The organism is Desulfoluna butyratoxydans, from assembly GCF_900699765.1.
In the GTDB taxonomy this organism is placed as follows: Bacteria; Desulfobacterota; Desulfobacteria; order Desulfobacterales; family Desulfolunaceae; genus Desulfoluna; species Desulfoluna butyratoxydans.
Genome location: NZ_CAADHO010000003.1, coordinates 574,942 through 690,284 on the forward strand (window position 1 = coordinate 574,942; position 115,343 = coordinate 690,284).

Annotated in this window: 94 protein-coding genes and 1 tRNA gene (1 of these 95 running past the window's edge); 46 read left to right on the forward strand and 49 right to left on the reverse strand. The window is 59.0% G+C overall.

Going from position 1 to position 115,343, the window contains the following annotated elements; all coding sequences use genetic code 11:
• From MSL71_RS11315 to MSL71_RS11325, 3 genes are all read right to left on the reverse strand, one after another.
• On the reverse strand, window positions 1-674 hold the 5' portion of the coding sequence (locus MSL71_RS11315) for a sugar ABC transporter substrate-binding protein (protein WP_180140306.1). Its footprint begins 313 nt before the window's first position; only the first 674 of its 987 coding nucleotides appear in the window; its start codon is at window positions 672-674; its stop codon lies beyond the left edge, outside the window.
• 45 nt (window positions 675-719) lie between these two features.
• Window positions 720-1,475, reverse strand: a complete 756-nt coding sequence (locus MSL71_RS11320) for an acyl-CoA dehydratase activase (protein WP_180140309.1) — start codon at window positions 1,473-1,475, stop codon at window positions 720-722.
• A gap of 189 nt (window positions 1,476-1,664) precedes the next feature.
• On the reverse strand, window positions 1,665-2,777 hold the full coding sequence (locus tag MSL71_RS11325) for a GGDEF domain-containing protein (protein WP_180140311.1): 1,113 nt from the start codon (window positions 2,775-2,777) through the stop codon (window positions 1,665-1,667).
• Between the two features lie 433 nt (window positions 2,778-3,210).
• On the opposite strand from MSL71_RS11325, the gene MSL71_RS11330 reads away from it, so the two are divergent.
• From MSL71_RS11330 to MSL71_RS11340, 3 genes are all read left to right on the forward strand, one after another.
• Window positions 3,211-3,852 carry a TetR/AcrR family transcriptional regulator gene (locus tag MSL71_RS11330; RefSeq protein ID WP_246317769.1) on the forward strand — a complete coding sequence of 214 codons (642 nt, stop codon included), beginning with the start codon at window positions 3,211-3,213 and terminating at the stop codon, window positions 3,850-3,852.
• Window positions 3,853-3,966: 114 nt separating this feature from the next.
• Window positions 3,967-4,473 (forward strand): DsrE family protein, encoded by a 507-nt coding sequence (locus MSL71_RS11335; protein ID WP_180140315.1) that lies wholly within the window; start codon window positions 3,967-3,969, stop codon window positions 4,471-4,473.
• Between the two features lie 507 nt (window positions 4,474-4,980).
• Window positions 4,981-6,228, forward strand: a complete 1,248-nt coding sequence (locus tag MSL71_RS11340; protein ID WP_180140316.1) for a BamA/TamA family outer membrane protein — start codon at window positions 4,981-4,983, stop codon at window positions 6,226-6,228.
• A 55-nt stretch (window positions 6,229-6,283) separates the two neighbouring features.
• On the opposite strand, the gene MSL71_RS11345 is transcribed toward MSL71_RS11340, so the two are convergent.
• The 3 genes from MSL71_RS11345 to MSL71_RS11355 form a co-directional block, all read right to left on the reverse strand.
• On the reverse strand, window positions 6,284-6,934 hold the full coding sequence (locus tag MSL71_RS11345; protein ID WP_180140317.1) for a hypothetical protein: 651 nt from the start codon (window positions 6,932-6,934) through the stop codon (window positions 6,284-6,286).
• A 228-nt stretch (window positions 6,935-7,162) separates the two neighbouring features.
• Window positions 7,163-7,543, reverse strand: a complete 381-nt coding sequence (locus MSL71_RS11350; RefSeq protein WP_180140318.1) for a hypothetical protein — start codon at window positions 7,541-7,543, stop codon at window positions 7,163-7,165.
• A 26-nt stretch (window positions 7,544-7,569) separates the two neighbouring features.
• Window positions 7,570-8,793: an NADH:flavin oxidoreductase gene (locus MSL71_RS11355; protein WP_180140319.1), complete on the reverse strand. Its 1,224-nt coding sequence runs from the start codon at window positions 8,791-8,793 to the stop codon at window positions 7,570-7,572.
• 468 nt (window positions 8,794-9,261) lie between these two features.
• Between MSL71_RS11355 and MSL71_RS11360 the strand changes: the two genes are divergently transcribed.
• From MSL71_RS11360 to MSL71_RS11420, 13 genes are all read left to right on the forward strand, one after another.
• The gene (locus tag MSL71_RS11360) at window positions 9,262-11,139 is read left to right on the forward strand and encodes an ATP-binding protein (RefSeq protein ID WP_180140320.1); all 1,878 of its coding nucleotides are present in this window, start codon (window positions 9,262-9,264) and stop codon (window positions 11,137-11,139) included.
• Window positions 11,140-11,151: 12 nt separating this feature from the next.
• Window positions 11,152-12,924 carry a sigma-54-dependent Fis family transcriptional regulator gene (locus MSL71_RS11365; protein WP_180140321.1) on the forward strand — a complete coding sequence of 591 codons (1,773 nt, stop codon included), beginning with the start codon at window positions 11,152-11,154 and terminating at the stop codon, window positions 12,922-12,924.
• A gap of 397 nt (window positions 12,925-13,321) precedes the next feature.
• Window positions 13,322-15,322: a methyl-accepting chemotaxis protein gene (locus tag MSL71_RS11370; protein WP_246317779.1), complete on the forward strand. Its 2,001-nt coding sequence runs from the start codon at window positions 13,322-13,324 to the stop codon at window positions 15,320-15,322.
• Between the two features lie 364 nt (window positions 15,323-15,686).
• Entirely contained in the window at window positions 15,687-17,018 is a 1,332-nt protein-coding gene (locus MSL71_RS11375; RefSeq protein ID WP_180140325.1) for a sigma-54-dependent transcriptional regulator, read from the forward strand.
• Window positions 17,019-17,509: 491 nt separating this feature from the next.
• Window positions 17,510-19,369 carry a hypothetical protein gene (locus MSL71_RS11380; RefSeq protein ID WP_180140327.1) on the forward strand — a complete coding sequence of 620 codons (1,860 nt, stop codon included), beginning with the start codon at window positions 17,510-17,512 and terminating at the stop codon, window positions 19,367-19,369.
• A gap of 18 nt (window positions 19,370-19,387) precedes the next feature.
• The gene (locus tag MSL71_RS11385; protein WP_180140329.1) at window positions 19,388-19,732 is read left to right on the forward strand and encodes an STAS domain-containing protein; all 345 of its coding nucleotides are present in this window, start codon (window positions 19,388-19,390) and stop codon (window positions 19,730-19,732) included.
• Window positions 19,732-20,097, forward strand: coding sequence for a response regulator (locus tag MSL71_RS11390; protein WP_180140331.1), 366 nt, complete (start codon window positions 19,732-19,734; stop codon window positions 20,095-20,097). Before MSL71_RS11385 ends, MSL71_RS11390 begins: the two co-directional genes overlap by 1 nt.
• A 25-nt stretch (window positions 20,098-20,122) precedes the next feature.
• Window positions 20,123-22,180 carry a chemotaxis protein CheA gene (locus MSL71_RS11395; RefSeq protein WP_180140333.1) on the forward strand — a complete coding sequence of 686 codons (2,058 nt, stop codon included), beginning with the start codon at window positions 20,123-20,125 and terminating at the stop codon, window positions 22,178-22,180.
• A 30-nt stretch (window positions 22,181-22,210) separates the two neighbouring features.
• Window positions 22,211-25,204, forward strand: coding sequence for a methyl-accepting chemotaxis protein (locus tag MSL71_RS11400; RefSeq protein WP_180140335.1), 2,994 nt, complete (start codon window positions 22,211-22,213; stop codon window positions 25,202-25,204).
• 140 nt (window positions 25,205-25,344) lie between these two features.
• Window positions 25,345-25,851: a chemotaxis protein CheW gene (locus MSL71_RS11405; protein ID WP_246317770.1), complete on the forward strand. Its 507-nt coding sequence runs from the start codon at window positions 25,345-25,347 to the stop codon at window positions 25,849-25,851.
• A gap of 68 nt (window positions 25,852-25,919) precedes the next feature.
• Window positions 25,920-26,819 carry a CheR family methyltransferase gene (locus tag MSL71_RS11410; RefSeq protein WP_180140337.1) on the forward strand — a complete coding sequence of 300 codons (900 nt, stop codon included), beginning with the start codon at window positions 25,920-25,922 and terminating at the stop codon, window positions 26,817-26,819.
• Window positions 26,788-27,864: a protein-glutamate methylesterase/protein-glutamine glutaminase gene (locus tag MSL71_RS11415; protein ID WP_180140339.1), complete on the forward strand. Its 1,077-nt coding sequence runs from the start codon at window positions 26,788-26,790 to the stop codon at window positions 27,862-27,864. Before MSL71_RS11410 ends, MSL71_RS11415 begins: the two co-directional genes overlap by 32 nt.
• A 10-nt stretch (window positions 27,865-27,874) precedes the next feature.
• On the forward strand, window positions 27,875-28,444 hold the full coding sequence (locus MSL71_RS11420) for a chemotaxis protein CheD (protein ID WP_180140341.1): 570 nt from the start codon (window positions 27,875-27,877) through the stop codon (window positions 28,442-28,444).
• Window positions 28,445-28,596: 152 nt separating this feature from the next.
• Here the strand turns inward: MSL71_RS11420 and MSL71_RS11425 are convergent, their stop codons facing one another.
• Window positions 28,597-29,463 carry a YitT family protein gene (locus MSL71_RS11425; RefSeq protein WP_180140343.1) on the reverse strand — a complete coding sequence of 289 codons (867 nt, stop codon included), beginning with the start codon at window positions 29,461-29,463 and terminating at the stop codon, window positions 28,597-28,599.
• A 353-nt stretch (window positions 29,464-29,816) separates the two neighbouring features.
• Between MSL71_RS11425 and MSL71_RS11430 the strand changes: the two genes are divergently transcribed.
• Window positions 29,817-30,128 (forward strand): CC/Se motif family (seleno)protein, encoded by a 312-nt coding sequence (locus tag MSL71_RS11430; protein ID WP_264175388.1) that lies wholly within the window; start codon window positions 29,817-29,819, stop codon window positions 30,126-30,128.
• 220 nt (window positions 30,129-30,348) lie between these two features.
• Here MSL71_RS11430 and MSL71_RS11435 read toward each other — a convergent pair whose 3' ends face one another.
• From MSL71_RS11435 to MSL71_RS11500, 14 genes are all read right to left on the reverse strand, one after another.
• On the reverse strand, window positions 30,349-31,206 hold the full coding sequence (locus tag MSL71_RS11435; protein ID WP_180140347.1) for a class I SAM-dependent methyltransferase: 858 nt from the start codon (window positions 31,204-31,206) through the stop codon (window positions 30,349-30,351).
• A 254-nt stretch (window positions 31,207-31,460) separates the two neighbouring features.
• Window positions 31,461-32,357 (reverse strand): Ntn hydrolase family protein, encoded by an 897-nt coding sequence (locus MSL71_RS11440; protein ID WP_180140349.1) that lies wholly within the window; start codon window positions 32,355-32,357, stop codon window positions 31,461-31,463.
• Window positions 32,358-32,712: 355 nt separating this feature from the next.
• Entirely contained in the window at window positions 32,713-33,312 is a 600-nt protein-coding gene (locus MSL71_RS11445; RefSeq protein ID WP_180140351.1) for a hypothetical protein, read from the reverse strand.
• Between the two features lie 318 nt (window positions 33,313-33,630).
• A complete protein-coding gene (locus MSL71_RS11450; RefSeq protein ID WP_180140353.1) occupies window positions 33,631-34,425 on the reverse strand; it encodes a hypothetical protein in 795 nt (264 codons plus the stop codon).
• A 489-nt stretch (window positions 34,426-34,914) separates the two neighbouring features.
• Window positions 34,915-35,463 (reverse strand): dTDP-4-dehydrorhamnose 3,5-epimerase family protein, encoded by a 549-nt coding sequence (locus MSL71_RS11455; protein ID WP_180140356.1) that lies wholly within the window; start codon window positions 35,461-35,463, stop codon window positions 34,915-34,917.
• A gap of 178 nt (window positions 35,464-35,641) precedes the next feature.
• Window positions 35,642-36,244, reverse strand: coding sequence for a flavin reductase family protein (locus MSL71_RS11460; protein ID WP_180140358.1), 603 nt, complete (start codon window positions 36,242-36,244; stop codon window positions 35,642-35,644).
• Window positions 36,245-36,253: 9 nt separating this feature from the next.
• Entirely contained in the window at window positions 36,254-37,321 is a 1,068-nt protein-coding gene (locus MSL71_RS11465) for an FmdE family protein (protein WP_180140360.1), read from the reverse strand.
• Window positions 37,322-37,549: 228 nt separating this feature from the next.
• The gene (locus MSL71_RS11470) at window positions 37,550-39,616 is read right to left on the reverse strand and encodes a TonB-dependent receptor (protein WP_180140362.1); all 2,067 of its coding nucleotides are present in this window, start codon (window positions 39,614-39,616) and stop codon (window positions 37,550-37,552) included.
• 120 nt (window positions 39,617-39,736) lie between these two features.
• Entirely contained in the window at window positions 39,737-40,333 is a 597-nt protein-coding gene (locus MSL71_RS11475) for an FmdE family protein (protein ID WP_180140363.1), read from the reverse strand.
• Window positions 40,334-40,595: 262 nt separating this feature from the next.
• A complete protein-coding gene (locus MSL71_RS11480) occupies window positions 40,596-41,315 on the reverse strand; it encodes an energy transducer TonB (protein WP_180140364.1) in 720 nt (239 codons plus the stop codon).
• Window positions 41,312-41,722 (reverse strand): ExbD/TolR family protein, encoded by a 411-nt coding sequence (locus MSL71_RS11485; protein ID WP_180140365.1) that lies wholly within the window; start codon window positions 41,720-41,722, stop codon window positions 41,312-41,314. The genes MSL71_RS11480 and MSL71_RS11485 overlap by 4 nt, the downstream gene beginning before the upstream one ends.
• Window positions 41,719-42,333, reverse strand: coding sequence for a MotA/TolQ/ExbB proton channel family protein (locus tag MSL71_RS11490; protein WP_180140366.1), 615 nt, complete (start codon window positions 42,331-42,333; stop codon window positions 41,719-41,721). The genes MSL71_RS11485 and MSL71_RS11490 overlap by 4 nt, the downstream gene beginning before the upstream one ends.
• A 342-nt stretch (window positions 42,334-42,675) precedes the next feature.
• Window positions 42,676-44,730: a methyl-accepting chemotaxis protein gene (locus tag MSL71_RS11495; protein ID WP_180140367.1), complete on the reverse strand. Its 2,055-nt coding sequence runs from the start codon at window positions 44,728-44,730 to the stop codon at window positions 42,676-42,678.
• A gap of 1,128 nt (window positions 44,731-45,858) precedes the next feature.
• Window positions 45,859-46,203: a hypothetical protein gene (locus MSL71_RS11500; protein WP_180140368.1), complete on the reverse strand. Its 345-nt coding sequence runs from the start codon at window positions 46,201-46,203 to the stop codon at window positions 45,859-45,861.
• A 408-nt stretch (window positions 46,204-46,611) separates the two neighbouring features.
• On the opposite strand from MSL71_RS11500, the gene MSL71_RS11505 reads away from it, so the two are divergent.
• Complete coding sequence (locus MSL71_RS11505) at window positions 46,612-47,250, forward strand: LysE family translocator (protein WP_180140369.1); 639 nt, start codon at window positions 46,612-46,614, stop codon at window positions 47,248-47,250.
• Window positions 47,251-47,562: 312 nt separating this feature from the next.
• On the opposite strand, the gene MSL71_RS11510 is transcribed toward MSL71_RS11505, so the two are convergent.
• From MSL71_RS11510 to MSL71_RS11520, 3 genes are all read right to left on the reverse strand, one after another.
• On the reverse strand, window positions 47,563-48,435 hold the full coding sequence (locus tag MSL71_RS11510) for a DUF7973 family transport facilitator (protein WP_180140371.1): 873 nt from the start codon (window positions 48,433-48,435) through the stop codon (window positions 47,563-47,565).
• Window positions 48,436-49,275: 840 nt separating this feature from the next.
• Complete coding sequence (locus tag MSL71_RS11515) at window positions 49,276-50,475, reverse strand: hypothetical protein (RefSeq protein ID WP_180140372.1); 1,200 nt, start codon at window positions 50,473-50,475, stop codon at window positions 49,276-49,278.
• 9 nt (window positions 50,476-50,484) lie between these two features.
• Window positions 50,485-51,132 (reverse strand): flavodoxin family protein, encoded by a 648-nt coding sequence (locus MSL71_RS11520; RefSeq protein WP_180140373.1) that lies wholly within the window; start codon window positions 51,130-51,132, stop codon window positions 50,485-50,487.
• 430 nt (window positions 51,133-51,562) lie between these two features.
• Here MSL71_RS11520 and MSL71_RS11525 point away from each other — a divergent pair, with 430 nt between their 5' ends.
• On the forward strand, window positions 51,563-52,837 hold the full coding sequence (locus MSL71_RS11525) for an SPL family radical SAM protein (RefSeq protein WP_180140374.1): 1,275 nt from the start codon (window positions 51,563-51,565) through the stop codon (window positions 52,835-52,837).
• Window positions 52,838-52,918: 81 nt separating this feature from the next.
• Here MSL71_RS11525 and MSL71_RS11530 read toward each other — a convergent pair whose 3' ends face one another.
• The 3 genes from MSL71_RS11530 to MSL71_RS11540 all read right to left on the reverse strand — a co-directional run bounded on the left by MSL71_RS11530 (window position 52,919) and on the right by MSL71_RS11540 (window position 56,883).
• A complete protein-coding gene (locus MSL71_RS11530; RefSeq protein ID WP_180140375.1) occupies window positions 52,919-54,637 on the reverse strand; it encodes a methyl-accepting chemotaxis protein in 1,719 nt (572 codons plus the stop codon).
• A 339-nt stretch (window positions 54,638-54,976) separates the two neighbouring features.
• Window positions 54,977-55,537, reverse strand: a complete 561-nt coding sequence (gene ybiA / locus MSL71_RS11535; protein WP_180140376.1) for a riboflavin biosynthesis intermediates N-glycosidase — start codon at window positions 55,535-55,537, stop codon at window positions 54,977-54,979.
• 452 nt (window positions 55,538-55,989) lie between these two features.
• Complete coding sequence (locus tag MSL71_RS11540; protein WP_180140378.1) at window positions 55,990-56,883, reverse strand: LysR family transcriptional regulator; 894 nt, start codon at window positions 56,881-56,883, stop codon at window positions 55,990-55,992.
• A gap of 444 nt (window positions 56,884-57,327) precedes the next feature.
• On the opposite strand from MSL71_RS11540, the gene MSL71_RS11545 reads away from it, so the two are divergent.
• Both MSL71_RS11545 and MSL71_RS11550 read left to right on the forward strand, forming a co-directional pair.
• Window positions 57,328-58,743: a coniferyl aldehyde dehydrogenase gene (locus MSL71_RS11545; RefSeq protein ID WP_180140379.1), complete on the forward strand. Its 1,416-nt coding sequence runs from the start codon at window positions 57,328-57,330 to the stop codon at window positions 58,741-58,743.
• 82 nt (window positions 58,744-58,825) lie between these two features.
• On the forward strand, window positions 58,826-60,007 hold the full coding sequence (locus MSL71_RS11550; RefSeq protein ID WP_180140381.1) for an iron-containing alcohol dehydrogenase: 1,182 nt from the start codon (window positions 58,826-58,828) through the stop codon (window positions 60,005-60,007).
• A 93-nt stretch (window positions 60,008-60,100) separates the two neighbouring features.
• Here MSL71_RS11550 and MSL71_RS11555 read toward each other — a convergent pair whose 3' ends face one another.
• The 3 genes from MSL71_RS11555 to polA all read right to left on the reverse strand — a co-directional run bounded on the left by MSL71_RS11555 (window position 60,101) and on the right by polA (window position 65,844).
• Entirely contained in the window at window positions 60,101-61,321 is a 1,221-nt protein-coding gene (locus MSL71_RS11555; RefSeq protein WP_180140383.1) for an amidase family protein, read from the reverse strand.
• A 155-nt stretch (window positions 61,322-61,476) separates the two neighbouring features.
• The gene (locus MSL71_RS11560; protein ID WP_180140385.1) at window positions 61,477-62,733 is read right to left on the reverse strand and encodes a hypothetical protein; all 1,257 of its coding nucleotides are present in this window, start codon (window positions 62,731-62,733) and stop codon (window positions 61,477-61,479) included.
• 432 nt (window positions 62,734-63,165) lie between these two features.
• Window positions 63,166-65,844: a DNA polymerase I gene (gene polA / locus MSL71_RS11565; RefSeq protein WP_180140387.1), complete on the reverse strand. Its 2,679-nt coding sequence runs from the start codon at window positions 65,842-65,844 to the stop codon at window positions 63,166-63,168.
• Window positions 65,845-66,126: 282 nt separating this feature from the next.
• Here polA and MSL71_RS11570 point away from each other — a divergent pair, with 282 nt between their 5' ends.
• Entirely contained in the window at window positions 66,127-66,570 is a 444-nt protein-coding gene (locus MSL71_RS11570) for a CoA-binding protein (RefSeq protein ID WP_180140389.1), read from the forward strand.
• On the forward strand, window positions 66,536-66,766 hold the full coding sequence (locus tag MSL71_RS11575) for a hypothetical protein (protein ID WP_180140391.1): 231 nt from the start codon (window positions 66,536-66,538) through the stop codon (window positions 66,764-66,766). Before MSL71_RS11570 ends, MSL71_RS11575 begins: the two co-directional genes overlap by 35 nt.
• Before the next feature lie 109 nt (window positions 66,767-66,875).
• Here MSL71_RS11575 and MSL71_RS11580 read toward each other — a convergent pair whose 3' ends face one another.
• The 6 genes from MSL71_RS11580 to priA all read right to left on the reverse strand — a co-directional run bounded on the left by MSL71_RS11580 (window position 66,876) and on the right by priA (window position 74,326).
• A complete protein-coding gene (locus MSL71_RS11580; RefSeq protein WP_180140393.1) occupies window positions 66,876-68,168 on the reverse strand; it encodes an NCS2 family permease in 1,293 nt (430 codons plus the stop codon).
• A gap of 349 nt (window positions 68,169-68,517) precedes the next feature.
• Window positions 68,518-69,225: a BamJ family beta-barrel-assembly machinery protein gene (gene bamJ / locus MSL71_RS11585; RefSeq protein ID WP_180140396.1), complete on the reverse strand. Its 708-nt coding sequence runs from the start codon at window positions 69,223-69,225 to the stop codon at window positions 68,518-68,520.
• Window positions 69,226-69,358: 133 nt separating this feature from the next.
• A complete protein-coding gene (locus MSL71_RS11590) occupies window positions 69,359-70,003 on the reverse strand; it encodes an HAD family hydrolase (protein WP_180140398.1) in 645 nt (214 codons plus the stop codon).
• Window positions 70,004-70,152: 149 nt separating this feature from the next.
• Window positions 70,153-70,854, reverse strand: coding sequence for an OS_HP2 family (seleno)protein (locus MSL71_RS26680; protein ID WP_268815311.1), 702 nt, complete (start codon window positions 70,852-70,854; stop codon window positions 70,153-70,155).
• A 211-nt stretch (window positions 70,855-71,065) separates the two neighbouring features.
• Entirely contained in the window at window positions 71,066-71,638 is a 573-nt protein-coding gene (locus MSL71_RS11605; protein WP_180140403.1) for a YfcE family phosphodiesterase, read from the reverse strand.
• A 264-nt stretch (window positions 71,639-71,902) separates the two neighbouring features.
• On the reverse strand, window positions 71,903-74,326 hold the full coding sequence (gene priA / locus MSL71_RS11610; RefSeq protein WP_180140405.1) for a replication restart helicase PriA: 2,424 nt from the start codon (window positions 74,324-74,326) through the stop codon (window positions 71,903-71,905).
• Between the two features lie 522 nt (window positions 74,327-74,848).
• On the opposite strand from priA, the gene upp reads away from it, so the two are divergent.
• Complete coding sequence (gene upp, locus MSL71_RS11615) at window positions 74,849-75,475, forward strand: uracil phosphoribosyltransferase (RefSeq protein ID WP_180140408.1); 627 nt, start codon at window positions 74,849-74,851, stop codon at window positions 75,473-75,475.
• A 169-nt stretch (window positions 75,476-75,644) separates the two neighbouring features.
• Window positions 75,645-76,889, forward strand: coding sequence for a uracil-xanthine permease family protein (locus MSL71_RS11620; protein WP_180140410.1), 1,245 nt, complete (start codon window positions 75,645-75,647; stop codon window positions 76,887-76,889).
• 670 nt (window positions 76,890-77,559) lie between these two features.
• Here the strand turns inward: MSL71_RS11620 and MSL71_RS11625 are convergent.
• Window positions 77,560-78,546, reverse strand: a complete 987-nt coding sequence (locus tag MSL71_RS11625; RefSeq protein ID WP_180140413.1) for a DUF2804 domain-containing protein — start codon at window positions 78,544-78,546, stop codon at window positions 77,560-77,562.
• Between the two features lie 552 nt (window positions 78,547-79,098).
• Here MSL71_RS11625 and MSL71_RS11630 point away from each other — a divergent pair.
• Complete coding sequence (locus MSL71_RS11630) at window positions 79,099-80,565, forward strand: OmpP1/FadL family transporter (RefSeq protein WP_180140414.1); 1,467 nt, start codon at window positions 79,099-79,101, stop codon at window positions 80,563-80,565.
• Window positions 80,566-80,773: 208 nt separating this feature from the next.
• On the forward strand, window positions 80,774-82,252 hold the full coding sequence (gene putP / locus MSL71_RS11635) for a sodium/proline symporter PutP (RefSeq protein WP_218951010.1): 1,479 nt from the start codon (window positions 80,774-80,776) through the stop codon (window positions 82,250-82,252).
• A 132-nt stretch (window positions 82,253-82,384) separates the two neighbouring features.
• On the opposite strand, the gene MSL71_RS11640 is transcribed toward putP, so the two are convergent.
• The 3 genes from MSL71_RS11640 to MSL71_RS11650 are packed head-to-tail and all read right to left on the reverse strand — an operon-like array spanning window position 82,385 to window position 84,152.
• A complete protein-coding gene (locus MSL71_RS11640; RefSeq protein ID WP_180140416.1) occupies window positions 82,385-83,044 on the reverse strand; it encodes a hypothetical protein in 660 nt (219 codons plus the stop codon).
• On the reverse strand, window positions 83,044-83,748 hold the full coding sequence (locus MSL71_RS11645) for an MBL fold metallo-hydrolase (protein ID WP_180140417.1): 705 nt from the start codon (window positions 83,746-83,748) through the stop codon (window positions 83,044-83,046). The genes MSL71_RS11640 and MSL71_RS11645 overlap by 1 nt, the downstream gene beginning before the upstream one ends.
• 17 nt (window positions 83,749-83,765) lie before the next feature.
• On the reverse strand, window positions 83,766-84,152 hold the full coding sequence (locus tag MSL71_RS11650) for a hypothetical protein (RefSeq protein ID WP_180140420.1): 387 nt from the start codon (window positions 84,150-84,152) through the stop codon (window positions 83,766-83,768).
• A gap of 466 nt (window positions 84,153-84,618) precedes the next feature.
• On the opposite strand from MSL71_RS11650, the gene MSL71_RS11655 reads away from it, so the two are divergent.
• The 3 genes from MSL71_RS11655 (at window position 84,619) to MSL71_RS11665 (ending at window position 87,769) form a co-directional block, all read left to right on the forward strand.
• The gene (locus MSL71_RS11655) at window positions 84,619-85,299 is read left to right on the forward strand and encodes a hypothetical protein (protein WP_180140423.1); all 681 of its coding nucleotides are present in this window, start codon (window positions 84,619-84,621) and stop codon (window positions 85,297-85,299) included.
• Window positions 85,300-85,380: 81 nt separating this feature from the next.
• Window positions 85,381-86,631, forward strand: a complete 1,251-nt coding sequence (locus MSL71_RS11660) for an IMP cyclohydrolase (protein WP_180140425.1) — start codon at window positions 85,381-85,383, stop codon at window positions 86,629-86,631.
• Window positions 86,632-86,830: 199 nt separating this feature from the next.
• Window positions 86,831-87,769, forward strand: coding sequence for an ABC transporter substrate-binding protein (locus MSL71_RS11665; RefSeq protein WP_180140427.1), 939 nt, complete (start codon window positions 86,831-86,833; stop codon window positions 87,767-87,769).
• A gap of 41 nt (window positions 87,770-87,810) precedes the next feature.
• On the opposite strand, the gene MSL71_RS11670 is transcribed toward MSL71_RS11665, so the two are convergent.
• Window positions 87,811-89,154 (reverse strand): MerR family transcriptional regulator, encoded by a 1,344-nt coding sequence (locus tag MSL71_RS11670; RefSeq protein WP_180140430.1) that lies wholly within the window; start codon window positions 89,152-89,154, stop codon window positions 87,811-87,813.
• 117 nt (window positions 89,155-89,271) lie between these two features.
• Window positions 89,272-89,670: an NUDIX hydrolase gene (locus MSL71_RS11675; RefSeq protein WP_180140432.1), complete on the reverse strand. Its 399-nt coding sequence runs from the start codon at window positions 89,668-89,670 to the stop codon at window positions 89,272-89,274.
• Window positions 89,671-89,914: 244 nt separating this feature from the next.
• Between MSL71_RS11675 and MSL71_RS11680 the strand changes: the two genes are divergently transcribed.
• From MSL71_RS11680 to MSL71_RS11690, 3 genes are read left to right on the forward strand one after another with little or no spacing between them, the layout of a single operon-like run.
• On the forward strand, window positions 89,915-90,376 hold the full coding sequence (locus MSL71_RS11680; protein WP_180140434.1) for a hypothetical protein: 462 nt from the start codon (window positions 89,915-89,917) through the stop codon (window positions 90,374-90,376).
• A 19-nt stretch (window positions 90,377-90,395) separates the two neighbouring features.
• Window positions 90,396-91,463: a type IV pilus twitching motility protein PilT gene (locus MSL71_RS11685; protein WP_180140436.1), complete on the forward strand. Its 1,068-nt coding sequence runs from the start codon at window positions 90,396-90,398 to the stop codon at window positions 91,461-91,463.
• Window positions 91,464-91,520: 57 nt separating this feature from the next.
• Window positions 91,521-92,579, forward strand: a complete 1,059-nt coding sequence (locus MSL71_RS11690; protein ID WP_180140438.1) for a type IV pilus twitching motility protein PilT — start codon at window positions 91,521-91,523, stop codon at window positions 92,577-92,579.
• 112 nt (window positions 92,580-92,691) lie between these two features.
• Here the strand turns inward: MSL71_RS11690 and MSL71_RS11695 are convergent, their stop codons facing one another.
• Window positions 92,692-93,216, reverse strand: coding sequence for a YfcE family phosphodiesterase (locus MSL71_RS11695; protein WP_180140440.1), 525 nt, complete (start codon window positions 93,214-93,216; stop codon window positions 92,692-92,694).
• A 54-nt stretch (window positions 93,217-93,270) separates the two neighbouring features.
• Window positions 93,271-93,987, reverse strand: a complete 717-nt coding sequence (locus MSL71_RS11700) for a 16S rRNA (uracil(1498)-N(3))-methyltransferase (RefSeq protein ID WP_180140442.1) — start codon at window positions 93,985-93,987, stop codon at window positions 93,271-93,273.
• A 465-nt stretch (window positions 93,988-94,452) separates the two neighbouring features.
• Here MSL71_RS11700 and MSL71_RS11705 point away from each other — a divergent pair, with 465 nt between their 5' ends.
• From MSL71_RS11705 to MSL71_RS11720, 4 genes are all read left to right on the forward strand, one after another.
• Entirely contained in the window at window positions 94,453-95,208 is a 756-nt protein-coding gene (locus tag MSL71_RS11705; RefSeq protein ID WP_180140445.1) for a TerB family tellurite resistance protein, read from the forward strand.
• A gap of 79 nt (window positions 95,209-95,287) precedes the next feature.
• On the forward strand, window positions 95,288-95,866 hold the full coding sequence (locus MSL71_RS11710) for a TetR/AcrR family transcriptional regulator (protein ID WP_180140447.1): 579 nt from the start codon (window positions 95,288-95,290) through the stop codon (window positions 95,864-95,866).
• 26 nt (window positions 95,867-95,892) lie between these two features.
• A complete protein-coding gene (locus MSL71_RS11715; protein WP_180140449.1) occupies window positions 95,893-97,161 on the forward strand; it encodes a clostripain-related cysteine peptidase in 1,269 nt (422 codons plus the stop codon).
• A gap of 282 nt (window positions 97,162-97,443) precedes the next feature.
• The gene (locus MSL71_RS11720; RefSeq protein ID WP_180140451.1) at window positions 97,444-99,651 is read left to right on the forward strand and encodes a DUF3141 domain-containing protein; all 2,208 of its coding nucleotides are present in this window, start codon (window positions 97,444-97,446) and stop codon (window positions 99,649-99,651) included.
• Between the two features lie 108 nt (window positions 99,652-99,759).
• On the opposite strand, the gene MSL71_RS11725 is transcribed toward MSL71_RS11720, so the two are convergent.
• The 4 genes from MSL71_RS11725 to MSL71_RS11740 all read right to left on the reverse strand — a co-directional run bounded on the left by MSL71_RS11725 (window position 99,760) and on the right by MSL71_RS11740 (window position 103,347).
• The gene (locus tag MSL71_RS11725; protein WP_180140453.1) at window positions 99,760-100,677 is read right to left on the reverse strand and encodes a nitroreductase family protein; all 918 of its coding nucleotides are present in this window, start codon (window positions 100,675-100,677) and stop codon (window positions 99,760-99,762) included.
• On the reverse strand, window positions 100,674-101,735 hold the full coding sequence (locus MSL71_RS11730; RefSeq protein WP_180140456.1) for an AI-2E family transporter: 1,062 nt from the start codon (window positions 101,733-101,735) through the stop codon (window positions 100,674-100,676). The genes MSL71_RS11725 and MSL71_RS11730 overlap by 4 nt, the downstream gene beginning before the upstream one ends.
• 198 nt (window positions 101,736-101,933) lie before the next feature.
• Complete coding sequence (locus MSL71_RS11735) at window positions 101,934-102,683, reverse strand: hypothetical protein (RefSeq protein ID WP_180140458.1); 750 nt, start codon at window positions 102,681-102,683, stop codon at window positions 101,934-101,936.
• Between the two features lie 10 nt (window positions 102,684-102,693).
• Window positions 102,694-103,347, reverse strand: coding sequence for a tyrosine-protein kinase family protein (locus MSL71_RS11740; protein WP_180140461.1), 654 nt, complete (start codon window positions 103,345-103,347; stop codon window positions 102,694-102,696).
• 240 nt (window positions 103,348-103,587) lie between these two features.
• Between MSL71_RS11740 and MSL71_RS11745 the strand changes: the two genes are divergently transcribed.
• Entirely contained in the window at window positions 103,588-103,995 is a 408-nt protein-coding gene (locus tag MSL71_RS11745) for a PaaI family thioesterase (protein WP_180140463.1), read from the forward strand.
• A gap of 286 nt (window positions 103,996-104,281) precedes the next feature.
• Window positions 104,282-105,388 (forward strand): HD-GYP domain-containing protein, encoded by a 1,107-nt coding sequence (locus MSL71_RS11750; RefSeq protein WP_180140465.1) that lies wholly within the window; start codon window positions 104,282-104,284, stop codon window positions 105,386-105,388.
• A 32-nt stretch (window positions 105,389-105,420) separates the two neighbouring features.
• On the opposite strand, the gene MSL71_RS11755 is transcribed toward MSL71_RS11750, so the two are convergent.
• Entirely contained in the window at window positions 105,421-107,154 is a 1,734-nt protein-coding gene (locus MSL71_RS11755) for a YcaO-like family protein (protein ID WP_180140467.1), read from the reverse strand.
• A 374-nt stretch (window positions 107,155-107,528) separates the two neighbouring features.
• Here MSL71_RS11755 and hisB point away from each other — a divergent pair, with 374 nt between their 5' ends.
• The 7 genes from hisB to MSL71_RS11790 all read left to right on the forward strand — a co-directional run bounded on the left by hisB (window position 107,529) and on the right by MSL71_RS11790 (window position 115,328).
• Window positions 107,529-108,116, forward strand: coding sequence for an imidazoleglycerol-phosphate dehydratase HisB (gene hisB / locus MSL71_RS11760; protein ID WP_180140470.1), 588 nt, complete (start codon window positions 107,529-107,531; stop codon window positions 108,114-108,116).
• Between the two features lie 78 nt (window positions 108,117-108,194).
• The gene (locus MSL71_RS11765; protein ID WP_180140472.1) at window positions 108,195-108,887 is read left to right on the forward strand and encodes a hypothetical protein; all 693 of its coding nucleotides are present in this window, start codon (window positions 108,195-108,197) and stop codon (window positions 108,885-108,887) included.
• A 382-nt stretch (window positions 108,888-109,269) separates the two neighbouring features.
• Window positions 109,270-111,045, forward strand: coding sequence for a DNA primase (dnaG, locus tag MSL71_RS11770; protein ID WP_180140474.1), 1,776 nt, complete (start codon window positions 109,270-109,272; stop codon window positions 111,043-111,045).
• Between the two features lie 47 nt (window positions 111,046-111,092).
• Window positions 111,093-112,916: an RNA polymerase sigma factor RpoD gene (rpoD, locus tag MSL71_RS11775; protein ID WP_180140477.1), complete on the forward strand. Its 1,824-nt coding sequence runs from the start codon at window positions 111,093-111,095 to the stop codon at window positions 112,914-112,916.
• Window positions 112,917-113,035: 119 nt separating this feature from the next.
• Window positions 113,036-113,112 (forward strand) — tRNA-Ile (locus tag MSL71_RS11780).
• Between the two features lie 242 nt (window positions 113,113-113,354).
• Window positions 113,355-114,485: a Nif3-like dinuclear metal center hexameric protein gene (locus tag MSL71_RS11785; protein ID WP_180140480.1), complete on the forward strand. Its 1,131-nt coding sequence runs from the start codon at window positions 113,355-113,357 to the stop codon at window positions 114,483-114,485.
• Between the two features lie 114 nt (window positions 114,486-114,599).
• Complete coding sequence (locus MSL71_RS11790; RefSeq protein ID WP_180140482.1) at window positions 114,600-115,328, forward strand: zinc ribbon domain-containing protein; 729 nt, start codon at window positions 114,600-114,602, stop codon at window positions 115,326-115,328.
• Window positions 115,329-115,343: the final 15 nt, after the last annotated feature.

Genomic DNA, 115,343 nt, shown 5'->3' on the forward strand with positions numbered 1-115,343 from the left:
TTGCAGTCCGGGTGGGAGGCCAGGTAGCCGGTGACCACCGGGGTGCCAAGGGACGGATCTTTGTCGATCTCCGGGGAGATCTCCAGGTAGTCCACGGTGACGCCTGCATCTTCAAGGACTTCTAAGATTCCCACGGCACGGCGGCCACGGGTGGGCAGGCGCTTGAGGCCCCAGACAAAGGCCCGATCTCCTTTTTTGAGGCCGAAGCGCTGGAGGCACTCGGTAGCCATGCTCTTGCCCTGGGTGTAGTTGTCCGGGCCGATGAACCCGAACCCTTCGGCCTGGTATTTGCCTTGGGTTTTGGGAAGCGGGGTATCCACGGTGGTGACGAGGATGCCGCTTTTCCGTGCCTCGTCAATGAGGGGGGCAAAGGCCGAATCACCGGGAAGACCCATGACAACGATGCCCGTTGGCTTTTCGGCCAGGGCCTTTTTGAAGTTTTCGATCATCTTTTCCGGGCTCCAGTCCGAGTAGACGAAGCTGATGCGTGCGCCGATGTCGCTGGCCGCGGCCTTGGCACCGTTATAGACCACGGTGTTGTACGTGCCGCCCACGGGGCCGCCGGTGTCGAACCAGATGTGCATGCCGTTGCCGGTTTTCGGCATGTTTGTGGCCGAAGCCACAGGAACGGCGGTGAAAAGGAGCAGGGCAAGGGTCAGGAGTCGCTTGATCATGTCGTGTTTCCTTATTTTTTATGTGTGTGTGGGCGGGAGCCCGCGTTACTGCCTGTTGTCTGCGAGAAGCGCTGCGCCAAAGGCAACAACGGTCTGGGGAGAGTCCGGGACCACCACCTCGGTGTTCAGGGTGTCGGACAGCAGGGCACGGATGCAGGGGTTTTTGGCCACGCCCCCCACAAAGCACAAGGGGCCGTCCAGGCCCACGCGGCGGATCATGGAGGCGGCGCGCCTGACCACGGAGTCGTGGAGGCCCCGGGCGATGTGCACGGGTTTTTCGCCTTTTGCCAAAAGGGAGGTGACCTCGGATTCGGCGAAGACCGTGCACATGCTGCTTACTTCCACGGTCTTTTCGGCTGAAAGGGCCGCGTCCCCGAAGGTTGCCGGGGAAAAACCCAGGTTATCGGACATGATCTCCAGGAATTTGCCGGTGCCTGCGGCGCAGCGGTCGTTCATTTCGAACTTGACCACACGGCCGTTTTTTCCCACCCGGATGACCTTTACGTCCTGGCCGCCGATGTCGAGGATGGTGGAGACTTCGGGGTAGAGGTGAAAGGTCCCGGCGGCGCAGGCCTTGATTTCGGTGACGGTGTCGGCTTCCATCTGCTGCTCGAAGAGGGTGCGGCCGTAGCCGGTGGCCGTGAGCCGGTGCGGGGTCTTGCCGCTTGTGGAGAGGATCTCCCGGGCACGGGTCATGGGCTGGAACCCGGTGTCTGTGGTGGCTGTGTGGGTGAGGGTGCCGTTTTCCAAAAGGACCAGTTTAATGGTACGGGAGCCGATGTCGATGCCTGCAGAGATCATGGGGCCATCCTGTGTCTGTCAAAAAAAACATGTCGCCTGTCCGTTTAAAGGGCAGGTTTTGTGTGCGATGGATTGCGATGGGTTTGTTTTGTATGTGCAGGAAAGACGGGCGTCAAAGAGATAATATTGATGGGGATAGGTAGATGCTATCGAGATGATCTATTGCAAGGCCCGGGTGGGGGTGGTGCTTTACGCTGCGGCGTGGATGATGCGGTTTCGGCCCTTGGCCTTGGCCCGGTAGAGCTGCATGTCCGCGTCGCGGATAAGGCAGGAGAGGTCTGTGTGATCCGGGTGCAGTTCAGCGGCCCCTATACTGATGGTGACGGAAAGCTCTCCCTGGTCTGTGTGAAAGGGGGTATTGCAGACGGTGGTGCGGATGCGTTCGGCCGCAATGAGGGCCTGGCGCAGGGTACACTGGGGCAGAAACACGATGAACTCTTCTCCGCCGAGCCTGCCGAAGGAGTCCACTTCCCGCAGGGCGTGCTTGCATCGGGAGGCCACCCCGGCCAGGATTCGGTCGCCGGTGTGGTGGCCGAAGGTGTCGTTGAACCGCTTGAAATGGTCGATGTCCACCATGAGAACGGAGCCGGGTGTGTGGAACCGCCTGGCGGACTTGAAGAAGAACTGTCCCATCTCAAGGACCTTTCTCCGGCTGAATACCTGGGTGAGCTCGTCGATCTCCACCAGGTTTCTCAGCTCGGTGAGGGCTGAAAATTCCCGCCGCTTGGCTTTCTCCATGTGGATGAAAAAATAGATGCCGCAGCAGTTGGCCAGGCAAAAGGAGAGGATGGTGGTGGACATGGAGGTAAAGGGCAGGGACGTGAAGAAGAGCATGGCCGCGATATACAGCACCGAGCCGCCCAGGCAGCCGATGAGGGGTGCGATGAGGCGCGGGGGGAAAAAGAGATAGCAGATGAGCACGACAAAGGAGGTGGCGGAGATGGTCATGGTGCTCGTGATGGGCGCCTTGAGGATGAGTTCGATGATTTCCGTGCCCATGACCACAGACATGTACGCGCAGACCGTTGCTGTGTGCCGCACGATATCTTTTTTATTGAGGTAGAGCTGATAAAAGGCGGTGAAGCCAGCCATGGCGGCAAGGGCCCTGCCTGCCAGCAGGATGTTGAGTTCGGGGCCGACCCCGAGTTCACAAAAATCGGCGAACCCGGCAAGGAGGTAGATGACGGCGGTGACGGCGTACACAAACTGCATTTTGTGCCGGATGCGGGGCCACTGCTCGTCCCTGAAGTGCTTCTCTTTTTCAGGGTCCTGAAATTCACCCATCCAATTGAACTGTGCCATAACTCACTCTCATTCATCAATGCGGAACGCCCTTATACCCGAACGGGGTCACCAAGGGTGGGATAAACCGCTGAGCTCAGACTCAGGACACTGGAAAAGAACGCGGCACAGGGGAACAGCCCCTGCCGGGGACCGGCCGTGGGGTCAACGGGGGGTGCTGATTCGGTCAGTGTTTATGGTCCAGACTCATATTTGCTTATATATCAGTATCGGATTGTTCCGTGCTCATTATCAGTTTTCAGTCAAAATTTAAAGGGCATTATGTCTGTCGGCTGGTTCCGGTGAGTCTTCCGAAAGGGGGGAAAGACAGATTCACCGTGGCTATGGGGCACGTTCCGTGGGCTAACCTGTTTTTGATTGACAGGCATCGACCCACGGGGATATTAGAATGAATGTTCGTTTTAATTGTCAGAAATCAAAGGAGCCCCTGTTGATGCTTACCTTGATAAATAATCAGGACCTGTCCCGGCTGAATCGGCAAGAGCAGATTCTGGTCACCTCGCTGCGCCTGTTCACCGAGCGTGGCTATTTTAATACATCGATTCATGATATCCAGCGCGAATCGAAGGTCAGCATCGGATCAATCTATCATTATTTTAAAAATAAGGAAGGGATCGCCCGGGCGCTCTTTACCGGGCTTGTTGCCTCCATGGATGAGGGCATGGACCGGATCGACAGCCAGTATGCCTCGGCCCATGACCGCTGTCGGGCTGTTCTGGCCTGGCTTATGGAACTCACCCGGCGTTCACCTGCGGTGATGCAGTTCATTCTTTACGCCAGGCATCGGGAATTTCTGCCCGACGAAAAGCCCATCTGCTCGTCCGGCCCTTTTCTGAAGATGAAAGAGATGGTGAAGCGAGGGATGGATGAGGGGGAGATACGAAGGATGGATGTGACCGTTGCTTCTGCTGCTTTGTATGGAGGTGCCATCCGCATGATCCATCTGGCCTTGGACGGCGTGCTGGTGCGTCCGCTGGAATCCTACCTTGATGATGTCTGGTCGTGTGCGTGGCGCTCCGTTGCCATGGGGGGGGAGGGCGAAGGGAGATGGGGGGCGGAAAAGGCCCCCGCGTAACCCTTTGGCGCCCTTCAGCATGAGAGGACTGTGGGGCCCCTTTTTTTGTCTGTGGGTTAAAACGAATGTTCGTTCTAATGAATTAATTCAACATGCATATGGAGGTATATTCTTATGAAAACAATGAAAAAGTGCATCTTATCTGTCTGCGCCCTGGCCCTTTTTGCCTGTGCCGTGATTTCGCCCGCCCTTGCCGGGGGACCGGATGACCGTGATGCCCTCAAGGGGGTCACCAGTGGTAAAGCCTTCTTTGACGTCAACCTGGGTGATGCCCAAAGCATGCCCCTCTACCTTAAGGTCATCGGAATGACCCATCAGGGCTTGGTGGCTCAGGGCGTCACGCCCGAGTTTGTTGTGGCATTCCGTGGGCCCGCCGTTCAGTTTATCACCGGCAAAGCCCATGCTGCCGACGACAAGCAGGCCCTGTTGTATGGTCAGATTGCCGACAAGATCCGTGAGCTGAAGGCCATGGGGGTCTCTTTTGAGGCCTGCGCCATTGCCACCGATCTCTTCGGTGTGGACAACGGCACGGTTCTTCCTGAAGTCAAGGTTGTGGGCAATACGTTTATTTCCCTTATCGGGTACCAGGCCCAGGGATACGGGACTGTTCCTGTTATGTAGTCGCGGTTATAACTATTCAGCTCAAAAAACAGCCTCCGGCGGCAAGGTGTGCCACCTTGAAAGCAGATAGCAGATGTGTTTTGCCCCTCGTTCCTCGGGTCAAATCACATCCGCCTTCAAAGTAAAAATTCACGCAAAAAGGTTTTTTAAAACCTGTTTGTTAAACCCGTCTTTATCTTTATAAAATCAGGCAAACGTTTAGCCCCCGGCAGGGCCGCCGGAGGCATAGGCTGAATAGTTACTCGCGGTTTTGTCCTGTTCTGCAGTGACTTACCTTGAAAATGATTCTCTGTTTCTCCTCCGGGATGCTATAGTTCAGAAGATATCTTTTGGCGCGGGCATTGGCATGTTGCCATTGCCCGCTCCTCCTTCCGTGTACCATCCATCAAAAAAAGTCGGTTAAGTTGTCGTGACCGTTTTACTCAACGGAGTATCCAATGGGGACGGGGTCGGATCATGCGCATCGTTATGTTTTTACAGGCGTTGGTGGTGGGTTTGGTGCTTGTTTTGTCCACAGGGTTGGCCTTTGCAGAGCAAGAGGCATCGCCTTTGGGGGAGACCCCCGACTCCCTGGGTACCATCAGCATTCCCTACGGTTTTTACAACGACAGCTTCGGTGTTGCCGTGGGGTATGTGCACAGCGTCACCGGTTACCCCCAAAAGCAGGCCGGGCTCCTGGGCACCGCCATGGTGGGGTCCCAGGGTTCGGCCATGGCCATTTTGTACGGGCAGGACATCCTGCTTCCCAACACGGAGCGGTTCCTGTTCGATCCCATTGCCTCGGTGGGGTACTTTTCCGACAATGAGAGCTATATTGACGGGAACCCCGGTTTTACCGATGAGCGGGCGGGGAGCAACGGGTCCGACAAAGACAACTTCGTCACCGGCGACGGCTGGGATAATTACTTTCGGCTGCGGTTCCAGTACCTTTTGCCCATCGCCGGGGGCAAGGTGGTCTCCTTTGACACCGTAGCCCTGAAGGAAGGGCTTCCGGTCTCGAAACCCAGGGAGGATCCGAAATGGAACCCGCTGTCAAGCGGCAAGATCTACCTGGAGCTGACCCCATTTTACCGTTCCCAGCAGGTGGACGGGGACGACATCGAATCCAAGCTGAAGACCAACGGCCTGGATGTGGGAATGTTCTGGGACAACCGCGATTTCCATCAAAACCCCTCCAGCGGGAATGCCCTGAATATCGAGCTGTCCCGTGATTTCGGGTGGCTGAACAGCACCGAGTCCTGGACCACGGTCTCCGCCGAATACGACCATTACATCCCCTTGTCCCTTTCCCCTGCATTTCGCCAGTCGGTTCTGGCTTTTGATGCCTGGACCGCCTACTCCCCGTCCTGGAACGAGACCGAAGACGGAGAGATCGAGAATCGTCCTCCGGCCTTTTCAGGGGCCACCCTGGGCGGTGAATGGCGGATGCGGGGCTATCCGTCGAATCGTTTCAGCGACAAGACAGCCGTTTACTACGCGGCCGAGCTTCGGATGATCCCGTACTGGAATCCCTTTGAGGGCTGGCCCTGGCTCCAGCATTACGTGGGGGTGGCCTGGGTGCAGTTCGTCCCCTTTGTGGAGGTGGGCAGGGTGGGGCCTTCCTGGGACCTGTCCGAGCTTCACTCGGACATGAAGGTTGATGTGGGTTTAGGCTTCAGGGTGTGGGCCAAGGGGATCGTGGCCCGTGTGGATGTGGCGGTTTCCGAAGAGTCGATGGGGGTGCAGATGATGGTCAGTCAGCCCTTTCAATTTTGATCCGGGCCTTTGCACCGGGCCCCCATGGTGCCATGGGGGCGGCATCATGGGCACGTCAGGGCTTGGGGCAGTTATGGGGCGTGGTTTTTTCGGTCTCTTTCAGTGCCTCAAGATCCACGGTGGGAAAGGGCATGATATGAACCTGGGGCTTGGCCGTGTCGGACCGCGGCGGGGTCTCCTGGCTGATGACCTTGTTTTCGATTTTTCCGGTGTTCCGGTTGATGGTGTACCTTTCGGTGGTGCCGTCGGAATAGATCCGTTCCCTTTCGATGATCTTTCCCTTGAGGGTGTCCACCTGGGTGTACTCCCGGGGCTTTTCCACGGGCTCCGGGGGCCCGGCATACGCAGACGGGATCCAGGACAGGGCAGTGGTCTGTTCGGTGGGGAATGGAAACCACTGGGAGTAATCGCCGTATTCGGCAAAGATATCACCGCCCTCATAGATGGAGAGCTTCATGTTGACGGTTTTGTGGCGGGTCTTGATGGGCACCGGAATGGTGACGATGGGCGATTTGTTGAAGTTTTCCGAAAACAGGCGGCTGTTGATCTGTTCCGAGCGGGTCTTGGGAAAGTTGATGAGGGATTTGTAGATGTCCAGACCGGCGTTGACCAGGGAAGGGATCACGAGAAGCACTGCCGTCAGTCCGATGATCCAGTTTCGCATCTCGGTCCAGAGGGATGGGGAAGAAGAGGCATGATCGTTCATGGATCGCTCCTTTCATTTAACCCGGATATTTCACGAGTCGAGTGCACCCATATTCAAATCTCTGATAACGCAGAAGATGGGTGCACTCGACTCGCCCGAAGGGTGAGAAAATCAAACAGCAAACGCTGATTTACATTTTGCATTTTCAAAATAGCTGACGCTTTTGTTGTAGGTAATTAAAATCATGATATTTTTTCTTTTTTTTTGAGGGCTCATGAAATATCCGGGCTAAGATCGGGCACTGAACTCCTTCAAGATTTGATCCAACGCGTCGGGGTCGCTCTGGCTGAGTCGTTCCAGAAGCCTGCGGGCGGCCGTCCGGGTGGCCACTCTCATCTCTTTTTTTATCTTTTCCGTATCCTCTTGAACTCCCTTGAGATCCTTGAATGCGTCCTTGCTCTGTGTTTTTTTTCCTACCTCCTCCACCAGGGAGATGAGGACCTCGGTGATGAGGCCGAGCTGCCTGCCGTAGGACGCTTTGCTGACGATGGCCTTTTCCATCCGGCCGTCTCCTGCTTCCGCGGGGATGGCGCCGAAAAAAACATCGGGGTCGATGCTCTGGACGACATCTCCGCTCCAGGGAAAGTTGATTTGAGAGCACGGGATCATGGTGGGGTCTCCTTCTCTGTTGATGGTTAGGGGGTTCCCGGCTTCTTTGGGGCGGCGCTCCCTCTGGGGAGGCCGTTTCGGTAGCAGGCCGAGGGCAGTTGGTTCATGACGGCACCGATGCATCGGTTGCAGGAGATGCATGACGATGCTTCGGTTTTTCCTTCCTTGAGTCGGTTGACAAAGGCAGGCTGCCGGATAAGGGGCCGGGCAAGGGCGATGAAGTCGGCGTGGCCTTCCGCAAGGACGCTTTCCATGTGCGTCTTGTTGCGCATGCCTCCCACGATGACCAGGGCCATGTCTCCGGCGCACTCCTTCACTGCTTTAAGGTCTTCCAGGCTCCAGCCCTCGATGAGGTCGCGGGTTCCTTCCAGTTGTTTCATCAAAAGCCATCCCACCGGTTTTTTCCATGCGGGCAGGGCCCGGACGATCTCCTTGACCGGGACGCCCCCGCGCCAGCAGCTCATGTGATCGTAGAATTTCACACCGGTTGTAAGCTCCAGGCCGCTGACACCTGAGTCCCTGAGCCATGCCGTGTAGGTGCGGGCCAGCTCCAGGGTGATGCCCTGCTGCGGGGTCAGGTCCCTGGAGTTCATCTTCACGAGGATGGGGACTTCTTTGGAGACCTTCTCTTTGATGCCGGTGATGATCTCCTGCATGATGCGAAACCGGTTTTCAGCAGAACCGCCCCAGCGGTCTTTCCTTACGTTGAAAAAGGGGCTGAGGAACTGGTTAAGGAGGTCGCCGCCTCCGGCGTGGAGGTAGACCAGGTCAGAGCCGGCCTCCACGGCGCGGCCCGCAGCAGCCACAAAGGCGTCCACGGTCTCTTGCACCATGGCATCGCTCATTTCGTCGGGCTTGATGAAGTAGGAGGGGTCCCGCCTGATGCGGGAGGGGGCCAGGGGGTTCCGTCCGATGAGGTGCTTTTCGGTCTGGCGTCCGGCATGGGAGATCTCAAAGGCGATTTTTGCCCCGTGGTCGTGGGCGGTGTCGGCCAGTCTTTTAAGGCCCGGCACCATGGCGTCGCAGTGGATGCCCGCCTGGCGTTTCTGTGCCCGCCCCAGGGGGGAGGCAAACATGTACCCGGTGCAGATCAGGCCCACTCCGCCTTTGGCCAGGCGTTCATGACAGGCAAGCATGTCGTCGCCGATGGAGCCGTCGGCCTCGGCCAGTCCTTCGTAAACCGGTGCTCTGACAAACCTGTTTTTGATTTCAAGGGAGCCGATTTTTCCTGGCGTGAAAAGCAGTGACATGGGTGATCCTTTCGGGTGGTGTGCAGGCCTGCTCCGGGGGCGGAGTCGCATCACTTCATACTCGGAACCGGAGGCACCGGATCGGATGAACTGCGGGACCGGCCGGGAAACGCGGACGGGCCGATAAATTATTAAGTAAAAAACGACATGCGGGGTTGCTTGCAACGGGTAAGAAGGAAATCAACAAGTCATCAACGGACGACCTTTAAGGATGACTAATCATGAATGATTTCAAATACGGCTGTCAAGTGGCAATGAGGCCGCCGGAGAATTCGCCGCCGGGCGGCGGGGCCTGAAGGCCTCTGAATTCATGCGCTGCACGGTCTGGCCGTGGTTTCGCTCGTGAGACATTGGTGGTAAGTGTCATGGAGATATCGGCCCACGATACGGCGTCGGCAATGTGAACGTGAATATCAGTCGGAGGTTTTCTTGAAAGGGACGGCGGCAATCAGCAGGGGCGGTGCGAAGGTGACAGAAGGGACGGCCATCGTCATCGGGTCTCGGCTGTTCCTGGCATTTTTGTGTGTGATCTGTTTTATGGTCTGCCTGGGGTTGGTGGGGGTCTACAACGTCAAAAACGTGATGCGGACCGTGGAACACGCAGACGACAGGATCCTGGAGCTCAAGATGATCCAGGGCCGGTTGAATCATGCGCGTATCTATATTTATGATCTGGTGAGCCCCGGGGACCGTGAACAGATTGATCGCATCAAGGCCCAGTTCAACGCGGACATGGATTCCATCTCCGAAACCATCGACTCCTACGGGTTGCCCAGGGACACCTTTGACTCGGCCCGGGCCACCTACAACCGGATCATCCGTCTCACCTACGGCGAGGCGGGCATGCACGCCGACAAGGTCCTTCGGACCCTTTCCAAGATCGAGCATGAGCGCCTCTCCCTTCTCTTTGATGAAAAGGTCTCGGCCGTCATCGCCAGGCTTCAGTCCCGCATCAGCTCGGCCTACCATCGCGCCATTGTCCTGACAGTGGTGCTCTGCTCCATGGCCCTTGTCACCCTGACGGCGTGGGTGTTTTTTCTGGGAAAACTCCTGGCCGAGAGGAAACGTGCCGAGGAGATGCAGCACCGATACCTGGAGCGTCTGGACCTTCTCCACCGCATGGACCAGTCCATTCTGGGGGTACGGTCCCCGGATGCCGTGGCCCAGGCCGCCATGCATCATATCCTTCATATGGTGCCGTGTGACCGCGCCACCATCGTGACCTTTGACGAAGAGATGGGGACCGGGACCCTCCAGGCCATGTATTCGCGGCAGGAGACGGAGATCGACGTCGGGCTCTGCATGCCCCTCTCCTCTTTTTACGTCTCTTCGGCCATGACCCGCGGGGAGCCCCTGGTGATGGAGGACATGGCGACTTCAGAGCAGGACTCCCATGGGGCGCGAAAACTTGCGCTGCGGGGGATCCGGTCGTGCGCCGGGGTGCCCATGGTGATCGAGGGGCGCATGATCGGGGCCATCTATGTGGGGAAGGAACGGCCCGGGGGATTTTTGTCGGAGCATCTGGACATCGTGACGGAAGCGGCAAACTCCCTTGCCACGGTGATCTACCACGCCCAGCTCCATGCCGAGATCCTCACAAACGCCGGGGAGCTGGAGATGCGTGTGGAGACGCGGACCCGCGAGCTTGCCGCCGCCAATCGGGCTCTGATGGCGGCCAATCGGGAGCTGGAGGCCTTTTCTTACTCGGTGTCCCACGACCTGCGGGCTCCCTTGCGTCGCATCGACGGGTTCTGCCAGGCCCTGGAGGAGGATCATGGGGCTCGCCTGGACGCCGAGGGAACGGCCTACCTGGGCCGGGTGCGCAAGGCGGCCCGTCACATGGCGGGCCTTATTGACGATATCCTCCACCTGGCCAGGGTGACCCGGTGCGAGATGGTCACCGAACCCCTGAATCTTTCCAGCCTGGCGGTGTCCACACACAAGGAGCTGGAGCGGCAGCAGCCTGGCCGGGTTGTGGCGCTCACCGTTGCCCCGGGGGTGTCGGGCCAGGGGGACCCACGCCTCATCCATATTCTCTTTGCCAACCTCATGGGAAATGCCTGGAAGTTCACGGCTCGGAAGGAGAACGCGGCCATTGAATTCGGGGTGTCGGGGGCCCGGACCCATGGAAAGCCTGTCTATTTTTTTAAGGACAACGGGGTGGGGTTCGATATGAAAGGGCAGGACAAGCTGTTCCGGCCGTTTCAACGACTCCACTCCGGTGATGAGTTCCAGGGCTCGGGGGTGGGGCTGGCCACGGCCCAGCGGATCGTGCATCGCCACGGGGGAACCATCTGGGCGGAGAGCGCTCCCGGCAACGGCGCCGCTTTTTATTTTACCCTTTAAGGACACACCCGGATGAAGAACCCATTGAACGTGCTCATCGTCGAAGATTCCGAAGACGATGCCTTTCTCATTATACGAAGGCTCCGAAAAGACGGGCTTCGTCCCCATTGCGAGCGGGTGGACGGCGAGGCGGAGATGCGCGGGGCCCTTGCCTCCCGCCGCTGGGACGTCATTATCTCCGATTACGACCTGCCCGGGTTCGGGGGCATTGAGGCGCTGGAACTCTGGAAGGCCTCGGGCATGGACATCCCTTTTATCATGGTCTCCGGGGTGCTCGGGGAAGACGTGGCCGTGGAGGTGATGAAGCAGGGGGCCCACGACTACCTGATCAAGGATCGCCTGGATCGCCTCGTCCCTGCCATTGAGCGGGAGCTGCGCGATGCGGCCGATCGCAGGAAACGGGTGGTGGTGGAGCGGGCCCTGGACCGGAGCGAGGTGCAGTACCGGCTTCTCACCGAGCAGATTGCCGACGGCATCTCCCTGACCCAGAACGGGCGGTACCTCTTTGTCAACAGCGCTTTTGCCGAGATCTTCGGGTACCCGGACACCGAGTGCCTGGTGGGGCGCAACGCCTTCCACCACCTTGTGGAGGGAAAGCGTGAGGTCGTGCTGGACTGGGTCCGGCAGCTGGAGGAGGGCGAAGGCGGGCCGGATTCCTTCCAGGGGCAATGCATCGGGGGGGACGGCAGGGCGTTCTGGGTGGGAGCGAATCTTCGGGCCATTACCTGGCAGGGGAGTAACGCGGTGCTGCTCACGGTCCGGGACATCACCGAGGTCAAGGAGAAAGAGCGGCGCCTGGAGGAGGAATCGGCCCTGCTCAGGACGGAAAACCGGCTCCTGCGCTCTTCCATGAAGGACCGCTACCGGTTCGGGGGGATGATCGGCAAATCCGTGCCCATGCAGCACGTCTACGAACTGGTGGCCAAGGCCGCCGCAACCGAGGCGGGGGTGGTGGTCTACGGCGAGTCCGGCACGGGCAAGGAGCTTGCGGCCAGGGCCATCCACGACATGAGTGATCGCAGGGGGAACCACTTTGTCCCGGTGAATTGCGGGGCCATCCCCGAGGAGCTTCTGGAAAGCGAGTTTTTCGGGTATGCCAAAGGGGCCTTCAGCGGGGCCCACAGCAACAAGCCGGGGTATCTGGACCACGCGGACGGCGGTACCCTGTTTCTGGACGAGATCGGAGAGATCAGCCTGAACATCCAGGTGAAGCTGCTCCGCGCCATCGAAGGCGGCGGGTACTCTCCCCTGGGGAGCGTGGCCGTGAAAAAGCCCGATATCCGAATCATCGCGGCCACCAACCGGGATCTGGAGGCGCTGGTACGCGCAGGTTCCATGCGGGAGGACTTTTATTACAGGATCCATATCATCCCCATCTATCTGCCCCCGTTAAAGGAGCGAAGGGAAGACATCCCCCTGCTGGTGGAGTACTTCACCAACGCCCAGGGCGGGGCGCGTGACGCCGCCGTGATGGACGGCCGATCCATGCATGCCCTGCTGGAGTACGGATGGCCCGGGAACATCCGCGAGCTTCAGAACGTGGTCCGGCGATACCTTACCCTGGGGACCCTTGAGCTTGAAGGGGTGAGCCCCACGGAGGTTCCGGAGCCTGAGGAGGCCGATGTCCGGGACCTGCAGGCGGCCATGAAGTGCCATGAAAAGAAACTGCTGCTCATGGCCCTGGAGAAGAACCGATGGCACAGGGGCAACACCGCCCGGTACCTGAACCTTCCCGCACGAACCTTCTATAAAAAAATGAAGGACCATCAGCTGAATTCTGCATGAATTGTGCAGAAAATGGCAGTGCGGGATAAGGGCTGTTATTCCAGCTGGATAATGACGGGCTCTCTTCTGTTGTGCCACTTGTTGCACTTTCAGGATGGCCCTTGCCCTGCAGGGATTCTCCTTGATTTCCCTTGAAAATGAACCGGTTTTGTCTTCTTTGGCGAGTCTGGCACCCCTTGTGCAATGACTCTTTTGCATCGGCGGGGCGGTGAGCCGGATGACTCCACCGGGGGAAGCCTTTGAAACGTCATCCATACGTTTTCCAGGGGGACTCCTTCTTCTTGTTTCCTTCCTGTTTTGCAGCGGAACACAACCACCTACACCATACATCTTGAGCTCATCGCCCCGGCGATTGTTTTTTTGACTGACTTTTTTATCCGGGGACTGACGTTTGAAAGTGACCATCAAAGGCAAGATCATCGCGGCCTGCGTGATGATGCTTGCCGTATCCATTGTTTCAATCTGCGTGATCACGGGGGCGAGGCTCACAAAGAGCTCCCTTGCCCTGTTTATCCAGGAATCCAGTGACGAGCTCAGGCAGGTGGACGAGACCATTGCCCTGCTGGTAGACGCTGTGGCGTCGGATACAGCCATGCTGGCCAGGGACCCTCGTCTTCTCAAAGACGACAACAGCCTTACCTCCTACCGTGGAACCACCGGGCCCACCCCCATGACGCCCCTTGCAAACGGGGGGCTCGAAGCCGATGTGTTCCGGTATTTCCAGATCATGCTGGATACCCACCCCGCCTATGGCTCCTTTAGCTTCGGGACGCGCTACGGCGGGTATGTGCAGTGCCCTGTCAGTGAGAGGAAGCCCGGGTACGATCCCACCACCCGCGGCTGGTATCGGAGCGCCCTTGCCGATCCGGGCCAGGTTGCCGTGACCGACCTTTACCGCGCCTCCGACGGCGAGGCCTACCTCAGTCTGCTCAAGGCCGTCACAGGGCCCGGGGGAAAGGCTCTGGGGGTGGTGGCCGCTGATGTAAAGCTTTCCGGGCTTACGGCAATGATCGAGGGCATCTCCTTCGGAAAGAGCGGCTACGTGGTGCTCGCGGACAAAACCGGCACCATCCTTGCCAACCCCAGGCATCCTGAGATGAATTTTACGCGCCTGGCGGGAAGCGGGGTGGAGCTGTACGAACACATTGCAAACACCGCCTCGGGGCACCTGAGGGCCGACGGCCAGGGCGGGGATTACGATATCAATGTGTACACCTCCCCGAGGACCGGATGGAAGCTCATCGGCGTCATTGAGCATGGGGAGATTCTCGCCCATGCCCGGGGCATGTTGCGGACTCTTGCCCTTGTGGGATTGATTTTTTTCGTGGTGTCCGTCTTTTTTGCGTTTTTTCTGGCCGAGTCCATGGTGCGGCCCGTCAAGAGGGTCTCCCAGGGCCTCAGGGAGATGGCCGAAGGCGAAGGGGACCTGTCCATGCGCCTGGAGGTTCGGGGAAAAGACGAGATCGCCGAGCTTTCGGGGTGGTTCAACATGTTCATGGACAAGATTCATGCCGTTGTAACGGATGCGTCCTCCAACGCCCATGCCGTGGGCAGCGCCTCCGGGGCCCTGCTAAATATCTCTGAGAAGATGGCCTCAGGCGCCGAGGAGACGGCCAAAAAGGCCCATCGCATCACCACGGCCTCGGTGGGCACCATGGAGAGCATGGACACCATTGCAGGGGCCATGGAGGAGACCTCTGCCAGCATGGCCATGATCGCCGCGGCCACGGAGCAGATGACCGCAACCATCAATGAAATCGCCCATTACTCAGCCAAATTACGTGAGATTTCCGAAAAGGCGGTGGCCAACGCCGGGAGCGCGTCGGGCAAAATGGGCCGCCTCGGGGAGGCTGCCGGAGAGATCGGCAACGTCACCGAAGCCATCACCGAGATCTCGGAACAGACCAATCTGCTGGCCCTTAACGCCACCATCGAGGCGGCCCGGGCCGGGGAGGCGGGAAAGGGATTTGCGGTGGTGGCAGGGGAGATCAAGGATCTTTCCAGGCAGACCGAGGAGGCCACAGGGGAGATCCGCGGCAAGATCACGGGGATTCAGGACGGGACCCGTGAGGCCCTCTCCGAGATCGGAGATATCTCCACCACCATCCACGAGGTGAACGACATCACCCTGACCATTGCCAAGGCCATTGAGGAGCAGTCGGCGGCGACCCGGGATATTTCGGGCAACGTCACCGAAGCCACGGAGCGGTTCAGGCAGGTCAACGACAGCATGGCGCAGGTCCTGGCCGTCGTCCGTGAGATCACCGCCGATATAGGGCAGGTGGACGGGTCTGTGGATGAAATGAGGCAAAACAGCAGCGAGGTCAACGCCAGCGCCGACGGCCTGGCCCATCTCTCCGAAACCCTCTCGGCGGTGGTGGAGCGCTTCAGGCTCTGAGCCCGGCTCACCTGAAGGGAGAGAAAATCAAGCAGCAAACCCTGATTTACATTTTGCATTTTTAAAAGAGCTGTTTGTCAAACTTTTTAAAAGTTTGGCCCCCGGCAGGGACTACGGAGCCTTGATTGTGAAGAATAGTTACCGCTTTTTAACATTTATGTTTGACGATAATTTTAGTAAAAGATCACGATATCCGGGGGGGGCGCTGTTTCTGTTTTAAGTACTTCAGGCCGGGTTGAGGAGGCGTTTCTGATGAGGAAAAAAGATGGTGTGTCCGGGCGTGCCCCGGCTGCACCCTGATGGGTGTGAGGTGACGGTGCAGGTTCTCGTTGTTGATTGCGGCTGTTCAAGGGACAATGATCTGATGAACGCGTTGGAGTGCTTCGGCGGCTCGGCCGATTGCGTGACAACGGTGGAAGAGGGGCTCAAAGCGGCGGCGGCGTCCGAGGTTGAGCTGGTGCTCTTTGATGAGGTGGCGCCGGACGGCCACAGCGTGGACCCCGTGGCGGCCTTTCTGGATCTTCCGTCGGAGCCCGAGGTGATCGTCATCACGGAAAATGCCGACATGAAAAGCGCTGAAGCCGCCCTTAAAAACGGTGCCTGGGACTACATGCAAAAGCCCTTTTCCAGCGATGAGCTCCTGCTGGTCATGGCCCGTGCTTCGGAGTACAGGCGGCGCAAGCTGCAGGCAAGCAAGGAGGTGCGGTTCAACAGGGAGGGCATCGTGGGAAGCTCCCGCCCCATCAGAAAGGCCCTGGAGCTTGCGGCCCAGGCCGCGGAGTGCGACGCCAATGTCCTGGTGACCGGGGAGTCCGGCACGGGCAAAGAGCTCTTTGTCCGGGCGATTCATGAAAACAGCTCCCGGCGTGAGAAGCCCCTTGTGGTGGTGGATTGTGCCACCATTGCCAAGCCCCTGGCCGAGAGCATGCTCTTCGGGCATGACAGGGGGGCCTTTACCGGGGCGGACGCCAGCCGCAAAGGGCTCATCCGCCATGCCGACGGGGGCACCCTCTTTCTGGACGAGGTGGGGGAGATGTCCCTGTCCGTGCAGAAAAAGTTTCTTCGGTTCCTCCAGGAGCATGAGTTTCGCCCGGTGGGGTCGGACACGGTCATCACCTCGTCGTTTAAGCTCATCTCCGCCACGAACCGGGACCTGGATCGCATGGTCAAGGAGGGCTCCTTCCGTGCGGACCTGATGTACCGCCTCAAGGGTGTCGACATCGAGGTGCCTCCGCTGAGGGATCGCCGGGACGATATCAAGGCCATAGCCGCCCGTTGCGCGGACCGGTTCTGCCAGGAGAGATCCCTGCCGGAGAAACGGTTTTCTCCCTGTTTTGTGGATACCCTGGTGAGTTACGACTGGCCTGGCAATGTCCGTGAACTGCTGGTTGTCATGGACAAGGTCCTGGCCAGTGCCTGGAACTACGACCTGCTCTACGATTTTCACCTGCCTCCCTTTGTTCGCCTGTCCCGGGTGGGCCACGCCATGCGAGACCGCGGCAGCAGGGGGGAGGTCCGGGATCTGCCCAGCTTTCGGCAGCACCAGGCCGACAGCACCAGGGCGTACCTGCAGCGGCTGGTTCGGGCGGCAGAGGGGGACAAGGACCGGGCCTGTGGGATATCCGGGCTTTCCAAGTCCTATTTGTATAAACTGCTTAAGCAGCATGGGGTGGACATGGGTGACGAGAGCCGGTGATTCGCCCAATGCGTTGAAAATGTTGTCTTTGTTCCTGTAGGAGGGGTCTATTCTCTTATTTGAGAATGGTTCTCTCATAAAGGAATTTTTGTTTCTGCGTGCCTGAACGCCGTTCAGGGTGTGTTTCCTCCATGACTTAGCCTTTCCTTGCCTTCCCCGCCGGTCGCCTTTCATTCTCCGATAAAACAATTCAGACAGGGAAAAACGGTCCGGCTGCTCCGGTCTCGAGTGCGTATTGCATTGTCCAATAGGGGGTTATGGTCTTTTTGCGTGATGTGGCCCTGGTTTTGCTAAAGAAAAGGGCGCAGACATGGCGAGAAGGAACTGATGAGGCCTGCCGGTGGCTTGAAGGGGGTACCGGCGGCTTTGAGTACAGGGTGAGACAGGAAGGCGGTCCATGGCTTCCTGACAGAAAACGGGAAAGGGGTTGGTTTACGGTGGCACCCGAGTATCCATGGTGGAATTGATAACGGCTGGGTTTGGAGATGTATGTGAAAGATAGTGATAAGACTGTTCTGGCTGTTGATGATGGGCAAACCGTGCAACAAGAGATTTTTCCGGGCGTCATTCGCCATGTGTCATCCGTAACAGAGGGGCTTGAAGCCGCCAGTACGGGTTCCGAGGCCGATTTTATGGGGCTCGGCCAAGGGCTTCAGTCCGGTTACGAGTATGTGACGGTGCTGATGCGGGATGCGGTGGGAGTGGCCGAGCTGATCGGTGACGACAGCGGAGATCACTCCCTCAGGTCCGTCGGGGCCTCGGTGAATCAGTCCCTGGCCCTTCTCAAGCGGTGCCGGGACAATGCCGTGTCCAAGTCCAATCCGGTCAAAGAGGTCCTGGGCTCCTTTGAACAGCTGGACGCGAGGCGGGGCGAAATTGACGGGGTGGCGCGGTACTTACGGGCCGTTGCATTAAACATTTTCATCGAGACCTCCCGGTCCGATATCTCCGATGAGAATTTTTCGGTGATCGCCGGGGAGATCAAAACGCTCTCCGAAGAGATGATCCGTGTCTCAAAGAGCATCCACGAACTGACCGTGGCCTCAAAAAACCGCTTCGAGGCCATGTTTACCGAAATATCGGGCGGGATCGTCGAGATCACCGGCCTGGCCGATCTGGCCGAACACTCCGCAGGAAACTCCATTGAACAAATCGAAGAGCTCATGGGCTACTCCTTCGGCCTGGTGGAAGATGCCGAGCGCATGTCGCGGGGGATTTTCCGGGAGGTGGAAAAGATTGTGGTGGGGGTTCAGCTCCACGACTCCATGCGCCAGCGCATCGAGCATATCGTGTCGGGCCTGAGCGAAGTGGACCGGCTCTGCAACCCGGAGACCGCCTGCCTGGACAGCGGGCAGGGTCGCGCCGACGATGTGGCCACCGCCCATGCCCTCATCGGTCTTCAACGTGCACAGATCGAGCAGCTCATCGCCGATGTGGATGCCGTGTACGGCCAGACCCGGGTGGCCATGGAGGGGATCGTCGGGGACATCACCCAGTTGACCCGGTACCTCACCAACATGGGTGACCCGGCCGCAGCCCGGGAGACCCGCAGGGACGCGTCGGAAGATCCCTTCGGCATGCTCTCTTCGGACCTTTCGAACATCCGGAGCCTGGAAAGGCGGGGCGCGGACCTTGAGAGCCGGTTGGGGGAGATCTACCAGAAGGCCTTTGAGGCGGTCTCCACCCTCTCTTCCTTCACCGACGACCTGCACAACATCAGCCGGGAATCCCACAACAAGGCACTCAACACCATCATCGCCGCCAACCACCTGGGCACGGAGGGGCGCTCCCTGTCGGTGCTGGCCAAGGAGATGAAATCCCTCTCAAACCAGGCCGAGGAGTCCATCGGTGCCGTGGAGACAGTAATCTCCTCGGTTGTGGACACCATCCAGGGCGTGGAGCTGGAGACGCTTTTCAACACAGGGGACGATGATTCTTCCTCGGAGGCGAGTGTCGTGTCCATGACCCTGAGTCTGTATGAGCAGATCAAGGAGCGCACCGCGGGCCTGCTTGAGGTCTCCACAAAGCTGATCACCACCTTTGCCAGGGCAAGGGAGGCCCTGACCTTCCTGCCCAGTCTCGTGGAGATGCTCACCCGCCAGAGGGACCAGCTGGATGAAGCCAACGGGCTGCTGGCCCCCTGGGTGGACGAGACGGCCACGGTCCGCATCCCGGAGCACTGCCTGGTGGACCGGTACACCATGGAGACCGAGCGCAGCGTTCACATGGCCTGCATGGCCGGGGACACAGGCGGTGCCGCATCCGCTCCGGACGGGGGCGGCACCTTCGGCTCCCAAGGGTCGGAACCGGGGGACGACGATGACTTCGGCGATAATATCGAGCTGTTCTGATTCATGGAAGGAGGGCAGATGCATCACGAGGTGAAGATGACGGGGACGGCTGCGGCCGTGACCCTTGAAGGCAGCGTAACCATCGCCCACGCGGCAGAGCTCAAAGAGCTCCTTGTGGGGGTGGTTTCCGAGGCAACCGAGGTGGTTGTCCATATGGAAAATATATCGCACCTGGACCTTTCGGGCATCCAGCTGTTTTGTGCGGCGTGCCGGTCGGCGGAAGACGGGGGGATCCGGTTGCTGCAGGAACGGACGGACAGCGAGGTGATTCGCGAAGCCCTTGTGGAGGCGGGTTTTTACCGCCGGGGGATCTGCGCCGAGCAACGGTGCGAGACATGTTTTTGGAAAGGAGACGTATCATAATGGCTCAGACGATTCTTACAGTAGACGATTCGGCAAGTGTTCGCCAGATGGTTGGCTTTACCTTGAAAAACGCAGGCTACGAGGTGGTGGAGGCCGCAGACGGCCGGGAGGGCGTGGCCAAGCTGTCGACGTCAAAGGTCGACATGATCATCACCGACCTCAACATGCCCGGCATGGACGGCATCGAGCTGATCCGCAAGGCCCGCGCCATGGCACCGTACAAGTTCATCCCCATCATCCTGCTGACCACCGAATCCCAGGACGAAAAAAAGAAAGAGGGGAAAAAGGCCGGGGCCACGGGCTGGATCATCAAGCCGTTTAAACCCGAGCAGCTTCTTGGCGTGGTGAAAAAAGTGCTGAGGTAACCAAGGGCTCATCAGGAGTTGCGTCATGGATGTACAAGAAGAAGCCTATAAAGCGGAAGCCTGTGAGCTGCTGACCGAACTCGAAGCCTCGTTGCTGGAGCTTGAGGAGTACCCCGAGGACATGGAGCTCATAGGGCGCGTGTTCCGGGCCATGCATACCATCAAGGGCTCGGGGGCGATGTTCGGCTTTGATGCCATCGCCGCCTTTACCCACAACGTGGAGACCGTTTTCGACCTGGTGCGGGAAGGCAAGGTCCGCGTTACCAAGGAACTCATCAACCTCACCCTGTCGGCAGGGGACCACATCCGGGATCTTCTGGAGTCGGAGGAAGAGGGCGATGCTCTCCGGGAAGAGGAGATCATCCGGGCTTTCAGGGAACTGATCCCGGAGCCGGAGAGCCCCGGGGAGGCCTGTCCGGCGGAGCTCTCCCAGGAAGACGAGGACGTGCCGGTTCCTGCCGGGGCCCTGACCTCCTATCGTATCCGGTTTCGCCCGGACCCCGGGATCTTTGCCGGGGGCACCAACCCCATTCACCTCATCGACGAACTGCGGGAACTCGGAGAGTGCAGTGTGGTGGCCCACACCGACAAGATCCCCCCCTTATCGGAGATGGACCCGGAGTCCTGCTACGTCTTCTGGGATATTGTCCTCACCACGGACCAGGCCGAAAATGCCATCCGGGACGTGTTCATCTTTGTGGAGGACGAGTGCGAACTCGTCATCGGGCGCATAGATGACGATGCCGCCGAAGAGAGGATCGGCGAGATCCTCCTCAAGCGGGGAGACCTCTCCGAAGAGGATCTGGACAAGGCCCTGAAACGGCAGAACCTGCTGGGGGAGATCCTGGTGGCGGAAAAGGTCACCAGCCAGGCGGCGGTGAGCTCCGCCCTCATGGAGCAGGATGCGGCAAGGAAGCAGATCTCCAGGCGAAAGGAGGAGGCCCTTGCCACCAGCATCCGGGTGTCGGCGGACAAGCTCGACGACCTTGTGGACCTGGTGGGAGAACTCGTCATCGCCCAGGCCCGCCTCAGTCAGAAGGCCATTGCCGCCAACGACGTGGACCTGGTCTCCATTGCCGAGGAGATCGAGATGCTCACCGGCAGCCTTCGGGACAACGCCATGGGCATGCGCATGCTGCAGATCGGAACCACGTTTTCCACGTTCCGGCGCCTGGTGCGGGACCTCTCGGCCGAGCTGGGAAAAAAGATCGAGCTCACCACCTCCGGGGAGGAGACCGAGCTGGACAAGACAGTCATCGGGCACCTCAAGGATCCCCTGGTGCATATCCTTCGCAACAGCATCGACCATGGTATCGAGTTGCCCGACGAGCGCCAGGGGGCCGGGAAAAAGCCCTTCGGCACCATTCACCTTGCGGCGGAGCACTCAGGCGGCAACGTGCTCATCCGCATTTCAGACGACGGACAGGGGCTCAACCCCGAGGCGATCCGGCAAAAAGCCCTTGAAAAGGGGCTGATCCTGCCGGATGCCGACCTGACGGACAAGGAGATCAACAACCTGATTTTTGCCCCGGGGTTTTCCACGGCCAGTCAGGTTTCGGACATCTCCGGCCGCGGGGTGGGCATGGACGTGGTGAAAAAAAGCATCGAGCAGTTGCGGGGTACCATCGATGTGGACAGCACCCCCGGCGTCGGCACCACCATCACCCTGAAACTCCCCCTGACCCTTGCCATCATCGAAGGGTTGCTCGTGACCCTGGGGGAGGGCTTTTTTATCTTTCCCCTCACCGCCGTGGAGGAGTGCGTGGAGCTGCCCCCGGATGAGGCGGCCCGGGAAACCCGCTTTTTAAGCATCCGCGGTGAGCTGGTGCCCTATATCCGGCTCCGGGAAGAGTATGCCGTGGACGCTGCCAAGCCCGATCTGGAACAGGTGGTGGTCATGGAGGCCAGCGGCCAGCGGGTCGGGGTGGTGGTGGATTCCGTGGTGGGCAGCCAGCAGGCTGTCATCAAAAAAATGGGAAGCGCGTTTAAAAACGCCCCGGACATCTCCGGGGCCACCATTTTGGGCAACGGCTCGGTGGCCTTGATCGTGGATGTCAACAAGTTGTTGGATTCAAAGCTGTGAATCGGATTTTCTTAAGAAAAGGAGTTCCAGATGCTTAAAATAAAAAATATCAGGCTGAAGCCCAAGCTGATCGGGTTGTTTTTACTCATCGGCATCGTTCCCATGGCCATCGGCGGGTGGTGGGCCGGACACCTGGCAAGCCAGGCCCTCACCGAAGAGGCTTTCAACAAGCTGGAGGCAGTGCGCGTCATTCGGGAACGGCAGGTAACAAAACTGTTTGACGGCCGCAAAGCCGATATCAGCGGCCTGGTGGAGTCCGTGGACGTCCTGAAGCAAAACGCCTTTGCAAAACTCAATGCGGTGCAGGCCCTCAAGGCCGGGGAGATGGAGACCTTCATCAACACCCTGGAAAACGAGATGGCCTCCCTGTCGGCGAGCGAGGATGTCCAGGGATTTTACAAGACCCTCTCCGCTTACCGGGACGCTGCCAAGGCAGGCCCGGCCCAGCCTTTTCCCGTGAACACCGAGGCGTATCGGTCCCTGGTGAGCACCCACGGCGGGTTTCTCACGGAGTATATCAAGCGGTCGGGTTACGATGACCTGCTCCTCTTGAGCGCCGACCACGGGCAGGTGATGTTCAGCTGCGCCCAGGGCCCGGACCTGGGCACGAACCTGGTGAGCGGACCCCAGAACCGGGAGGGGCTGGCACGACTCTGGGCTCGCGTGGTGGATACCAAGGGCGTGGTCATGGAGGATTTCTCCGCCTACACCCCGGACCAGGGCCGACAGGTCGCTTTTGTGGGGGCACCGGTCCGCAATGGGTCGGGCTCGGTGGTGGCGGTGGTGGCCCTGAGGCTCTCGGAAGGGCCCTTGAACGCCATCGTGCACAACCGCCACGGCATGGGAAAAAGCGGGGCCACCTATCTTCTGGGGCGCCAGGGGGGCAAAACCCTGGCCCGAAGCTCCATCGTGGCAGGCGGCGAGACCCTCTACAGCATGGGCCATGACTTCACCGGCCAGGCCACCGACTACATGGCCAAGGCCCTGGGGGGGGAAACCGGTTCCGGGGTCTACACCGACTCCACGGGAAAGCTGACCATGGTGAGCTACAAGCCCCTTGAGATCCCGGGACTCAACTGGGCCATGATCTCCAAGGAGGACCTGGAAGAGGCCATCGCCCCCAGGCTCACCGGCCAGGTTGAAGACTACTACACCGGGTACCTCAAGAAGTTCGGGTACCAGGACCTCTACCTGATTCATCCCGAGGGCAACGTGTTCTACTCGGTGCTGAGACGGGCCGACTACGACTCCAACATGGTTTCCGGGAAATACGCGGGCTCCGGCCTCGGCAAGCTCGTGCGCCGGGTCATTAAAGACAAGGCCCTTCACATTGTCGATTTTGAGCCCTACGGGCCCAGCAACAACGAGCCCTGCTCCTTTATCGCCCAGCCTGTCCTCAACCACAACGGCGACGTGGAGCTTATCGTGGCCCTTCAGCTCTCGGTGAGCGCCATCAACGCCATCATGAACGAGCGCACGGGCATGGGGCAGACCGGGGAGGTCTACCTGGTGGGAAGCGACCTGCTGATGCGCTCGGACTCCCTCACCGACCCCGAGAACTTTTCCGTTGCAGCCTCCTTTGCCAACCCGGCCAAGGGGCGCGTGGACACGGTCTCCACCAGAAGCGCCTTTGCCGGGGAGACCGGGCGGAACATCCGCGAGGACTACCGGGGCAAGTTGATGCTCTCCAGTTTTTCCACCATCAGCATTGAAGACACGGTGTGGGCCATTGTGGCCGAGGTGGAAAAAGACGAGGTGGTGGCCCCCATCAACAAACTGCTGGTCTCCATCCTGATCATGGGGGTTGTCATGGCTGTCATCGTGGCCGTCATTGCCCTGGTGGTTGCAAGCGGCATCGTGACGCCGGTGCTCAAAGGGGTGGCTGTTGCCAAGGCTGTTGCCAAAGGGGACCTGGATGTCACCTCGGACGTGGACCAGAAGGACGAAGTGGGTGCCCTGTCCGATGCCCTGAACCTTATGGTTTCAAACCTCAAGGCCACGGCTAACCTGGCCGAGCGGATCTCCCAGGGGGACCTGACCGTGGATGTGGCCGTCCAGTCGGACAAAGACATCCTGGGCCGGGCCCTTACACATATGGTGGACAACCTGAGTTCCACGGTCACCGACGTCAAGACCGGGGCGGACAACGTCGCCTCCGGAAGTGTGGCCCTGAGCTCTGCCTCCGAGGAACTCTCCCAGGGGGCAACGGAGCAGGCAGCCGCCGCTGAAGAGGCCTCCAGTTCCATGGAGCAGATGGCCTCGAACATCCGCCAGAACGCCGAGAACGCCCAGCAGACAGAACGCCTGGCCATCCAGGCCGCAGGGGACGCGGAAAAAGGCGGGGTGGCCGTTGGCAAGACGGTCTCGGCCATGAAAGAGATCGCCGAGAAGATCTCCATCATTGAGGAGATCGCCCGCCAGACCAACATGCTGGCCCTGAACGCGGCCATCGAGGCGGCCCGGGCCGGGGAGCACGGCAAGGGGTTTGCCGTGGTGGCCGATGCCGTGCGAAAGCTTGCCGAGAGAAGCCAGTCTGCAGCAGCTGAGATCGGGGAGCTCTCCTCCTCCAGCGTGGAGGTGGCTGAGCGGGCCGGGGAGATGCTCGACCGCATTGTCCCGGACATCCGCAAAACCGCCGAGCTGGTGCAGGAGATCAGCGCCGCCTCCAACGAGCAGAACACCGGGGCCGAGCAGATCAACCAGGCCATCCTGCAGCTCGACCAGGTGATCCAGGAGAACGCCTCGGCCTCCGAAGAGATGTCGGCCACCGCCGAAGAGCTGTCAGCCCAGGCCGAGCAGCTCCAGGAGGCCATCGACTTCTTTACGGTGAAGCAGGTGGGTGACTCCGGTAAAGCCAGAAAGTCCGGCAAGCCTGCGGGCATCAAGATGCCCTCCAAGGCGACCGAGAAAGTGGCTGCCGCTCCGGCTCCCCGTAAAGCGGAGCCGGCCGTGACCGGGGTGAACCTGGACCTTGGGAGCGGCTCCGACGGGGACGCCCTGGACGACGAGTTCGAGAAGTACTAACTCGGGCATGGATCAACACCACCGTTTGACGATGCGGGTCGCCTTTTCTGGTGCCGCGCCGGGCGCGATGCACCGGAAAGGCCCTGCTCCCCGAAAGCCCAGGGGGCAGGCCCGCACCGTGAAACGGGTTGACGAGAGATATGAAGATTATGACCATCGAAGGGATCACAGAGACAGGCCGTTTCCTGGCGTTCATGCTCCACGGGGAGGTGTATGCCCTGGATATCATGCAGGTCCGGGAGGTCCTGGATTACACGGAGATCACCACCGTGCCCAGGATGCCGGACTTTATGCGGGGCGTCATCAACCTGCGGGGCGGTGTGGTGCCCGTTGTGGACCTGCGGCTCAAGTTCGGGATGCCGGCAACGGAAAAGGGCGTCAACACCTGCATTGTCATCATGGAAACCGACATCGACGGGGAGCGGGCCCTCATCGGCGCCCTGGCCGACTCCGTGCGGGAGGTCCTGGACCTTGAGCCGGATCAGATCGAGCCGGCCCCGCGCATCGGCACGCGCCTGAAGACAGAGTTTATCAAGGGCATGGGCAAGAAAAACGACGAGTTCATCATCATCCTCGACATCGACAGGGTCTTTTCCGCAGACGAACTCTCCGGGGTTCAGGAGACCGGCCTTGCGGCCGAAGCCTAAAGGACCTGACGCCCATGAACCTCACCAGAGACCGTCTCCCGGGGACCGACCGGGGAGAGGAGCCGCCCATGGCCTCTAAACGTCGCAGGGCCTCGTTTCATCCCCATCTTTCCACGCGGGATTTCAGGGTTCTTGCACGCTTTATCCACGGGCGGTTCGGCATCAAGGTGCCGGATGTGAAAAAAGGGATGATCGAGGCGCGCCTCTGCAAGCGCTTGAGCCGCCTGGATATGGGGTCCTACGCCCAGTACTGCGACTACCTGTTCAGCCCCGAGGGCATGGAAAAGGAGCTCTCTCACTTCATTGATGAGGTGACGACGAACAAAACCGATTTTTTCAGGGAGGCGAATCATTTCACCTGTCTGGTGGATGAGGTCCTGCCCGCCATCATGGGCTCGCGCCGGGTGGGGGCGGGGCATAAGCTGAAGGTCTGGAGCTGCGCCTGCTCCCGGGGGGATGAGCCCTATACCCTGGCCATGGTGCTGAGCGAGTTTGCCCGGAGCAACCCGGGGTTTGACTTCTCCATCCTGGCCACGGACATCTCCACCCGCGTGCTGGAGGTGGCTCGCAGGGGCGTTTACGACGCCTCGGAGATCGCCCCCGTGCCCCTGGCCCTGAGGAAAAAGTACCTGTTGAAGAGCAAGGACCCCCGGCGTCACCAGGTGCGGATCGTGCCCGGCCTGAGAAAAAAAGTGATGTTCCGGCAGCTCAACCTCATGGACTCGGAGTACCGGCTTGACCGGGCCATGGATATCATCTTCTGTCGCAACGTCACCATTTACTTTGACACGGAGACCACACAGCAGCTGATGCTGAGACTCTGTGACCGGCTTGCACCGGGTGGGCACCTGTTCATGGGGCATTCGGAGTTCCTGGATTGCAAGATGCTGCCCCTGGTCCCGGTGGCGCCCACCGTATATAAAAAAGTGAGAACGCATGAAAAAGAAGGTACGGGTTCTGGTTGTTGACGACTCCGCCCTGGTGCGTCAAACCCTGTGCGAAATCCTCGAAAGCGATGAGGGTATCGAGGTGATGGCCACGGCCTCGGATCCCTATGACGCCGCCCGGAAGATGAGGGAGGCGGTGCCCGATGTCATTACCCTGGATGTGGAGATGCCGAAGATGGACGGCCTCACCTTTCTGGAAAAACTGATGGCCCAGCACCCCATCCCCGTGGTGCTGTGCTCCAGCCTGGCGGCGGAGCAGTCGGCCACGGCCCTGAAAGCCCTGGAACTTGGGGCTGTTGAGATTATCCGAAAACCCACCCTGGGTACCAAGGCCTTTCTTTCGGAGGCACGCATTCAGATCTGTGACGTGGTGAAGTCCGCGGCCCTTGCCCATGTGAAAAAGGCCCCTGTGCTGCGGTCGGTGGAGCCGAAGCTCAGCGCGGACGCCGTCCTGTGCAAGTCCACCCGGGCCATGCTGGAGACCACGGAAAAGGTGGTGGCCATCGGGGCCTCCACAGGGGGCACCGAGGCGTTGCGGGTGTTTTTAGAGCAGCTGCCCGTCGATGCCCCGGGCATGGTCATCGTCCAGCACATGCCCGAGCATTTTACCAAGGCCTTCTCCAAGCGCCTGGACACCCTGTGCCGGGTGTCGGTGAAGGAGGCCGAGAACAAGGATCCCGTGATGCGGGGGCAGGTCCTCATCGCTCCGGGCAATATGCACCTGCTTTTGAAGCGGAGCGGCGCGCGGTACCACGTGGAGCTGAAAGAAGGGCCCCTGGTGTCCCGCCATAGGCCCTCGGTGGACGTGCTCTTTCGTTCTGCTGCGCGGTACGCAGGGAAGAACGCCGTGGGGGTCCTGATGACCGGCATGGGGGATGACGGGGCCAAGGGCCTGTTGGAGATGAAGCAGGCAGGCGCCGTGACCATCGCCCAGGACAAGGCCTCCTGCGTGGTCTTCGGCATGCCCAACGAGGCCATCAAGCTGGGGGGCGTGGACAGGGTCGTTCCCCTGGAGCAGATCTCCGGGGTGGTCCTGGCATGCTGCGCCGAGACCCATCATGCGTGAAAAGGCTGTCATGCCATGTGGCACGGGGGCTGTGAAGCGGGTGACCCTCTCCATCGGGGAGTACTATGCCAGCCGCGAGCCCGCCGTGATCTCCACCCTTCTGGGGTCGTGCGTTTCGGTGTGCCTCTTCGATCCTGCGTCCCGGGTGGGGGGGATGAACCATATCCTGTTGCCCGGACGGGCCGACCTGACGCGGTTCAACCTGTCGGCACGCTACGGGATCAACGCCATGGAGCTTCTCATCAACGCGGTCATGACCCGGGGGGGGCAACGCAACAATCTCCGGGCCAAGGTCTTTGGCGGGGCCAGCGTCATTCCCGGCCTCATCGAAGCCCAGGCCGTGGGCAAGAAGCTCTCGGAGTTTGTCCTCACCTTTCTGGCAAACGAAGGGATCCCGGTGGTCAACCGGGACCTGGGGGGCATCTACGTGCGGAGGCTTATTTACCATACCCGCACCGGGGATGCCTTTCTCAAGAAGAGCCGCTCCATGAAGTCGGCCCAGCTCCTGTGGGAAGAGCGGAAAAAGGCCGAACAGATCCGCGCCTCGGTGAAAGAGCCCACCCGGGTGACTTTGTTTTAACCCGGATGTTTCATGGGGAAACAAGCACCCAAAATGAAAACCATAATAGACAATGGGCACGTAGCGATAACGTATTCTGCGACTTCGAAGCGTGGGATCCAGCCCGCATAAACCATCAGCGTTTATGTCGGGCGAAGCCCGGAGGCTCCCCATTACCAATGAGGCTGGTTGCCCACCCGGGGGTTCATGACGTCCAGGGTTTCGGTGACCACCACAAAGGCCTTGGGGTCCACTTCCCGGATAATGTCCTTGACCCGGCCCAGGTCCCGCAGGGTAATCACCGCATAGAGAATCTTTTCGTCCCGGTGCGAATAGGCCCCTTCCCCGTGGATGATGGTTAGGCCCCGCCTGAACTCTTTGAGCATCCGTGCCGAGAGCCCCTCCCATTTCTCCGAGATAATCAGCACGATTTTCCGGTGGCTCGTCCCCATGAAGACAACGTTGAGGACCTTGGCGTTTACGTAGAGAAAGACGATGGTGTAGACGATGATGTCCAGGGTGGAGAGGACATAGGAGAGGATGACCACCAGGATGTTCAGGGCAAGGGTGGTGTTGCCGAGGCGGATGGAGAACCGTTTCAGCAGGAGCACCGACAGGATGTCCGTACCCCCCGAAGAACCGTAGGACTTCAGGATAATGCCCAGGCCCGTACCCGAGAGGATTCCCGCCATGAGGGCGTCGAGCATCTTGTCGTGCAGGGGGATGGGGACCTGGATGAAGTGAACGCACAGGGAGAAGATGGTAAGCCCCAGGAGGCTGTACAGGAAAAACCGCCGCCCCACGTATTTCCAGGCCACGGCAAACAGGGGGACGTTGAACATCAGGTAGAAGAGGATAAAGGGGATTTCGGGGAACTGGTAGTGCAGAAGCAGTCCCAGGCCCGTGATGCCGCCTGAGGGGAAGTGGTTGGGGATGAGGATCCCGTTGATGGAGAGGGCCGACAGGCAGCTTCCCAGGGTGAGGAGGCACACATTTCTGGCAACGTCTTTTCCGGTGATTATCCAGGCTCGGTCAGTCATGGCTCGGTGGTTCCATTTCATACTCAGGGGCAACGAAGGGGGCTCGCAACAGGGCCGTTACCCAGCCCTTTTTAAGGGGGGAGCAACGGAAGATGGGCTGGTATATACAGACGGTTTCGGGCAATGGAAAGGGGAAAGAGGGGTGTTGCCGCAGCGGTGTTTGGGGTTGTTATGTAACTATCGGGATTTAAATCTGTTTTGCGGGTGGGTGAAGGGTCCTTTTTTTCTTTGAAGGGAGGCGTTTTGCCTTGAAAAAGGGGAAGACGTTTTCTTTTTTTGCGTGTGTGCCTATAATCAGCTCTCGCAGGATTTGTCCTTGAGGATTACACCCCTTGATGCAGGAGAGACCTTTTATGTTTGAGATCACCCCGGACGCACAGGACTACATTGTCAAAAAGGGCCGTGAGGTCACGGTCTGGATGGAAACCCACCACGCTTCGGGGGGCTGATGCGCCATGCGGCAGGTAACCACCCGCACCCCGGCGGTCCGTCGGGGCACTCCCTTGCATACCGAGTCTTATATCACCACCCGGGTCTCCGGGATTACTGTCTGGCACCCCGAGGGCATGGAACCCGAGGATCGCGTCATCACCATCGGCCTTGAAAAAAAGTGGATTTTCAGGGAGCTTGTGGTGAGGGGCGTGGGGGCGGTGGTGATAAGTTAAGGCTAAGGGCTAAGGGCTAAGGGCGAAAGGCTAAGGGTGAAGGGCGAAAGGGACAATGCATTTAAAAATTCAGTTGCCTCCGGCGGGTCGTTTTTTGAAAAAAAGCTCCGCAAAAACTTTCCGGTAATCAACGCCTGTTTGTCAGATTTTTTCAAATGTTTGGCCCCCGGCAGGGCCGCCGGAGGCTTTTTGCGTTGTGTCGGAGGGGGCCCTGCATGGGCTATTTTTTTCGTGCCACCACGAAAATCCGGGTGCTTTTTTCCATGACGGGCGGGGTGGAGCGGGCTTCTTTGATGATGGGCATGGCGCAGCGTTTTCCCATCTCCCTTATCAGCTGGTCCTTTGACCTCAATACGCCCTCGTAGACAGCCAGTTGTCTTTCCTTCCAACCCTCGGTTTCTTTATAAATTTCAACCTCAAATCCTGAATCAGAAAGCTCTCCTTTGTGGTCGCTTGGCGTAAAAGGGATATTTCCGTCCCAAGACGTAAAAACAAGGCGTGCTCCTGGTTTCAGGATACGTGCAATTTCGACGAACGCTTTGTTTCTATCCGGCGTAAGCCACAATGCATCCACTGAGATCGCACCGTCGCAACTCTCTGTTTCCAAACCGGTGTCCTCAAAGGTACCGGTTTGAAACTCGGCTCTGCCGTCCAATCCGAATTCTTGGATCCGTCGAGTTGCAGAGGTAATCGCCTCTTCGGATATATCGATACCTGTCAGGCTTGCCTTCGTTTTACGTGCGACCCACATGCCCGGGCCGCCACGGCCACAGGCCAGATCAGCAAAGCAATCGCCCTCTTTAAGCTTGGAAAAGTCAGCCATATTGTTCAAGTCGGTCAGCGTGACATAACTGAAATTATCGGTATCTTCCGGGAACTCATCACCAAAGGCGTCTTTTACAATGTTCATAAATTGGCTGCTTTTATTCTGCCCCTGATAAATCGTATTGTACGCTTCTTTAAACTGCCATTTTCCATACGATAAAAAGCTGATCAACGACATCATTACCTGCTTCAATCCGTGTTGAATTGTATTCACTTGACCTCCTTGCATGACAGACCGGAAAAATCGTTTCATGTAGCTCTCACTGTGACATGTCAGCGTACCTCCGGCTGGCCCCCGGAGGCAGGGTTAAAGGGTTTGGTTGCCAATGATGACGGCATGGTTCTACTTTGCCGGCTTTTAGCCCGGATATTTCATGATAAAACGATAAAAAACAGATGAATAATGCACGATTGCAGGCTGTTACCTGAAAAACTCAGGTGCTTGGGGAATGCAAAATGTCATTTGTCGTTTTCTGGTCGCTTTTCTGGCTCTTCAGGGAATCCGGGTCAGGTGGCTTGGCTTATCAAATCTGAGATCAGAAGGCCGTCTTCATCCAAGGGGCGCCTGGTTTTGGTTTTAAATCCGCGAAAGGTCTCGATGGTGCCCTCCATGAGGGAGACCTTCCAGATTTTGGAAAAGTCCGCGTGAAAGGCGATGTAGACATCGCTGGTAGCCGGGGCAAAGACCATGGAGCAGGCGGTGGAGTGCATCGGGTCCCTGTCCTGGGCCTTTTCAAGAAGGGTGAGCCCGTTGTTGACAGAAAAGTCCGTTTGGGACGTTTCGAGGTATCGGCAGGCGATTTGATAGCGCCAGTCTCCGAGCCCCTTGGCCTCAGTGTACGTTACCCCCTTGAGGGTGTGGTTGGGGAAGTTGGCCATGGCGATATAGTTGCCGGTCATGTGGCTGAGGATGTTTTGTTTTTTTCCTGTTTCAACCACCATGGCCCTGCCTGTCATATCCGCAAAGAGGGTATGGATGGTGACCCCCTTGAGCTGGATCAGGTGGGTGCCGTCGCACGCTTTTTCGATCTCTTTGACGGTGTGGACACGTTCCGGCATGGTGTTGAGGAGGTACAAGGGCAGGTTGCCCTCTCCGGGTTCGGGTGGATTGAGATCGAAGGGATGCAACTCCTGGCAGGCGTAGAAGAGGCCTTTGCTGTTCATGCCGCCGGTGTTGGCGAAAAAGCGCTGCTTGCCGAGCTGCTTTTCAAAGGCGAGGTGGAAAGTGCGCAGGTCTCCCTTTGTGACGATGCGAAGTTTCATGGGGAATCGGGCATAGTCGAAGTTCATGCCGTAGATGGGTTGGGGGGCGTAGACGGCAAAGCTGGTGCAGGCAAGGGCCGTTCCTGAAGCGCACAAAAGGGTCAGGCCGGTAATAAGAAGGGAACGGGTAAGACGTTTCATGGGGTCTCCTTGTGATGCGGTGGCTGTTAAAAAAAAAGTGATGGACTCCTTGGTCTTGGGTCCGGTTGGGGACTGGTGGCCCGGGGTGGCTTTATTGCACCTGACATTCGCACCGCTGGTGTTGTTTTTGTCTGTGCTGGTGCGAAGTGTTTGGGTTTGTATGGTGCCGGGGCACCCGCTGTCCGGTTGTTTGGGGCAGAAGAGAACTTGGTGACACAGTATAATTATGTCTTATGAGGAAAAGGGAAGGGTTGTCAAGTGTATTGTCGCACTTTTGATTTGGGTTGGTGGGATTGGTTCGCACCGATTTTCTCTTTGAGGATGTTTAAGGTGCGATAAATGGCGGGAGTGGAGGCTATTCGTCATCCCGGGTGGCGGCTTGAAACAGGGCTTCCAGGCGGCTCTCCCTGGAGAGCAGGGCCTCGATCTCTTTGTAGTAGGGGGGCTTTGTGTCGCCGGGGGCAACAGCGGACAGGAGAGGGTGGTTCTCCCGTGAGACGCCCTGGTGGTTCTTTGAGGCCACGGCGTCCTGCTCCATGGCGCAGAGTTCGGTGACCATGGCGGCGATGTGCTCCGCATAGGGGGCCAGGTGGGGGGCCTGGGCGGAAAAGGCCTTGAGGCTGCTTTTGATCTGTCCGGTGAGGAGGGTCAGGGTGTCCAGGGCCTCTTTGCGCCGCTCCATGGCATCTTCAAGGACGGCGCCGAAGAGAAAGGGAGCCAGGTCCACGAGGTGTCCCTGGGTGGCCCCGGCCTCATCAGAGAGGGTTTTGATGAGGGTCTGGGACAGGGAGGAGATGCTGTAGGAGATTTTTCGTTTCTTGGCATCTTCGCTGGACTTGAGCATGTCGGCCAGCTTTTCCGACAGGTGGGGCAGGCCCCGTTTGTTGGAGAGGACGGCATCGGTGAAGTCCGAGCAGGGTCGCGTGCGTACTGGTTTTTTTGCGTTGTCTTCCATGGGGGCAACCCTCCGTGTGTGCCGTGTGGTGGGGAGCCTTGTCCTGTGTTGTCAAGGCCCCCCGGGTGTCTTCAAAGGTCGCAACGGACCGTCCCGGGCTGGTTAAGCAATAAACCAGGCCCCCCTGTTTTGCAAACGGATTTTCGAAGGGCTTTTTCCTGTGGACGCTCCCGGTCAAAAAAGGGGAGGGCACCGGTGTGACCGGTTCCGTTTCGACCTGGGGGCGCCTCTCCCCGATCGTTTATGGGAAAACGGCTAATCGTGAACACGTATGATGTTATCTTGGCTGTGGGGCACCCGTTCCGTGAACTGCACGGGCTAAGCTGTCAGGGTTTTTTCCAGGGGGCGGAGGATCGCCTCCAGGGTTTTGCAGACCCGTTTGGCCTCCTCTTCGTCTCCGGCGCAGCCGATCCAGCACTCCCAGGTCTCGTCATCATCCTTCCAGGCGGTTCCGTCTGGCTTGGACCCCGGGGTGCCGTTGGTGTCGTAAATCCGTTGAAAGAGCATGGCCTTTTTGAGGAAAGCCTCTTCGGTGTCCTCGCCGCCCCGGTTGCGGTAATCGGGGTAGAGGGTGTCGGCCACGCGGAGGTAGAGGCCGCGTTTGAAGTCCTGGACAAGGCGGGGCAGCGCCGCATAAATCCAGGGGGCATTGCGGCGCGCCAGGTCGCTGCGCAGGTGGTCCTTGTTTTCGGCAAGGCCGGCTTTGAGCTTGCGGGAAAGCGCCCCCATGTCCGGGGACCCGTTGTCCCCTGTGGGGACGTACCCGGTACGCCAGGTGGTGAACTCATCGGTGATGCCCTGGCGGAGGGCGTTGTCCGTGATTTTTTCTTCAAGGGCTTCCGGGGACAGGGTGAGGTCGCCCGGCAGGTCCATGAGGATCTCGGTGACGGCCCAGGGGTATGTTCGGCCGGTGGCGGGGTCCACGGCCTGCTTTTCGGTAAGGTAAAGGATCTGGAGTGCGACCCGAAGGTCCTCGGCGACAACGGCACGCATGCCCCAGGCCCGGGTCACCGGGGGGCGCTGGGGGAACATGCCGCGGGCGTTGAGATCGAAAATGCAAGGGGTTCGGTAAGGGGGCTGGTAAAGCACGAAGAATCCCCGGGGTGTGTGCATGATGAGCTCCTTTTGGCTGTGGTTGTATCTGTTCAGCTCCAACAAACAGCCTCCGGCGGCCCTGCCGGGGGCCAAACGTTTAGAAAGTTTGACAAACAGGTCTTACGAACGATGTGGGCCGGCCGAAAGTTTCAACATAACGGACATTCAGCCGGAACGTTTTTGCGGAGTTTTTTCAAAAAGCGATCCGTTGGAGTTATTCCGGTTAAAGTCAAGCGAATCCCAAAGTTCTTCATCGTGTTTTTAGAAGGAGTGAAATGGGCCTCTCCTGCAAAGACGGTTGCCAGATGTCACACATCACGCGAATGCCCCGATAACGTAGGCATAATGGCTGCCTTCATGCATTCGCCATAGGGTTTCCAGGTGCCCGGCCGCCGGAGGCCTGCTTTTTCCATTTACTTTAACCATGGAATGCAACTGAACAGTTATTCCGGTTTTTTACTTCCGGGCATGGTGCACCCAGGGCACCATGCCCGAGTCTTTACGCCGTTACTCCAGACGGCATTCCCAGTCGTAGGGAATGATGTCGTTGTCCGTGGGGCTTAAGCGGCGTTCATCCACGTTGTCCGGGTCGTAGTAGACCGAGGGCATGCCGATGACCAGGGAGATACCGCTGCCGATGTTTTTGGTGCCGTGGAAGATTCCCGGGGGGATAAAGACGGCCCGGGGGTTGCGCTCTCCCATGAAGATTTCGTTAAGCACCCCGTAGGTGGGGGAAGCTTCCCGGTAATCGTACAGCACGAGCTTGATCATGCCGGTGACGCAGACCAGGTGGTCTTCCTGCACGGAGTGAAGGTGCCAGCCCTTGACCATGCCGGGGTGGGAATACGAGGCGATGGCCTGCTTGATCTCTCCGGCGTTCATGGACTCATCGTTAAAGCGCATGATCTCCATGAGGTAGCCCCTCTCATCGGAAAAGACATCCAGCGACTTGATGACGACTCCCTCGATGAGGGACTCGCCGTAAAAACCAGGGAGGGTCTGGATCCTGGGGCGGTCCATCTCGTCGTATTCGTTCATGCTCAGAACCTGGGCCATGGTGTTCTCCTTTTTTTTGTCAAAGGTCAGTTATATGCAGTCAGCTCAAAAAAAGCTGCCTCCGGTGGCAAGGTGTGCCACCTTGAAAGCTGGTTGCGGATGCGTTTTTCCCCTCGTTTTTTATGGAAAATCACATTCGCCATTGGTTTCAGATTAAACAGAGTCTGTTTGATTGCCTCTACCCTGCTGTGCTGACCGGGTCCACGCCCGAAGGGAACATGGCGGAAAAGGGCTCGAAACCCTTTGTCTCCCGGATGGTGCAGAAGTGCATGCCTTGTTTGCTGCCCGTCATCATCAGGGGAGCCGCGGCCATGGGGTCCAGGTGAAGGGTGTCGTCCAGAACCCCGTCGGCCACCTCCAGGCGCAGCACCTTGCCCATGACAAGGCTGTACCTCTCCTCCTTGAACTCCTTTTCCAGGCGGCACTCCATCCAGGCGTAGCATCCCTTGATGCCCGGTGCCTTGATGGTGTGGGAGGGCTTTTCCGAAAGGTTCGCCACGTCGAACTCATCGATTTCAGGGGCGCTCATCCGTGCCGTGGGGATCACCTTGCCTTCGAGGTCGGCCCCGGGCAGGTTGATGACGAACTCTCCGGTGTCCCGGATGTTTTTCAGGGTGTCGCGGTTTTCGGCCGAGGCAAAGCAGATGAGGTCCAGGGGCCTCAAGACCGGCATGATGCAGGAGTAGGGGGCGATGTTCCGCACCCCGTCTGCGCTTACGGTGGAGATGAAACTCACGGGAAGGGGCATGATGCCTTCCCGCATGAACGGTTTTAAGATCATGGGGCCTCCTTACCACTCGATGTCATTGCCGAGGATGACGGCCAGGGGGTTGGCCCCCAGGCGGGTGAGTCGGTCGAAATCCGCCTGGGAGGTGAGTTCCACGGTTTTGTGAACCGAGAGGAAATCTTCGGGGGCGTGGGGATTCTGGAAGACGTAGCGGTTGTAACAGGCGTGGAGCCAGAGGTCTTTGTGCCAGTCGAGTTCGTCCGGTGAGAGCCCGAGGCTTTCCACAAAATCGTTGGTCTGCCAGCGGTAGCTCAGGACCGTGGCATCGCCTTTTTGGGTGGCTTTGTTGAAGCGGATGATGACGCCGCCGATGTTTTCCCAGGTGGCCTCTTCGGTCTGCCAGGGGCGCCTGCTCGGGTAGGCCATGGAGAGGTAGCGTCTCTTGCCCGGGGTAAGGTTGAGGGCATGGGTGATGTAGTCGTCCTGGCACCAGGCCGGAATGCCCATGTAGGTGTAGGACTCGCCGTCCCGCAAGGGGCGCTGGTCCAGGATGAACCCTGCGGTGAAGTAGCCGGAGGCCACGCCGCAGCAGAAGTGATCGTGGAAGAGGGCGGCCTGGACCAGGGACTCGGGGATGCCGTCGTAGCAGGCGTTGGCCAGGGTGGCCACGGCAAAGGCCCGGGAGCCCAGGATCCTGGTGAAGGGCTCAAAGGAGGTCCCCACACCCACCCACAGGTTAAACACCTCCGAGGCTTCCAGCTGGTTCCCGGTGGCGGTGATGGAGACCGCCGCGAGCTCCCTGGGCCCTTTCTGGTGTACAAAGACCATGAACAGCGGGGCGTCGCGCCGGGCGTGGACGCTCAAGAGGTTTCCCTTGCCCCGGCCCATGGCACTCAGGCGAGTTACCGTGTCCAGGATTTCTCCCGTGGGCTGGCCCTGGTGCTCCACATATCCCGCGTTGGTCACCAGGGCCAGTCCCTCGTCTGCGGGGCTGGCCGACAAGCTGGTCATGGCCAGCATCAGGGCTCGCTGGCCCAGGGCGGGCTGGTGCCCCCCCATGGCATGGGCCGACAGGGCGCTCAGGCTCCATGCAACACACCAGACAAGCATTGCGATACACCATTTTTTCATGTTTTCTCTCCTTTGGGCATGCGTTGATTACAAATAACGATTCACTCCAATATGGTCTCCGGCGGGTCGCTTTTTTGAAAAAAAGCTCCGCAAAAAACTTTCCGAAAAATTAGAACAGTCAAAATCGCTGGAATTCATGCCAAAGCTCTCAAAACCTGTTTGTCAAACTTTTCAAAAGTTTGGCCCCCGGCAGGGCTGCCGGAGGCAGGTTTTTTCCGGCGGATAGCTTTAAAACACCGCGCTCAGCCCCACGGTGTAGGTGGCGTCGGGCATGGGGTAGCCGGCCTCTTCTTCGTACTCTTCGTCAAAGAGGTTGTCTGCCGAGGCCAGGAGGCGCAGGGTGGTTATTTTGTTCTGGAAGAGCCTGAGGGAGGCATTGAGCCCCACCACGGTGTAGGCGTCCAGGGTTTCCAGGGTGGCTCCTTTGAGGTGATCCCGCTCGCCCACGTGCCGGACGGAGATCCCTGCGGTGAAGCGGTCGTCAAGTCGGTAGTCGAGACCTGCGTTGGCCATGATTTCCGGAAAATCCGGGATCTGGCCTTCCAGGCTGTTTTCCCTGTCCCAGGGGTCCCCTTGTGTGTCGCCCTCCTGCCAGGTGAGGTTGCCCCAGGCAAAGAGGTTGAAGGGCAGGGGGGCGGACAGGGCGAGCTCTGCGCCCTGGATGGTGACCTCTTCGATGTTGTAGATGACAGTGCCCGTGCCCGGGACCATGGTGGAGGCGATGTAGTCGTCGATGTCGTAGTGGTAGCCCCGGATCTCGGCAGTGAAGGCGTGGGCGATCTCCTGGGTGAAGCCCAGCTCCGCCTGCCTGGCCTCTTCCACGGCAAGCTCGGTGTTGAAAAAACCGGTGCTGCGGTTGAGGTACCACCAGAAATATTCCGGCGAGGTGGGGTAGCGATGGGCGATGCCCAGGCGGCAGGAGAGCTCGCCGCCCTTCCAGGGCCGGAAGGAGAGGGCGGCCCGGGGGGACAGGTTGGACTCCGAGAGGTCCGTCGGGGTGGCTGCGGCGGGAAACCCGAAGGCTTCCGGGGCGATGGCATCGGCCTTGAACCACTCCTGGCGCAGGCCCGCCTCAAGGGTCCAGCGTGGTGAGACGCGCCAGGTGTCCTGGAGGTAGAGGGCGTGGGTGTCGATGACCTCTTCCTGACCCTTGAAACCCTCTTTGATGAAGGCGAAATAGGGGGAGTGGATGGAGCCGTTGAAATAGCTGGTGTCGATCTCGGTGACCGTTTGGTCTCCCCAGCCCATGCTCCGGGTTTCGCCCCCGGTTTCAATGGTGTGGTTGCCGAAGGTGAGCTCTCCTTCGGCCTGGAGGGACCAGTTGCCCGGTTCGGCTTCGGTCTCCCGTTTGTAGATTACTTTGGAGGGGTCGGCGGCATCCACGTAGGTCTCTTCCCGGTCCTGGCTCCAGGTGAGGTAGTCCAGGCGAAGGTGGCCGCGCTGGATCTCTTTTTCCACCCAGGCGGTGACGCGGGTGTTTTCATCCTCGGCAAAGCTGCCGTCTCCCCAGGTCTGGGCGCCGTTGATGAGCCTGCTGGAGATAGAGGGACCGCCCAGCTCCCGCTCGTCTGCGTCGGGCTCTCCCCCGTCGTAGGTGGGACTGTTCGGTCGGTTGTAAACGGGCATCCCGGTTTCGTATTTACTCCAGCAGACCCCGGCCCCCGCGCTGAGGCCCATGGGCAGGTTGACCGAGAGGTCCAGCTCCCCGTGGTTGCGGTCCACGGTGTTGTTTCTCAGGAATCCGTCGGTTTCGTAGTGGCCCCCCGAGACGAACCAGCTTCCGTAGCTGTTGCGCCCCATGTGGGTGAGGACCTCTTCATGGGTGGCATGGCTGCCGTAGAGCCCGCGGATTTCGGTCTCCAGGCCCTCCTCCGGGGATCGGGTGGATATATCCACCACGCCCCCCAGGGTGTTGCCATACTTGGCGGGCACGGCGCCTTTGTATATCTGGACGCTCTCCACGCTGTTGGGGTTGAGGGTGCTCCAGTCCACCGGGCCGTTGCCGTAGGAGCCGTCGCGATGGATGGGGACGCCGTTTTTCAGGATGCGAAGCCGGGTCTCGTCAAAGCCGCGCATGCGGAGTTTGCCGCTTTCGTTGCCCGAAACGGCTGTACGCCGTAGCTGGAGCCCGGGGATCCGGATGAGGTCCTCCAGGATGGTATCGGATACGCTGGGTTGCTCCATCTCTTCCCTGGTGACGACCTCCGGCTTGGCTGTGGCGGGGCGGGGGGCCTGGACCGTTACGTCGTCCAGGGCCAGGGGGGCGGAGTCGTTCAGGCCGTCGGCCCATGCCATGCACGGGACCACCAAAAGGGCCAGGCACAAGCTTGTCAAACCAATCTGTGTTACGTGTTTCAAGGGATTACAAAGCCTCCGTGTTGGGTGAGTGAAAAGGGTTGCCGCATTGCCCGGAGGTCAGGCGCTACGGCAGGTGAGGCAGAGGGCGCTGCCGTCGACCTCTTTGAGCTTGGAGGCCATGACCGGTTCGCCGCACCGGTCGCAGAGGGCAGACGGTTCGATGACGGCCTTGGGAGGAATGGCCGGTGCAACCGTGGTCATGGAAAAGAGGTCGCTCCAGGGCATGTGGAGAATCTCCTCGGCGCGCTGGTTGTGGAGTCGCCAGAACTCCTTGTGCTGGGCCTCCGTGGGGCTTCCCTGGCCCATCACCTTGTCCATGAGGGCCCGGTGCGCGTCGGAGAGCCTGATAGCTCCGGGCTTGAGGCAGAGCCGCACCGAGGCCTCCCTGTCCCTGCTGATGAAGGTCATGGCCACCTTGCCCACGTCCTTATGCATAAAATTGCCTTTGCCGAAGGTGCTGCCCGAGATCACCTGCACGGCGTCGGCGCAGCAGGCGTCGGTCTCTATGCAGGAGACCACCTCTTCGTCATGGGACCGGTCCACGCCCAGCTCTTCGAGTCCCGCCCGGGCCGCCACAATACCCAGGGCCAGGCCCGGGCAGAGGTGGCCGTGAAAATCCACGCATCGTCTGACATCATCTTCCAGGGTGTTCATGGTGTGTCCTCTCTTCCGTTGATCGTTGCCGTTTGTAAGGCCTCGGCATGCCCGAGAAAAAAAACGGGCCCCAGGCCCCGTTATCGTTGGTGCGGGCGCAGTTCTCCCGCATCGCTTGGTGCGATAAGTTGGGTCATCATGGATTGACGAAGGGAGGAAACGGATGGTAGGAATAATCCGGGCCCTCCCCTCGGGGAGAGTGTCTGATTCTTAGAAGGAGGCAGTCCTTATCTCTTGCCGGAGCCGGACTGTCTCCTTTTTTTTATGTCAGTTCAAAACACAGGGTCACCTCCAGGCTGATGGGTTCTTTTTGCATGGCGCCGGGGATCACCGGGAACGGCGCGGCGGAGAGCACCGCCTTTTTGGCCGCCGTGTTCAGCATGGCAAACCGGCTGCCTCGGATGATGGTGATCTTCTGGACATCCCCTGTGGGGGAGAGGACAAACCGCAGCCGCACAGCCCCCTCCATGCTCTGCCTTCTGGCCCGTTGCGGGTAGGTTTTTCGAGACTCGATGCGATGGCGCACCTGCGCGGCATAGAGATTGAGGAGCTCCGCACGGGAGGGCCCGGACATATCCACCGCAGGGCTTGATGGTGGTGCGTCGGCAGATTCTGCATTCGCTTCGGCGGCAGGGGTCGTGGGCGATGCCTCGGCCACACAGGTGTGCTGGGGAGGCTCTGGAACCGGTGTGTTTTGGGCCACCTGGGGCGCTTGTTCCGGCGGGCGCATCACGGGTGTTTCAGGGGATGCTTTGACCATGCGGCGTCTTTTGACGGGGCGCTCTTCAGGGGGCGAAACGGTGTGGGGTTTTGGGACCTTGGGCCCGGATTTTGTCTCTTTCTGAAGGGAGAGAAGCTCGAACTCCCCGGTTACGTGGAGTTTCTCCGCCTCAAGGCTTTCCGGCCCCCGGATGCACAGGATGGCTGCGTGGAGAAGAAGGGAGAGGGCCAGTGTGCATGTGGTCTGGGTGTGTTTTTTCATGGCTCGGTCTCCGTGGCCAGGCAGAAGCTCGCGGCCCCCACGGCCTTGGCCAGGTCCATGACCCGGACCACGCTGTTGACTTTGGCGCCCCGGTCGGCGCGGATGACCAGGCGCGTTTCAGGGGTCAGGTCCGGGGTGGCCATCAGGACTTTCTTCAGCTCGGAGAGGGTGATCTGGCTTCCTTCCCAGAGGTAGGCCCCGTCTTTGGTGACGGCCACCACCAGGTCCCGCGGCAGGGTCTGTACAGCCTCTTTGGCTTCGGGCAGTTTGATGCCGATGCCTTCGTCCGTCATGAACCCCATGGTGAGGAGAAAGTAGATGAGGAGCATGAAGACCATGTCGATGAGGGCCGTTAAGGGCGGCTGTACCGACCCGGTTTCTGCTCCGGTGTCCGCAAGGTCGATCATGGGGCGCCCGTCCCTTTCAACTCTTTTAAAAAACGGACCATGCCGCGTTTGAGATAGGCCTCCTGACTCTCTTTGCGGGTCACAAGGTAGCTGTGGGCCACCATGACGGGCAGGGCCACGGCCAGGCCCAGGGCCGTGGTGAGCATGGCCTCCCAGATGCCTCCGGCCAGGGCTGCGGCATCCACCTTGCCCCCGGTCTGCTGGATGACCATAAACGCCTTGATCATTCCGGTGATGGTGCCCAAAAGGCCCAGCAGGGGGGCGATGTTGCCGATGGTGGCCAGGAGCTGCAGCCGGGATGCCAGCAGGCGGCTCTCCAGGGCGTAGGCCTCGCGGATGGCGGCCTGCTGCGTCGGTTCATCGCAGTTTTGTACGGAGAGTACTTCGGTGAGCAGGCGCCCCAGGGCGCTCCGGGTGTGACCAGAACGGTCGGTGTCCCGTGGCACCTGCTGTTCGTGGGCCGTCTTGCACAGGGCTTCCACCAACCCGTTATCGTGTGTGCGGAGCCGGGCAAAAAAGAGCCAACGCTCCAGGAATACAGCCAGTGCCACCACCGAGCAGAGCCCGATGGGGATGACCAGAACACCGCCTTTCAAGAGAAACGACACCATAGGAACCTCACCTGCTTCCCGCGCCATGCGGGCAAACAATAAAAAAAGCCACGAAATCAGGGCGAACTAGAATTCGCCTGCCTTCGTGGCTTGGTTGGCTTGATGCGTAATATATTTGTACGGAAACTAAAAACAGCTTAGGAACGGCGATAAAACATCTCATCTTCCTGATGAGTATTGAGTACAAAACAATTGTTCATACTTTGATAACCCTGTCAACAGGAAAAAAGAGCCGTATTCCGGGCCACGGCCGCGATCTCTCCATGTCTGCCACCGAAAATCCGAAGGGGCGGATGGCGGAGGCAGCGGCCTCCGGAACGGAATCTGGAAGCCTTTTCTAAGTTATATCTTGAAGTTGTCTGATAATTCCCATAGCTCTTTGGTGAGGGTGTTGAGCTCTGTGGCCCGGGTCTTGACGGCTGCGCTGATCTCCGTGACTCCTTGTGAGGAAAGGGTGATATCGGAGATGGTCCGGGTGATGCTCGTCGAAGCATCCCTGCTGGCGGTTACGCGGCGGGCGGTGTCTTCGATGCCCTCGGATGCCCGGGCGATGTGCTCGGCGATTTCTGTGGTCACGCTGGATTGCTGTTCCACGGCTGCGGCGATATCGGTGATGGTTTCGTTGACGGCGGTGATGATGTCTGTGACCTCATCGGTACCTTGGGCTGCGTCCCTTGCGAGCCCCTGGACCCCCTCGATTTTTCCCCTGATGTCATCGGTGGCCAGGGCCGTCTGTGAGGCGAGTTCCTTGATTTCATGGGCCACCACTGCAAATCCTTTTCCCGCTTCACCGGCCCGGGCCGCCTCAATGGTTGCGTTGAGGGCCAGGAGGTTGGTCTGCTCTGAGATCTTGGTGATGACGTCGGTGACCTTGCCGATCTCTTGGGCGGCCAGGGTCAGGTCGTGCATGGTGTCCGAGGCTGCCCGGGTCCGGGAAGCGGCTCTGTCTGAGACCGTTGTGGCATTCTCGGCATGGGCTGAGATGCCCGTGGCCGTTGCGGCCATTTCGTCGATGGCCGAGGCGACCCGTGCCATGTTGTCCGTCGACGTCCTGATCATGGCTGCTCCCTGCTCAAGGTCTGATTTCATGGCGTTGGCCGAAGTCAGGACCAGGCCGGAGCTTTTGGACGTCTCTTCGGCGTTGGACGCAAGCTCCGAGGAGATGGAAAGCAGGCCTCCTGCAGAGCTGCCGAGGGCGTTGGTGCAATGGCTGAACTGCGTGATGATGCCCTGGAGCTTGTCGATGAAGACATTGAACCACCGGGCAAACCGACCTGTTTCATCCCGGGAGTCCACCTGGAGCCTTCGTGTGAGATCCCCTTCACCTTCGGCAATGTCTTTAAGCTCTTCTAAGGCGGCGTTGATGGGGCGGACAATGGCACCGGACAACAGGAGAATGGCGCCCACCACCAGGCAGGCAGAGACCAGGCATGAGACAAACCCGATGTGCCTGATCTGCCGGACTTCCTTGCCCAGGGTGGCCAGGGGCACGCTGACGGCAAAGGACCATGGGGTATCGGCCTTGCCGATGCGCAAGGGGGAGAAGAACATGTAGGCCCCGTGGCCGTATCCCGCCTGGGTGCCGGGCAGGGCATACTCCTTTCCCTTGCGGACGGCGGCAAGGAGTTCTTTCGGTGCCCCGGCCTCGGCAAGGCTCGTCCCCGTGGACTCCTTGTCGGGATGGGCAATGATGACCCCATTGGATTCCACCAGTACGGCGTGGCCGGTGCCGAAGGGCTTGATGTCGGAGATGGCCCGCTCCAGCTCGGTGAGAGCGATGTCGATGCCCACAACGCCGATGACCGTGCCGTTTTCCTTCACGGGCACGGCAACGCTGGTCATGAGGATGTTTCCCGTATCCTCTTCGGCATAGGGCGAAAGAACGGTCTCTTTTCCCGATACCTTGGCGAGCTGATAATAATCGGCCTCGGTATAGTCGTCGTTGACGGTGACGGCGACCCTGCCATCCTCCACGTACCAGTAGGGGTAGTAGATCCCTGATTTATCGTGCCATGTGGTGTTGGCGTGCCGGCTGTCTCTGCCGTCGAGCATGTCCGGTTCGAAAATGGCCCATATGCCCAGGTAGCGGTCATCGTCTCGGAGCAGGCTTTTGAGCATGTCGTCGAGCATGTCGCGGTCAACGGTGGGACGGTGGCGGACCACCCCTTCCATGACCCGGGCCAGGGCCCGGGTGTCGTTCATGGCCTTGTCCAGGGCGCGCTGCATCTCACCGCCGTGTCGATACGCGATCTCAGCAGCCTTTTCACGCGCCTCCTGTTCGGAGAGTTCGCCTGCCTTGTACGTGATATAAAACACTGCGGCAATGAACGGAATCAACGCCACCGAACAGAACACAACCAGCATTTTTCGCCTTAAGCTGTTTTTACCTAAACCCATCTTATCCCCCCTGCCGCCTGGCGTGCTCCCTTCAAAGGGAGGGCAAGCCGCCTCAAGCCTGACGGTGTGCGGAAAAACCGGCGGGATTGGGCAGATGACCCGACAGCCTGTTTGCTCCGTGGCCTTGTGTGGTCGTGTGGCGGCGCTTCAACAGGGCTTTTTTGCCCTGTTTTCGGTCCTGGAGCGTTTTACGCCCCTTTGTTCGTAATGAAAAAAAGCATGTACGTTGCTGAAATTGGCGCAAGGGATCAGGGGGGCTCACACAATTCGTGGAGAATGTGGGCCGGAGTGCCGTGGAGCGTTGCATGCAGATGATGTGGTCTTACCATGTTGGGTGCCTGACATATCTTAAATAAAAGTAACTATTCAGATCAAAAAAACAGCCTCCGGCGGCAAGGTGTGCCACCTTGAAAGCAGATAGCAGATGTAATTTGCCCCTCGTTCCTCGGGTCAAATCACATCTGCATTTAAAACGGCATTCATGTAACTTTTTTTTATGGCCTGTTTGTTAAACTTTTTAAAAGTTTAGCCCCCGGCAGGGCCGCCGGAGGCATAGGCTGAATAGTTACAAATAAAAAAACGTTTCGGGCATCGGTGATGACCCGTTGCTGTTTTTAAAACTGATATATCGGCACGAACATTAGAATACCTAAATTAGGTTTGCGCGATTCGGTGTGGGTGGGTGCGTTGTTTGACGTGGCATCTCACTGCGTTTAATGGGGCTATGGATAAGATTTCGCGGGAGTAGACGTGGCAGGGTGCCTGGATGCGATGGTCAGGAGGTGGCCACCGTGTGGGGAGCAACCGGGGTGTGGCGAGCGTATCGCAGATACGGGCCCCACCCCGGTCGTTTTGTTTCTGTAGAATTGTGTGGGGTCCCATATCATGGGGGACTTTATTGTATGGGGCTTCTGGGGGGGGGGGCTGTGTTTTGTCTGGGATTGTACTGGGATGAGTAGTTGTGATCAATAGATAATTACGATGGTGTGAGTAAAATGCATGGGGGCGGGGTTCTGGGGGGTGGACTCGATACACCTGTGGTGACAGGCTGTTGAAGGGAGTTTTCTGGTTGGCTGGGTGCGCTTGGTTGGCGAGCGTGGAAGTAATGCCTTGGAATGCGAAGGAACGCTATTTTTTAGATGCCATGCCGATGTCCGGGAATGTCACGGTGATGATTTCGTAGATGCTCGTGGCAATGACCGCGACGAAAACCATCATGGCCGTGACGAGGATCATTCCCCCCGCCTTTGTGCTCAGGATGTGCATGGTTTCGGCTGCTTTGACAGCCAGGGGCATGGTGAACCAACCGATGAGCGCGGCCAGGATCACGGCAAAGACGATGCGGACCTTGTTGGCACGCACGCCGCTGAACAACCCGAAGACAAACACGGCCAGGGCCAGCACCAGGGCTGCCACGGACAGGGTGCTGCTGACCTCGGGCCAGGCAAAATTGACGATATGTTCGGACGGCATGGTCAAACTCCTTGCTGGAAGGGTTGGGTTGGAGAGACGGCGCGCAGGGTGGTTGCATTGAACGGTTCGGGATGGCGTGGGCTGTCTGTAACTATCTCATGTGGTTGGGTATAAATCAAGTTCTGTCGTTTTATACGGCCGATTGAGCCAGAGAAAGCGTCCCCTTTGGCAGGGGTGCCCTCAGTCCTGATTGAAAAAAGGGTGGTGTTGAGATCTGTACTAATGATTATGAGGTAAATATTGCGTTAATATATCTTTTTGTTGACGAAGAAGAATAACCCGGCACATCCTCTGGGTGGAATGGCGCAGGGCAAGGCCTTTGATGATGGGATCTATGGCGATATTCCCGCCGAGTGCCCATGGGGATTGACCGGTCTGGGACACTGAAAAACAAAAAGGCAGGTGGTGATGGCGTTTGAAATTTGGGTGGCTTTTGTGGTGACGGCATCGGTGGTTCTGGTGGTGCCGGGGCCCACGGTGGTTTTTGTGGTGGCAAAGGTGACGGACCTGGGGCTCAGGAGAAGTGTGCCTGTTGCATGTGGGGTGCTGGCCGGGGATCTTGTCTGTATGTCACTCTCCCTGGTGGGGGTGGGGCTTGTCCTTGCCACATCCGCCGTTGCCTTTTCCATCGTGAAATGGCTGGGGATTGCGTATCTGGTCTATCTCGGCGTGGAGATGATGGCAAAGGCCCGCAGGCACCGTATCACAGAGGGCGATCATTCGGTGGGGCCGCGTAAGGCCGGGGAGAGCACGCGGTCCCTTTTTGCCAACGCTTTTTTGATCAACAGCCTTCATCCCAAGGGAATTATTTTTTACTCCTCCTTTATGCCTCAATTCGTCTCCGGCGACACATCCGCAACTCTTCAGTTCCTGATCATGGGCATGACTTTTTTGGGCCTTGCGGCCTTGAACCTTCTTATGTACATGGCCATGGCAAGGCAGCTGAAGCGGGTTACGGGGCCTGGGCGGGCCCGCACGGGAAGGTGGGCTGGCTATGTCTCCGGGGGCATCCTGATTGCAACGGGGCTGTGCGCCGCAGTCATGTGAGTTTTTTTCGTAACTATTCAGCTTATGCCTCCGGCGGCCCTGCCGGGGGCTAAATTTTTAAAAAGTGTAACAAACAGGTCACAAAAAAAAGGGACATGAATGCCGTTTTAAATGCAGATGTGATTTGACCCGAGGAACGAGGGGCAAATTACATCTGCTATCTGCTTTCAAGGTGGCACACCTTGTCGCCGGAGGCTGTTTTTTGGAGCTGAATAGTTACTTTTTTTCTTTCGTTCATTGACCCGGATATTTCACGGGTCGAGTGCTCCTACATTAGGTGCCGGTGGCGGGGCGGGCCTTAAAGGGGGCCCATCAGATCCCCAACATGGCATACACCCCGTTGTTCTGAAACACGATGGACAGGGTGGTCATGGTAAAGATCACGAAAGCCGGGGGGTCGATGTGGGTATCGCCCCAGGTGTTGAAGAGGTTGCCGATGATGTCCCAGAGGATGGCCGAGGCCACGCCGAAGATCGCCCCCCAGATGACGCTCCCGCTGGCGGCGGCGGCCACGGCCGCGGGCATGACGATGTGGTGGGTCACCGGTACGTTGAGGCCGAACTGGCCGAAGAGGAGGCTTGCGGCGGCAAGGCCGAAGCAGAGGGGAATTCCTGCTCCGTTGGCCACTTCAAGGGCGGCGTAGGCTGAAAAGGTCCCTGCACCCAGGCCGATGAGGGCCAGTTGAAGGGGGGTAAGGCCGTCTTTGGGCTTAAAGCGGGATTCATGGCCGGGGACCTGGCCAAAAAGGCCGCTGGAGCCAAAGAGGAGGCGGCTGGCGATGCCGGAGAGCACGACGGTGAGGCCCACGGTGTCTGTCCAGTGGCCCGGCATGGAGACCAGCAGGTTGATAAGATAGCCTCCGATGCCGAAGATTCCTCCGACCAGAAGCACGTCCGGCCTGTTTAGTCCCATGAGGGCGTTGTTGAGGTCCTTGCCCTCGCCGTTGATCTCACCTTTGCTGGCGGCATAGGCTGCAGCGGCCACACCGGCTGCAAACCCTCCCACATGGGGACCCCAAACACCAAAGGAGATGGTGGAGAGAAAGTCGCCGGACCCCGATGCCGCCTGAATGAAGACGCCGCCCAGGACGAGGAAACCCACGAGGGAAAACGACGTGGCAGCGCCGAAGGCTGCGCCCAGGATACCGCTGGCAAATGAAATGAAAACACCCGTTGCTGAAAACATGATTACTCCTTCTGTTGCATGGTTCTGTTCACAATGACCGATCGCCGTCTTGCCCCGTTCCGTTGCGTGGCGGATGGGTTCCTGCCCTCCGGTATGGAGGGTTCCCGTCCCCAAGATGGAGGAAGTGAAGAATGGGACCCCGGAGGGCAGGAAACGATACGTGGGCTGGCCGTGACCGATGGTGCCCCTGGAGCCGTTTTCGTGCTCCGTCCGGGCCTTCCCGGCAGGAATCGCATCGTGCATCCGATTGCAGATCTGATCGTGAAGTGAGCTTATAGCCGCACTGTTTTTGGTGTCAAATATCGGAGGTGTGTTGTGATTAATATATTGATTTTTCGAGTGTATATAGAAATATGTGCGAGCTAAAACGTTGAAAGGGCAGGGCTTGCGCAGGTCAAAACGTGGGGTGTATTTTTGGTCGCGGGTAAAAACGTCGTTTTGTGAGGCGTTTGCGAGATGGAACGTGACGCAGGGCATAGGAAATAGAGGCAAACGGGTCCCGTTTTTGGGAAACACGCAGATGAAACGAGGGGAAGGCCCCTTAGACCGGATGTTTCACGAGTCGAGTACACCCATATTCAAGGCCCCCGAGCTGTAGATGGCGCGGTTTCCTTCAAGGCACTGATAAGGCATAAGATGGGCGCAATCGGCGCGCCCGATGGGTAACCGCCCCGAAATCGGCGGGTTGTACTTTGTATTTTTGAAAGGGGGGGCTTGGCAACGATCTGTAATAAGGGAGCCTCTTGACATATGCGGGGAAGGGGATCGGTTTGTTTTACGAAAGGGTGGGTGTGGTGGCAATGCTTTGTTATAACGAATTGTTATGGGGTATTGTCCGGACTATATCTTTTCCTTTAACGCCTGTTTGAGTTTGATGTTCTCTTCGACGAGTTCCCGGATTTTCGGATCCGAAAAAAAAGGGCGGAATTGAAATGAGGTTTCCGGGAAGACCTCTCCCTTAAACCCGCCGGTGTGGTTGATCAGGCGGATATACCCGAGCTTTCGCCTTTCCGTTTCAAAGACATGGCGGATGTGGCTGAGGCGGGATTCCGCTTCGATGCGTATCTCAGCATCCACGATGCGTCTGCCGTCTAATACTTTTTCCATTTCATAATCCGTGCGGATGATCTCCATGGCAGCCAGCTCGTCCAGGCCCTGGCGCACCGAGGCGACGTTGTCCCTGAAGCGGCGGTTTTTCAGGATGCCCAAAGAGAGGAGGTCGCTGAGGCGCAGAATCATCGCCTGGTCGCGGGTATCGGGCATCAGGCAGAGCCATCGGAGGAGCCATCGGGAAAATCCGGACCGGCAGGCCATAAAGGTTCCGTAGTCAACACCGGCCGGGGAGGTGAAGGAGATCATGCGGAACACCTCCGGATGAAAGACGCACAGGCACCGTCGTCGGGACTCAGGGCCTGTGGCCTTGTCGATGTCCCACAGGACGGAGGTGAGGAGCCCCCCTCCGGCAATGGCGTGATCCTTGGTCTTGACGGTCATGTGAGCACCGCACAGGATGTTGAGCCCGAGTTTCAGCTGGTCGAAAGAGTAGGTGTGGTTGGAGCGCATCAGCTCCCGGCGCAGGTCGTACAGGGTGAAGAAGATCCCGGCTGCGTTGTCAGCGGTAACTCCCGCTCCTTGGGAAAACCATTTGCGCAGAACCGCCTCGATGAGCTCCTCTTTCAGCCCGGGAAGGTAGGACCGCGTGTTCCCTTTCTCCCGAATGGTGGCCGGCAGGATGGTGAGGTCGTATGGGGTCCCGGCAAGGGAAAAGGCAAGGTGAATGGGGGTTGCCTTGCCGTTGGTGTCCCTCGGCACCTTCTTGGAATAGGTAAACCGGGGCAGCGCGTCAAAGGGGAAGGCCATGTGGACGAGGTTCGCGTCGAGGTTGTGGGGTGCCGACCACAGGGCCACCGGTACCTGGCGCTTGGATACAAAGGCCTTGGCCAGGCGCTCTTCGGTGCGGCCCCGGCGTGGTGCGGGGGCACCGGAGGCCGGGCGCTGGGTGAGGATCTTTCGAGAGCCGATCTTTTTGATAACGTCCATGGTGGGCCCTTACGACTCGGCAAGGGCTCGGGACAGGGTGGTGCCCAGCTCAAAGGCCTGGGCCAGGGTCGCCTCCTTTTTCTTGACGTCACCCCTGCCGAAGACGCTGAGGACGGGGAGCTCTCCCACGATGTCGTAGCCCAGGGCTTTGAGGGGAAGGCCCATGGCGTCCATGGTAAACCCCATGTCTTCTTTGGTCTCCTGCTCGCAGATCCCCACGATCACGGCCTTTCTGCCCTGGTTTCCAAGCTGGCTCGACCAGGGGCCGGGTCGCTCAGAGGTGAAGTTGTAGAAGCAGTAGAGCCGGTCGATGAAGGACTTCATCCATGCCGTGATGTTGTAATTGTGGGTGGGGGAGACCAGCACCAGCCCCTTGGAGGCGATGATGTCCGGGTAAAGAAGGGACATGCCGTCCCTCTGGCCGGTGCAGATGCGGTCTTTTCGGCATCGCTCGCAGCCGATGCACGGGGAAAACGCCACATCCCGCAGGTGAATTTTGCGGGTGTCCGAGCCTTGCTGGCTTGCCCCTTTAAGGACCTGGGTCAGCAACAGGTCTGAGTTGCCCTTTGCCCTGGGGCTGGCCCCGATGCCCAGTACCGCGGGCTCCGGGGTGTGGGTGCTGATGGTCTGAAACAATGGGTCGTCAAAATATCGCATGGCTTGTCCTTGGGATGTCACGATGGGCCAACGGGGTTGGCGGGTTGACATAAACGTCTTGGCGGCGCACCTCCGGGGGACCGGACAGGGCCGTTGTCTGGCTTGGGCCGCGCAACCCTGCAACCATAAGGGAGATGCGAGCATAAATCAATGGTCCCCGGAAGGGTCTTCACGGCCAACGTATTTAAAAATTCAATTGCCTTTAGCAGGGCGCTTTTTGAAAAAAGCACCGCAAAAACGTTCCGGTAGACTGTTCCTTATGTTGAAACACTCGGATCGCCAGACGCTTTGAGCCGGATCTGGTCATTCGTAAGGTCTGCTTATCAAGCTTTTTAAGCGTTTTTTCCCTGGCAGGGCCGCCTGAGGCAAAATCTAAATGCCTTTGCCCTGGCCACTGGCGGGAACCCTTTTTTTTCGGTATAACGACGCCATGACATCCACGAAACTTACACAGACGGCCCTTTTTCATAAGCTTCCCGAGGCGCAGCGGCAGTGGCTGCTCGCCATGGCCGAGGCCTATGCCTTCTCCTTTCAACAGCTCAAGATGCTCACCGAGTACAGCGCGGACCTCATCTGCTGGCGCGTGGGGTCCCTGGAGCAGTTTTACCGCCCGGAGGCGGTGGGCAAGGCCAAGGGAAAACAGGCGGCGTCAGTGGTCTTTCAACAGTTTCGGGAGGGGTATGAGGCCCTGAAAAACGGGCAGAAACACTACTCGGGAACCGAGGGGTTTTCGGCTGCAGAACGGAAATTCCCTGATGAGCAGATGGTGGAGGTCCCTTTAAAAGGGAATATCATGGGGCGGTGCCCCGTGGCCTCGGAAAAGACGCGCTGCTGCAACCTCACCACCCTGGATGCGGTTCAGCAGTGCGGGTTTGATTGCAGCTACTGCTCCATTCAGTCCTTTTACCACGGCAACCAGGTGCGGTTTATCCGGGATCTTGTCTCCCATCTGGAGACCCTGGAACTGGACAAAGAAAAGACCTATCACATCGGAACCGGCCAGTCCTCGGACTCCCTGATGTGGGGCAACCGCTTCGGGCTTCTGGATTCGTTGTACCGGTTTGCCTCGGCCCACCCCAACGTGATCCTGGAGATGAAGTCCAAGAGCGGCCGTGTGGATTATTTTTTGGAGCACCGGCCCCCGGCCAACATGGTCTTTACCTGGTCCCTCAACACCCCCACGGTGATTCACCACGAGGAAAAGGGGACAGCCTCCCTGGAAACACGGATCGCAGGGGCCCGGAAGCTGGCCGATCACGGCATTCCCGTTGGGTTTCACTTCCACCCGATAGTCTGGTACGAGGGCTGGCGGGACGATTACCTGGCGGTGGTCTCACGGCTGGTCGAGACCTTTCGGCCCGAAGAGCTTGTCATGGTCTCCCTGGGGACCCTTACCTTTATCAAGCCGGTGCTGAAGCGCATCCGGGAGCGTATGCCGGACAGCTCCATCCTCCAGATGCCCACAGAGGAGTGCGCCGGAAAACTGAGCTACCCCCTCTCCATCAAAGAAGACCTCTTTTCAACGGTGTACCAGGCCTTTCCCCAGTCCTGGCACGAGTCCGTTTTTTTCTACATGTGCATGGAGCACATCGATCTCTGGGAGCCGGTGTTCGGACGCAGCTATGCCTCCAATGAAGAGTTTGAGGCGGACATGATCAAGACCTACCACGATAAAACAGCCCGGATTCGTCAGGCCAACCCATAGTCAGGCCGGTTTTCCCTCATTTCAAAATAAAAAAAAGCCCCCGTCAGAAACGCCGGGGGCTTTTTCGAGTTGCCATTTATCTTACAGCTTAAAGGCGCTGACCAGGTCCTGGAGTTTTTCGGCCATCTCTTTTAACCGCTGGGAGTTGTGGCTTACCTCCGAGCTTTGGGTGGAGATGGCGTTGGCTTCCATGTTGACATCGGCGATGTCCCTTGCAATCTCCGTTGCCACGGTGGAGGCCTGGGCCACGTTTTCCGTTACTTCCAGGGTGCCCCGGGAGGCCTGGGAGACGTTGTCGGCGATCTCACGGGTGGTGGCTGTCTGCTCTTCGATGGCGGCGGCGATGGTGCTGACGATGTTGTTGACCTCGCCCACCACGTTGGAGACCTGATGGATCTGGGAGATGGTGGAGTCCGTGGAACTCTGGATGGCCTGGGTCTTTCCCTTGATCTCTTCGATGGCGTCGAAGGTCTGCCGGGCCAGCTCTTTGATCTCGTTGGCCACCACGGCAAACCCTTTGCCGGATTCCCCTGCACGGGCCGCTTCAATGGTGGCGTTCAGGGCCAGGAGGGTGGTCTGCTCGGAGATGTCCGTGATCACATCGGTGATCTTGCCGATTTCGCTGGCAGCCGAGCCCAGTTCCCCGACTTTTTCCGAGGCCCGCGTGGCTTCGTCCACCGCTTCTCCGGTAATGTTCCGGGCGGTTTCGGTGCTTTCGGCAATCTCGTTGATGGTGGCGGTCATCTGTTCGGCGGCGTCGGCCACAAGGCTGACGTTGGTGGCGGTCTCTTCCACGGCCGCGGCCACGGAGTTCATGTTGGTGCTCATCTCTTCGGAGGCTGCGGCCACGGTGCGGGATCGGTCCGCGGTGTTGTCCGAGCTTTTGGAGAGGGTTCCTGAGATACCTTCCAGCTGGGTGGATGCCTCCAGGAGCCGGTTTCCTTCGCCTCCGATGTTTTCCATCATGTCCTTGAGCCGGGCCACCATGGCATTGAGGCGGCTCATCATGCGGCCCATTTCGTCGTCGCTTTTCACCGGGACCGCCCCGGAGAGATCGCCCTGTTCAATCTCCTTGATGAACCGGCCGGTGGCGGCAAGGGGTGCCAGCAGGCTTTTTCGGACCATGAGCCAGGAGATGAGAAGGATCAGGGCCAGGGTGCCGAAGGTGAGAAGGGCCACGTTGAGCTTTGCTTTCAAAAGCTGCCGGTTGGTTTCGGCCAGGGACATGGTGAGCTCAAAGGCACCGTGGATTTCCCCTGCTTTCCACCCCTCCTTGATGCCGCCCAGGGGGTCCTTGGAACCCCGGGGCGATCCGTGGCAGGCCATGCAGTCTGCCGTGAGTTTGATGGGCCGGAAGTAGCGGATGGCATCGTCTTCGATGACGATTTTTTCGGTAAGGCCCTTGGCCTTGATCTCAGCCAGGATCTCCTTTTCAAAGGCGTCGGCTTCGTTGGCCCTGTTCCGGGGAGAGATCTTCGGCACCCGGAATGTATACCCGGTGGAGTCTGCGTTCAGCTTGACCATGTCGATGGCGGTGACCACGGGCACGGCTTCGATGAGTTTTGCTTTGGGGATCTCGTCAAAGGGGAGGATGATCCCCTGGGTGAGCTTGTGGGCCATCTCGTTACGGGCGGCTTCGGCCATCAGGACAATGGCGCGGCTTTTCTGCACCATGCCGTCCACAGCGCTGTTTCGAATGTCGGAGACCCGCAGGATGCCCAGGATAAGAGCAATGACCAAAGGGCCCAGGGTCGTAATTGCGATGATTTTCCATTTGATGCCGATATCTCTGAATGTCATGGGCGGTTCTCCATTGGGACGTTGGGAGGTTATGCCTCCATTAGGTGTTCCTCCCTTAGAACAAAAAAGTAAGGAAAAAAAGCTAACACAGTGTGGCTGATGAGGCAACCATACTGTGTTGATTAGAACCGTCGGCGTGATTTTGTATTTTGATGTCAGAAAAGGTATTGCGGATTTTTTTTGCTGGCTTTTGGACAGGATATCTCGTGTGGTGTTGTGGGGGGACACATGGCGGGTGTCGTGTCATGCATTACCCGTCGGCGAGTCGTTTCTGGAAAACCAGATCAAAACCCGCCTTCACCCTGGGGATGCCCCAGGCTCGTTTAACCGAGCCGGGGGTCACGATTGTCTCAGGATCGATCGTACGTTCATGAGGGCAAAACCCAGAAGGTTAAGGCCATTCCACTGCTCCGGATCCCTGCAGAGAGGGTTGTCTTCGGCCAGGCCGATTCCCCAGATGGTATCCACCGGGCTTGCCTCCACCAGGATGCAGTCTCCTGTGCCCAGAAGATATGTTTTCAATGCCTCATTCTGTTCGAACTTTGCTTTGTTTCCGCGCACCACAATGTCGAACCGATGCCGGTTCCACTCCGCTTCATGGAAGTTTTTTATGCTGCGGCCCCATTTTTTTGCTTCCCGGGGATGTGCGCATTCGATGATGTTGCGCCGCATGGCCTCGTCATTGAACAGCCGCGCTTTTTCCGCCATCATGTAGACTTCCGCCGACGTGTAGCGGATGCCGTCCAGGTCAAAGGGGGCCTGCCACCACTGGCTGAAGCACTGCTTGCCTGTGCGGCCGTCCTTTCTTGGCTGATGTCCCCAGAAGAAGAGGTAGTCGAATCGCTTTCCTGCCCTTACCTCTTCTTGCAATGAGTCAATATCAATGATTTTTTCATGCATAAGACAGTTTCTTTCCTGAAGATAGATCAATATCGAGTTCAAGATATCGTTTATATCAACATCCTGCCCCAGGCAAGGTGAATGGTTGCAGGGGCAACACATTTAAACATTCAGTAGCCTCCGGCGGGTCGCTTTTTGAAAAAAGCTCCGCAAAAACGTTCCGGTAAGGGCTATGCCCTAAAATAATAATACATAACGATACTCCGCCTTAAATTCGTTATGTGTCGAAGCAACGATCAAAAAATCATGCTGAGGACTTATGGGATGATCTCGTCATGTGTAATTTATTCTTGGCATGGCCCTAATAAAAAAGAAGAGGGGCTATGCCTTGTAGGGACGCATCCTCAAAAAACAAAACCTGTTTGTCAAACTTTTCAAAAGTCTGGCCCCCGGCAGGGCCGCCGGAGGCAAAAATCTGAATGCGTTAACCCTGTGAATGGTTGGCGCTTTGCTCACCGATGGTCGAATTCAAATTCGATCTGGCCCAGAAGGTCAAGGAAGCGGCGCGTCTTGGCCGGAACAAAGGCAGCCCCCGGATAGAGGGCGTACCAGGGATAAGGGGACAGCTGGTACCCTTCAAGGAGCCTCACCACCTCACCGGTTTCGAGAAGGCCCCGGTAGGGCCACATGGGCGCCAGGGCAATACCGAACCCCTCCACCACAAGATCCCGAATCGCAGTGAGGCTGTTCACCGTGAATTTTCCGTCCGTGACGTAGACCCGTTCCCGTTTTTCCTGGCGGTGCAGTTCCAGGGGAAGCTCCCGCTGTTGCTTTGAAAAAAGCAGAAAATGATGGTGTTTGAGATCCTGGGCGGTTTGGGGGGGCGGATGGGTTTCAAGGTAGCCCCTGGACGCAACGAGGATCATGGGCATGTCCGCAAGTTTTTTGCACATGAGGTTGGAGTCGGGGAGGTCCCCCACGTGAATCTCCACATCAAAGTGGGCGGTTGGGGCTTCGGCGTATCCGCTGTTGAAGCGAAGCTCCACCCTGAGCTCCGGGTACTGTTTCACCATGTCTTTCAGGACCGGCACCACAAAGGCCTGGCCAAACTCCAGGGGCGCGCTCACCCGAAGGAGGCCCTGGGCCGTATCGGCTACGCTGGAAACCCTGGATTCCAGAGTGGATTGTTCATCCACCAGCCTGCGCATGCCTTCGTAATAGAGAAGGCCGGTTTCCGTGGGCGTGGAGCGGCGGGGAGAGCGTTGCAACAGCTTGACCCCCAGGCGCTCTTCCAGGGCCATGACCTTGCGGCTCACCGCTGACGGGTCGGTGCCCAGCTGTTCTGCCGCGGCTTTGAAGCTTCCGGCCTCCACCACCCGCAGGAAAATCCGTTCCGCTGATTCCATGCATTCCCCCTTCAATCCATACTATAAAGCGCCACGTGTGATTACCGGATTCCCCGGCGCAGCCACCGACATTGTGGGGCAGGAACCCGGGGTCACTTTTTGGGATTGTAAATTTTGCAATGTTAAAATGCAATAATAGGGCCTACATAAATGGCAATCATTTCGGTATCCTTTCGCCCGAGTTTGGACTGGGACCCGGGGTATGGGCATCACATCCCGTGGATGAGATGCCATTAAATCTGAACACGGGTTCCATCCATTGACAGAAACATGGTGTGGGTTGTTTTAAGTGGTTTAATGTTTTAATATGATTGTGAAAACTTTTAAAGCGGCGCGTAAGATATGTCCCCGCACCCGCCTTTGCGCCCTCAACCACCGATCTCCCTGCACGCAACAGAACAGCATTTCCCGAAAAAGACCCCTAACAAAGGAGCCTTGACGTCCATGGACATTCAACAAGAGATAAAGAAAATGGAGACCACCCTGGTCACCATGAAGCAGGCCTTTGACAGCAGCCCCATGCCAAGTCTCGATGCGCGAATCGAGATGCTCAAGAAGCTGAAAACGGCCCTGGTCGCGTACACGGGGGACATCAGTACCGCCATGAGCGATGATTATGGAAAGCGAAGTGAGCTGGATACGCTTATCGCCGATATCACCCCCTGCATCGGCAACATCAATCATACCATCGCCCACCTGTCTGAGTGGATGGAGCCTTCCAGGAGAGACCCCGGGCCCCTTCTTACCACGTCATCCGTGGAGGTGATCTATCAACCCCTGGGGGTTGTGGGCATTGTGGTCCCGTGGAACTTTCCCGTTATGCTCTCCATCGGGCCGCTCATTTCCGCCATTGCCGCAGGTAACCGTGCCATGCTCAAGATGAGTGAGTTTACGCCCCACACCAACAAGGTCCTCGGGGAGATGCTGAGATCGGTGTTTGATGACAGCTATGTGAGCGTGTTTGAAGGGGAGGCGGAGGTCTCGGCGGCCTTTACGGAACTTCCCTTTGATCACATCCTGTTCACCGGGTCCACCACGGTGGGGCGCCACGTCATGCGGGCCGCTGCGTCCAACCTGACCCCGGTAACCCTTGAACTCGGTGGGAAATCACCGGTCATCGTGGGTGAGGATGTCTCCATGGAGATGGCGGTGGAGCGGATTATCTACGGGAAAAGCCTTAACAACGGTCAGGTTTGCGTGGCTCCGGACTATGTGTTCCTGCCCGAGGGCAGGCTGGAATCGTTCATCGCCGAATACAAAAAGCAGTACGCAGGCCTTTTTCCCCAGGGAGTGGATTCCGAAAACCTGACCTCCATGGCAAACACCCGTCAGTTCAAGCGCATTGAAGGGCTTTTAAACGACGAACAGGAAAAACAGACCCGCATCGAAGCCTGCCACGGAAACAGCATGGACAGCGCCAAAAACCGACTGGTCACCCATATGGTTGTGGACCCGGCAACAGACGCCAAGGTCATGACCGAAGAGATCTTCGGTCCGTTGCTTCCCCTGATCACCTATGGGGATGTTCAGGAAGCCATAGCCCATATCCAGAGCAACCCAAGGCCCCTGGCCCTTTACCTGATGACCCATGACGAGGCCCTTCAGCATCGCGTGAAAACCACGGTTCATTCTGGTGGGATGTGCATCAACGACAGCGTGTTTCACCTTGCGGTGGACGATGCTCCCTTTGGCGGTATCGGTGCGTCCGGAATGGGTAACTATCACGGGTTTGAAGGTTTTCTGACCATGTCTCATTCAAAAACCGTGATGACGTCGGGAACGGAACACAACATAAAGCATCTTTTCGCAAGGGAAGACAATGAGTTCAAAAAGGCCGTACTGGAGGCCTTGTTGCGATAGCCGGCACGTGGGCCGGTAAAGAAGAATAAGCCCTTCACCCCAATCCATGAAGGGCATTTAAATAAATCAGGAATAAAAAACAATGAAGTCTCACCCGTTTGATTACCAGATGAAAACCATCGTTCACGCCAGGGAAAACGGCATTGAAAATGTGCCTTCCCTGTTCCGGCACATGGGCGCAAAGCGCGTTGTCCTCTTCTCCGACAAAGGCCTTGAAGCCTTTGGTGTCGTGGATAGGTGTGCCGATATATTCAACCGCCAGGCAGATGTCACCCTTGCCGGCACGTTTACCGCCATTGAACCCGATGCAGCCTGCCGGAACATCAATGAGGCCATCGCCTACGCAAGGGATTGCGGGGCTGATGCCATCCTTGCCGTTGGGGGAGGGAGCGTCATCGATGCTTCCAAAGGGGTCAAATATGCTCTGGACAGGGGGCTTGCCGACATTCGCGGGGTCATTGCTGGTGGTGGCAGGCTGGAGGTCTGGCCGGAGTCTCAGGGCTTTGATACCCCCCATATCGCCGTCCCCACAACCGCAGGAACCGGCGCGGAAGCCTCCCCCATTGCCGTTTTTTTTAACGAAGAGGAAAACATCAAGGCGAGTCTTGTGGCCTCGGGCCTTGAGGCGGATATCGCCATCCTGGACCCATGCATGACAACCGGGCTTCCCAAGGGGCTTACCCGCTCCACGGCCTTTGACGCCCTGACCCATGCCGTGGAAGCCCTGGTTTCGCCCCTGAGCAACAGCTTTACGGACGCCTATGCCATGCAGGCGACACGCCTTATCATCGACAACCTGCCCAGGGCGTTGGAGGCGCCCGGGGACACAGCGGCCCGGGGTGCCCTGCTGCAGGCCAGTACCATGGCCATTTCTGCCTTCTACTCTTCCCTCGGGGGGATTCCCATCCACAACTGCGCCCACGCTTTCGGGGCTGTGGGCCATATTCCCCATGGAGACGCCAACACGGTCCTGATGCCCGTTGTCATCGCGGCCTTGCCCGAGTTCTATGGGCCGAAAATCGGCAAGCTGGCTTCGGCCCTGGGGCTGATGCCCGAAGCAGACGATGCCCGTACCCTTGCGTCGGTGGTGGCGTTTTTAAAAGACTTTCAGAAGAGAATCGGGGCCGACACCACCTTTTCAGCGTGGGCCCTTGATGACGAGCAGAAGAAACGAATCATGGAGACCGTAAAAAAAGATATGGCATATCAGTTTTACGCCATCCGTGACGAGAAGATCGCTCAGATTGTCAACGGGGTGGCATAGCCCCTGTAAAAAACAGATACGTTACATCTTATATCGTTAAAAAGCGGCCCGAAACGGGCCGCTTTTTTGTTTGATGCGAAGGGGGGCGTGATGTCAGTGACCGGCGCACCGGGTGTAGAGGTCGTTGCACAGGGCCATGAGAGCCCTGTCCTGACCGTACCCGGCGACAAACGAGAGGCCCACAGGGATTCCGCCTGCCTCTGCCACAGGCATGGTGATCTGGGGCGCGGATGACATGCCTGAGATGGCGTTGACGCCCATGGCTCGCGGGATGTACTCCCCTTCGTAGAACGCCGGGGTGATCTCAGAAAGCCTGGGGGCCGGGGCCACGGTGGTGGGAAAACAGAGGATGTTTCCGTCGTTCAGGAAATCATTGAGCTGGCGCTGGAAGGTTTGCCGAAGCGTGAGGCGGCGCTGGATATCCTTGCGGTCAGAGCCTTTGGCATACGCGTGAAGGGCGGACTCCACCCCGGGGCTCAGGGTTGGCTTTTCATGGGTGACCCAGGCTCCGAAGGAGTTCCAGATCTCGATGGAGAGCAGGTACCCCAGGTTTTCGAAGAGCCAGCGCCAGTCGACATGGGGGGCTGTGATGTCTGCCATGGTGGCGGTCCGGCTGGGGCAAATTTCGCTCAGTTGGTTGCGGATGGGCGTAAGGGCGCTGAGGAACTCTGCGTCGGTTATGTGAAAGATGTCCTCCACAAAGCAGAGGCTCGGACGGGGTGTGGCAGTGTGGCCGTCGTCCGCCAGGAGAACCCTTATCACCTTATCCAGGACCTCTCCGTTGCGAGCCATGACGCCCACGGTGTCGTAGGACGGCGCCAGGGGGAGTACCCCGGACAGGGAGATGAGCCCGTGGGATGGCCTGTATCCCCAGAGACCGCAATTGGACGCCGGAACCCGCACCGAACCGCCTGTGTCCGTTCCCAGGGCAAAGTCCACCCGTCCCCCTGCCACCGCGGATGCGGAGCCGCTGGAGGATCCTCCGGGAATCCTGTCCGGGGCCTTGGGGTTTACCGGGGTGCCGTAAAAGGCGTTGACCCCCAGAAGGCTGTAGGCCAGCTCGTCGGAGATGGTTTTTCCCTTATAGATGGCCCCGGCCCCCAGGAGCTGTTCCATGCAGATGGCATGGGCCACCGCCTCGGTGGCCCGGGTCTCTTTCCATCCCGGGCTTCCGTAGCCCGGGATCTCACCGGCCACGTCCATGTTGTCTTTCAGTGCAAAGGTCAGGCCGTCCAAGGCCCCGGGGGCGTAGGGTGCGTGGGTGGTGTTGCTGACAAACGGATCAGATACGCTTTGGGTGTCACAAGGATTCATGGGATCTCTTCTTTGGTTCTGGGCGCGTTGTTGCAGCCCCATTCCCGGTTTGGTGATGGCGAACCGGTGAAAGGGTATACTATGACTTGTTATGCTGAGAATTAGGCATATGCCAATGCCCTGAACCGGTCAACGGAAAATTAGGCATGATTCCCTTACAGAGAATCGGCGGGGCTGCCGGGTTCGATGGCCTGGATTCGTTTCAGCTGGCCCAGGGCTTCCCGGAAGCTGACGCTCAGCCTCTCTTTTTCCGTGAGCAGGACAAACCCCATGTGTTGGGCCTCTTTTTCAATGTCGGGCATGTGAAGGGCTCCCCAGGGGACGATGAGGGTGTCGTAACGGGGCAGGGCTTTGGCCATCATGGCGATCAAGGCCTGGTTTCTTCGGGTGAAGATGTCGTGGGTGATCTCGGCCAATACCGATTCGTCGTCGGGCTGGGTTTCGAGCCAGGCGGTGTAACCTCGCCATGCGCCTGCGGGTGAGTCTGCTTCGGAGAGGACCTGGGCCAGGGTGTTGATGAAATCAACGGTGGCAGGAGACGCCTCGGAGAGGTCGATGTCTGCGGAGACAATATGGGGTTTGCGGGTCCCCTCATCCTGTGGCGCAAGGGGCTTGAACTCGTCGGAGACGCTGGTGGCGTCCAGGGTCATGCGCTCCTGGGTGTCGAGGCCCAAAAGGGTTCCCAGGCTGTCGTAGGAAAAATGGGTTTGGAGGAGTCCCTGCCTGTCTGAGACCCCTTCGGCAAGGATCAGGGTCCTGCCGTTGGTTATGGAGTTTCCAATATCATGGTAATAGGCTGTGCGGCCGATGTGGATCATGGGAATCAGGCGCAGGGTCTTTCCGTTTTTTCCGTAGGTTTTTTCGTTCATGTAAAGGCCGGTGAAGCTGACGCGCATGAACCCGTTGGTGCGGGCCTCCACAAAGGCGGAAAAGGCTGAAAGCCCCATGAAAAACAGAATTACTGGCACGGCCAGGGTGGTTGCGGATACATACACCAGGGTGTTTTTCGCGCTGAACCAGGGGCCCTGAAACATGGAGGGGCTCATGAGAAAGGGGTGGTCCGATTGGTGCCCAATGGCCCGGAGCCCTGCAAGGCCGATACTCAGCTGCCCCAGGGCCATGAGAATGCCGAACACCCCTTCCGGGATGTACCGGGGTGCGGGCCAGAAGAGGAGACCCCCCCACAGGGCATAGGCCGCCATGGGCAAGAAGACACGCTTGGGAAGCCGCCGGTCCAGGCCCATGGCCATGAAAACAAGTACGGAGAGAAAAAGGACCAGATATGCGAGGACATTCCTGGGCTGGACGAGCAGGTGCATCCCGCTTATCGCCGTAAAGAGTTCGTCCAGGACGGAGATGGCCCCGTCGGCCAGGAAAAGAATCAGAAAGAGATTGGCAAAACGACGCATCATGGGGTGCGGCCTTTTATCGTGTTTTTAGAAGCATGAAAGAGAGGCCGCCGGTAACAATCCAGCTCAAAAAAGCCTCCGGCGGGTCGCTTTTTGAAAAAAGCTCCGCAAAAATTTTCCGGTAATCAAGGAACTCATCTCCAGCCCCGCAAGGGCCGAAGATAAGCGCTTTGATAAATCGAAAAATAAGGTAACTATTCAGTTGCCTCCGGCGGGTCGCTTTTTTGAAAAAAAGCTCCGCAAAAAACGTTTCTAATGCACCCGCACTTCGTTTTGATCGCCCTGAAGGGCGATCAAAACGAAGTACGGGTGCGCAAAATGGCGAAATTGTTTCGGCGGAGCCTATAAATGATTACTTGAGACCTGTTTGTCAAACTTTTTAAAAGTTTGGCCCCCGGCAGGGCCGCCGGAGGCATTTTTTCATGACCTACCCTTTTAGTGCGCCTCGTTCCAGTTGTCTCCCACCTCGATGTTGACGGACAGGGGCACGGCAAGCTCCCAGACGTTTTCCATGGCCTGCTGCATGAGGCCCTTCACTTCGTTTACTTCCGCTTCCGGGGCTTCAAAGACGATCTCATCGTGGACGCTCATGATCATGCGGGTTTTCAGCTCTTTCTCTTTGATGATCTCACTGCAGCGAAGCATGGCCAGTTTGATGAGGTCGGCGGCAGTGCCCTGGATGGGGGTGTTGACCGCAGAGCGCTCGGCAAACTGCTTGACGTTGCGGTTGGCGCTGGAGATCTCGGGCAGGGGCCGGATGCGTCCCAGGAGGGTGCTGGTGGTCTTGGTCTCCCGGGCCTCTTCGATGCAGGTGTCGATGAACGCCTTTACGCCGCTGTAGCGGGCAAAGTAGTTTTCGATGAAGCTCTTGGCCATCTTCTGGGTGATGGCGAGCTCCTTGGAGAGGCCGTAGGGGCTCATGCCGTACATGATGCCGAAGTTGACGGCCTTGGCCTGGCGGCGCATCTCCCCGGTGACAAAGAGGAGGTCGCAGTCAAACATTTCGGCGGCGGTGCGTTTGTGGATGTCCTCGCCGGAGTTGAAGGACTCGATGAGGATGGGGTCCCCGGAGCAGTGGGCCAGAAGGCGCAGCTCGATCTGGGAGTAGTCGGCGGCGATGAGTTTTTTCCCTTCCGCAGGAACAAAGGCGCCGCGGATCATGCGGCCCTCGTCGCTTCGCACCGGGATGTTCTGGAGGTTGGGGTTGGAGCTGCTCAGGCGTCCGGTGACGGCCACGGTCTGGTTGTAGGAGGTGTGGATCCGGTGGGTCGTGGGATGGATCAGGCCCACCAGGGCATCGGCGTAGGTGCTCTTGAGCTTGGCCAGGGTCCGGTACCGGATGACCTGGGCCGGGAGGTCGTGCATGGCGGCCAGGGCGGTTAAGACCTCCACGTCGGTGGAGTAGCCGGTCTTCTTCTTGGTCTTTTTCTGGACGGGCAGCTCAAGCTTTTCAAAGAGGATGGTCCCAAGCTGCTGGGAGGAGTTGATGTTGAACTCTTCCCCTGCCAGGCGGTAGATGGACGCTTCGATGGTCTCCATCTCGGTTTCAAAGGTCTTGGAGATGGTGACCAGGGCCTCTTCGTTGACGGCCACGCCCGTGTGCTCCATCTCGGCCAGGACATGCATCAGGGGCATCTCCATGGTGTCGAAGAGCTCGGTGAGGTTTTTGGCCTCAAGCTCTTTTTCAAATTCCTGGGCGAGCATCAGGGTGATGTCGGCGTCTTCGGCGGCGTAGGGCACGGCCTGGGAGAGGGGCACCTCGGAGAAGAGGAGCTGGTTCTTGCCCTTGCCCGCCACCTCTTCGAACTTGATGGTCTGGTGGTCGAAGAGCTCCATGGCGAGATCGTCGAGGCCGTGGGAGCGCCGGGTGGGGTTCAGGAGATAGGAGGCCACCATGGTGTCGAAGGCGATGCCGCGAAGCTCTATGCCCGCGCCTTTTAAGACCAGCAGGTCGTACTTGATGTTCTGGCCGCACTTGCGGATGGACGGGTCTTCCAGAATGGGCTTCATGACGGCAAAGGCCGCCTCTTTGGAGAGCTGCTTGTCGGACTCCAGGCCCGTGTGGCCGAAGGGGATGTAGTACGCCTCGTGGGGCGTCACGGCAACGGAGATGCCCACCACCTCGGCCAGCATGGGGGAAAGAGCGGTGGTCTCGGTGTCCACGGCCACCAGGGGGGCATCCTTTATCTTGTCGGCAAGTTCTGCCAGGGCCTCTTCGGTGAGCACGGCGTGGTAGGCTTTGGTCACTTTCTTCTGGGGGGCGCTGAACATCTTGATGTATTTTTTAAAGCCCAGTTCCTTGAAGAGTTCAAGGAGGGTCTCGCCGTCGGGCTCGGGCACCACAAGGGCCTCTTCGTCAAAGGGGAGGTCGGCATCGGTCTTAATGGTGACCAGGTCCCGGCTGATGAAGGCCAGGTCCTTGTTGGTGATGAGGTTCTCTTTCTGCTTTTTCTTGGTGATGGTCTCCACCTGCTCGTAGAGGCCGTCCAGGGAGCCGAACTCGTTGATGAGGGCCGGGGCGGTCTTTTTGCCGATGCCCGGTACCCCGGGGACATTGTCCGAGGTGTCCCCGGTGAGGGCCATGATGTCGGTGACCTGCTCGGGCCACACCCCGAGCTTTTCCTTCACCGCGTCCCGGTCCAGGTAGACGTCCCGGGCCGGGTCCGAGATAACACAGGTGTCGGTGACGAGCTGCATGAAGTCCTTGTCCCCGGTGACGATGACCACCTCAAAACCGGCGGCCTCGGCTTTTTTTGCCAGGGTGCCGATGACGTCGTCGGCTTCCAGGCCCTGCTGCTCCATGGTGGGGATGCGGTAGGCCTCGGCCACCTTGTGGACAAAGGGGATCTGGGCCCTTAAATCGTCGGGCATGGGAGGCCGGTTGGCCTTGTACTCTTCGTACATCTCGTGGCGGAAGGTGGGGCCCTTGGCGTCAAAGCAGATGACGGCGTGGGTGGGGGCAAAGTCGTTCATCATCTTGACGATGATGTTGGTAAAGCCCAGCACCGCGTTGGTGGGGAGCCCCTCGGCGTTGGTCAAAGGGGGAAGGGCGTGGAAGCTTCGGTATATGTATGCACTGCCGTCGATGAGGTAGATTTTTTTCTTGTCGGTCATGGTCTGGATGGCTCCGGGTTGATGGGGCGAGGCCTGTTGACAGGGGCCTTGGGTTGCATTACGTTCAGCATCTGATATCGCGATGTGATCATGCGGGCCGATGCGTCGGTATGGCGATGCCCCTGCGGGGTCTTTATTATCGGGACAACCCTTGCACGGCGGTGGTGACGTGTCGGATTGTGTGGGGTTACGTGTCGATGAGGTCATTGCGCGGAAAAACCCGCTGCAATGGCGTATACCTACCATGAAAAGGGCCAAACGGCAAACACCCGGAGGTGAACCATGGCAGAGAAAAAAGGCGAGATCCTCATCTCGGACCGGCAGATCAAGGACGTGCTGGCGCGTGCAAAAACCATCGCGGTGGTGGGGCTTTCACCCAAGCCCGAGCGGGACTCCCACGATGTGGCCAGGTACATGCAGGAAAACGGGTACGTCATCATTCCCGTGCGCCCGGCCCAGAAAGAGATCCTGGGGGAAAAGGCGTATAAAACCCTTGATCTGGTGCCGGGTCCCGTGGACATTGTGAATGTGTTTCGAAGAAGCGAAGACGTCATCCAGCATGTGGACGAAGCCATCGCCGTCGGGTGCAAGGTGTTCTGGATGCAGCTCGGCATTGAAAACAGGGAAGCGGCTGAACGTTTGACAGATCACGGCATCGACGTGATCATGAACCGGTGTATCAAGGTGGACCATGCCTCGTACTTCAAAAAGAATATCCTCATATAAGCGAAAGAAACTCAAAGCCCAGGAATCGCCCTGCCATTGCTGCGGCAAAGGGCAGCTCCCCTTTGCCTGGCGCTGCCGCTGCGGCTTTACCATCTGTCAGGACTGCATGGAAGAGAACTTCTGGGGCATGACCTGCAACGGCATCACCTGGGAGTGCCCGGACTGCAGCGCCCAGAACGGGTTCGGCAATCAGTGAGACAGGTGATAGGCTTATAGGTCATAGATCATAAGCTTATAGGGAAAAGAAAAAAGGGAGCGACCCGCAAGGCGGGCGCTCCCTTTTTTGTTTTTTTATGCGGCTTGCTCTACATGAAGAACTTGAGAACAAAGATGGCGGCGATGATGTACATCACCGGTGAGACCTCTTTGGCCCGTCCGGAGAGGACCTTTAAGATCACGTAGCTGAGCATGCCGAAGACGATGCCCTCTGAGATGCTGTAGGTAAGGGGCATCATGAGGAAGGTGATGAAGGCCGGGAGGGCCTCGGTGGCATCGTCTAAGTTGATGTTCTTGATGGGGGAGAGCATGAAGAAGCCCACCATGACCAGGGCCGGAGCCGTGGCTGCGGCGGGGATCATGAGAAAGAGGGGGGCCATGAACAGGGCCACGAAGAAGAGGCCGGCGGTGGTCAGGGAGGTGAGGCCGGTGCGGCCGCCCTCTGCCACGCCAGAGGCGCTCTCCACGTAGGTGGTGACGGTGCTGGTGCCCATGCAGGCGCCGAAGGTGGTGCCGATGGCGTCGGCAAAGAGGGCCTGCTTGGCCCGGGGCAGGCGGCCCTTTTCATCCAGGAGCCCTGCCTTGGCGCCCACGCCCACCAGGGTGCCCACGGTATCGAACATGTCGATGAAGAGGAAGGTGAAGAGGACCACGGCCATGTCCGTTGTAAAAAGCTTGGAGAAATCGAACTTGAACATGATGGGGTCAAGGGATGGGGGCGCGGAGAAGAGTTTGAGCCCCTCTACGTGGGTGACGCCCAAGGGGATGCCCACCAGGGTGGAGGCGAGGATGCCTGCCAACAGGGCCCCTTTTTTGTTCAGGGCCAACAGGGTCCCGGAGACGATGATGCCGATGAAGGCCACCCAGACGGTGTGATCGCCCATGTTGCCCAGGGTGACGAGGGTGGGTTCACTTTTGACGATAACCCCGGCGCCTTTGAGGCCGATGAGGGCGATGAAGAGGCCGATGCCCACGGAGACGGCGTTTTTGATGGAGAGGGGGATGGCGTTGATGATGGCCTCACGCACGTTGAAAAAGGTGAGGACAATGAAAATAAGGCCTTCTATGAAGACCGCGGTGAGGGCCATCTCCCATGAGTAGCCCATGTTGAGGACCACGGTGAAGGCAAAAAAGGCGTTCAAGCCCATGCCCGGGGCCAGGGCAAAGGGGAGCTTGGCCACCAGCGCCATGACAAGGGTGGCCACCAGGGCGGACAGGGTGGTGGCTGTGAAGAGGGCCCCTTTGTCCATGCCGGTGGCACTCATGATGTCCGGGTTGACGGCCAGGATGTAGGCCATGGTCATAAAGGTGGTCAGGCCTGCGATCACTTCCGTCCTGACATCGGTTCCGTTCTCTTTGAGCTTGAAAAAGTTTTCCAGCATCTTTTTAGTAACCTTCCTGGTGGTTCACACATATCCCTGACGCGGCGGACAGGGCTCAACATTTGCCAGGGCCTTGTGCAGGACCCTGGCATCACTCCTTGAATCCAACATGGCACGCCCCCGGTGATTGCGTGGTCAGCCGGGGCCTTCCTTTAAAAAAAAGAGTGCCGGTATTATGAAACCCTTGGATTTGCATGATACCGGCACGAGCTTTCTATACCACTATGTGAGCGGCAGGGAAAAGGCATTTTTTGAATGTGTTATCCCGTCAAGCAAGACGGTCCCCCAGCCGTGCCTCTCTGAAGTGATTGCGAAGGAAGGCACGGGGCAGGGGTGGCGGTGCATTAAGCTATTCGGCGGAGGGGACAATCTCCAGGAGCTCCATCTCGAAGATGAGGGCTTCGTTGGGGCCGATCTTGGGGCCGTTGCCGTTGGGGCCGTAAGCCAGGGCCGGGGGAAGGTAGAGCTTCCACTTGGCACCGGTCTTCATGAGCTGAAGGGCTTCGGTCCATCCGGCGATGAGACGGTCCACCTGGAAAACGGCGGGCTCGTTGCGCTTGTAGGAGCTGTCGAAGACGGTGCCGTCCAGGAGCATGCCCTTGTAGTGGACCTTCACCTTGTCGGAGGCCTTGGGGGTGTCGCCCGTGCCTTTTGCGATGACCTCGTACTGGAGGCCGGACTCGGTGGTGGTGATGCCCTTCTTGGTTTTGTTTTCGGCCAGGAAGGCGTTGGCTTTTTCAAGGTTGTCCACGGTCTGTTTGATCCGTTTTGCCTGCATCTTCTCAATGGCCGTGGTTTTGGTCTGGGCCATCTCTTCAGGGGTCATGAGGGGCTCGGTGCCGTGGAAGCCATCCTGGATCCCTTTGATGAGGGCATCGATATTGAGTTCAAGGGCATTGGCTTTGAGGTTGGTGCCGATTTCCATGCCGATGGTGTAACCGATCTGCTCTTCAAAGGATTCGACGCCCTTTTTCTTGGCTTCTTCGGCCGGTGCGGCGGCCACGAAAGCCAGGGTTATGATGAGGGCAAATGATGCAGAGATCAGGTTTTTCTTCATGAAGGTGTCCTTTGGTTTACAAGTCGTTGGTTTGGATTCCCCTCGCAAAAGGGATCCGGGTGACGTTGGTATCAAAAAAAACGGTTGTTGAACTGCTTGTCTTTCACGTAAGCGGGGTGGTGCCGGGCCTGGATCATTCCATGGGCAGCCCCAGCAGCAAGGGGATCTCCTTAAGGTGTTCCATGTGGGCGTCGGCCGGAAGGTCCGGGTTGCCGAAGGCCACAAAGGGGACCCCTGCGGCCTGGGCTGCCAGCTGGTCCGTGCTGGAATCTCCGATGTAGAGGATCTCATGGGCCGACACCTTGAAATGGTCCATGATGCTGTGGAGCTGGTCCGGTGCGGGTTTGGGGTGGGCCACGGTCTGGGAGGTGACCACCAGCTCAAAGAGATCCGAAAGGCCGTAAAACGTCAACACCGCGTCAATGGTGTTGGACCGGTTCGTGGCCACGGCCCGCTTGCATCGGGGCGAAAGGGCCGTGAGAACGCGGATCAGGTCGGGCTCTATCTTCATATGGGGAATCAGGGAGGCGTAGTCAAAGGCGGCGGTGGCGGCGCGCACCTCGCTTAGGTCCACGCGTCCCTCAAACAGGTAGGCCAGGGCCTGACTGACGGTGGCCATGTGGACGTACCGGAACTGCTCGTCGCTCAAGGGGGGCATCCCAAACCGGTCGAGGATGGTGTTGTAGTAGATGCGGTTGGTCTCTTCGGTGTCGAACATAACGCCGTCACAGTCAAAGGCAACCACTCGGATGGCTTCGGGGGTGATGTTTGATTTCATGCCTTAAAAGCCCGGGCGTAGCGGGCCTTCCATAAATTAAGTGTCGGGGCCTTTGGTTATCCGCGGCATCAGAGGATGCCCGGAGAGAGGCGAGTCGTGATGGTACCTGCCGGGCATCGCGGGGATTGCCGCGGTGCCCGTGGTTTTTGTCAGGCTTTTTTCCGGATGTACAGGGTCACCTGGATCCGCATCTGGGGCCGGATCTCGCTGTCCGTGTCGATGTCGATGGTGCTGGAATACCGACCGCTTTTGCTTGTGACGTTTTTCACGGTGAGTTCATATTCCCTGCCGGCTTTTCCTGCCACCTCTTTGACGTCCACGGTGAAAAGCTTCGGGTTCATGGGGTTGGCAGAGAGGAGCTTGAAGGGATACTCCTTGCTGGGCACGATGCGTACCTTTGCCGTGAGTTCCTGGCCCTCTTTGCCGATGAGTCGAACCTGGGACGGGGTGATGGTGACGACTTTTTCCACATGGCCCCTGAAGATCAGGGAGGTGGTCTGCCGTTTGGGGTCGTTGGACTCCACCTGGATGGTGCGCTTGAAGTCCCGTCCTCCGTAGCCCCTGGTATTGCCGATGATTGTGATGATTCCGCTGCCGCCTGGCGCGATTCGCTTCGTAAACGAAGCGGCGGTGCAGCCTCAGCCGGGCCGGACCCGGGTGATGCGGAGCTCTTCGGTACCTTGGTTTTCTACGGTGTACTCGTGCTTTATGCGTGTGCCCTCCGGTGCAGAGCCGAAGTCAAACTGGGCTTCGGGAATATGGAGAACAGGCCCTTCGGCCTGTTCGGCAGCCGAAAGGGGCAGGGCGGTGCAGAGGATGAAAAGCACCAGCGCCACTAATTTTTTGTACATGATGTCACCTCAGTGTCGAACGTTGCTGTCGTCGCGCGGGGACGAAGGGGATGAGCGTGAGGGCTCGGGCAACACATAACCTTGCGGCTTGTCCATGGAAGCCGGGGTTTTGTCGATACGTTGTGTCGGCTGGTATGTATCGTATCCCCCAAATGGGCGGAGGATGTGCGGTTATATTTTGCGAGAGCACGGACTCGTTGCGTATCAGGTATCAGCATCGGCGCATAGTGTATGTTTCTCGCCGGGTGTTGTCAAGGTGAAGGGCGGCCTGGGCGTGGTGGCCCAGGGCATGGGGAAAGGTGATTTTGCGAATGGTTCCCTCGGTCGTGTCAAGGAGGGCGAAACTCGGATCACCGTTGGAACCCATGATTTCCCCGGGGTTCAGGAGGGTGGATCGCCCCAGCTCTTCCCTGTGCCAGGTGTGGGAGTGGCCGCAACAGACCAGGTCGAAGTCCCCGGTGGCGGCAAAGGCGCGCCCCACATCGGGCTGGTGGGTAAAGGCGATGCGCAGGCCCCCCAGGGTCACCTTGCCCACGGTTTCGTGGAGGTGGATGTGGTCAAGATCCCGGTAGGCGGCCCGGGCCAGGGTCAGCACGCTGCCGTCGTTGTTGCCGAGAACCCCGTGGACCGGGATGCCGGCCTTGTCCATGCGCCGGAGCATGAAGGGGGCCACAAAGTCCCCGCAGTGGATGATGGCCTCGGCCTCGGCTTCGGCGATGAGGTCAAGGGCGGTCTTCAGGTGCCAGATATTGTCGTGGCTGTCGCTCATGATGGCGATGCGCATGGTGTGTTCCTTTGAGAAAATGTAACTATTCAGCTTATGCCTCCGGCGGCCCTGCCGGGGGCTAAACGTTTGCCTGATTTTATAAAGGCGGGTTTAACAAACAGGCTTTAAAAAATCTTTTTGAGTGAATTGTTACTTTAAAGGCGGATGTGATTTGACCCGAGGAACGAGGGGCAAAACACATCCGCAACCTGCTTTCAAGGTGGCACACCTTGCCGCCGGAGGCTGTTTTTTCTGAGCTGAATAGTTACCGATAAAATAAGATTATCCCAGTGCATAGGGGTCCACGTCAATGGTGACGGAGACATTGGAAAATCCCCCCTCCCTGCGAAAGGCTTCAAGGGCGTCTGCGGCCATTTTTTTCATGACGGAAGGGGACTCCCCTTTGAGGAGGATCTGCCAGCGGTAGCGGTTCATGGCACGGGTCAGGGGCGCTTCGGCAGGTCCCATGATGGCCACGCCTGTGTCCGGGCGCCGGTCCCAGAGGAGCCCGGAGAGCTTCTGGGCGGCTGCGCGGCTGCGCTGGCTGTTTTTGTCGGCGATGCGAATCAGGATGATCCGGGTAAAGGGCGGGTAGGCCAGCGCGCGGCGAAACCCGGTTTCGTGGGTGTAGAAGGCGTCGGCGTCGTGGTCCACGGCGCAGCCGATGGTAAAGTGGTCGGGCACGTAGGTCTGGAGAATCACCCGCCCGGGCTTGTCGCCACGGCCGGCGCGCCCGGCCACCTGGGCCAGGAGCTGGAAGGTGCGTTCACCGGCCCTGAAGTCGGGCAGGTTCAGGGCTGTGTCCGCGCAGATGACGCCCACCAGGGTGATGTCGGGAAAGTCGTGCCCTTTGGCAATCATCTGGGTTCCCACCACGATGTCCACCTGTTTTTCACGGACCCCTTTGAGGATCTTGAGGAGGGAGCCGCGCCGGGCCGTGGTGTCCTGGTCCATCCGTGCCACGGTCTTATGGGGGAAGATGTCTTTGACGGCCTCTTCCACCTTTTCCGTGCCGCTGCCCAGGAGCTTGATCTTGTTGCCGTTGCAGATACGGCAGTGGGTCTTGGCCGGTTCAAAGTAGCCGCAGATGTGGCAGCGAAAGGCGTTTACCCCCTTGTGGAAGGTCATGGAGACGTCGCAGTGGCGGCACTTCAAGGGCTCGCCGCAGTGGGCACAGATGGGCGCGCCGGAAAAGCCCCGGCGGTTTAAAAAGAGGAGTACCTGCTCGTTCCGGTCCAGGGTCTGGGTCATGGCCTCCACAAGGCGGGGGGTGAGGAAGGTGTGGATGCCCGGCAGGTCTTTGTACTTTTTCAGGTCCACCACCTCGATTTCGGGCATGGGCTTTTTGTTGACCCGTTTGGTGAGCAGGACCTCCTTGAATTTGCCGGTGGTGGCGTTCCAGGCCGACTGGATGGAGGGCGTGGCCGAGCCCAGGAGCACCACGGCTCCTTCCATGCGGGCCCGCACAGCGGCCAGGTCCCGCGCGTTGTACCGAAGGCCGCTCTCCTGTTTGTAGGAGCCGTCGTGCTCTTCGTCCACCACGATGAGGCCGATATCGGTGAGGGGGGCAAAGATGGCCGATCTGGCTCCGATGACCACGCTGACCCGCTTCTCCGCGATTTTAACCCACTGGTCATAACGCTCCCCGTCGGAGAGGCCGCTGTGCAGGACGGCGATGCGGTCCCCGAAGCGGGACTTGAACCGGCGGTCGGTCTGGGCGATGAGGGCGATTTCGGGCACCAGAACCACAGCCGTCTTTCCGGCGGCCAGGGCCTCTTCCACCAGTCGCATGTAGACTTCTGTCTTTCCGCTGCCCGTCACCCCTTTTAAAAGGAAGGTGGCATACCCCCCTTTGAGCTGCGCCGATACCGTGGAAACCACCTCCTGCTGCTCATCGGTGAGGGGCGGCGGGGTGTCGGGCACGATCTCTTCCCCCAAAGGAGACCTCTCCACCCGGTCTTCGAAGAGGTGGACGAGCCCCATCTCCACCATGGGGCCCAGGGTGCTCTTGGCCGAGGGGAGCTTTCGGTTGAGATCGGCCCGGGCCGTGGCGCCGTGGACGCGCAGAAAGTCCAGGAGGTGCTGGCGCTTTTCCGTGACCCCTTTTTGGGGGAGGGGGCCGAAGGCCGCCTCGGCCAGGGTCTCCATCTTGGCCCGGGTGCGGGCTGTGCTGAGCTCACGGGTCACCGTGATCCATCCCTTTTCCTCAAGGGCCCGTATCTGGGCGCGGGGGACGGGCGGGTCTGCGTCGATGAGCTGTTTCAAGGGGACCGGTGCGCTCATCAGCAGGGCAAGGAGCTCTTTGTCCGCCTCCGGGCATGCCGGATCGGCTGCGGCGGTCTTTCCGCTGTCGGTGAGGGTGGCCACCTGTCGGTCCACCACATTGAGCCCGCCGGGCAGGGCGGTTTTGATCACATCGCCCATGGGGGCCATGTAGTAGTCGGCGATCCACCGGAACAGGGGAACCATGGCCGGGGTGAACAGGGGGCAGGGGTCCAGGGTGTCCAGGATGGCTTTTACCCGCATTTTCTTTTTAGGCGGGGCAAATTCCGTGATGTAACCTGTCACCGTGCGCCGGCCAAAGGGCACGAGGACCCGGGATCCCACGGCCGCGTGGGCGCGCAGGTGGTCCGGCACGATATAGGTGTAGGGACCGGACAGTGGCAGGGTTACGGTGACCTGGGCGTAACAGGAGGTGTCGGGCATGGAACTCTCGGTAAGGGTAAATAGGCGGCCCGGTGTTTCTGGTTCACGGGGCGGGCCCTGGGTTCTTGATGTCGCCCCCACTATAATGATGCCCTTGAAAAATGTCACCCCCAAAGCGTGCCTCCGGCAGGGGCGTCGGAGGTTTTTTTTGAGCTGATTGGTTATGCCCGTTTGTCAGGGCCAACGCATAAATACTGGGTAAACACCAGGCCCCGTCATGTAAAAACAGGTTGAAATCCCGGGCCGCTTTTTATATACTTCGTTGATTTTGCCGTGAGGTCAGGGCGGGGTTCGGATGAATCTGCTTGAAAGTCCGATGGGTTGTGGAGTACGGCTGCGAACGTGTCAGGCGTAGCCATGGCCCGGGGGGATATGCGTCCCACGGTCGCCACGGCAAAAAATGCAGGGACCGGATGGCCGACCCGCGGGTCGGTGTTGTCCATCGATCAAGAATTAAGATCAATAAAATAGCGTGGCACGAAAGATGACGTGGCACGAAAGCACTTGGCTTCAGGAGGACCCATGGCCGTACATATTGCAGAACACCCCCTTATCAAGCACAAGCTGGGCTTGATGCGAGCAAAGAATATTTCCACCAAAGACTTCAGGGATCTCTCCTCTGAAGTGGCCCGTCTTCTCACCTACGAAGCCACCAAGGATCTGGAGACCGAAGAGGTGGAGATCGACGGCTGGGCCGGTCCCGTGACCGTGGAGCGTATGAAGGGCAAGAAGATCACCATCCTCCCTATCCTTCGCGCCGGTCTCGGCATGATGAACGGCGTCATCGACCTGATCCCCTCGGCCAAGGTGAGCGTTGTGGGCCTCTACCGAAACGAAGAGACCCTGGAGCCCGTGGTCTATTACGAAAAGATGGCAGGGGAGATGGACAAGCGTATCGCCCTGATCCTGGATCCCATGCTCGCCACCGGCGGCACCCTCATCGCCACCATCGACATGCTGAAGAAATCCGGTTGCACCAGCATCCGTGGCCTCTTCCATGTTGCGGCTCCCGAGGGCATCAAGCGGGTGACCGATGCCCATCCGGATGTGGATATCTATGTTGCGGCCGTGGATGAACGGCTCAACGACAAAGGGTACATCCTCCCGGGGCTTGGTGATGCCGGGGACAAGATATTCGGTACCAAGTAGTTTTTCCTGAGGGGCTTAAAGCCCCTCTTTTTTTATGCCCTTTTGGCGGGTTGTGGCCCGCCATTCTTGCAAAGGGCGCCATAGGGTGGTTTGTTCTGGGTCCTTTCGGGGGCCTTTTTTATGATCTTTTTCTATTTTTTATGATGTGTGTGCTGATTCAGGAGGGGAAATGACAAGCAGCAGCAATAGCAGTTACCGGTTTAGCGTGAAGGATTCGTTTTTGGGGGCCCAGATGCTCTTCGTGGCCTTCGGTGCCCTGGTGCTCGTGCCGATTCTGACAGGGCTCAACGCCAACGTGGCCCTGTTTACCGCAGGGGTTGGAACCCTGATTTTCCAGGTGGTCACCCGGGGAAAGGTCCCGGTCTTCCTGGCGTCTTCTTTTGCCTTTATCGCCCCCATCTCCATCGGGGTGCAGCAGTGGGGCATCGCCGGAACCATGAGCGGTCTCATCGCCGCCGGTTTGTTTTACGTGGCCCTGAGTTTTCTCATCCGCTGGCAGGGATCTGCCATCATCGAGAAGGTCCTGCCCCCTGTGGTCACCGGCCCGGTGATTATGGTCATCGGCCTGATTCTCTCCCCCGTGGCCGTGAAGATGGCCACGGGTGTGGCCAACCCTGCGGCCATCATTCCCAAGGGCACAGCCCTGACTGTCTCCATGGCGGCCCTTGCCACCACGGTTCTCGTCTCCCTTCTGGGGCGCGGCATGATCAAGCTGATCCCTATCCTGTGCGGGATTGTGGTGGGGTATATTGCGGCCCTGTTTTACGGGTTGGTGGATTTCAACCCGGTGAGGGAGGCTGCATGGCTGGCGCTGCCCGACTTTACCTTCCCTGAGTGGAACTCCGCGGCTGTGTTCTTTATCGTTCCCGTGGCCATTGCCCCGGCCATCGAGCACTTCGGCGACATCCTGGCTATCGGTGGTATCACGGGCAAGGACTACCTCAAGGATCCCGGTATCGAAAACACCATGCTCGGCGACGGCCTGGCCACCAGCTTTGCCTCCCTTCTGGGCGGGCCCCCCAACACCACTTATTCTGAGGTCACCGGGGCCGTAGCCCTCACCGGCGCGCAGAACGCCGGGGTCATGACCTGGGCGGCCATCACCTCTATCCTCCTTGCCTTTGTGGGCAAACTCGGGGCTCTGCTCTCCAGTATCCCCACCCCGGTCATGGGGGGCATCATGCTGCTTCTCTTCGGCGCCATCATGGTGGTGGGCCTCAACACCCTGGTCAAGTCCGGCGAGGACCTCATGGAAGCTCGCAACCTGACCATCGTGGCCCTGATCCTTGTGTTCGGCATCGGCGGCATGAGCGTCTCTGCCGGTCAGTTTACCCTCCAGGGCATCGGCCTTGCCGGGATCCTTGGTGTGGTGTTGAACCTTGTGCTGCCCCGGTGCAGGGTGGACGAAAAGTAATGCCCGGCCCACAGAGGCCTTACTCGTGAGATGAATAAAAAAGCCCGCCGGTTCGGCGGGCTTTTTTTATTGTGTCGACGTAACGATTAATCGTTCTTCTTGAATTGAGCTTGGGCCCTGGTTGTCGTTTGGCCACGACCCTTGAATAAAACGTGAAAAATCCACCGAAACGGAGCGCCGCACTCCGGTGCGGCATTGTAGTCTGTCTTCATCCGAGCCGCACCGGAGTGCGGCGTTCCAGGGGACAAGGGTGTTCGGCAGGGGGACAGGCCCATGGTCCAAACGATGATCAAGGTCGACGTTTGTTTGAAAGGCGGATGTGATTTGACCCGAGGAATCCATCTACGCCCGTGTCTATGCGAGATCATCCGATCAATGGCAATGGCTCCGGTGCGACAAGCGATCAGTTTTCGCCTGCGGCTACGTTGTGACATGGGGCAAAGCGTATCCCGTACCTTCGAAGGGTGAGAGCCTGTCTGCCTAAACCACCGGCTTTTGTAGCGGGCGAAGCCCGAGCCGAAGGCCCTTGCGCTTTGGCCCGAGGAACGAGGGACAAAGCGCAAGGGCAATCAGCTTTCGAGGTGGCTCACCTCGCCGCCGGAGGCATGCTTTTTGAGCCGATTTTAACCTTGGAATGCAGCTTTTAAGGCTTGAATCGTTACGCGTCGAATCACCACCTTGCAAAGTGGTCCTCGCAGAATCCTGGCGCATCGGTGACGGTTACGGGGGTTCTGCCGGGTGGTGTGACGGTGCCGGTGAAGCGGCCGCAGAGCTGGGTGAAGAGGCTTCCCATGACAAGGGCGTTGACCTTCTCTTCGCGGTGGCCCTCCGGGGTGAAGGCCAGGTCGATGATGCCGTCCATGGAGGTAATGCGCCAGGGGGCGGTGGTGTTGTTTTGTTTGTAGTCGAAGTGAACGGGGCCGATGTGGGTTGGGGTTCCGTCAATCCAGACCATGTTTTCGGTAAAGCCGGTTTCGTTGACCCCGGCCGCCAGGTTCATACCAAAGCTCCTGCCGTCGGCCAGCACGGCCGCCGACGAGGCCCAGCTCCAGAAGGTGTTGCGTCGCATGTAGCCTGCGGACCAGTCGGTGAGGGCCAGCACCTGCGGTGAGGTTATCTTCGTCTGGGTGCCGTCCACTGTCAGGGTGCCGCTTATTTGGACGGGGGCCCGTTTGTCTGTGTAGGTCCAGCCTCTGTACCCGGTGCGGGAGACCACCCGCAGGGGTGCCGGGTGCGGGGCGGTGAAGGCCGCCTTGATCGAAAACCTGTCGGTGCGGCAGTCCACGCCGTCTTCGGAGATGGTGAGGTCAAGGGCCGGGGTTTTGATTCGGCTCAAAGGGGTGTCGGGGGTGGGGCGGATGGTGGCCTTAAAGGGCGTGAGGACCGAGGTTTCCGTGAGAACGCCCGTGGCGCGGTCAAGGTGATAGGCGAAGCCGTTTTTGATGAGCCCCAAATCCACCACCGCCACACCGGCCATGAAGCTGTCGGACATGAACCCCACAAAATTGAAGCGATTGAACTTAAGGCGTTTGTACAGAAAGCTGCGTCGCCTGCCGAAGGCCGACCTGAGATCAAAGTCCAGGAAGTTGAGTTTTCCCACCGGCCTGTGGTGGTATCCGTAGGGCAATGTTCCGTCTTCTCTGATCAACGAGTCCATCTCTCCTCCCTAAGTTGTCTGGTTAAGGCTGTTTCCGTCTCTATAATTTATATTGTATGCGTTCTATTTTTTGTCCTGTCTTACCCCCGGCTGTGCAGGGTGTCCACAGGGATCTTGCAGGAAAATCCCTCAATTTTGTTATGTCTGGCGAGTTGAAGCCGCCTTTGTTGTTTGTGGGGGTGTTCTCTTTTTGATGCACAATCTGTTGCTCAGCCTGCAATAAATCAATTGTATACTAAAAAAATGGCGATACATTAAGAGAACTCTGTTTCTTTCTGTGATTCGAAGATCACACATGAAACGTCGGTATTGCAAAATACGAGTTTTAACAAGGTATTAATCCGGCGAATGGAATTGTGATTCTAATTTTAGAGTGTAAATGCCGTTTGCAGTTGACAAGTGGTTTTCACGGTCTCTACTATCTCTCCAATCGTGCAAAAAAAGTTAGTTTCCTGTTCTGGTGGATTGACTCGCGGTTGCTTGTGGTGAACTTAGTTAGCTTGTGGCAACCGGTGACAATATAGGTAACAACAAACTTTTTGGGAGAGAAGTATGAAGGTGGAAAAAATGGTGAAAAAAGGATTGGTGGTCCTTGCAGCGGTGGTGCTGAGTACGTCGTCGGCCTATGCAGCCAACGTCGAAACCATGGGGATCGGCGCCATGAACACGGCCCAGGCGGGCGCCGTGTCGGCTTACTGCGACAACGTGTTTGCGGCCTATTACAACCCGGCGGGGCTTTCGCTCATCGAAAAGCCCACCATATCGGCGGGTGCCATGTACTACAATGCCAAGATTGAAGTGTCTGACTGGAATGTGGTATCGCAGGGATCCAATGCTACTTTGGATGGCGCTCCATCGGATTATGAATCCGATACCATGGACATTGTCAGCCCGTCCCTGGGCTTTGCCATGCCGGTGACCGATAGCCTTACTCTTGGTGTGGCTGCGTATACCCCTTACGGTCTTCATGTTACTTGGGATAAGGATCCTGCAAAATCTCCGTCCAGTGCCTACGCCTGGGAATCTTACTACGGGCGTGTGGCTGTATCCCCTACTTTGTCCTACAAGATGTCGGATAAATTTTCAGTAGGCGTTGGGGTGAGTCTTGGACGCTCGATCTCTGAAGCAGGAAAGACAATGGAGATTTCAGATGATTTGAAGGATCCAGCAAATTCTAATCAAGTAAAACATATGCTTGAAGTTTCAGGGAAGCCCGCAGGACTAGCGGATGTACAAAAATACATTGCGCTGGCAAATGTGTTAGATGGTGCCCAACTTAAAATGGAGTCCACTGACGACTTCAACTATTCTTTTAATGTGGGGCTTATGTACCGTCCCATTGAGCAGCTCTCCATGGGGCTTTCCTACCGAGGTCGTTCCGACGGTGATTTCGAAGGGGATGTGATGATTTCTGGTGCCATGGGGGGGACGCAGGATCTGGATGGAAGCGTCACGATGGAGTATGACCATCCTGAGCAGGTCCAGGCTGGTGTCCGCTGGATGCCCAATCGTAAGTTTTCGGTTGAGGCCGACGTCACCTGGACCAGGTGGAGTATCAACGAGAATCAGGATGAACATGCTGTTATAAATGTACCTGAAGCTCTCCGTCCGCTGGTAGGAGGCCAAGAGACCATAGAGACGACCTTTGAACATGATCGTGACTGGGAAGATACCACCGCATACAAGCTGGGGATTTCTTACCAGGCCACTGAGGCGTTCGTCTTTCGTGCCGGTTATACCTACGACCCCTCACCCGTTCCCGATGAGACCTTTGAGTTTGGCTGGCCTGACACGGATCGCAACGTCTATACCCTTGGTATGGGATGGCGGATCAATGAACGATGGAATATTGATGCTGTTGTCCAACACGTGATTTCGACGTCGAAGCGTTCCACAACAGGTGGAAGTACCGAGCTTAATAAAAATTACACTGCAGCCTATGGTGCCCCTGCTCAAGTGTACTGCGAAAACGAAGGCATCCTCTGGGGCGCAGGCATGACCCTGACCTACACCTTCTAAGGCGCGTTTGATCGTTCCCCATTGCTTTGGGGCAAAAAAGGCCGCTCCCGTCCGGGGGCGGCCTTTTTGCGTCCATGGGCCCGGAGTTGAAAAGACCGGGCCGTTCTGATAAAAACCACGGGTTGTTCGTAAAAACCGGCGCAACGCCGGTTTTTTTGTGTGTATGAATCATGGGGAGCGGAAAGTAGGACGTATGCAGGACAGTAGTGTGTCGATTTTGATTTCGTTTGTCCTCTACCTGATATTCATGGTGGGGATCGGTTGGGTGTATTACGGCAGGACAAAGACCCTCTCGGATTATATCCTGGGGGGCAGGGGCCTCAACAGCTGGGTGGGGGCCATGAGCGCCCAGGCCTCGGACATGAGCGGCTGGCTCCTTCTGGGCCTGCCGGGGTATGCTTACGTGGCGGGGCTCGAATCCTTCTGGATTGCCTTTGGCCTTGCCATGGGGACCTGGCTGAACTGGAAGTTCGTGGCCGAGCGGCTGCGGAACTACACGGAGATGTCCGGTGACTCCATCACCCTGCCCGACTATTTTGAGAACCGGTTCCGGGACACCTCGCACCTTCTGCGGATCATTTCAGCCATCTTTATCCTGATCTTTTTCCTGATCTACACAGCCTCGGGCTTTGTGGCCGGGGCCAAGCTCTTCAGCACCGTCTTCGGGCTCAGCTACAACTCGGCCCTTCTCATCGGGGTGGCGGTGATCATCTCCTACACCTTCCTGGGCGGGTTCATGGCGGTGAGCTGGACCGATTTTTTCCAGGGCATGATCATGATCGTGGCCATCATCGTGGTGCCCACCCTGGGCATCATCAAGGCCGGAGGGCTTGCCACCACCCTGGACGGGATCCGCTCCATCAACCCCGCCTTTTTAAGCATCTTCACGGACACCAAAGGAGCGCCCCTGGCCGTGATGTCCGTTATTTCTCTTGCCGCATGGGGCCTGGGCTATTTTGGTCAGCCCCATATCCTGGCCCGGTTCATGGCCATCCGCACCACCGCCGAGATCCGCAAGGCCAAGACCATTGCCATGCTCTGGGTGGTGGCCAGCCTCTCCTTTGCCGTGGTGGTGGGCCTTGTGGGCCTGGTCTGCCTGGACGTTCCCCTGGCTGCCGGTGACCAGGAGAAGATCTTCATGGTGATGGTGGATCAGCTGGTGCCCACGGTCCTTGCCGGGGTGTTTCTGGCAGCGATCCTGGCAGCCATTATGAGTACCGCCGACTCCCAGCTCCTGGTGACCTCTTCGGCCCTGACCGAGGATTTTTACAAGGTGCTGTTTCGAAAAGAGGCCTCGGACGCCGAGCTTGTGTGGGTGAGCCGATGTGCCGTCATGCTGGTGGCGGTATTTGCCTGGATGTTTGCCCGGAATCCCGACAGCTCCGTGCTGGGCCTTGTCTCTTATGCCTGGGCCGGGTTTGGAGCCACCTTCGGCCCCATCATTCTTCTTTCGCTTTACTGGAAGCGCATGACCCGCAACGGGGCGCTGGCCGGCATCGTGGCGGGCGGGGTGACCGTGATCGTCTGGAAGCAGCTTACGGGCGGATTTCTGGGGCTGTTTGATCTTTATGAGATCGTGCCGGGTTTTCTGGTCTCCATTGTTGTGATCGTGGCGGTGAGCCTCATGGACAAGGAGCCCGCCCATGAGATCCAGGCAGAGTTCGATGCGGTGAACAACACCATCTAAAGGCCTCCACAAGGAACTATCAGTGTAAAAAAGCCGTGATCGGTCATGTGTTTATGACCGGTCACGGCTTTTGTGTTTGTGCAGGCAGGCTTTTTTAATCTGAATGGTTACTATTATTTTAGGGCATAGCCCTTATTTGAAGAGCGAGGCCAGGGTGTCTGCCAGCAGGCCCTTACGGGCCAGCTCCACGAGGCTCGTGCCCTTTACGGGGACGGGGGACGTCGCCTCCACGGAGGCAAGGGCCTCTGCGTCACTGTCCATGGCAAGGACGCGGAGTTCTTCGGCCCCTTGAAGGGCGGTGGCAAGGGCGCCTTGGGGGAGGTCCCCCGAGGCCACCACGGTCCATTGGTTGTTCAGTTCCTGGTGGAGCAGAAGGGCGTCGAGTTCCCTGCGCACCAGCACGGTGCGGCGGGTGGTGCCGGAAAGGACCAGGGGAACGGCATCGCTGCCTTCGACGGTATGGTACTCCCCGTCGTGGCCGTGACCCATGCGGAAGATGACGACGCGTTTGAGCTCCTTGTCCCGGATTACAGGGATGGTGAGCCCTTCGGGGAGAAGGATCTTGTCCACGCCTTGGGTGCCCCAGGAGTCTGCGGGCCTTCTCGTGTTCCTCACCTGCCAGCCGATGAAGGCCTCTTTCAGGGTCTTAAGGGCAAAGCCCGATTCAAAGAGCCAGGCCTGGATCGATTCGTTGTGCTTGCCCCAGAGCATTTTTGTGGCTTTGACGGTTACGGCTACGGCTTTTTCGTTCCACAGTCCGGGGTCGGTGATCGTTTCGTTGCGTGTGTCCATCAGTACAGCTCCATTACGGAATGCCACCGGTCCCGCTCGGTGGCCACGGGAAGGTCCCTTTGTTTCATGGTTTTCACAAGGTTGGGTTCGTTGAACCGCAGGAAGGGGTTGGCCCGTTTCTCATCACCCAGGGTGGAGACCACGTGGTCCGGGTCGTAGAGGGTGAGGTAGCGGGCGATCTCCTTTTCGTTTTCCGGCTCGATGATGCGGGCAAAGGCCATGGACTCCTGAACATAGTCGTGGCCTGCGTAGATTTTCGTGTCGTCCGGGAAGGTGAGCAGGAAGGTGACGGATCGGTAGAAGCTCTCCATGTCCCCGGAAAAGCAAGTCCCCACCGTGCCGTTGAAGAGGGTGTCTCCGGTGATGAGGCGTCCTTTGATCTCAAAGGTGAGGCAGTCGTCCATGTGGCCCGGGGTGTAATGGACGATGAGGGGTTCCCCGTCGATCTCCAGCCGTCCCTGTCGGCGAAGGGCAGGGATGTCCAGGTGGGTGGCCTTAGAGCGCAGGATCAGCGGGGTGTTGCCCACGGTATGGTCCGGGTGGGTGTGGGTGTTGATGACGTGGGTGAGGTCAAGGCCCCGGGCGTCGACAAAGGCCAGGATCTCGTCTACGGCTCCGGGGTCTATGGCCACGGCAGATGTCGGGCCGCTGACCACATAGGAAAAATTGTCGGCGCCGTAGCGGAACTGGGTGAGGGTGAGCATGATGTCCTCCCAGAGGGTTAAACGGGTTTGACGGGCAGGGCCTCCACCGAGAGTGTGAGCTCGCCGTTGTCTGTGCGGAGGTCCCAGGATTTGATGCCCTTCATCATGGCGGGGTACCTGGACTGTTTGGCGGTGATGAGATCCAGGACAAAGCGGACGAAGACCTCCTTCTGTTCTGCGGGGAGCTGTGCTGGGAGGCGCTCTTCCACCTGGGACCTGTACCCCTCTTTCTCCCGGCTTTCAAAAAGGGAGAGGTTCCAGCCGGTGACGGCCAGGGAGATGAGGTGGTGCTTCATGGCGTCGTCGTCGCAGGCGGCACACAGGGGCGCGGCAAGGGTGAGGACCGCGTCGGCCACGTCTTCGTGGGTGCAGGCGGCAAAGTTTTTCACGGTCAGGGTGCTCATGGAAAGTCCTCCGGTTGAAAGTCAACATGACGACGCCTCGTTGCCTTGGCGGGTGCGTCGGGTTTGATCCGCTTGAATCCCGGCGGTGATGCCCCTAAACCTAAGCTGATTCCATGAAAAGTCAAGGCAAGGCAGGTCTCCTTCCGATTCGGCTCGGGGGCATGTGCGATGGGTTGGAGGGTGTGATTTGGGGTGTTATCATTGATTTTTTGTGCTGTGTGGCCGCGTGGTGGGGACGGGATGTTAGAAAATTTTACAAGCCCTGCAACGGCCGAAAGCACGGTGATTTTCATGCACTGACCCGTCCGGAATGCACCTTGATCTTTGCCATGGGCTGTTTTACTATTGCGCACCTGCCGCAGCTGGGGGGCCACGGGCCGTCAGGGGCGCGGAGACCATAACGGACAGTCGGGGCGCCGGCCGTTCATCTAAGATAAAGACCACCACAAAAAAACAGGACAACACTATGGGGATGAATATTGTGGATCGCATTGACGACCGGGTGAAGGTCGATCATGTGCTGATCAGCGTGTCGGATAAAACGGGACTGGACACCCTGGTTCCCGCCCTGGTGCGGGTCAACCCGTCCATTCGTATTTTTTCAACGGGCGGTACCTTCGGGGCCATCGAAAAGATCCTGGGCGATGCCGCGGCAAAGCACCTGGTGCAGGTGTCGGATTACACGGGCCAGCCCGAGACCCAGGGCGGACTCGTCAAAACCCTTGATTTCAAAATCTATCTCGGAATCCTGACGGAAACATACAACGATTCTCATCAGGAAGACTTAAAGAGAACCGCCGCAGTTCCGATAGATATGGTAGTTGTGAACCTTTATCCCTTTGAGGCCACCGTGGCCAAAGAGGGGGTTACCGTGGAGGAGGCCCGCAGCAACATCGACATTGGCGGACCCACCATGGTCAGGGCCTCTGCCAAGAACTACCTTCGGGTGGCCTCGGTGGTGAATCCCTCGGATTACGGGGCCGTTGTGGCGTCCCTGGAGGCCAACGACGGGGCAACAGACCTGTCCTTAAGGTACGATCTGGCGACCAAGGCCTTTGAGCACACCGCCACCTACGACCGGCACATTGCCGATTATCTCGCAGCACAGGCCCCGCAGAGCGTTTCGGGGTGTTACAGCGCATCCTAAACACCCTATCCGGACCCGACGGGGCCCACGGCGGCTTTTCAGACAGGCTGCAGAAGGGTCCTTTCGGGGGGAGAAAAGCACATGGCAGACGATCTGAAAAAGATGTACCGAACCATCATGGACGACCACTTTGCACCGGCCATGGAGATATCCTTTGTGGACGGCGACAACCGCCAGACCCTCTTTTACGAGAAAGTGGCCTGGACCATCGACCAGGTCAAAAAAGGGCTGCGCTACGGTGAAAACCCGGGCCAGGAGGCGGCGCTGTACCGTCTGGCCAACGGCAACCTGGTGGTGGGGGAGACCCAGACCATCGCACCGGGGCGTTACCTTGCCTCGGACATCGAGCTCCTTCAGTCCGGGAAGCATCCTGGCAAGACCAACCTCACCGATGCCGACAACGCCCTGAACATCCTGCGCTACTTCACCGATACCCCCACGGCAGTCATCGTGAAGCACAACAACCCCTGCGGCGCGGCCCGGGCCGCTTCCCTGGAAGAGGCCTACGCCAAGGCGTACATGGCCGACCGCATCGCAGCCTTCGGGGGGTGCATTGCCCTGAACCGCAGCGTGGACAAGGCCACGGCCGAGGCCATCAGCAACCAGTACGCCGAAGTGGTTGTGGCCCCCGATTTTGAAGAAGGAAGCCTGGAGATCCTGTCCGCGCGCAAGAACCTCCGGGTGATCCGCATCGGCAACATGGACCGTCTCCAGAGCTATGTGGGAGAGCGCGTTGTGGACTTCAAGAGCCTCATGGACGGGGGGATCATCACCCAGCTCTCCTTCGTGCCCGAGGCCAGGACGCGCAAGGACCTCAAGCTTGCCCAGTGCGAGTACAAGGGGACCCTGTACACCATCGACCGGGAGCCCACCGACGCCGAGTACGAAGACATGCTCTTCGGCTGGCTGGTGGAGTCCGGCATCACCTCCAACTCCGTGATCTACGTCAAGGACCAGGTGACCGTGGGTATCGGCACCGGTGAGCAGGATCGCGTGGGTGTTGCCGAGATCGCCGTGGACAAGGCGTACAAAAAACTTGCCGACCGTTACGCCTTCGAGACCTATGGCGTGGGGTACGTTGACCTTACGGACGCCGACAAGAAAGCGGAGATCGACGCCAGGGTCAAGGCGGAGAACGGCGGCATCAAGGGCGCCACCATGGTGAGCGATGCCTTCTTCCCCTTCCGCGACGGCGCCGACGTGGGTCTCCGCGAGGGGGCAAGCGCCATCGTCCACTCCGGGGGATCCCTGAACGACTACCAGTCCATTGAGGCGTGCAACGAATACGGCGCCACCATGGTCTACACCGGCCAGCGGAGCTTCAAGCACTGATTCCGACTGGTCTTGAACCGATGCTCCCTTGCAGCCCGCAAGGGGCATCAACAACGTATGTTCCGGTGGGGTGACGCACCGGAGATGACCGGCGGCACGCCTCCAATGCCAGTTGGAGGCGTGTTTCAGGCCCTTTTGGGAAACAGTGGTTTACAAAAGGGGACCTGGTAACCCATCTGGTGTTTTAAGCGGTGTGTGTATGACGGACAAGCCTGTGTTGAAGATTGGTCACCTGCGGATTACCGATCACCTGATTCTCGGTGTGACGGATCTCAAGTTGCGGAAGGGGATGGAGTCCTTCAAGCATTGCTCCCTCCAGCCGGTGTTGAAAAACGGGTGGAACGAGGTGGCCGACGACCTGGCCACCGGAGCCCTTGACGGTGCCTTTATCCTTGCCCCCACGGCCATGGATATTTACAAGTCCGGGGTGGGCATCAAGCTGATCCTGTTTACCCACAAGTCGGGCAGTATCCTGGTGAAGAGCCGTCGTGCCGGGATCCAGCGCATCGAAGACTTTGCCGGCAAGGTGGTCCTGATTCCCTACCAGCTCTCGGTGCACAACATGCTGTTTCACCGTCTCCTCAAGGAGAAGGGGCTTAACCCCGGCACCACCCGGGACAAAAAAGCCGACGTCTTCCTGGAGGTGGTGGCGCCTTTTCAGATGCCCGATGCCATCGACCTGGATGAAGACGGGGAGATCGCCGGGTTCATCGTGGCTGAGCCCATCGGCACCAAGGTGATCAACAGCGGCAACGGCGAGGCCATTCACCTCTCCTGTGATCTCTGGCCCAAGCACCCCTGCTGCGTGCTGGTGATGCGCGACGAAGTGATCGAGAAGAACCCCGACGCCGTCCACGAGCTGACCCGCAGCCTGGTGCGCTCCGGCATGGCCGTGGAGGCCCAGCCCAAGCCCGCCTCCATCATCGGCGCCGATTTTCTGGGGCAGAACAGCGACTTGATTTACAAGGTCCTCACCGAACCCAAGGAGCGTATCTCCACGGACGAACTCTTCCCGGTCATCGACGACCTGGCGAAAATTCAGGATTACATGAAAGATGAGATGGGGATTCTGACGGACAAGATCGATCTGGATAAGTTCGTGGACACCCGGTTTGCCCTTGATGCAGGGGCCAGGTAGAGACCGGACCTTTTTTGCGCCCCGCAACCCGGTGTCATGGGTTATGCGGGGCCGGCCTTTTCAATGATGCGGAAGATGCCTTCGATGGTACGGGTTCCCCAGGAGCCTTTTCCGCTGAAGGTGGGCCGCTCCTCGTTGTTGAGCCGCTCAGCCACCTGGGCGGCGGACAACCCTTCCCGGCGTTTCATGCCGATGATTTCCTTTAAGATAAAATCTTTGTAGGCCTCGGGGTCCGATGGCAGTGGGGCGTGTTCCTCGGCTGCCGCAGGGGCTGTGCGGGCTGCCTGCCGGGGTTGGCTTGGGGCAGGTTCTGTCTGTTGGGGCGGCGTGTCCACCAGGTCCCAGAGGTTGTCCATCTCCTCGTGGGGGACGCTTGTGGGGGCAGGAGGCGCCGGTGGTTCATGGGCCGGAGGCTCGTCCGATGTCCAGAGGTCGTCCAGGCCCGTGTCGCTCATGGGCTTTTTGGCGGGCTCCTGCGAAGGCTTTTCGTCCACCAGGTCCCAGAGGTTGTCCATCTCTTCGGTGGTCTCTGCGGCGGGCGCTTCGTCCACCAGGGCCCAGAGATCGTCAGGCTTCTCTTCGGCGGGGACATCCACCAGGCCCCAGAGGTCATCGGGCTTTTGGTCTTCGGGGGTCTCCACCAGCTCCCAGAGGTTGTCCATCTCCATGACAGGGGATGGCTTTGGCGGCTCGTCGTTTACGAGGCCCCAGAGGTCGTCCGTGTCTTCGCCGGAAGACGGCTCTTCGGAAAGGGTGTCGGTGTTATCCGGGCAGGGGTGGGGTGTTGTCTGCTCCGGGCTCTCGGGGCGCTCTCCAGGGGCCTCGGGTGCGGGGGGCATTTCTGCCGTGGGCTTCGGGGTCGGCGGTTCGGGCGAGGGCTGAGGGCCCTGGCCTGCCGTGGCGGCCAAGGGGATACCGGATGTTTGCAGGGTGCTGAGGATGGCTGCCAGGTTGCGCGATTTCTCCTCTTCCACGGCAATGCGGCGTTCCATGGCCGTGGCTTTGCGCTCTTCGGCTTCGGCCAGGCGGCGTTGCTGGATGACCAGCCTTGCCAGGAGAGCCGGTGTGGGGTTGTCGTCGTCCAGGAGGGCGAGGATGTCGTCATCGTCGTCGTGCCGAAACGCGCTGCGGGAAAAGAGGGGGCCCTTTCCCGCGGCCCGGTTCCTTAAGGCCAGACGGATCTCCTCACGGGTGAGGCCCGACTCGGTGCATTCGGAAATGTAGGTAAAAAGGTGGATGTCGTCGCGGCTGAGGGTGTCGTCCCTTGCGTCCCCGGTTGCGGAGAGGAACTCGCTGTAGATGTGTTTCCACAGGAGAAGGGTGGAAACCCCTGTTCCGAGCTCCTTTGCAGCCTCTTCCACACTGTATCGCTTCTCGTCGGCCATGCCTTCTCCGTGGGGTGGCAACTGATGGATTTGCTGATGTCAGGAGATGATCAATCACCCGCCCTAATAGTATCGGCAATTGTATCGGCGCATTTTAGTGTATTTTGTCCCAAGGTGTCAATCGACGGCCCGCTTCTCCGCCCAATGGGTAATCACCAGGTTGAAACCGAAGGCCAGGTCCAGGGCGTCGGCCTCTTCAAGGGTGAACCAGGCAATCTTCTGGCCCTCGGTGAGGTCCACGGTCTCCGGGTCGAAGTCGGCCCTGGCGGTGAAGACGTATTCCAGGCGGTCCGGGAAGTCGTAGACCCCGAAGGGGCGGATGGTCTCGGGGCAGAACCCCAGTTCCTCCATAAGTTCCCGGCGGATGCAGGCCTCCGGTGTTTCCCCTGCCTCCACATGGCCTCCGGGAAGGTCCCACATATTGGGACAGGGCAGGTGTGGCAGGTCGTCCCTGAGCATGAGCAGTACCTTGTCCCCGGGGTTGATGAGCAGGATACTGGTTCCCTCTGGTTTCATGTGAATTCCCAATGATAAATAGGTGAAAACAATTGTTTAATAATTGACAATTTTTTTTGATACAGCCTATATTTATAAGGTTTATCGGGATATTACAAGATGGAAAAAAAGGGTCAATCTTCACCGTGGTTGAGACGATAAGGGTGGTAGTGGCAACCAAGTGGACCTCTACCGTGAACGGATTGATAACCGGGCCGGGCAGTGCGACGGCGCGGCCGGTTCTGCTCGCCAGGAAGGAGCGCGTATGGGCATCTACCCGAAAAAAGACTGTGAAATCACCTTATGCCTTTCCAACAACAGCCAGCTTGACGGGCTGGTGAATATTGTGGGTCGGGACATCAGGACCTTTCTTTTGGACAACGAGTCCGACATCGTGATGTACGAGGCCGTCAACGGGGAGGACGAGAGCCGTCGCCCCATGATCGTTCCCAAGAAGCATATCCTCTGGGTGGAGGTGAGGAACGGAGACCTTACCGAGAGAAAGGTGGCCATCTATCGGAAGATGAAGATGAAGATGACCAACGGCCAGGTGGTGAGCGGAGAGATCGACATCACCGGGTACGACCGCGTCTCCGACTATTTTCTGAAAAATACGGACATGTTTACCGAGGTGTCCAATGTGGCGGTGGACGGAGAGACCGTCCGCTCCATTGTGTTCGTTTCCACCACCCAGTATCTCTGGGTCATTCCCGACGAAGACGCGTAAAGGGACCCGGAGGTCTTTCATGGCAGAATTGGATAAGGTGTTTCAGGCCGGGGTCAACCTGCGGGCCTCGGACGTGCATGTGGTACCGGGAGAGCCCATCATCCTGCGCAAAAAAGGGGGGCTGGTGAAGACCCGCACCCCCAGGCTCACCCCGGACCAGACGCGGCGGCTCATCACCGAGCTTCTCTCCGAAGAGGAAAAGGGCCGCCTGGCCCGGGACAACCAGCTCGACTTTTCATACGAGATCAAGGGCCTCGGCCGCTTCAGGGGGAGTGCCATGGCCCACAACCGGGGACTGAGCGCGGCGTTTCGCGTCATTCCCCCTTCCATCCCCTCCCTTTCCGACACCGGGCTTCCCGAGGTGGTGGCCAAGGTTCTGGACCAGCACCAGGGGCTGATCCTGGTCACCGGCGCCACCGGCATGGGCAAGACCACCACCCTGGCCGCCATGGTGGATTTCATCAACGGGCGCAGGGCCCATCACATCCTCACCGTGGAAGACCCCATTGAGTTTGTCCACCCCAAGAAAAAGGGGGTGGTGAACCAGAGGCAGGTGGGCCGCGACACCCACTCTTACCTCAACGCCCTGAAGGGGGCCTTGAGGGAGGACCCGGACGTCATCGTCATCGGCGAGCTCCGGGACCTTGAGACCATGTCCCTTGCCATCAGTGCAGCCGAGACCGGGCACCTTGTCATCGGGACCCTCTCCACCACCAACGCCCCCAAAACCGTGGACCGCATCATCGACTCCTATCCCCCCGGGGAGCAGTCCCAGATCCGGGCCACCCTGGCCGAGACCCTCAAAGCCGTGGTGACCCAGAAGCTCATCGCCTCGGACACGGAAGACCGCATGCTCATGGCCTCTGAGATCCTCATCGTGAACCTGCCGGTGGCGGGCCTGATCCGGGACTCCAAGGTGTTCCAGATTCCCAACCTCATGCAGACGGGCAAGGGCCTGGGCATGAAGCTGATGGATGAGTCGGTGACCGAGCTTCTGGACCAGGGCCTCATCAGCGTGGAGACGGCCCTGACCCATGTGGAGTCCGAAACCCTGCAGCGAAGGCTCAAGGCCGGGGCGGCAACGTGATGAAAGGAGTGACCATGGAACGGATACGGACGGCCGGAGCCGTCGGCAGGAGGGCGTGTGGCGGTTATTGATACCTATTTTACTGAGCTGATGGAAAAAGGGGCCAGCGACCTTCACATGGTGGTGGGGCGCCCGCCCTTGCTTCGATTGAAAGGGGAGCTGGTGGAGACCGGTCACCCGGTCCTGGACCGGGAGCGGATGACCGAGGTGCTCTTTGAGATCCTTCCCGGAGACAAGCAGAAGGAGTTCGAGGCCAACCTGGATTTGGACATGGCCTATGAACTGGACGGTGTGGGCCGGTTCCGGTGCAACTTTTTCTATCATCACAACGGGCCCGGCGCGGTGTTCCGGATGATCCCCACCGAGATCCTCACCCTGGAAGACCTCGGCCTGCCCGAGGTGCTCAAGACCATCGCGGGTTTTCCCAAGGGCCTGGTCCTGGTGACGGGCCCCACGGGCAGCGGCAAATCCACCACCCTTGCGGCCATGATCGACTACATCAACAAGAACAGGGAAGCCCACATCATCACCATCGAGGACCCCCTGGAGTTCGTGCACCAGAACCGCCGGTGCATCTTTACCCAGCGGGAGATCGGCTCCCACGCGTCAAGTTTTGCCGATGCCCTGAAGGTGGCGGGTCGCGAGGACCCGGACATCATCCTGGTGGGGGAGATGCGTGACCGGGAGACCATCAGTCTGGCCCTGACCTGCGCCGAACTGGGGATCCTGGTGTTCGGCACCCTTCACACCAACAGCGCCTCCAAGACCGTGGACCGCGTGATCAACGCCTTTCCCGCGGACCAGCAGGAGCAGGTGCGCACCATGTTTTCCGAGTCCTTAAGGGCCGTCATCGCCCAGCAACTCCTCAAAACCGCCGACGGCTCGGGCCGCTGTGCGGCCAACGAGGTGCTTCTGGGCTCCACCGCCCTTGCCAGTGTTATCCGAAGCGGCAAGATCGCCCAGATCAACTCCATGATCCAGACAGGCACCTCCCAGGGCATGCAGTCCATGGACCAGCACCTCATGGAGCTGGTGAAGGCCAAGAAGATCACCGGGGCTGCCGCCTACGAAAAGGCCATGGATAAATCCCTTTTCGAGGCCCTGAAACACGCGTAAGTCTCATACAGCGGCGGTATCCTTAACAGTCTCTGTTATATATCAAACCATCAAGGGCTATATGCTTTCGAGGTGGCTCACCTTGCCGCCGGAGGCACGCTTTGGGGGAAGGCTATTCGTCCCGGAGGGGAAGGTCGAGGTGGTCCACCACCTTGCCCGTGGCCAGGTCCACCAGCTCGAGGCGGGTGCCCGTGAGCCGGGCAAACCCCTGGTGGCCGCCCCTGGGGCGGGCCGGGGAGCCGGGGTTGAGGAACACCTTGCCCATGAGGGTGTCCAGGCGGGAGACGTGGGTGTGGCCCTGGACCACGATGTCGTAATCGGTGAGATCCGGCAGGTGGCGATGTCCGTGGGCCAGGAGCAGGGTGGTCCCTTCCCAGGAGAAGGCGGTGGTGAGGTCTCCCGAGAGGGTGTCCGGGTGGTCGCAGTTTCCGCAGACATACCAGGTGGGGCCGGCAAGGGCCTTGAACTCTTTCAAGATGGTGTCCGGGTCGTAGTCCGGGTGGCTTTTTCCGTAGACCGTGTCAAAGAGGTCCCCTGCCACGGCCAGGCCGTCGCCGGGTTTGAGCTGGGCCGTGATACGGCGCCAGGTGGGCAGGTGGCCGTGGATGTCGGCCGTGATGATCAGCTGCTGGGGCATGGTGGGTCCTGTTCTTGGAGTCAGAGAATTGCAAAAAAAAATCGGGCATCCGGTTTACAATGGATACAGCCGTGACAGAAGGGCCGGAATGGCCGATTCCACCCTCAGGATACGCTCTCCCATGGAGACGGCCTGGAACCCTGCTTCTTTCAGTTTTTCCATTTCATAGGGGATAAACCCTCCTTCCGGTCCCACGGCCAGGGTGACGGGGCCTTTTGCCCGCACGGGGCAGGGCACGGCATCGTAGGGGTGGGCCGCCAGTTGTTCCGTGCCGCGTGCCATGGCCGGCAGCTCGTCTTCCACAAAGGGCTTGAACCGTTTTTTCAGAAGAATCTCCGGCAGCCGGGTGTCCTTTGCCTGCTCCAGGCCGAGGACCCGCTGGGCGAGGAGGTTCTCCTCAGCGAGGCGGGGGCTCTGCCAGAAGCTCTTTTCCACGCGGACGGCGTTGAGCAGGACCAGGCGTTTGACCCCCATGCTGGTGGCGGCGATGATCACCCGGTTAAGGACCTTGGGCCGGGGCAGCGCCAGGATCAGGGTGAGGGGAAGGGGCGGCGGAGGCGGTGCGTCCAGGGCAACGGCCAGTTCCATGGCGTCTTTGGTCAGGGAGAGGACCGTGCCGGCTCCCAGGCTGCCGTTGAGGCGCCCCACGGTGAGGGTATCCCCCACCTCGGCCCGGTGGACCTCCCTGACATGGCGAAGGCGTCGCCCGGTGAGTCGTGCTGTACCCGGTTCATGGGTAAAATCGTCATCAAAAAGAAGGATCAGGTTCATCCGTTGCATTCCATGGGGTCTGTGCCACCCTTGACTGTCCAAAGGGGCGTGTCATGTTTTTCCCTATGTAGCACCGATGGTGAGAGCTTGTCGAGGTACCGTGGCCCGGCGGGAACGGTCCCGCGGCCGGAAGCGGGGCCTGCGCCGTCTGGTTTTTTCCTTCAAAGATCCCGGAGAAGAGCCCGTGGCGGGCAGCGGGGAATGGTGTCGACGCCTTGATTTCAATGGGGTTTGTGCAAGGGCACGTGGGGTGCGGGGAGGGCCCCATGGTTGTGTGGCGACGTTTTCGGGGGCGGCAATGAGCCTTGACACCCCCTGATTGCGTGTTACTTTAGACCATTGTGCAGATGTTCTGTGCGGGTGCGTAATCATTCGGGGGCCTTCGGGGTTCCCGGCCAGAGGAAAATCAATGGCCCGCTTTGATGCGGCGCCGTGAAGACGAACAAAAGAGGCATAGAGGTTATTATGGGTTGGCTTGGAAAAGTGGTGGGCGGTGCCATTGGAATGGCCCTGGGCGGTCCGGTGGGTGCGGTTGCCGGGGCGGTGTTCGGACACGCCTTTGACAAAGACGGCAGTGAACTCAACCGGGACGAGCGTCGGGAACTTTCGGGGAACGAAGAGGCCCAGATGACCTTTTTTGTGGCGGCGTTTTCCATGCTGGCCAAGCTCTCCAAGGCCGACGGGGTCGTGAGTCGGGATGAGATCGAGTCCATCGACCAGTTCATGACCCAGGACCTCCACCTGAATCGCGAGAGCCGCAACATCGCCATCGACATCTTTCGGGAAGCCGTGAACTCCCCTGAACCCTTTGAGGGGTTTGCCCGCCAGTTTTACGCCACGTTCCGGAACCAGCCCCGCCTCCTTGAGGTGATGCTGGACGTGATGCTCCGGGTCTCCACGGCCGACGGCCAGTTCAGCCCCCAGGAAGAGGAGCTGATCCTGTCGGCGGTGCACCTGTTCAACTATCCTTCCGAAGGCTATTTAAAGCTCAAGTCCCGCTACGTGGACCAGAGCGACACCTACCACTCCGTGCTCGGGTGCGATCGGGGAGATTCCGACGACTTTGTGAAAAAGCAGTACCGGAAGCTGGTCAACGAGTATCACCCGGATAAAATTGCCGCCAAGGGGCTTCCCGATGAATTTACGCACTTTGCAGAAGAGAAGTTCCGCGAGATTCAGGAAGCCTGGGAGCATGTGAAGAAAGAGCGGGGCATGGCCTGACGGCCCGTATTTTCTGTGAAGACCGGTATCATAACGGCCCGGCACGGCATGTGCGGTGGGGGAAAGGAACGTAAAAGGGATGGGCAAAGAGGAGAAACGACAACGGGTGTATGAAGCGGCTCTCCTGCTCTTTTCCCGGTACGGTTTCAAAAAGACCACCGTGGAGGATATTGGCGATGCCCTGGGCATGACCAAAGGAAACCTCTACCTCTACGCCAAGAGCAAGAAAGACCTCTACGAGTCGGCCGTGGCCTGGGCCCTTCGCAACTGGCAGCAGAACTCCAGGGAGGCGGCCGACAAGGAGGAGAGTTGCGCGGCCAGGATCTACACCTACTTCATCACCGGGTACCGCTACCTGGAGTCGGACCCGGTCCTGCGCCACCTGATCCGTCATGATCAGGCCCTCTTCCCCCTGACCGAAGCGGAAGACCGCTTTCAGGAGATCAACCGTGCTTCGCGGAACATTCTCCAGGCCTACCTCGAAGAGGGTATCGCCACGGGCGAATTCCGTCCTTTTGAGGTTTCCGGGGTCGCGGAACTGCTCTACTCCTTTTATGTGATGCTGGTGATCAAACGGTATGTCGTGCCCGGCAATATCCCGTCGCAGCGTGACCTGAACACCGCCTTTGATCTCATCTTGAACGGTTTGCTTGCCTGATTTAAATTCCCTCCGGAGGAACCCTTGTGAGCACATACAGGACGTGGGGTGCAGTGCGTGTGGTGGGTGTGGCCCTTCTGGCCCTGCTGATGTCGGCCTGTGGCGGCAGCGGCGGCTCCGACGGTCAGGGGGGGACCACCTGGACCGTCATGGTCTATCTGGACGGCGACAACAACCTGGAAGCCGATGCCCTGGTGGATTTCAACGAGATGGAAGCCGCGGCTTCAAGCCCGGATACCCGCGTCATCGTTCTGTTTGATCGCAGCAGCGGCTATGTGCAGGACCAGGGGGATTGGTCGGAGACGCGGCTTTACGAGATACGCCCCGACGCCGATGCCTCGGTCATTGCCTCCAAAAGGCTCATCGACACGACCTGGCTGGGCCTCAGCGGGGACGGGGACGACGAGCTGAACATGGGCAGTGCCGAGACCCTGCGGCGGTTTGTCGCCTTTGGGAAGGCAACGTACCCTGCCGATCACACGGCCCTGGTCCTCTGGGACCACGGCAGCGGCTGGGCCCCGGCCGCATCGGACATTGCAGCCCCGGGCACCAAGTTCATCGCCGCCGACGAAACCAGCTTCAATGACGCCCTTTCCGTCAAGGAGGTGGCCTCGGCCCTTGAGGGGCAGGGGGTGAGCCTTCTGGGATTTGACGCCTGCCTGATGGCGGAAGTGGAGGTGGCGTGGGAGTTTCAGGACAGGGCCCGGTTCATGGTGGCGTCCGAGGGGCTGGAGCCTTCCTCCGGCTGGGACTACACCGGACTGTTGACCTGTTTTTCCCGGCTGCCCGCCTCGTCGAAGAGCCCCGAAGCCCTGGGCCGGTGCATCGCCGAGACCTATATGGCAAGCGGGGTGGGGGGCATGGACGTGGGGCTTTCCGTGGTGGACCTGACGGCCCTGGCTCCCCTGGGGGCGGCGGTGGACGAGCTGGCCTCGGAGGTGATGGCCCTTGGCTCCGATACGGTCATTGGGGCGCGGTACCAGCGAGCGGCCTCCTACAACGACAACACCTGCGTGGATCTGCGCCAGTTCGCCGAGGTCCTCGGGGCCTCCGTCGAGACCCGGGACGCCCTGGGAGAGGCCCTTTCCGATGCGATCATTTACAATGAAACCACGCGTCCGGAAAAGGCCTGCGGACTCTCCGTCTACTTTCCCGTCTTCGGCGAGAGTGACGGCCAGTATTCTCTTTATACCCCTGCCCACCTTGCCTTTGTGGCGGAGACCCGCTGGGCCGACGCCCTTGACGCCCACAGCGACCCGGCTCCATGGACCGCCTTTATTGATTTCTTGCCCTAATAACGTCTTGATAAGAGGGGTTATGTTGATATAATACCTCTTGTTTGCCGTTGTGATGCCTCGGCGGCCGTGTCCGGGGCAAGGTCCCGTCTTAAGCTTCGTGTCTTCGATTTTTGTCCGTCTGTTTCGCCTGCATGATTCGGGGCGGACCGGGGCCTTTTTCTTTTTCGAACGATCCTGCCGTACCACACATCAACCATGCCTTGCCGGGCCCAGTGTGTTCTCTGTTTTCTTGAACTGTTCTTGACGTTTTGCCGACGGCAAGGTGATTCAGGAGGGGTTATGGACGCTGCAGCAGTCAATACCGTGTCATCCGCCTTTGATTTTTTTGCACATGCTTCCGAATATGCCATTGATACGTCTCAGCGGTCCATTTTGTTTTGGGATGTGCTGCGAAAACGGGGGAACAACTACCTGGAGCACCTCGACAAAGGGCAACCCCCGGTATTGATTTTTGACTATGAGATTATCTGCGACGCACGGACCTTTGATCGCCCCGCCAATTATGCCCTTGCCCTGATCCGCGGGAAGCGAAGTCCCGAAGGTCGCGGGTTTACAGGGGGAGCCGACCGCAGGGTGAGGGGGGACGGCAAGGAAGGGGATCGCTCGGAGCCCGACCGTCGCCCCATTGTCATCATCGATCCCAGGGCCGGTCATGGTCCGGGCATCGGCGGGTCCAAGGAGGCGTCGGAGATCGGTCATGCCCTGTCCAACGGCCACTCTGTCTATTTTGTCCTGTTTTTCACAGAGCCCATGGAAGGCCAGACTTTAGGGGATGTGAAAAATGCGGAAATCCGGTTTTTGGAGGAGGTGGCCAGGCGGCACCCGGACGCCCTGCGGCCGGTGGTGATCGGCAACTGCCAGGGGGGATGGGCCACAGCCATTGTGGCTGCCGAGCGGCCTGATCTTGCAGGTCCCATTGTCCTGAACGGCGCTCCGCTTTCCTACTGGTCCGGCGTGGGGGGAACCAATCCCATGCGGTACAAGGGAGGGCTCCTTGGGGGCGTCTGGATCAACGACCTGGTGAGCGATCTGGGCGGTGGGCATTTCGACGGGGCCAACCTGGTCATGAGCATGGAAGGGCTGAACCCCGGCAACACCTTCTGGTCCAAGCAGTACAACCTTTACAAAAATGTGGACACCGAAGAGCAGCGGTTCCTTGATTTCGAGAAGTGGTGGGGCGGTTTTTTCCTGATGACCAAAGAGGAGATCCATACCATTGTGGCGGATCTGTTCATCGGAAACCGACTGGCCAACGGGCAGCTGCAGCTTGACGACGGGCCCGTTGTCAACTTGAAGCGGTTCAGCGACCCGGTGGTGGTGTTTGCTTCAAGCGGGGACAACATCACGCCTCCCCAGCAGGCCCTCAACTGGATTCCCATGGTCTACAAGTCCGTGGATGAGATCAAGCGCCTGGGACAGGTTATCGTCTATATCGTGCATCCCACCATCGGCCATTTGGGCATCTTTGTGGCGAGTTCCATTGCCGGCAAGGAGCAAAAGGAGATCATCGGCAGTGTGGAGATGATCAATTTTCTTGCCCCCGGTCTCTATGAAATGGAGATTGTGGAGGCGCCGTCCGAGGAGTGGCTTAATGACTACAAGGTGAAGTTTACCGAGCGCACCATCGATGACATCCTGGCTTACGACGACGGCGTGGAGGACGAGAAGGCCTTTGAGCTGGTGGCCTCTATTTCCGAGCGAAACAGCGCCATGTACAGCACCTGGGTAAGCCCCCTGGTGCGGGCCATGGTCAACCCGCTGTTTGTGGAGTGGATGCTTGAGATGCACCCCATGCGCTTGCAGCGAAGCCTTATTACCGACGGGAATCCCCTGGTGAGGCCCGTGAAAGATGCGGCGGAGTATGTTCGTCGCACAAGGCGTCCCGTGTCGGAGACCAACCCCTTTGTCCAGGCGGAGCGGGCCCTCTCCGATATGGTGGTGACGGCCCTGGACTGGGGCCAGTCCCTGAGCGATATGACCCAGGAGAAGGTGTTTCACCTGATGTACGACAACCCGGTCCTGGCCTGGCTCTACGGCATGGATCGAGGTCCCACCCCCGAAGAGGCCAAGGCAACCCGGGCGTCTGAGGCCCGAGAGCGAAAAGAGGACCGCCTCAAGTGGCTCTCCATGGTTGAGGAGGGGGGATATCCGGAAGGGGCCGTCCGTATGATCATTGCCATGGCCAGTGTGGACGGTTCCGTGGATGAAGCGGAGATGGCCATGGGGAGCCGCATTGTCAAGGCAAGCTGGCGTTTGAAGCGCCTGTCCAACAGGGAGCTCCACAAGATTGCCAAGGAGCAGGCCCGCATCCTGCAAACGGATTTTTCAAAGGCCCTTGACGCTCTTCCGCTGCTGCTTCCGGACAAGAAGGACCGGGAGAAGGCGTTGAAGCTGGCTCACCATATTGCCCTGGCCGACCACGACATCAACAAGAAAGAGGCCAATCTCCTTGCCCGGATGAAACAAATTCTCGGGCTATCGGCATAGCAATTCGGCGCGCCTCTTTTGGCAAGGGGGCGCGATGACATGAAAAAGCCGCCACGGTTCCCCAAGGGGCCGCTGGCGGCTTTTTTTGTGCTCTGCGGGGAGTTCTGGTCAGCTTTGGGAGAGGCGGACCACCCGCGGCGTCACGGGCCTGCGCACCGACGGGCGACGGTAGGGTTCGTCCGGGTGTCCAATGGCAATGACGGCGTGAACGGTTTCGTCTTTGGGAAGGCCGATGCGCTGCCTCAGTCCGGCATCGCGGGCCAGGGCTTCCACGGCAAAGCCGATGAGGCAGGTGCCCAGGCCCATGGCGTGGGCGGCCAGCAGGATCTGGCCGGATGCCAGGAGGGCGTCTTCGGTGGGGCAGGAGGCCTCTTTGGAGCAGCTGACGAGGATGGCTGCCGGGGCGCCGTGGAAGAGGAGGTCCTTGTGCTGGATGGTCCAGCAGGCGATGCCTTCTTCGATGCGGTCGTGGTACTCGGCGTAATAGCGGGAGAGCTCCGGCTTGCCCAGGAGGGAAAGCAGTCCCCTGAGGGGCGCGATGCGGGCCATGCGATTGAGTTTCTGAAAGAAAGAGAGGACGCCCCGACCGAATCCCTTCACCGAGGTGCGGTCGGGGAGCAGGGTGAACTGCCAGGCCTGGGCGTTGGTGCCGGAAGGGGCGGTGGTGCCGATGCGCACCAGGTCTTCAAGGACCGTGGCGGGGACGGGGTCCTTGGTGAAGTGGCGGCAGGACCGGCGGGAAGCCATGAGCCAGGCGAGGGTTTCCACCTCAACATCTCCGGGGGCGAGCCAGCCGTCTGGCATGGCAAAGGTTTGGAAATCCTGGCCCATGGGCCGGTGGCCGGTGAGGGTGACGGCCCCGGTGGGGCAGACGGCCATGCAGTGTCCGCAGGAGAGGGAGTCGTCTCCGGTGATCCGTGCCATATCGTCTACCAGGGTGAGGGTGTCGTGGGGGCAGATGGCCACGCAGGCGCCGCAGCCCGTGCACAGGGATTCGTCGATGGTTACATGGATCGGGCGTTTCATTGGGCTGTCTCCTTCAGAATGTTTCGCGCCACTTTTTCCGGTCCCAGGAGGATGGCGATCCACCGGGTCTCTTCCCGGGCTTCCAGGCTGATTTTAAGGGCCATGGTCAGGGGAACCGAGAGGATCATGCCCACAGGGCCCATGACCCATCCCCAGAAGGCCAGGGAGAGAAAGACCACCAGGGCGGAGAGGCCCACGCCGCTTCCCATGACCCGCGGTTCGATGAGGTTGCCGATGGTCACATTGGTGATCAGGTAGAGAATGGCCACCATCAGGGCCTTCATCCCTCCCAGCTGGACCGTGGCCAGGAGGATGGCCGGCACTGCGGCGATGATGGAACCGATGTTGGGCACAAAATTGAAGATAAAGGCGATGAGGCCCCAGATGGCGGGAAAATCCACCCCGAAGACTGTCAGGCCCAGGTAGATTACGCCGCCGGTGGTAAGGCTGGTGGCGCTTTTGATGGCCAGGTAGTGACGAATGCCTTCGGTGATGCGGTGGAATCCTTTGTGGGAAGCGTTGCCGTTGCCTAAGGCGGCCTGCAGTTTTACGGAGAACCCCGAGGCTTCCATGAGAATGAAGATGACCGTCAGGACGATAAAAAAGGTGTTGGTAAAGACCCCGCCGAGGCGAGAGAGCAGTCCCCCCAGAAAGGCCATCATGCGGCCCGGGTTGAGGACGTTGAGCAGGGTCTCGCTGGTGATGTCGATGTGCCACCCCTGCAGGAGGGGCACCACGTTGCTTACCAGGGCTTCCATGCGTTGCTGGTAGGCGGGGATGCTTCTGGTGAACTCTTCAATGGCTCCGGTGATGATGTTGACCAGCAGGAGAAAAAGCATGAGGACCACAAGAACGATGGCAAGGACAGCCAGTCCTGTGGGGATCTTTTTTTTCTCCATCCAGAACATGGGCGGAGAGACCGCAACCGCGATGAACACGGACAGGAGAAAGGGGACCAGAACCGGGGAGGCGGCCTGGATGCCTTTGACGACAACGACAAAACAAGCCATGGAGATGAGGATGCCGGCTCTGGCCGGTACGCCGGGAGGGGGTTGCATGGGGTGTCCTTTGGCTCAGGGGTTGGGGCCATGATTTCGGGATGGGGCGATGGGGGTGACACCGCAGGTCCGTGTGCTCGTGTCCGTGGGCCATCATGGCGGTTTTCATTGAAAAGGTGCCCATGTGATGAAATATGTATACATCAAGGCGGGACCACGGAAAATACAAAAATGGTCGTGCAGGGCGTCACCAGGAGATCAGGGGTGAGGGGACTTGCCCTCCGGAGGGTCCCCCAGGGCCTGGGACACCTTGTTCAGGTCCGGCAGGGAGCCCAGGACGGGCAGGTTGACGTATCGGGCGATCTGGCGTTCGGATTTCAGGGCGGCGTCGTTCCACTCCAGGGCCGCGATGAGGGCCATGACCGCCAGTACCGAGGCGATGAACAGAAAGAGGAGGGGCAGGAACCGGTCGGGGCGCCAGAGGGCGCGCAGGGGCTTGGTTTCAATGGCTCCCATGCGTTCAGGATGGCGTTCCCGGGCAATGTGCATGCCGCTCATGGAAATGCCCTCCCGGGCCTTTCTCACCAGCCTGCGGGCATAGTAGTCCACGAGGCTTTTTCCCATCTCGGCGTCTTTGCCGAGGTAGCGGATCCGGGCGATTCCCCGGTCGTAGGAGAGGGTGATGTCGTTGCTGACGGCGGCGGTGACGTTTCGGTAATGGTCGGGCTCCAGCTGCCCTACGTCTGCTTCGGTGAGGTTGAAGTATCGGTTGACGTCGAAGTTGTCCCGGAAGAAGATGGCCTGGGCGTCCACCACCTCGGCGACGGTGTCGAAGGAGGCGGAGGTGAACGGGGTCTCCAGGGGAAGCCGGACATCCTGCCAGACCTCGTGACGGTCCGGGGTGATGGCCGCGGAGAGCAGATAGAGGCCCGGCATGAGAAAGGCAAGGAGGAACCAGGAATTGTAGCGCTTGAGGCCGTGGGTATACCGTTTGACAAGGTAGGACATGGCAGGCTCCTTAGTGCATGATGGGGTTTTTCCACTGGTTGGCCACCACTCCGATGATTTTGGCCCCGTTGATGCGCATGGCCGTGGTGGTGCGCTTCAGGGTGGAGCGGGGAGTCCGGTTGGTCATGAAGACAAGCAGCACACCGTCGGCGATGCCGGAAAGCAGCACAGGGTCCCGCATGTTCTGATTTTCCGGGAAGGCTGCGGAGGTGTCCACGATGATGGTGTCGTATCGGTTTCTGGCCTCCTGGAGGAGGTGGTGGTCGTCGCCTTCAACGGCGGGCATGGCCCCCTGGGCCTCCTCGGGCATGAGGGCGGCGGGAAGGATGTCGATGCCTGAGCGGGTGGAGACGATAAGCTCTTCAATGGAGTCGGCCCGGTAAAAGGCTTCGGGGCTCTCGATGGGCTCCACCTGGAAGGCCGTGTGAATGGCCGGGGCGAACCAGTTGTAATCCACAAGGAGGGTCCGGCGCCGTTTGGCACGGGAAGCGGCGATGGCAAGCCCCGTGGCCACGGTGGTCTTCCCCTCTCCCCGGGCACCGCTGGTGACGACGACGCACAGGGGCTCCTGGCGGTCGGTGGCGTTTTGGACGGCGGTGAAGATGCGTTTGGTCTCGGCGATTTTTCCCAGGGTCTCAAGGTGTGGATCGTATGCACGGTTCATGAACAAAGCGCTCCTTGGCATGGGCGTGGTTTCGGTTGGTCGTCCCAAGGGGCGGGTGACGCGGATCAGGGGGTGATCCATGCGTATGGCGCAGGTGGAAGACCGTCGCGCAGGGGCTGTGCGCAATCGGCGTCTCGTGGCGGATTGTGGGTAATGGACTTATATTAGATCAAATACAGGCAGGTGGCAACAGGGGAGGAGAGTCCTTTTTTCTGCCCGTGGGTGTCGTCAGGAGGAGTGATGGGGTACAGGTTTGACCCACCGGAGGTGTTCCGGGAGATGGACGCGCAGATTGTAAGCTTTGATGCGGAAAAAGAGACCATTGAGGTGCGCTTTCCCGTGAAGCGGGGGTACCGCAACCCCATGGGGGCCATGCAGGGCGGGATGGTCGTGGCGGCCATGGACAACACCTTCGGCCCCCTGACCGTGCTGCTGGGCACCACCAGCGTAACCACACAGCTGAACACCAGCTTCGTCAAGCCCGTGGGGCGGGGTGAGTCCCATGTCACCGTTGTGGCCCGGGTAACGGCCCGATCGCGCCGCCAGATTCACATGGCCGCCGAGGTCCGCAACGCACAAGGGGAGGTCGCCGCCCTGGGCACGGCCAGTTTTCTGGTGCTGGAGACCCGCGATCCCGAATCGGCCTGACGCCCCTGGCGAGGTCCTCGGATTCGCGGTTGTTGGCAGTCTGGCTTTGGGGTATACTCATTGTATTCATGCGTTTATGTAGCTCGGAATGTGATTGACGCATCAGACACACCGGAATACGACGGCTCCGGGTTGAATCAGGAGCCGTCTGGGTCCCCATGTTGCTGAAAAGAACCCCAGCCCTTCGATCTCCGTCCTGTGTTGATACGCTTCCCTCCTTTTGGTTTCGGCTTTCGGCAACCCTTCCCCCCTTTCACCCGGTTTTTGCCTTTGGGAGCGACAACCTATGACCAAGCAGAAAACAAAGAACCCGCCCGGCCTGTTGATTGTCGATGACGACGAAACCATTCGGATGATCTTAAGGCGTGTGATGGAAAAGCAGGGGTTTGTCTGTCACATGGCTTCCCACGGCGTGGAGGCCTTGGCCGTGCTTGAAAAGCACCCGGTGGAGATTGTCCTGACAGATGTGGACATGCCCGAGATGGGAGGCCTAGAACTGGTGAAGCAGATCCGTGCCAGGCACACCGCCGATCCCATTGTCATGACCGGCCACATCGATGATTTCAGCTACGAACAGATCATCCAGACCGGGGCCGTGGATTTTATCCTGAAGCCCATGGCGCCGGGTGAGGTGGTCCTGAGGGTGCAGCGCGTGCTTCGGGAGCGCCGCCTTGTCCAGGGGCTCAAGGAGACGCACCAGGCCCTGAAGGATTCGTACCTGGATACCATCAACCGGCTGGTGACCGCAGCCGAGTACCGGGACGAAAACACCGGGAGCCACATCACCCGCATGAGCACCTACAGCGCCTTTCTTGCGGAAAAGATGAACATGGACGGGGCCTGGGTGGACCGCATCCGTTACGGCTCGGTCATGCACGACATCGGCAAGATCGGCATTCCCGATCATATCCTCATGAAGCCGGACAGGCTGTCCGGCGACGAGTTTCATGTGATCCGGACCCATCCGGCCATCGGGGCGCGGATCCTGGCCAACGCCAAATCCGATGTGCTGCGCAGCGGCCAGCAGATCGCCATCTCTCACCATGAAAAGTGGGATGGCACCGGGTATCCCCAGGGCCTCTCCGGAGATCGGATCCCGCTGGCCGGGCGCATTGTGGGCATCGCCGATGTCTTTGACGCCCTCTCCACCCGGCGTCCGTACAAGGACCCTTACCCGCCGGACGTAATCTACGGCCTCATGCAGGAGGAGAGGGAGAAACATTTTGACCCCGATCTCACCGATATTGTGCTGGATAACTTTGACGAGTTTCTGGCCATTCGTAACGGCAACTGCAACGGCAGCGCCGAGATGGTCAACTCCGGGGCCGCCTTCAGCTGGAGCCGAAGGGATGCCGGGATGGAGAAACCGAAGGGGGGCGCGGCCTCATCGTGAGGCCGCGGTGGCAGATTTTTTATCTTGTGGGATCAGGCGGTCTCGGCCAGTGCCTCCAGGTTGGTTCGGGCAAACTCGATGGAGGGATCCATCTTCAGGGCCATTCGGTAGTAGGTGATGGCCTTGTCCGTGTTGCCGAGTTCCCGGTAGTTGGAGGCGATGTTGGCGTAATCGATGGCGGAGTTGGGGTTGAGGCGGAGCACCTCCCGGAAGGCGTCGATGGCCTTGTTGTGATCGGCCAGCATGTAGTGGCAAAAGCCCATGAGATTGTAAATATCTTCGCGCTCGGGGTCGATGTCGATACCGGCCTGAAGGACCTTGAGGGCCTCCCTGTAGCGGCCCGTCTCCTTGAGGCTGACCCCCATCCACGAGCAGATGGAAGGGATCTCCGGTTCGTCGGGGTGGCACGAAAGGGCCTTTTCAAAGGCGGCGGTGGCTTCGTCAAAGGCGCCCTGGTTCAGCAGGAGTTGGCCCTTGTAGAAGTGGAGGTAGTAGCGTTCTCCCACGGCCCTTTCAATGCCGGTGATGCGGGCAAGGGCGTCTTCGGGGTCGCATGTTTCGGTGATGAGCCGTGCGGCGAACAGGGGCACGCTGGTACCCAGGCTCCGCTCCCGGAAATGGGCGCCGGGGATGATGGTGTAAAAGGCGGGGATCCCCAGCTCCGGGTGGGTGGTCTCAATGGTGAAGATCTCCAAGCCGATGGATTTCAGGGCCGCCACGTAGCGCTCGATCTCCACCTTGATGTTGGCGTCCGACAGGTCGGGCAGGCTGGCCAGGGGTACGGCGGTCTGGGCACGGGTGATGAACTCAGCCTCGGCAAGGTCGGTGTACTTGGGCAGGCCGCTGGCCACATAGTTGGCGTCGGTGTTGAAGTCCCCGGCCAGTTGAGCCACCTCGGTCATGGCCCGGCTCATGGCTTTTTCCGGGTCCGGGGCGGTGCCTGCGGTCCACACCAGCTCGCTGGACTCGGGGAAGGTGGCCGGGTCCCAGGCCAGGACCCCCACCGTGGGGATGCCGGTGTCCAGGGAGAGATCTGAAAACACAAGGTTGATACCGTTTTTCCGGTATTTGACGAGCATGTCCCGCACGGCAGGATCCGTGGCAGTGTCCGGATCGATGGTGGGGGTGACCCGCTTGCCGTGGCTCACAAGGGAGCAGACATGGCGCTCCACGATTTCGGAGATTCCCTGGCAGATGGCCTCTTCGTTGCAGTTACCGGCCGAAGGGCCGTTGAACTCGTTGATGGCAAAGAACCAGTCAAAGGGGATGAGCATGTCGGTGCCCGTGGTGAGGTTGTGGGCCGGGGTCCACTTCAGGGGAATGTCGGAAAAGATGGCTTCGGCGGTGTCCAAAGGGGTGTCGTCGTCGTGGACCGATCGGGCAATGAGGGAAAAGGGAAGGGCCCTGTCCTTGACGTTGGCGTAGGTGTCGGTGACAAAGTGACTCTCGTCGGCCTTGAAGGCGAAAAAGCTGAACCGCTCGGCAAGTTCCATGACGGCGCTGGCTTCGGACTGCACGGGGGTGGCCCCTTTGCCCATCTGCTTGGCCGTTCCCGTCAGGGCCGAGGCATCCTTGCCGCAGACACTGAAAAACACCGGAATGTCGAGCCGTCCGTTGTCTATGCGGCTCGTTTCCTTGAGAATGTCCAGCGAGAGGTTTTTCGCTTTTTCCTTGAATCTGGCAACGGTCTCTCGGGGGGAAATCACTTTGTCCTGATCGGCGGTGCAGCTTTTGATGGCATCGTTCAATACTATTCCGGCACTCATACAACACGTCCTTCCCATGGGTTCCCGGTGGCTCCGGGAATGGATGATTGCTTTGGTCTGCGGTGATCATGCAGCGTCCGGTATCAGAAGCAGGGAGGGCAGGGTATTTCGTGTGGTTCCCCCCGGTTATCCGGGGCCGGGTTCGATGCATGAAAAAACAATCTTCGTACCATACAACATGCGGAAGTGAAAAGCCTTTTTTACGTTGACCCTCCAGCGGCAATCTGGTAATTGGGTGGGGATATTCTAAGGGCTTAAGCTCCTTTTTCGGTGCCGCCCTTTTCACTATCTGCACACGGGAAGGCGGAGCCACCACCACCATCCACTGCCTTCAGCAACGCGCCTCAACTCCGATATTTCACAGGCATCACACTATGACTCGCACAGCCACCATCACGCGCAACACCAAAGAGACACGTATTTCCATCGACCTTGATCTGGACGGCAGCGGCCGGGCGGAGGTGACCACCGGGATTCCCTATTTCGATCACATGCTCACCCTGTTTGCCGCCCACGGATTTTTCGACCTCACCATGAAGGTCGACGGAGATCTGGAGATCGACGCCCACCACACGGTGGAGGATACGGGCCTTGCCCTGGGCATGGCCATTTCCGACGCCCTGGGTGACCGGGCGGGAATCAAGCGTTACGGGCTGGCCGTTACCCCCATGGACGAGACCCTTGCCGAGGTGGCCCTGGATCTGTCCAACCGCCCGTTTCTGGTCTATGACTTTCCGGATCACAGGGTTCGGGACGGCAACTTCGATGCCTGGCTTGCCCGGGAGTTTTTCCAGGCGTTTTCGGTGAAGGCGGGTATGAACCTGCACATCAACGTCCGTTATGGCGAGAACGACCATCACATCATCGAAGCGGTCTTCAAATCCCTGGGACGAGCCCTGGATCAGGCAGTGACCATCGATCCGCGGATTCAAGGGGTGCGTTCCACCAAGGGCGTGATCTAAGGCCACAGGGCCGGTCGCCCCCACCATCTAAGGACGGCCCCTGATTATCCCGGGGTCGGCCCAATCAGGGAGGTGTGTATGGGGTATCCGATGCGGGGCGTTTCCGTGGGAAGGCCGGTGTGCCTTTTTGCCATGCTGATGGTGATGGTGTGTGCCTGTTCACCGGCGCACAAGCCCTCCAAACCTTCGAAACCTGCGGTGCCCGTAACCCTCTTCTCCTGCAACGAGGTGGCGGTTCCCCCCTTTGACTGGGCGGCCCCCGAAGACACGGTCTACATCGAGAGTGAACGGGAAAAGGGGCGGGACGTGCCGTCCCTCTCCGCCTTTGCCGGGCCTGAGCTGTCAAGGCGTCTGGCCGTGAGCCTCAGGGAACGCGGGGTGGAGGCCATGGCGGTTTCCGTGGACGGCACAGACAGCCTGCGTGGGCAGGTGGCGGCCCTTGAAGCCCAGGGGTATTCGTGTGTGGCGCTGGGCCGTGTGGAGCGCTATGAAGAGCGCATCGGCTCCGACTGGTCGGTGAACCGACCGGCGTCGGTGGCCTTTAAGGTGATTCTCATGGAGGCTGCCTCTGGCCGGGTGCTCTGGAAGGGCTCCTTTGACGAGACCCAGCTTCCCTTGAGCGAGAACCTGCTGACTTTCAAGGCCTTTGTGTCACGCAGGGCCCGCTGGGTTACGGCAGCGGAGCTTGCAGAAACCGGTTTCAACGGGCTGGTGGACTCCATGCTCCTGTCGGGGGGGCGGCCACGCCCCGTGGACGAGCCGGAGCCTTGATGATGATTTTTGTTTTCGGAGTGTTCCCCCTTGGTTGGGCTGGGAAGCCGAAAATAGTTCTTGACAAACATGGTTTTGACATTAACTTATGCACCTGCTTGGGCGAGCATGAAGGGCCTGGTGCCGGTTGTAAGGTACCTCGCTTGCTTCGGGCCGTTTCGGCCATCGTTTCAGGAACCTTGGATGCGTCTTTTCCCCTTGGGGGCTGGGCGTTTTAGGCAGTATGTTCGGCTTTCATCCCGTACCGGATGGAGGCTTTCATTATATAATATGGTATGACAGACGGCCTGCCGATGGTTCGGCTACCCTCGCGCAAGGGGCCATCGATGTGGTTCTTTCTCGGATTGGATACCGGACTCTCGCGGACAGGAGCTTTGTGCACTTGATTCCCGAAGAAGTGATTTCAGACATTAAGCATGCGACCGATATTGTTCAGGTTGTCTCTGAAACCGTTCAGCTCAAGAAGACGGGAAGCAACTTCGCAGGTCTTTGTCCGTTTCATTCCGAAAAAACCCCTTCCTTTACTGTCAGCCCGACAAAACAGATTTATTATTGCTTTGGATGCGGAGCCGGAGGCAGCGTTTTCAACTTTGTCATGAAGCGTGACGGGTTGACCTTTCCGGAAACCGTGCGAGCTTTGGGGCGTCGATGCGGCATTGAGGTGCCGGAGCGGGCCCTGAGCGCCGAAGAGAAAGAGAAGATCGGGGCCCGGGAAAAGATTTTCCTGGCCAACCGCCTGGCGGCCGATTTTTTTTCACAGACCCTGAAAGGGGGCCAAGGCTCCGGAGCGCTGGCGTACCTGCACAACCGCGGGATCACCGATGAGACCATCGAGAAGTTCGGGCTCGGGTTTGCCCCGGACTCCTGGGACGCGGTGTCGGGGTGCCTTTCTTCCCATCGGGTGCCTGTGGATATAGCCGTGGGCAGCGGTCTTCTCATCGCCAAAGAGACGGGGCGGTATTATGATCGCTTCAGGAATCGCATCGTCTTTCCGATATTTGATACAGCCATGCAGGTGTCGGGGTTTGGCGGGCGCGTTATGGATGACGCCCTGCCCAAGTACCTGAACTCCCCGGAGACACCTGTTTACCATAAAGCCAGGTCGCTTTACGGACTCCACGCCGCGCGCGAGGGGATCCGGCAGAGCGGGACGGCCTTTGTCGTTGAAGGGTATTTCGATGCCCTGGCCCTGCACCAGCACGGCATTGCCCAGGCGGCGGCCACCCTGGGTACCGCCCTGACCCGGGACCATGTGCGCCTGTTGTCGCGGTGCGGTGCCGAGCGCTTTGTCCTGGTCTTTGACTCGGACGGAGCGGGAATCCGGGCTGCCCTGCGAAGCGTGCCCGTGTTCCAGAAAGAGTACATGACGGCCAAGGTGCTGGTGCTGCCCACGGGCCATGACCCCGACTCCTTTGTGAGGGAGGCCGGGGCCGACGCGTTTCTGGAGCTGGCAGACAAGGCCATGGACCTCCTGGAGTTTCTCATGGACGCTGCCATCAGGCGTCACGGGCTCAGTGTGGAAGGGCGCCTGAAGGTCCTCGGCGACATGAGGGAACCGCTCCTTGCCATGGAAGACCGGGTGGCCCGCTCCCTTTATATCCGTGTGCTGGCCGACAAGGTGGGCATCGACGAAGGGGCTGTCAGTGAGAAGATCCACAAGGCTCCGGCTGCCAATGTCCGGCCCCAGGTGGCCGAACCGTGGCAGGACGCCCCGGTAAAATCTTTGGACCGCATCAAAGAGGAGAACAGCCTGGAGTTCCAGATTGTCTCCATGCTGGTACGCTATGCGGGTATTCATGCCTACTGCAGGGACGTGGGCATTGCAGACTATTTTCAAGAGCCGGGGCTCAAGGAGATTTGTTCCCTTGCCCTGGCTTACGACGGACCCCCGGAGGCCATGACGGACTGGTTTCTGACGAACCTTCGGGAGGAGGGACAAAGGGAGCTCGTGGCGCGTCTTGCCATCGATGAGTTCCCGGTGATTCACCAGCGGTGTGTTACTCTGATTGACCAGTATGTCCGCAACAGAAACAGATTGGGCGATGACCTCTCAAAACGAATCAGGGATGCGGAAGCGCGTGGGGACCACGAGCTTTTGCTGTCGCTGCTGGAAGAGAAACGACGCTTTTCCCAGGACCTGAAGAGACGTCAGCACTAAGCCAGGAAGGTTAAACATCAATCCGGGGTTGCAGGAGGCAAAACCATATGACCAACAAGTCCGATACCTCTCCCGAGAAGAGCAAGAAGAATCAGGAAGCCGCATTTAAGGCTCTGCTTGTAAAGGGGAAAAAAGTCGGGGTTCTTACGTATGATGAGATCAATGAGGCGCTTCCGGATGAGGTAGATTCTTCGGATCGGCTGGATGACATCATTGTGATGCTTCAGGAGATGGACATCAAAGTGGTTGCGGAAAGCGACACGGAGCATGACGAAGCCGAAGAGAAAGAAGAGGAGCCCGCCGAACTGGACTCCGAACTCCCCTTGGCCTCTGAAGAGTCCCCGAAAAAGAAGGTGGCGGTCTTTGAGTCCGAAACCGGCTCCGCAGATTACGGCACGGTGACCGACCCCGTGAAGATGTACCTCCGTGAGATGGGCATGGTGACCCTGCTCTCCCGTGAAGGGGAGATTGAGATCGCCAAGAAGATCGAGATGGGGGATCAGGAGGTGCTGAGGCACCAGCTCGATACCACCATCGCCGTGGGGTATATTCTCTCCCTTGCCGACGGCATCGCCGCAGGCAAGCTTCGTCCCAAAAACGTGCTTCGGGACGTGGATGAAGGGGACGGGGCTGTGGACGAGAAGAACCTTGTGGGCAAATTTCTGGAGACCATCTCCGAGATTCGCACCATCCACGAGGAAAACACCGCCCTGCGATACCGCATCTTCACCGAAGAGCTCTCCTCGGATGAGCAGCGCAAGATCAGGCGTTCCGTCAGCCGTCGCACCGAAAAGATCTTTAACCTCCTCAAGGAGTGGCGCCTGGAGGTCAGCGTTTCGGACATCATCGACGCCAAGATCCTGGAGAACATTGCCTGGTTCGAGGCCATGAACAAGATCCTGGGGCGCTGCGCCGATACCTTCGGCACCTCGGTGACCGAGTTCAGGGGTCAGCTCGGCGATGAAGAGACTTTCATGGCCTGGGCTGTGGAGAAGAGCGCCATGGGCGAAGAGAAGCTCCGCGCCATCTACCCGGATTTTGCCTATCTCCAGATGCAGATCGATAGCCGCGAGCTCGGCATCAAGGCCAACGGCCGAATTCTTTCCCGTATTGCCTCCTCCATCGAGGAAGGCAAGGTTCGGGCCAAGGAGGCCAAGAGCGAGCTGGTCAAAGCCAACCTCCGCCTTGTGGTGAGTATCGCCAAGAAATACACCAACCGCGGGCTGCAGTTCCTCGACCTGATCCAGGAAGGGAACATCGGCCTTATGAAGGCGGTGGACAAGTTTGAGTACCGCAGGGGCTACAAGTTCAGCACCTACGCCACCTGGTGGATCCGACAGGCCATTACCCGGGCCATCGCCGACCAGGCGCGCACCATCCGTATTCCGGTGCACATGATCGAGACCATCAACAAGCTGATCCGAACCAGCCGCTACCTCGTGCAGGAGCTGGGGCGCGAGCCCTCTCCCGAGGAGATCGCCGAGAAGATGGAGATCCCCCTGGACAAGGTGCGGCGTGTTCTCAAGATCGCCCGTGAGCCCATCAGCCTTGAGACCCCCATCGGGGAGGAAGAGGACAGCCACCTTGGCGATTTCATCGAGGACAAGAAGTTCATGCTTCCCTCGGATGCGGCCGTGAACATGAACCTGGCGGAAAAGACCCGCAAGGTTCTGGCCACCCTCACGCCCAGGGAGGAGAAGGTTCTGAGGATGCGTTTCGGTATCGGAGAGAAAGCCGACCACACCCTGGAAGAGGTGGGCAAGGATTTCGCCGTTACCCGTGAGCGTATCCGGCAGATTGAGGCCAAGGCCCTGAGAAAACTCCGGCACCCCACCCGGAGCAAGAAGCTCAAGAGCTTCATCGAGATTTAGGGGCGCACCCTGCCTCTGGTTCGCCCCGGGAACGGGGCGTCCCGAAAGCCCCTGCTGTCGGGCGGATAACACTTGACAAAAGGGGCTCGCCGGAGGTAAGGATACTCACCTTGATGCACGGGCCTATAGCTCAGCTTGGTAGAGCCACCGGCTCATAACCGGTCGGTCCCTGGTTCGAATCCAGGTGGGCCCACCAGCTCAACACACCGTGAAAAGGGAGGCGCCCCAACAGGTGAGGCCAACAACTCACTTTTCATGAACCATGGCGGATGATGCACCATGAACGATGCAACAAAATGCCGAGACAGTTTTTAAACACCAAGGCGTGCTGGCTGATAAAGGCCACCACGCCTTTTTTGTTGAAGGGGTGCTTCCAAGGCGTGTTTCGGGCCGCCGGCCCGGTATCCTTGAGCCCCTTAAGAGACGATTGGAGGAGAGATGAGCGCTACGGTATCTGAGATAATCTCCATGATGGAGGAACTTGCCCCATCATCCCTTGCCGAAGAATGGGATAATGTGGGGCTGCAGGTGGGGCACAGAGACCACCGGGTCACTCGGATTCACATCGCCCTCGACCCCACCCCGGAGGTGGTGGCCAAAGCCTGCACCGAAGGGGCGGAGATGCTGATTACCCATCACCCTCTCATCTTCTCCCCCCTAAAGACCCTGGACCTTGCCAGCCCCCTGGGTGACATCATCGCCCGCTCCGTTTCTTCCTCCCTTGCCATCTACTCAGCCCACACCAACCTCGACAGCGCCCCCGGCGGACTCAACGACACCTTTTCCCGCATGATCGGCATGAATCCCGAAGGCCCCCTGGTGCCCTCGGCAGATTCGGAGACGGTGAAACTCGTCTTTTTTGTGCCGGAGGAGTACCGTCACAAGGTGATGAAGGCCCTGTTTTCCGGTGGGGCCGGTTCCATCGGCAAGTACAGCTGCTGCTCTTTCTCCTCGGCCGGGCGGGGGACCTACATGCCCTCAGCCGGTGCCGAGCCCTTTGAAGGCAGCACGGGCAAGATGAGCTGCGTGGAGGAGGTGCGCGTGGAGGCGGTGGTCAAGCGCTCGAAGCTGGATCACGTGCTGGAGGTGGTCCGGGAGGTTCATCCTTACGAAACCATGGAGTACAACATCTACCCCCTGCTGAGGACCGCCGATGCCGACGAATCCGGCGCGGGTTTGGGCCGGGTGGGGGCCTTTGATTCACCCGTTACCCTGGGTGAGCTTGCCGAACGGGTCAAAAAGGCCTTTGGGCTCCCTGCGGTAAGGGTGGTGGGAGATCCCGACATGGCTGTCCGGCGCGGCGCCGTGTGTACGGGCAGCGGGGGCTCGCTCATGAAGGCCTTTTACCGGAGCGGGGCCGATGTCTATGTGAGCGGGGAGTTAAAGTACCATGACGCTCAGACCGCCCTTGAAAAGGGCAAGGGGCTTGTGGACGCCGGCCATTTCGGTACGGAGTATTTTGCCTGCGGCCTGCTGGCCCGGGCTCTTAACGAGAAAATCCGGCAGAGGGGGCTTAACGTGGAGGTGGTGGAAAGCCGATGCGAGCAGGATCCCTTTGCCTTTGTATGACGGGGCCTAAGACGCGCCCTGTCCCAATAGAAAGACCGCAACACCGTCGATCTGGCAATGAATGATACACCGGCATACGGCCGGTCCACAGACCTTGGAGGCTTGATAATTTCCATGCGTAATCTTAATGTGACCCGGGAGCAGATCCAGACCCTGATGAGACTTCAGAACATTGAGTCGGAGTCTGCACGGATTGAAAAGAAGTTGAAAGGGGTGACGTCCCAGGCCTCCGTGCAGGGAGCACGCCTGAGGGAACTCGACGTTGAACTCCAGGGAGCCCGCGAAGCCCTGGACGGCGAACAGAAACGGTATGCGGCCATCGAAGAAGAGGTGGCCGAACTCAACACCCGTGTGGCCAAAAGCCAGGAGTACCTGCGCGTGGTAACCAACAACAAGGACTACCAGGTGCTTCGCCGTGAAGTGGATGACAACACCAAGCGGGTGGGGGAGCTCGAAGAGGTCCTGATCACCATGCTGGACGAGCTGGAAGGGCAAAAGAAACAGATTGCCGAACTCGCCGCTGTCCATGGCGAAGAGGCCGAAAAGGTCAAGAGCATCGAGCAGGAGATCTACAACGACACCGCCGAGGAGCGAAAGACCCTCGAATCCATGAGCGTGGAGCGTGAAGAGGTGATCAAGGCGCTTCCTCCGGCCCTGTTCGCCCACTACGAAAAGCTGCTTAAGACCACGGGAAGACTGGCTGTTGTGGCTGTCTCCAAAGGGGTATGCTTTGGCTGCTTCATGAACATCCCTCCCCAGCAGGCCATTGAGGTTCAACAGCAGGGCGGGCTGCACCATTGCCCCCGGTGTCATCGCATTTTGGTGAGCGAACCCAACGCCTGAGGGCAGGGGTGAAAA

Coding starts and splice junctions, on each gene's coding strand:
- MSL71_RS11735 (WP_180140458.1), bottom strand. CDS start 102,683: ATGTCCTACCTTGTCAAACGGTATACCCACGGCCTCAAGCGCTACAAT.
- MSL71_RS11680 (WP_180140434.1), top strand. CDS start 89,915: ATGGGCATCTACCCGAAAAAAGACTGTGAAATCACCTTATGCCTTTCC.
- polA (WP_180140387.1), bottom strand. CDS start 65,844: ATGACCGACAAGAAAAAAATCTACCTCATCGACGGCAGTGCATACATA.
- MSL71_RS11320 (WP_180140309.1), bottom strand. CDS start 1,475: ATGATCTCTGCAGGCATCGACATCGGCTCCCGTACCATTAAACTGGTC.
- MSL71_RS11555 (WP_180140383.1), bottom strand. CDS start 61,321: ATGAATCCTTGTGACACCCAAAGCGTATCTGATCCGTTTGTCAGCAAC.
- MSL71_RS11630 (WP_180140414.1), top strand. CDS start 79,099: ATGAAGGTGGAAAAAATGGTGAAAAAAGGATTGGTGGTCCTTGCAGCG.
- MSL71_RS11470 (WP_180140362.1), bottom strand. CDS start 39,616: ATGGCATGGGCCGACGGCCTGAACGACTCCGCCCCCCTGGCCCTGGAC.
- MSL71_RS11750 (WP_180140465.1), top strand. CDS start 104,282: ATGACCAAGCAGAAAACAAAGAACCCGCCCGGCCTGTTGATTGTCGAT.
- MSL71_RS11720 (WP_180140451.1), top strand. CDS start 97,444: ATGGACGCTGCAGCAGTCAATACCGTGTCATCCGCCTTTGATTTTTTT.
- MSL71_RS11655 (WP_180140423.1), top strand. CDS start 84,619: ATGGGGATGAATATTGTGGATCGCATTGACGACCGGGTGAAGGTCGAT.
- MSL71_RS11745 (WP_180140463.1), top strand. CDS start 103,588: ATGGGGTACAGGTTTGACCCACCGGAGGTGTTCCGGGAGATGGACGCG.
- MSL71_RS11660 (WP_180140425.1), top strand. CDS start 85,381: ATGGCAGACGATCTGAAAAAGATGTACCGAACCATCATGGACGACCAC.
- MSL71_RS11390 (WP_180140331.1), top strand. CDS start 19,732: ATGGCTCAGACGATTCTTACAGTAGACGATTCGGCAAGTGTTCGCCAG.
- MSL71_RS11740 (WP_180140461.1), bottom strand. CDS start 103,347: ATGAACCGTGCATACGATCCACACCTTGAGACCCTGGGAAAAATCGCC.
- MSL71_RS11375 (WP_180140325.1), top strand. CDS start 15,687: ATGAACGCGTTGGAGTGCTTCGGCGGCTCGGCCGATTGCGTGACAACG.
- MSL71_RS11590 (WP_180140398.1), bottom strand. CDS start 70,003: ATGAAATCAAACATCACCCCCGAAGCCATCCGAGTGGTTGCCTTTGAC.
- MSL71_RS11345 (WP_180140317.1), bottom strand. CDS start 6,934: ATGAACGATCATGCCTCTTCTTCCCCATCCCTCTGGACCGAGATGCGA.
- MSL71_RS11325 (WP_180140311.1), bottom strand. CDS start 2,777: ATGGCACAGTTCAATTGGATGGGTGAATTTCAGGACCCTGAAAAAGAG.
- MSL71_RS11705 (WP_180140445.1), top strand. CDS start 94,453: ATGGGTTGGCTTGGAAAAGTGGTGGGCGGTGCCATTGGAATGGCCCTG.
- MSL71_RS11790 (WP_180140482.1), top strand. CDS start 114,600: ATGCGTAATCTTAATGTGACCCGGGAGCAGATCCAGACCCTGATGAGA.
- MSL71_RS11725 (WP_180140453.1), bottom strand. CDS start 100,677: ATGAAACGCCCGATCCATGTAACCATCGACGAATCCCTGTGCACGGGC.
- MSL71_RS11455 (WP_180140356.1), bottom strand. CDS start 35,463: ATGGCCCAGGTTCTGAGCATGAACGAATACGACGAGATGGACCGCCCC.
- MSL71_RS11460 (WP_180140358.1), bottom strand. CDS start 36,244: ATGATCTTAAAACCGTTCATGCGGGAAGGCATCATGCCCCTTCCCGTG.
- rpoD (WP_180140477.1), top strand. CDS start 111,093: ATGACCAACAAGTCCGATACCTCTCCCGAGAAGAGCAAGAAGAATCAG.
- bamJ (WP_180140396.1), bottom strand. CDS start 69,225: ATGAAGAAAAACCTGATCTCTGCATCATTTGCCCTCATCATAACCCTG.
- MSL71_RS11580 (WP_180140393.1), bottom strand. CDS start 68,168: ATGCTGGAAAACTTTTTCAAGCTCAAAGAGAACGGAACCGATGTCAGG.
- MSL71_RS11625 (WP_180140413.1), bottom strand. CDS start 78,546: ATGGACTCGTTGATCAGAGAAGACGGAACATTGCCCTACGGATACCAC.
- MSL71_RS11560 (WP_180140385.1), bottom strand. CDS start 62,733: ATGATGCGTCGTTTTGCCAATCTCTTTCTGATTCTTTTCCTGGCCGAC.
- MSL71_RS11395 (WP_180140333.1), top strand. CDS start 20,123: ATGGATGTACAAGAAGAAGCCTATAAAGCGGAAGCCTGTGAGCTGCTG.
- MSL71_RS11505 (WP_180140369.1), top strand. CDS start 46,612: ATGGCGTTTGAAATTTGGGTGGCTTTTGTGGTGACGGCATCGGTGGTT.
- MSL71_RS11570 (WP_180140389.1), top strand. CDS start 66,127: ATGGCAGAGAAAAAAGGCGAGATCCTCATCTCGGACCGGCAGATCAAG.
- MSL71_RS11440 (WP_180140349.1), bottom strand. CDS start 32,357: ATGAAACGTCTTACCCGTTCCCTTCTTATTACCGGCCTGACCCTTTTG.
- MSL71_RS11400 (WP_180140335.1), top strand. CDS start 22,211: ATGCTTAAAATAAAAAATATCAGGCTGAAGCCCAAGCTGATCGGGTTG.
- MSL71_RS11545 (WP_180140379.1), top strand. CDS start 57,328: ATGGACATTCAACAAGAGATAAAGAAAATGGAGACCACCCTGGTCACC.
- MSL71_RS11665 (WP_180140427.1), top strand. CDS start 86,831: ATGACGGACAAGCCTGTGTTGAAGATTGGTCACCTGCGGATTACCGAT.
- MSL71_RS11550 (WP_180140381.1), top strand. CDS start 58,826: ATGAAGTCTCACCCGTTTGATTACCAGATGAAAACCATCGTTCACGCC.
- MSL71_RS11520 (WP_180140373.1), bottom strand. CDS start 51,132: ATGCGATATTTTGACGACCCATTGTTTCAGACCATCAGCACCCACACC.
- MSL71_RS11350 (WP_180140318.1), bottom strand. CDS start 7,543: ATGATCCCGTGCTCTCAAATCAACTTTCCCTGGAGCGGAGATGTCGTC.
- MSL71_RS11525 (WP_180140374.1), top strand. CDS start 51,563: ATGACATCCACGAAACTTACACAGACGGCCCTTTTTCATAAGCTTCCC.
- MSL71_RS11755 (WP_180140467.1), bottom strand. CDS start 107,154: ATGAGTGCCGGAATAGTATTGAACGATGCCATCAAAAGCTGCACCGCC.
- MSL71_RS11620 (WP_180140410.1), top strand. CDS start 75,645: ATGACAAGCAGCAGCAATAGCAGTTACCGGTTTAGCGTGAAGGATTCG.
- MSL71_RS11650 (WP_180140420.1), bottom strand. CDS start 84,152: ATGAGCACCCTGACCGTGAAAAACTTTGCCGCCTGCACCCACGAAGAC.
- MSL71_RS11530 (WP_180140375.1), bottom strand. CDS start 54,637: ATGACATTCAGAGATATCGGCATCAAATGGAAAATCATCGCAATTACG.
- MSL71_RS11685 (WP_180140436.1), top strand. CDS start 90,396: ATGGCAGAATTGGATAAGGTGTTTCAGGCCGGGGTCAACCTGCGGGCC.
- MSL71_RS11475 (WP_180140363.1), bottom strand. CDS start 40,333: ATGAACACCCTGGAAGATGATGTCAGACGATGCGTGGATTTTCACGGC.
- priA (WP_180140405.1), bottom strand. CDS start 74,326: ATGCCCGACACCTCCTGTTACGCCCAGGTCACCGTAACCCTGCCACTG.
- MSL71_RS11495 (WP_180140367.1), bottom strand. CDS start 44,730: ATGGGTTTAGGTAAAAACAGCTTAAGGCGAAAAATGCTGGTTGTGTTC.
- MSL71_RS11765 (WP_180140472.1), top strand. CDS start 108,195: ATGGGGTATCCGATGCGGGGCGTTTCCGTGGGAAGGCCGGTGTGCCTT.
- MSL71_RS11710 (WP_180140447.1), top strand. CDS start 95,288: ATGGGCAAAGAGGAGAAACGACAACGGGTGTATGAAGCGGCTCTCCTG.
- ybiA (WP_180140376.1), bottom strand. CDS start 55,537: ATGCATGAAAAAATCATTGATATTGACTCATTGCAAGAAGAGGTAAGG.
- hisB (WP_180140470.1), top strand. CDS start 107,529: ATGACTCGCACAGCCACCATCACGCGCAACACCAAAGAGACACGTATT.
- upp (WP_180140408.1), top strand. CDS start 74,849: ATGGCCGTACATATTGCAGAACACCCCCTTATCAAGCACAAGCTGGGC.
- MSL71_RS11510 (WP_180140371.1), bottom strand. CDS start 48,435: ATGTTTTCAGCAACGGGTGTTTTCATTTCATTTGCCAGCGGTATCCTG.
- MSL71_RS11695 (WP_180140440.1), bottom strand. CDS start 93,216: ATGCCCCAGCAGCTGATCATCACGGCCGACATCCACGGCCACCTGCCC.
- MSL71_RS11605 (WP_180140403.1), bottom strand. CDS start 71,638: ATGCGCATCGCCATCATGAGCGACAGCCACGACAATATCTGGCACCTG.
- MSL71_RS11700 (WP_180140442.1), bottom strand. CDS start 93,987: ATGAACCTGATCCTTCTTTTTGATGACGATTTTACCCATGAACCGGGT.
- MSL71_RS11365 (WP_180140321.1), top strand. CDS start 11,152: ATGAAGAACCCATTGAACGTGCTCATCGTCGAAGATTCCGAAGACGAT.
- MSL71_RS11730 (WP_180140456.1), bottom strand. CDS start 101,735: ATGCAACCCCCTCCCGGCGTACCGGCCAGAGCCGGCATCCTCATCTCC.
- MSL71_RS11575 (WP_180140391.1), top strand. CDS start 66,536: ATGCCTCGTACTTCAAAAAGAATATCCTCATATAAGCGAAAGAAACTC.
- MSL71_RS11405 (WP_246317770.1), top strand. CDS start 25,345: ATGAAGATTATGACCATCGAAGGGATCACAGAGACAGGCCGTTTCCTG.
- MSL71_RS11515 (WP_180140372.1), bottom strand. CDS start 50,475: ATGGACGTTATCAAAAAGATCGGCTCTCGAAAGATCCTCACCCAGCGC.
- MSL71_RS11785 (WP_180140480.1), top strand. CDS start 113,355: ATGAGCGCTACGGTATCTGAGATAATCTCCATGATGGAGGAACTTGCC.
- MSL71_RS11485 (WP_180140365.1), bottom strand. CDS start 41,722: ATGATCGACCTTGCGGACACCGGAGCAGAAACCGGGTCGGTACAGCCG.
- MSL71_RS11330 (WP_246317769.1), top strand. CDS start 3,211: ATGCTTACCTTGATAAATAATCAGGACCTGTCCCGGCTGAATCGGCAA.
- MSL71_RS11355 (WP_180140319.1), bottom strand. CDS start 8,793: ATGTCACTGCTTTTCACGCCAGGAAAAATCGGCTCCCTTGAAATCAAA.
- MSL71_RS11645 (WP_180140417.1), bottom strand. CDS start 83,748: ATGCTCACCCTCACCCAGTTCCGCTACGGCGCCGACAATTTTTCCTAT.
- MSL71_RS11415 (WP_180140339.1), top strand. CDS start 26,788: ATGAAAAAGAAGGTACGGGTTCTGGTTGTTGACGACTCCGCCCTGGTG.
- MSL71_RS11445 (WP_180140351.1), bottom strand. CDS start 33,312: ATGGAAGACAACGCAAAAAAACCAGTACGCACGCGACCCTGCTCGGAC.
- MSL71_RS11385 (WP_180140329.1), top strand. CDS start 19,388: ATGCATCACGAGGTGAAGATGACGGGGACGGCTGCGGCCGTGACCCTT.
- MSL71_RS11335 (WP_180140315.1), top strand. CDS start 3,967: ATGAAAACAATGAAAAAGTGCATCTTATCTGTCTGCGCCCTGGCCCTT.
- MSL71_RS11670 (WP_180140430.1), bottom strand. CDS start 89,154: ATGGCCGACGAGAAGCGATACAGTGTGGAAGAGGCTGCAAAGGAGCTC.
- MSL71_RS11435 (WP_180140347.1), bottom strand. CDS start 31,206: ATGAAACGATTTTTCCGGTCTGTCATGCAAGGAGGTCAAGTGAATACA.
- MSL71_RS11640 (WP_180140416.1), bottom strand. CDS start 83,044: ATGGACACACGCAACGAAACGATCACCGACCCCGGACTGTGGAACGAA.
- MSL71_RS11420 (WP_180140341.1), top strand. CDS start 27,875: ATGCCATGTGGCACGGGGGCTGTGAAGCGGGTGACCCTCTCCATCGGG.
- MSL71_RS11490 (WP_180140366.1), bottom strand. CDS start 42,333: ATGGTGTCGTTTCTCTTGAAAGGCGGTGTTCTGGTCATCCCCATCGGG.
- MSL71_RS11540 (WP_180140378.1), bottom strand. CDS start 56,883: ATGGAATCAGCGGAACGGATTTTCCTGCGGGTGGTGGAGGCCGGAAGC.
- MSL71_RS11410 (WP_180140337.1), top strand. CDS start 25,920: ATGGCCTCTAAACGTCGCAGGGCCTCGTTTCATCCCCATCTTTCCACG.
- MSL71_RS11500 (WP_180140368.1), bottom strand. CDS start 46,203: ATGCCGTCCGAACATATCGTCAATTTTGCCTGGCCCGAGGTCAGCAGC.
- MSL71_RS11465 (WP_180140360.1), bottom strand. CDS start 37,321: ATGAAAAAATGGTGTATCGCAATGCTTGTCTGGTGTGTTGCATGGAGC.
- MSL71_RS11675 (WP_180140432.1), bottom strand. CDS start 89,670: ATGAAACCAGAGGGAACCAGTATCCTGCTCATCAACCCCGGGGACAAG.
- MSL71_RS11480 (WP_180140364.1), bottom strand. CDS start 41,315: ATGAAAAAACACACCCAGACCACATGCACACTGGCCCTCTCCCTTCTT.
- MSL71_RS11450 (WP_180140353.1), bottom strand. CDS start 34,425: ATGCACACACCCCGGGGATTCTTCGTGCTTTACCAGCCCCCTTACCGA.
- MSL71_RS11425 (WP_180140343.1), bottom strand. CDS start 29,463: ATGACTGACCGAGCCTGGATAATCACCGGAAAAGACGTTGCCAGAAAT.